Source organism: Streptomyces sp. NPDC053426 (assembly GCF_055585405.1).
In genome coordinates, this window is the sequence record NZ_JBVJKE010000018.1 from 56,527 (window position 1) to 164,468 (window position 107,942).

General features: G+C 72.1%; 99 protein-coding genes and 2 riboswitches (1 of these 101 running past the window's edge). Of the genes, 37 read left to right on the forward strand and 62 right to left on the reverse strand.

Features of this window, described 5'->3' with window-relative positions:
• Positions 1 to 1,020, reverse strand: the 5' end (the start) of a protein-coding gene (gene dnaE, locus ACZ62B_RS30865; RefSeq protein ID WP_344555917.1) for a DNA polymerase III subunit alpha. It extends 2,520 nt beyond the left edge of the window; the window shows 1,020 of its 3,540 coding nt (coding positions 1-1,020); it begins with the start codon at positions 1,018 to 1,020; its stop codon lies beyond the left edge, outside the window.
• A gap of 205 nt (positions 1,021 to 1,225) precedes the next feature.
• Here dnaE and ACZ62B_RS30870 point away from each other — a divergent pair, with 205 nt between their 5' ends.
• From ACZ62B_RS30870 to ACZ62B_RS30890, 5 genes are all read left to right on the forward strand, one after another.
• Entirely contained in the window at positions 1,226 to 2,551 is a 1,326-nt protein-coding gene (locus tag ACZ62B_RS30870) for a DUF2252 domain-containing protein (protein WP_344555919.1), read from the forward strand.
• A 68-nt stretch (positions 2,552 to 2,619) separates the two neighbouring features.
• The gene (locus tag ACZ62B_RS30875) at positions 2,620 to 3,321 is read left to right on the forward strand and encodes a hypothetical protein (protein ID WP_344555921.1); all 702 of its coding nucleotides are present in this window, start codon (positions 2,620 to 2,622) and stop codon (positions 3,319 to 3,321) included.
• 97 nt (positions 3,322 to 3,418) lie between these two features.
• Positions 3,419 to 4,231, forward strand: a complete 813-nt coding sequence (locus ACZ62B_RS30880; protein ID WP_468885027.1) for a DsbA family protein — start codon at positions 3,419 to 3,421, stop codon at positions 4,229 to 4,231.
• Positions 4,232 to 4,321: 90 nt separating this feature from the next.
• Positions 4,322 to 6,007, forward strand: coding sequence for an alkaline phosphatase D family protein (locus ACZ62B_RS30885; RefSeq protein WP_469692907.1), 1,686 nt, complete (start codon positions 4,322 to 4,324; stop codon positions 6,005 to 6,007).
• A 325-nt stretch (positions 6,008 to 6,332) separates the two neighbouring features.
• Positions 6,333 to 7,313, forward strand: a complete 981-nt coding sequence (locus ACZ62B_RS30890) for a zinc metalloprotease (protein ID WP_469692909.1) — start codon at positions 6,333 to 6,335, stop codon at positions 7,311 to 7,313.
• Here ACZ62B_RS30890 and ACZ62B_RS30895 read toward each other — a convergent pair.
• Positions 7,298 to 7,888: a dienelactone hydrolase family protein gene (locus tag ACZ62B_RS30895; RefSeq protein ID WP_344555927.1), complete on the reverse strand. Its 591-nt coding sequence runs from the start codon at positions 7,886 to 7,888 to the stop codon at positions 7,298 to 7,300. The two genes, ACZ62B_RS30890 and ACZ62B_RS30895, sit on opposite strands and share 16 nt — an antisense overlap.
• 107 nt (positions 7,889 to 7,995) lie before the next feature.
• Here ACZ62B_RS30895 and ACZ62B_RS30900 point away from each other — a divergent pair, with 107 nt between their 5' ends.
• Entirely contained in the window at positions 7,996 to 9,111 is a 1,116-nt protein-coding gene (locus ACZ62B_RS30900) for a mechanosensitive ion channel family protein (protein ID WP_344555929.1), read from the forward strand.
• A gap of 7 nt (positions 9,112 to 9,118) precedes the next feature.
• On the opposite strand, the gene ACZ62B_RS30905 is transcribed toward ACZ62B_RS30900, so the two are convergent.
• From ACZ62B_RS30905 to ACZ62B_RS30930, 6 genes are all read right to left on the reverse strand, one after another.
• Positions 9,119 to 9,859 (reverse strand): SDR family NAD(P)-dependent oxidoreductase, encoded by a 741-nt coding sequence (locus tag ACZ62B_RS30905; protein ID WP_344555931.1) that lies wholly within the window; start codon positions 9,857 to 9,859, stop codon positions 9,119 to 9,121.
• Between the two features lie 107 nt (positions 9,860 to 9,966).
• Positions 9,967 to 11,553, reverse strand: a complete 1,587-nt coding sequence (locus ACZ62B_RS30910) for a Na+/H+ antiporter (RefSeq protein ID WP_344555933.1) — start codon at positions 11,551 to 11,553, stop codon at positions 9,967 to 9,969.
• 63 nt (positions 11,554 to 11,616) lie between these two features.
• On the reverse strand, positions 11,617 to 12,108 hold the full coding sequence (locus tag ACZ62B_RS30915; RefSeq protein WP_344555935.1) for a GNAT family N-acetyltransferase: 492 nt from the start codon (positions 12,106 to 12,108) through the stop codon (positions 11,617 to 11,619).
• On the reverse strand, positions 12,105 to 13,049 hold the full coding sequence (locus ACZ62B_RS30920) for an RluA family pseudouridine synthase (RefSeq protein WP_383343671.1): 945 nt from the start codon (positions 13,047 to 13,049) through the stop codon (positions 12,105 to 12,107). Before ACZ62B_RS30920 ends, ACZ62B_RS30915 begins: the two co-directional genes overlap by 4 nt.
• Before the next feature lie 43 nt (positions 13,050 to 13,092).
• Complete coding sequence (lspA, locus tag ACZ62B_RS30925; RefSeq protein ID WP_344555939.1) at positions 13,093 to 13,689, reverse strand: signal peptidase II; 597 nt, start codon at positions 13,687 to 13,689, stop codon at positions 13,093 to 13,095.
• A gap of 66 nt (positions 13,690 to 13,755) precedes the next feature.
• A complete protein-coding gene (locus ACZ62B_RS30930; protein ID WP_469692912.1) occupies positions 13,756 to 14,232 on the reverse strand; it encodes a TraR/DksA family transcriptional regulator in 477 nt (158 codons plus the stop codon).
• Positions 14,233 to 15,483: 1,251 nt separating this feature from the next.
• Between ACZ62B_RS30930 and ileS the strand changes: the two genes are divergently transcribed.
• On the forward strand, positions 15,484 to 18,627 hold the full coding sequence (gene ileS, locus ACZ62B_RS30935) for an isoleucine--tRNA ligase (protein WP_469692913.1): 3,144 nt from the start codon (positions 15,484 to 15,486) through the stop codon (positions 18,625 to 18,627).
• Between the two features lie 318 nt (positions 18,628 to 18,945).
• Here the strand turns inward: ileS and ACZ62B_RS30940 are convergent, their stop codons facing one another.
• From ACZ62B_RS30940 to rsmH, 16 genes are all read right to left on the reverse strand, one after another.
• Positions 18,946 to 20,172 (reverse strand): DivIVA domain-containing protein, encoded by a 1,227-nt coding sequence (locus ACZ62B_RS30940; protein WP_344555945.1) that lies wholly within the window; start codon positions 20,170 to 20,172, stop codon positions 18,946 to 18,948.
• A gap of 52 nt (positions 20,173 to 20,224) precedes the next feature.
• Positions 20,225 to 20,515 carry a YggT family protein gene (locus ACZ62B_RS30945; RefSeq protein WP_004932337.1) on the reverse strand — a complete coding sequence of 97 codons (291 nt, stop codon included), beginning with the start codon at positions 20,513 to 20,515 and terminating at the stop codon, positions 20,225 to 20,227.
• A gap of 49 nt (positions 20,516 to 20,564) precedes the next feature.
• Complete coding sequence (locus ACZ62B_RS30950) at positions 20,565 to 21,206, reverse strand: cell division protein SepF (RefSeq protein ID WP_073936563.1); 642 nt, start codon at positions 21,204 to 21,206, stop codon at positions 20,565 to 20,567.
• Between the two features lie 129 nt (positions 21,207 to 21,335).
• Positions 21,336 to 22,055, reverse strand: coding sequence for a YggS family pyridoxal phosphate-dependent enzyme (locus ACZ62B_RS30955; protein WP_468722942.1), 720 nt, complete (start codon positions 22,053 to 22,055; stop codon positions 21,336 to 21,338).
• Positions 22,056 to 22,061: 6 nt separating this feature from the next.
• Complete coding sequence (gene pgeF, locus ACZ62B_RS30960; protein ID WP_468722940.1) at positions 22,062 to 22,790, reverse strand: peptidoglycan editing factor PgeF; 729 nt, start codon at positions 22,788 to 22,790, stop codon at positions 22,062 to 22,064.
• The gene (gene ftsZ, locus ACZ62B_RS30965) at positions 22,787 to 23,980 is read right to left on the reverse strand and encodes a cell division protein FtsZ (RefSeq protein WP_030858954.1); all 1,194 of its coding nucleotides are present in this window, start codon (positions 23,978 to 23,980) and stop codon (positions 22,787 to 22,789) included. The genes pgeF and ftsZ overlap by 4 nt, the downstream gene beginning before the upstream one ends.
• Before the next feature lie 288 nt (positions 23,981 to 24,268).
• Positions 24,269 to 25,066: a cell division protein FtsQ/DivIB gene (locus ACZ62B_RS30970; RefSeq protein ID WP_344555954.1), complete on the reverse strand. Its 798-nt coding sequence runs from the start codon at positions 25,064 to 25,066 to the stop codon at positions 24,269 to 24,271.
• Positions 25,067 to 25,092: 26 nt separating this feature from the next.
• Entirely contained in the window at positions 25,093 to 26,187 is a 1,095-nt protein-coding gene (gene murG, locus ACZ62B_RS30975) for an undecaprenyldiphospho-muramoylpentapeptide beta-N-acetylglucosaminyltransferase (protein WP_344555956.1), read from the reverse strand.
• 6 nt (positions 26,188 to 26,193) lie between these two features.
• Positions 26,194 to 27,546 carry a putative lipid II flippase FtsW gene (gene ftsW / locus ACZ62B_RS30980; protein ID WP_344555958.1) on the reverse strand — a complete coding sequence of 451 codons (1,353 nt, stop codon included), beginning with the start codon at positions 27,544 to 27,546 and terminating at the stop codon, positions 26,194 to 26,196.
• A gap of 73 nt (positions 27,547 to 27,619) precedes the next feature.
• Positions 27,620 to 29,038: a UDP-N-acetylmuramoyl-L-alanine--D-glutamate ligase gene (gene murD / locus ACZ62B_RS30985; protein WP_468722935.1), complete on the reverse strand. Its 1,419-nt coding sequence runs from the start codon at positions 29,036 to 29,038 to the stop codon at positions 27,620 to 27,622.
• Positions 29,020 to 30,093: a phospho-N-acetylmuramoyl-pentapeptide-transferase gene (mraY, locus tag ACZ62B_RS30990; RefSeq protein ID WP_030820598.1), complete on the reverse strand. Its 1,074-nt coding sequence runs from the start codon at positions 30,091 to 30,093 to the stop codon at positions 29,020 to 29,022. The genes murD and mraY overlap by 19 nt, the downstream gene beginning before the upstream one ends.
• Positions 30,090 to 31,505, reverse strand: a complete 1,416-nt coding sequence (locus ACZ62B_RS30995) for a UDP-N-acetylmuramoyl-tripeptide--D-alanyl-D-alanine ligase (RefSeq protein ID WP_344555963.1) — start codon at positions 31,503 to 31,505, stop codon at positions 30,090 to 30,092. The genes mraY and ACZ62B_RS30995 overlap by 4 nt, the downstream gene beginning before the upstream one ends.
• A 4-nt stretch (positions 31,506 to 31,509) precedes the next feature.
• Positions 31,510 to 33,030 (reverse strand): UDP-N-acetylmuramoyl-L-alanyl-D-glutamate--2,6-diaminopimelate ligase, encoded by a 1,521-nt coding sequence (locus tag ACZ62B_RS31000; protein WP_344555965.1) that lies wholly within the window; start codon positions 33,028 to 33,030, stop codon positions 31,510 to 31,512.
• Positions 33,031 to 33,200: 170 nt separating this feature from the next.
• Positions 33,201 to 35,159 carry a penicillin-binding protein 2 gene (locus ACZ62B_RS31005; protein WP_344555967.1) on the reverse strand — a complete coding sequence of 653 codons (1,959 nt, stop codon included), beginning with the start codon at positions 35,157 to 35,159 and terminating at the stop codon, positions 33,201 to 33,203.
• Positions 35,160 to 35,164: 5 nt separating this feature from the next.
• Positions 35,165 to 35,650 carry a cell division protein FtsL gene (gene ftsL, locus ACZ62B_RS31010; RefSeq protein ID WP_344555969.1) on the reverse strand — a complete coding sequence of 162 codons (486 nt, stop codon included), beginning with the start codon at positions 35,648 to 35,650 and terminating at the stop codon, positions 35,165 to 35,167.
• Positions 35,651 to 35,725: 75 nt separating this feature from the next.
• A complete protein-coding gene (gene rsmH / locus ACZ62B_RS31015) occupies positions 35,726 to 36,697 on the reverse strand; it encodes a 16S rRNA (cytosine(1402)-N(4))-methyltransferase RsmH (RefSeq protein WP_344555971.1) in 972 nt (323 codons plus the stop codon).
• A 418-nt stretch (positions 36,698 to 37,115) separates the two neighbouring features.
• Here rsmH and ACZ62B_RS31020 point away from each other — a divergent pair, with 418 nt between their 5' ends.
• From ACZ62B_RS31020 to ACZ62B_RS31035, 4 genes are all read left to right on the forward strand, one after another.
• Positions 37,116 to 37,664, forward strand: a complete 549-nt coding sequence (locus tag ACZ62B_RS31020) for a beta-class carbonic anhydrase (RefSeq protein WP_344555973.1) — start codon at positions 37,116 to 37,118, stop codon at positions 37,662 to 37,664.
• A 261-nt stretch (positions 37,665 to 37,925) separates the two neighbouring features.
• Positions 37,926 to 38,978 carry an AAA family ATPase gene (locus ACZ62B_RS31025; RefSeq protein WP_073936576.1) on the forward strand — a complete coding sequence of 351 codons (1,053 nt, stop codon included), beginning with the start codon at positions 37,926 to 37,928 and terminating at the stop codon, positions 38,976 to 38,978.
• Positions 38,978 to 40,351, forward strand: a complete 1,374-nt coding sequence (locus ACZ62B_RS31030) for a DUF58 domain-containing protein (protein WP_344555975.1) — start codon at positions 38,978 to 38,980, stop codon at positions 40,349 to 40,351. The genes ACZ62B_RS31025 and ACZ62B_RS31030 overlap by 1 nt, the downstream gene beginning before the upstream one ends.
• A 47-nt stretch (positions 40,352 to 40,398) precedes the next feature.
• Positions 40,399 to 42,738, forward strand: a complete 2,340-nt coding sequence (locus ACZ62B_RS31035; RefSeq protein ID WP_469692955.1) for a transglutaminase TgpA family protein — start codon at positions 40,399 to 40,401, stop codon at positions 42,736 to 42,738.
• Positions 42,739 to 43,128: 390 nt separating this feature from the next.
• Here ACZ62B_RS31035 and ACZ62B_RS31040 read toward each other — a convergent pair whose 3' ends face one another.
• The 3 genes from ACZ62B_RS31040 to ACZ62B_RS31050 form a co-directional block, all read right to left on the reverse strand.
• Positions 43,129 to 43,530, reverse strand: a complete 402-nt coding sequence (locus ACZ62B_RS31040) for a DUF3040 domain-containing protein (protein WP_344555977.1) — start codon at positions 43,528 to 43,530, stop codon at positions 43,129 to 43,131.
• A gap of 288 nt (positions 43,531 to 43,818) precedes the next feature.
• Entirely contained in the window at positions 43,819 to 44,589 is a 771-nt protein-coding gene (locus ACZ62B_RS31045; protein WP_167748607.1) for a methyltransferase, read from the reverse strand.
• Between the two features lie 87 nt (positions 44,590 to 44,676).
• Positions 44,677 to 45,276 carry an SAV_6107 family HEPN domain-containing protein gene (locus tag ACZ62B_RS31050; RefSeq protein WP_344555980.1) on the reverse strand — a complete coding sequence of 200 codons (600 nt, stop codon included), beginning with the start codon at positions 45,274 to 45,276 and terminating at the stop codon, positions 44,677 to 44,679.
• A 166-nt stretch (positions 45,277 to 45,442) separates the two neighbouring features.
• On the opposite strand from ACZ62B_RS31050, the gene ACZ62B_RS31055 reads away from it, so the two are divergent.
• The 4 genes from ACZ62B_RS31055 to ACZ62B_RS31070 all read left to right on the forward strand — a co-directional run bounded on the left by ACZ62B_RS31055 (position 45,443) and on the right by ACZ62B_RS31070 (position 50,801).
• Positions 45,443 to 46,168 carry an ATP-binding cassette domain-containing protein gene (locus ACZ62B_RS31055; RefSeq protein ID WP_469692919.1) on the forward strand — a complete coding sequence of 242 codons (726 nt, stop codon included), beginning with the start codon at positions 45,443 to 45,445 and terminating at the stop codon, positions 46,166 to 46,168.
• Entirely contained in the window at positions 46,140 to 48,224 is a 2,085-nt protein-coding gene (locus ACZ62B_RS31060; protein ID WP_469692921.1) for a YhgE/Pip family protein, read from the forward strand. The genes ACZ62B_RS31055 and ACZ62B_RS31060 overlap by 29 nt, the downstream gene beginning before the upstream one ends.
• A gap of 35 nt (positions 48,225 to 48,259) precedes the next feature.
• Positions 48,260 to 48,889: a TetR/AcrR family transcriptional regulator gene (locus ACZ62B_RS31065; protein WP_344555986.1), complete on the forward strand. Its 630-nt coding sequence runs from the start codon at positions 48,260 to 48,262 to the stop codon at positions 48,887 to 48,889.
• Between the two features lie 415 nt (positions 48,890 to 49,304).
• A complete protein-coding gene (locus tag ACZ62B_RS31070; protein WP_469692922.1) occupies positions 49,305 to 50,801 on the forward strand; it encodes a phytoene desaturase family protein in 1,497 nt (498 codons plus the stop codon).
• A gap of 6 nt (positions 50,802 to 50,807) precedes the next feature.
• Here ACZ62B_RS31070 and ACZ62B_RS31075 read toward each other — a convergent pair whose 3' ends face one another.
• The 6 genes from ACZ62B_RS31075 to ACZ62B_RS31100 form a co-directional block, all read right to left on the reverse strand.
• Complete coding sequence (locus ACZ62B_RS31075) at positions 50,808 to 51,758, reverse strand: SCO2102 family sporulation regulator (RefSeq protein ID WP_469692924.1); 951 nt, start codon at positions 51,756 to 51,758, stop codon at positions 50,808 to 50,810.
• Positions 51,759 to 51,814: 56 nt separating this feature from the next.
• Positions 51,815 to 52,738 (reverse strand): methylenetetrahydrofolate reductase [NAD(P)H], encoded by a 924-nt coding sequence (gene metF / locus ACZ62B_RS31080; RefSeq protein WP_344555992.1) that lies wholly within the window; start codon positions 52,736 to 52,738, stop codon positions 51,815 to 51,817.
• 107 nt (positions 52,739 to 52,845) lie between these two features.
• Positions 52,846 to 53,511 carry a thiamine phosphate synthase gene (gene thiE, locus ACZ62B_RS31085; RefSeq protein WP_469692926.1) on the reverse strand — a complete coding sequence of 222 codons (666 nt, stop codon included), beginning with the start codon at positions 53,509 to 53,511 and terminating at the stop codon, positions 52,846 to 52,848.
• A gap of 421 nt (positions 53,512 to 53,932) precedes the next feature.
• Entirely contained in the window at positions 53,933 to 54,298 is a 366-nt protein-coding gene (locus ACZ62B_RS31090; protein ID WP_132854322.1) for an Rv2175c family DNA-binding protein, read from the reverse strand.
• A gap of 76 nt (positions 54,299 to 54,374) precedes the next feature.
• Positions 54,375 to 55,616 (reverse strand): NAD(P)/FAD-dependent oxidoreductase, encoded by a 1,242-nt coding sequence (locus ACZ62B_RS31095; protein ID WP_344555997.1) that lies wholly within the window; start codon positions 55,614 to 55,616, stop codon positions 54,375 to 54,377.
• Positions 55,613 to 55,987 (reverse strand): avidin-fold protein, encoded by a 375-nt coding sequence (locus ACZ62B_RS31100; RefSeq protein WP_344555999.1) that lies wholly within the window; start codon positions 55,985 to 55,987, stop codon positions 55,613 to 55,615. The genes ACZ62B_RS31095 and ACZ62B_RS31100 overlap by 4 nt, the downstream gene beginning before the upstream one ends.
• Before the next feature lie 51 nt (positions 55,988 to 56,038).
• Positions 56,039 to 56,150: riboswitch (TPP riboswitch) on the forward strand.
• Between ACZ62B_RS31100 and thiO the strand changes: the two genes are divergently transcribed.
• From thiO to ACZ62B_RS31125, 5 genes are all read left to right on the forward strand, one after another.
• The gene (gene thiO, locus ACZ62B_RS31105) at positions 56,148 to 57,314 is read left to right on the forward strand and encodes a glycine oxidase ThiO (protein WP_469692927.1); all 1,167 of its coding nucleotides are present in this window, start codon (positions 56,148 to 56,150) and stop codon (positions 57,312 to 57,314) included. Its footprint overlaps the riboswitch before it by 3 nt.
• The gene (gene thiS / locus ACZ62B_RS31110) at positions 57,311 to 57,511 is read left to right on the forward strand and encodes a sulfur carrier protein ThiS (protein ID WP_073936590.1); all 201 of its coding nucleotides are present in this window, start codon (positions 57,311 to 57,313) and stop codon (positions 57,509 to 57,511) included. The genes thiO and thiS overlap by 4 nt, the downstream gene beginning before the upstream one ends.
• Before the next feature lie 2 nt (positions 57,512 to 57,513).
• The gene (locus ACZ62B_RS31115) at positions 57,514 to 58,311 is read left to right on the forward strand and encodes a thiazole synthase (RefSeq protein ID WP_344556003.1); all 798 of its coding nucleotides are present in this window, start codon (positions 57,514 to 57,516) and stop codon (positions 58,309 to 58,311) included.
• 275 nt (positions 58,312 to 58,586) lie between these two features.
• Positions 58,587 to 60,515 carry a Stk1 family PASTA domain-containing Ser/Thr kinase gene (gene pknB / locus ACZ62B_RS31120; protein ID WP_468722918.1) on the forward strand — a complete coding sequence of 643 codons (1,929 nt, stop codon included), beginning with the start codon at positions 58,587 to 58,589 and terminating at the stop codon, positions 60,513 to 60,515.
• 34 nt (positions 60,516 to 60,549) lie between these two features.
• On the forward strand, positions 60,550 to 61,428 hold the full coding sequence (locus ACZ62B_RS31125) for a deoxyribonuclease IV (RefSeq protein WP_468722916.1): 879 nt from the start codon (positions 60,550 to 60,552) through the stop codon (positions 61,426 to 61,428).
• Between the two features lie 15 nt (positions 61,429 to 61,443).
• Here ACZ62B_RS31125 and ACZ62B_RS31130 read toward each other — a convergent pair whose 3' ends face one another.
• Positions 61,444 to 62,091 (reverse strand): sulfite oxidase-like oxidoreductase, encoded by a 648-nt coding sequence (locus ACZ62B_RS31130; protein WP_468722913.1) that lies wholly within the window; start codon positions 62,089 to 62,091, stop codon positions 61,444 to 61,446.
• A gap of 184 nt (positions 62,092 to 62,275) precedes the next feature.
• Here ACZ62B_RS31130 and bfr point away from each other — a divergent pair, with 184 nt between their 5' ends.
• Positions 62,276 to 62,794, forward strand: coding sequence for a bacterioferritin (gene bfr, locus ACZ62B_RS31135; protein WP_085572868.1), 519 nt, complete (start codon positions 62,276 to 62,278; stop codon positions 62,792 to 62,794).
• Positions 62,795 to 62,814: 20 nt separating this feature from the next.
• On the opposite strand, the gene ACZ62B_RS31140 is transcribed toward bfr, so the two are convergent.
• Together ACZ62B_RS31140 and ACZ62B_RS31145 are read right to left on the reverse strand one after the other, a co-directional pair.
• Positions 62,815 to 63,051, reverse strand: a complete 237-nt coding sequence (locus tag ACZ62B_RS31140) for a (2Fe-2S)-binding protein (RefSeq protein WP_344556010.1) — start codon at positions 63,049 to 63,051, stop codon at positions 62,815 to 62,817.
• A 153-nt stretch (positions 63,052 to 63,204) separates the two neighbouring features.
• Positions 63,205 to 64,557 (reverse strand): class II 3-deoxy-7-phosphoheptulonate synthase, encoded by a 1,353-nt coding sequence (locus ACZ62B_RS31145; protein ID WP_073936596.1) that lies wholly within the window; start codon positions 64,555 to 64,557, stop codon positions 63,205 to 63,207.
• A gap of 96 nt (positions 64,558 to 64,653) precedes the next feature.
• Here ACZ62B_RS31145 and ACZ62B_RS31150 point away from each other — a divergent pair, with 96 nt between their 5' ends.
• Positions 64,654 to 64,710: a trp operon leader peptide gene (locus tag ACZ62B_RS31150; protein ID WP_107062014.1), complete on the forward strand. Its 57-nt coding sequence runs from the start codon at positions 64,654 to 64,656 to the stop codon at positions 64,708 to 64,710.
• 107 nt (positions 64,711 to 64,817) lie between these two features.
• Positions 64,818 to 66,725, forward strand: a complete 1,908-nt coding sequence (locus ACZ62B_RS31155; RefSeq protein ID WP_344556012.1) for an anthranilate synthase family protein — start codon at positions 64,818 to 64,820, stop codon at positions 66,723 to 66,725.
• On the opposite strand, the gene ACZ62B_RS31160 is transcribed toward ACZ62B_RS31155, so the two are convergent.
• From ACZ62B_RS31160 to ACZ62B_RS31175, 4 genes are all read right to left on the reverse strand, one after another.
• Entirely contained in the window at positions 66,677 to 67,672 is a 996-nt protein-coding gene (locus ACZ62B_RS31160; RefSeq protein WP_469692932.1) for a 2-hydroxyacid dehydrogenase, read from the reverse strand. The two genes, ACZ62B_RS31155 and ACZ62B_RS31160, sit on opposite strands and share 49 nt — an antisense overlap.
• Positions 67,673 to 67,802: 130 nt before the next feature.
• Complete coding sequence (locus ACZ62B_RS31165) at positions 67,803 to 68,522, reverse strand: response regulator transcription factor (RefSeq protein WP_344556016.1); 720 nt, start codon at positions 68,520 to 68,522, stop codon at positions 67,803 to 67,805.
• Entirely contained in the window at positions 68,519 to 69,757 is a 1,239-nt protein-coding gene (gene macS / locus ACZ62B_RS31170) for a MacS family sensor histidine kinase (RefSeq protein ID WP_344556018.1), read from the reverse strand. The genes ACZ62B_RS31165 and macS overlap by 4 nt, the downstream gene beginning before the upstream one ends.
• A 51-nt stretch (positions 69,758 to 69,808) precedes the next feature.
• Positions 69,809 to 70,591 carry a lysophospholipid acyltransferase family protein gene (locus ACZ62B_RS31175; protein WP_344556102.1) on the reverse strand — a complete coding sequence of 261 codons (783 nt, stop codon included), beginning with the start codon at positions 70,589 to 70,591 and terminating at the stop codon, positions 69,809 to 69,811.
• Positions 70,592 to 70,771: 180 nt separating this feature from the next.
• On the opposite strand from ACZ62B_RS31175, the gene ACZ62B_RS31180 reads away from it, so the two are divergent.
• Entirely contained in the window at positions 70,772 to 71,569 is a 798-nt protein-coding gene (locus tag ACZ62B_RS31180; RefSeq protein WP_073936601.1) for an alpha/beta hydrolase, read from the forward strand.
• Positions 71,562 to 72,158, forward strand: coding sequence for a hypothetical protein (locus ACZ62B_RS31185; protein WP_469692935.1), 597 nt, complete (start codon positions 71,562 to 71,564; stop codon positions 72,156 to 72,158). The genes ACZ62B_RS31180 and ACZ62B_RS31185 overlap by 8 nt, the downstream gene beginning before the upstream one ends.
• A 40-nt stretch (positions 72,159 to 72,198) precedes the next feature.
• Here the strand turns inward: ACZ62B_RS31185 and ACZ62B_RS31190 are convergent, their stop codons facing one another.
• A complete protein-coding gene (locus ACZ62B_RS31190) occupies positions 72,199 to 72,954 on the reverse strand; it encodes an endonuclease/exonuclease/phosphatase family protein (RefSeq protein WP_344556023.1) in 756 nt (251 codons plus the stop codon).
• A gap of 200 nt (positions 72,955 to 73,154) precedes the next feature.
• On the opposite strand from ACZ62B_RS31190, the gene ACZ62B_RS31195 reads away from it, so the two are divergent.
• Positions 73,155 to 73,922, forward strand: coding sequence for an SDR family oxidoreductase (locus tag ACZ62B_RS31195; protein ID WP_469692937.1), 768 nt, complete (start codon positions 73,155 to 73,157; stop codon positions 73,920 to 73,922).
• Between the two features lie 53 nt (positions 73,923 to 73,975).
• On the forward strand, positions 73,976 to 74,719 hold the full coding sequence (locus ACZ62B_RS31200; RefSeq protein ID WP_344556036.1) for an SDR family oxidoreductase: 744 nt from the start codon (positions 73,976 to 73,978) through the stop codon (positions 74,717 to 74,719).
• Between the two features lie 35 nt (positions 74,720 to 74,754).
• Here the strand turns inward: ACZ62B_RS31200 and ACZ62B_RS31205 are convergent, their stop codons facing one another.
• The 6 genes from ACZ62B_RS31205 to ACZ62B_RS31230 form a co-directional block, all read right to left on the reverse strand.
• Entirely contained in the window at positions 74,755 to 75,705 is a 951-nt protein-coding gene (locus ACZ62B_RS31205; protein WP_469692939.1) for a LysR family transcriptional regulator, read from the reverse strand.
• Positions 75,706 to 75,864: 159 nt separating this feature from the next.
• On the reverse strand, positions 75,865 to 76,818 hold the full coding sequence (locus ACZ62B_RS31210; RefSeq protein WP_073936609.1) for an ROK family glucokinase: 954 nt from the start codon (positions 76,816 to 76,818) through the stop codon (positions 75,865 to 75,867).
• Positions 76,819 to 76,954: 136 nt separating this feature from the next.
• Positions 76,955 to 77,485: a DUF5304 domain-containing protein gene (locus ACZ62B_RS31215; protein WP_344556039.1), complete on the reverse strand. Its 531-nt coding sequence runs from the start codon at positions 77,483 to 77,485 to the stop codon at positions 76,955 to 76,957.
• Positions 77,486 to 77,542: 57 nt separating this feature from the next.
• Positions 77,543 to 78,727: an ArsA family ATPase gene (locus ACZ62B_RS31220; RefSeq protein ID WP_469692940.1), complete on the reverse strand. Its 1,185-nt coding sequence runs from the start codon at positions 78,725 to 78,727 to the stop codon at positions 77,543 to 77,545.
• Positions 78,728 to 78,922: 195 nt separating this feature from the next.
• Positions 78,923 to 79,366, reverse strand: a complete 444-nt coding sequence (locus tag ACZ62B_RS31225; RefSeq protein WP_344556043.1) for an SRPBCC family protein — start codon at positions 79,364 to 79,366, stop codon at positions 78,923 to 78,925.
• Between the two features lie 126 nt (positions 79,367 to 79,492).
• A complete protein-coding gene (locus tag ACZ62B_RS31230) occupies positions 79,493 to 80,290 on the reverse strand; it encodes a metallophosphoesterase family protein (protein WP_344556045.1) in 798 nt (265 codons plus the stop codon).
• 296 nt (positions 80,291 to 80,586) lie between these two features.
• Between ACZ62B_RS31230 and ACZ62B_RS31235 the strand changes: the two genes are divergently transcribed.
• Positions 80,587 to 82,383 (forward strand): AMP-dependent synthetase/ligase, encoded by a 1,797-nt coding sequence (locus ACZ62B_RS31235; RefSeq protein ID WP_469692942.1) that lies wholly within the window; start codon positions 80,587 to 80,589, stop codon positions 82,381 to 82,383.
• A gap of 144 nt (positions 82,384 to 82,527) precedes the next feature.
• On the opposite strand, the gene ACZ62B_RS31240 is transcribed toward ACZ62B_RS31235, so the two are convergent.
• Complete coding sequence (locus tag ACZ62B_RS31240) at positions 82,528 to 83,670, reverse strand: glycosyltransferase family 4 protein (RefSeq protein ID WP_468722891.1); 1,143 nt, start codon at positions 83,668 to 83,670, stop codon at positions 82,528 to 82,530.
• A 126-nt stretch (positions 83,671 to 83,796) separates the two neighbouring features.
• On the opposite strand from ACZ62B_RS31240, the gene ACZ62B_RS31245 reads away from it, so the two are divergent.
• Entirely contained in the window at positions 83,797 to 85,032 is a 1,236-nt protein-coding gene (locus ACZ62B_RS31245; RefSeq protein WP_469692944.1) for a glycosyltransferase 87 family protein, read from the forward strand.
• 343 nt (positions 85,033 to 85,375) lie between these two features.
• Here ACZ62B_RS31245 and ACZ62B_RS31250 read toward each other — a convergent pair whose 3' ends face one another.
• From ACZ62B_RS31250 to ACZ62B_RS31270, 5 genes are all read right to left on the reverse strand, one after another.
• Positions 85,376 to 86,566: a hypothetical protein gene (locus tag ACZ62B_RS31250; protein WP_469692946.1), complete on the reverse strand. Its 1,191-nt coding sequence runs from the start codon at positions 86,564 to 86,566 to the stop codon at positions 85,376 to 85,378.
• A gap of 33 nt (positions 86,567 to 86,599) precedes the next feature.
• The gene (locus ACZ62B_RS31255) at positions 86,600 to 87,613 is read right to left on the reverse strand and encodes a C40 family peptidase (protein ID WP_344556055.1); all 1,014 of its coding nucleotides are present in this window, start codon (positions 87,611 to 87,613) and stop codon (positions 86,600 to 86,602) included.
• Positions 87,614 to 87,789: 176 nt separating this feature from the next.
• Positions 87,790 to 88,830: a C40 family peptidase gene (locus ACZ62B_RS31260; protein WP_344556057.1), complete on the reverse strand. Its 1,041-nt coding sequence runs from the start codon at positions 88,828 to 88,830 to the stop codon at positions 87,790 to 87,792.
• 231 nt (positions 88,831 to 89,061) lie between these two features.
• The gene (locus ACZ62B_RS31265; protein WP_468722883.1) at positions 89,062 to 90,405 is read right to left on the reverse strand and encodes an NYN domain-containing protein; all 1,344 of its coding nucleotides are present in this window, start codon (positions 90,403 to 90,405) and stop codon (positions 89,062 to 89,064) included.
• Between the two features lie 64 nt (positions 90,406 to 90,469).
• Positions 90,470 to 90,709: a hypothetical protein gene (locus tag ACZ62B_RS31270; RefSeq protein WP_073936621.1), complete on the reverse strand. Its 240-nt coding sequence runs from the start codon at positions 90,707 to 90,709 to the stop codon at positions 90,470 to 90,472.
• Between the two features lie 156 nt (positions 90,710 to 90,865).
• On the opposite strand from ACZ62B_RS31270, the gene ACZ62B_RS31275 reads away from it, so the two are divergent.
• The 7 genes from ACZ62B_RS31275 (at position 90,866) to ACZ62B_RS31305 (ending at position 97,179) form a co-directional block, all read left to right on the forward strand.
• Entirely contained in the window at positions 90,866 to 91,600 is a 735-nt protein-coding gene (locus ACZ62B_RS31275; RefSeq protein WP_468889734.1) for a rhomboid family intramembrane serine protease, read from the forward strand.
• Complete coding sequence (locus ACZ62B_RS31280; protein ID WP_006136621.1) at positions 91,597 to 91,878, forward strand: Lrp/AsnC family transcriptional regulator; 282 nt, start codon at positions 91,597 to 91,599, stop codon at positions 91,876 to 91,878. Before ACZ62B_RS31275 ends, ACZ62B_RS31280 begins: the two co-directional genes overlap by 4 nt.
• A gap of 226 nt (positions 91,879 to 92,104) precedes the next feature.
• The gene (locus tag ACZ62B_RS31285; RefSeq protein WP_344556064.1) at positions 92,105 to 92,419 is read left to right on the forward strand and encodes a small secreted hydrophilic protein; all 315 of its coding nucleotides are present in this window, start codon (positions 92,105 to 92,107) and stop codon (positions 92,417 to 92,419) included.
• Complete coding sequence (locus ACZ62B_RS31290) at positions 92,346 to 93,845, forward strand: sensor histidine kinase (protein WP_468722879.1); 1,500 nt, start codon at positions 92,346 to 92,348, stop codon at positions 93,843 to 93,845. Before ACZ62B_RS31285 ends, ACZ62B_RS31290 begins: the two co-directional genes overlap by 74 nt.
• Entirely contained in the window at positions 93,842 to 94,504 is a 663-nt protein-coding gene (locus ACZ62B_RS31295; protein ID WP_344556068.1) for a response regulator transcription factor, read from the forward strand. The genes ACZ62B_RS31290 and ACZ62B_RS31295 overlap by 4 nt, the downstream gene beginning before the upstream one ends.
• An 89-nt stretch (positions 94,505 to 94,593) precedes the next feature.
• Entirely contained in the window at positions 94,594 to 96,009 is a 1,416-nt protein-coding gene (locus tag ACZ62B_RS31300; RefSeq protein WP_344556070.1) for an SLC13 family permease, read from the forward strand.
• Between the two features lie 12 nt (positions 96,010 to 96,021).
• Positions 96,022 to 97,179, forward strand: coding sequence for a glycerate kinase (locus ACZ62B_RS31305; RefSeq protein ID WP_344556072.1), 1,158 nt, complete (start codon positions 96,022 to 96,024; stop codon positions 97,177 to 97,179).
• 169 nt (positions 97,180 to 97,348) lie between these two features.
• On the opposite strand, the gene ACZ62B_RS31310 is transcribed toward ACZ62B_RS31305, so the two are convergent.
• The 6 genes from ACZ62B_RS31310 to ctaE all read right to left on the reverse strand — a co-directional run bounded on the left by ACZ62B_RS31310 (position 97,349) and on the right by ctaE (position 104,702).
• Positions 97,349 to 98,722 carry an aminotransferase class V-fold PLP-dependent enzyme gene (locus ACZ62B_RS31310; protein ID WP_469692951.1) on the reverse strand — a complete coding sequence of 458 codons (1,374 nt, stop codon included), beginning with the start codon at positions 98,720 to 98,722 and terminating at the stop codon, positions 97,349 to 97,351.
• 162 nt (positions 98,723 to 98,884) lie between these two features.
• A riboswitch (SAM riboswitch) is annotated at positions 98,885 to 99,001 on the reverse strand.
• A gap of 282 nt (positions 99,002 to 99,283) precedes the next feature.
• Positions 99,284 to 100,348 carry an anthranilate phosphoribosyltransferase gene (gene trpD / locus ACZ62B_RS31315; RefSeq protein ID WP_344556075.1) on the reverse strand — a complete coding sequence of 355 codons (1,065 nt, stop codon included), beginning with the start codon at positions 100,346 to 100,348 and terminating at the stop codon, positions 99,284 to 99,286.
• Positions 100,349 to 100,505: 157 nt separating this feature from the next.
• Positions 100,506 to 102,143, reverse strand: a complete 1,638-nt coding sequence (gene qcrB / locus ACZ62B_RS31320) for a cytochrome bc1 complex cytochrome b subunit (RefSeq protein ID WP_344556077.1) — start codon at positions 102,141 to 102,143, stop codon at positions 100,506 to 100,508.
• Positions 102,140 to 103,198 (reverse strand): cytochrome bc1 complex Rieske iron-sulfur subunit, encoded by a 1,059-nt coding sequence (qcrA, locus tag ACZ62B_RS31325; RefSeq protein ID WP_073936631.1) that lies wholly within the window; start codon positions 103,196 to 103,198, stop codon positions 102,140 to 102,142. The genes qcrB and qcrA overlap by 4 nt, the downstream gene beginning before the upstream one ends.
• The gene (qcrC, locus tag ACZ62B_RS31330; protein WP_344556080.1) at positions 103,195 to 104,007 is read right to left on the reverse strand and encodes a cytochrome bc1 complex diheme cytochrome c subunit; all 813 of its coding nucleotides are present in this window, start codon (positions 104,005 to 104,007) and stop codon (positions 103,195 to 103,197) included. The genes qcrA and qcrC overlap by 4 nt, the downstream gene beginning before the upstream one ends.
• Before the next feature lie 83 nt (positions 104,008 to 104,090).
• Entirely contained in the window at positions 104,091 to 104,702 is a 612-nt protein-coding gene (gene ctaE / locus ACZ62B_RS31335) for an aa3-type cytochrome oxidase subunit III (RefSeq protein WP_344556082.1), read from the reverse strand.
• Positions 104,703 to 104,940: 238 nt separating this feature from the next.
• Between ctaE and ACZ62B_RS31340 the strand changes: the two genes are divergently transcribed.
• Complete coding sequence (locus tag ACZ62B_RS31340) at positions 104,941 to 105,342, forward strand: response regulator (RefSeq protein WP_344556084.1); 402 nt, start codon at positions 104,941 to 104,943, stop codon at positions 105,340 to 105,342.
• A gap of 106 nt (positions 105,343 to 105,448) precedes the next feature.
• On the opposite strand, the gene ACZ62B_RS31345 is transcribed toward ACZ62B_RS31340, so the two are convergent.
• From ACZ62B_RS31345 to ACZ62B_RS31355, 3 genes are all read right to left on the reverse strand, one after another.
• Positions 105,449 to 106,726: a L,D-transpeptidase gene (locus tag ACZ62B_RS31345; RefSeq protein WP_469692953.1), complete on the reverse strand. Its 1,278-nt coding sequence runs from the start codon at positions 106,724 to 106,726 to the stop codon at positions 105,449 to 105,451.
• Between the two features lie 116 nt (positions 106,727 to 106,842).
• Positions 106,843 to 107,241 carry a cytochrome c oxidase subunit 4 gene (locus ACZ62B_RS31350; protein ID WP_217136690.1) on the reverse strand — a complete coding sequence of 133 codons (399 nt, stop codon included), beginning with the start codon at positions 107,239 to 107,241 and terminating at the stop codon, positions 106,843 to 106,845.
• Positions 107,238 to 107,942: cytochrome c oxidase subunit I (locus ACZ62B_RS31355; protein ID WP_468884944.1), on the reverse strand; the 705-nt coding region annotated here is incomplete at its 5' end. The genes ACZ62B_RS31355 and ACZ62B_RS31350, both read right to left, overlap by 4 nt.

The following is a 107,942-nucleotide window of genomic DNA, read 5'->3' on the forward strand; positions in this document are numbered from 1 at the left end:
CTGCTTCTGGCGGTCCTCGGGGACACCGCCGGGGAAGCGGCGCTCCATGCCGCGGCGGACCTCCTCCTTGAACCAGCTGACCTCGGTGTACCCGTCCGGGATGTCGAACTTGGGCATCAGGTCGCGCTTCTCGAACATGCCCGTGGTGTCGACCATCTCGGCGATCAGCCTGGTGTTGGCGCAGCCCTGCTGCCAGGCGTCCGAGGAGTCGATGGCGTACATCTCGTCGGTGGACTTGAGGTAGTAGCCGGTGCCGTCGAACTTGAAGCGGTCGGGGTCGGAGAGGTTCTTGCCGGTCTGGATGCACAGCAGCGCGTCGTGGGCGGTCGCCTCGTGCGCGTACGTGTAGTGCGAGTCGTTGGTGACCAGGGGCGGGATGCCGAGCTTCTTGCCGATCTCCAGGAGGCCGTCGCGGACCCGGTGCTCGATCTCGATGCCGTGGTCCATCAGCTCCAGGAAGTAGCGGTCCTTGCCGAAGATGTCCTGGTAGTCGGCGGCGGCCTTGAGGGCCTCGTCGAAGTGGCCGAGGCGCAGCCGGGTCTGCACCTCGCCGGAGGGGCAGCCGGTGGAGGCCACGATCCCCTCGGACCACTGGCTGATGGTCTCCTTGTCCATCCGGGGCCACTTCTGCAGCCAGCCCTCGGCGTAGGCGTCGGAGGAGAGCCGGAAGAGGTTGTGCAGGCCGGTGCTGTTCACGGCCCACATCGTCTTGTGGGTGTAACCACCGGAACCGGAGACGTCGTCCCGCTTCTGGTGCGGCTGGCCCCACTGGATCTTGCGCTTGTTGCGCCGGGACTCGGGCGCGACATACGCCTCGATCCCGATGATCGGGGTGACTCCGGCCTTCTGCGCGGAGTGGAAGAAGTCGTACGCCCCGTGCAGGTTGCCGTGGTCGGACATGGCGATGTGCGACATGCCCATTTCATTGCAGGCGTTGAACATGTCCTTCAGCCGCGCGGCACCGTCCAGCAGCGAGTACTGGGTGTGGACGTGCAGGTGCGTGAACGGCGGCTTTGACACGGTGCGGCCTCCAAGGAAAACAGCCTGTGACGGGCAGGCGGACGGTCTGGGGGACAGCGTCGAAGTCTATGCCCCGACGCTGACACGCGGAGGCCGCCACGGCGTACCTTCGAGCGGGGGCGCGGGCACTCCCGCGCCCCGTCGCACGTTGGACAGGGGACGGACCAGCCGTCCCGGAACATCCCGCACCTGGAGGCACAAAGCGATGTCGGTACCGCAGCTCAACGACGAGCACCGCGGTGAGGAGATCCTCGCCGTCCTCGACACCGCCTTCGGCGAGCTCCTGGCCGCCGACCCGGCCGCGTTCCGGGTGAAGTTCCGGAAGATGGCGGCCTCCGCGTTCGCCTTCTACCGCGGGACGGCGTGCCTCTTCTACCACGATCTGGCCGCCGAGAAGCGCGGCGGGCCGTACCTGGACGACCGCACCTCGCGCGTGTGGATCCACGGCGATCTCCACGCGGAGAACTTCGGCACGTACATGGACTCCAACGGCCGCCTGGTCTTCAACGTCAACGACTTCGACGAGGCCTACGTCGGCCCCTTCACCTGGGACCTCAAGCGCTTCGCGGCCTCCGTGGCGCTGATCGGCTACGCGAAGGCGCTCAGCGACGAGCAGATCACCGAGCTGGTCACGATCTACACGGCCGCCTACCGGGAGCGGATCCACGCGCTGGCCACCGGCGCGAAGAGCGACGAGGTGCCGCCGTTCACCCTGGACACCGCCCAGGGCCCGCTGCTGGACGCGCTGCGCGACGCCCGCTCGCTGACCCGGTTCGGGCTGCTGGACTCGATGACCGAGATCCGCGACTTCGAGCGCCGCTTCGCCTCCGGCGGCGGCGCGGTCGAGCTGGACGCCGCCACCCGCTACAAGGTGCTCGCCGCCTTCGACGGCTATCTGGAGACGCTGCCGGACGCCTCGCTGGCCCGCCCGGACTCCTACCGCGTGAAGGACGTCGTGGGCCGCCGCGGCATCGGCATCGGCTCGGCCGGGCTGCCGTCGTACAACATCCTCCTGGAGGGTCACAGCGACGCCCTGGAGAACGACGTGGTGATCTACATCAAGCAGGCCCAGACCCCAGCCGTCTCCCGGCACATCACCGACCAGGCGATCCGGGAGTACTTCCAGCACGAGGGGCACCGCACGGTGATCTCCCAGCGCGCCCTCCAGGCGCACGCCGACCCGTGGCTGGGCTGGACCGAGCTGGACGGCGCGGGCCAGCTCGTCGCCGAGGTCTCGCCGTACGCCGTGGACCTGGACTGGGGCGACATCGACGACCCGGAGGAGATCGCCCTGGTCGTCGCCGACCTCGGCCGGGCCACGGCGACGATGCACGCGGCGGCGGACGACACCTCCGGCGAGTCCCTGGTGCCGTTCTCCACCGAGCGCGCCATCGACGCGGCGATCGCCGCCGACGAGGACTCCCTGATCCCCCTCCTGGTCGAGTTCGCGCACGACTACGGCGCCCGCGCGCGCGGCGACCACCAGATCTTCCTGGACCTGTTCCGCAACGGCCGGATTCCGGGCCTGTAACCATCCGCACATCCACAGGAACCCTTTAGGGATCCCTTACCGGAGCACGTGACACACTCGTTCCCGCCATGGACATATCCGGAACCCAGCTCAGAGCCGTACGCGCGGCGCTGTTCACGGCAGTCGTCGTGACGCTCAGCGCCGCGTCGCACGTGCTGCTGTCCGGGGTCCCGCTGCCGCTGAACACGGTGGCCGCGATCGCCGCCGCCGTGTTCCTCCTGGCGTACGCCCTGGCGGGGCGGGAGCGTTCCTTCGGGCGGATCGCCGCCCTGCTGATCCCGCTGGAGCTGGCCGCCGACACCGTCTTCACCACCGGCCAGCACGTCTGCTACGGCCGGATGGGCGGACCCGTCGCGGGCCCGCTGCGCTCCGTCGGCTTCGACGTGCTGTGCGGCGACGGCACCAGCGTGGGCGCACCGCTCGCCCGGGCCACCGGGCACGCCGCCGAGGGCGGCGACCGGCTGGCGGCCCTGCTCGCCCAGGCCGATCCGGCGACCGCCTGGGCGCTGCTCGGCGCGCACATCGGGGTCGGTCTGTGCGCCGCCGCCTGGCTGCGTCGCGGCGAGCGGGCACTGGCCCAGCTGCTGGGCGCGGTGGCGGCCACGACCTTCCGGCCGCTGCTGCTCGCGGTCGCCGCGGTGACCGTGCGCCGGGTCCCGGAGATCCGCCGTCCGGCCCGCCCGGTCCGCCGTACCGCCGCGGCCCGCACCCTGCTCCTCGCGCACTCCCTGGGACGGCGCGGACCGCCGTGCTCCGTCACCTTCGCCTGAGGGCGGCCCCGCCCCCGGCGAATCCTCCGAGCACCAGCACCCCCATACGTATCCCGCACACGGCACGACCGTGTGCGTCCCCCGTGGAGACATCACCATGAGCAAGCGGAACAGCCAGGCGGCGAAGTCGGCGGCCCGAGAGCGGCTGCGCGTGGAGCGCGAGCGCCAGGCGAAGAAGGCGAAGGCCAAGCGGCAGATCGTCGTCGCCCTGTCGGTCGTCGGCGTGCTGGCCGCGGCCGGCGGCATCGGCTACGCGGTCGTCCAGGCCAACCAGCCCAGCGCCTGGGACGCCGCGAAGGACGCCAAGCTCGTCAAGCCGGCCAACACCAGCGGCAAGAACGGCACGACCGTCGTCATCGGCGAGTCCGACGCGAAGAAGACCCTGGAGCTGTACGAGGACCCGCGCTGCCCGGTCTGCGCCTCCTTCGAGCAGACGGTCGGCAAGACCATCGAGAAGGACGTCGAGGACGGCAAGTACAAGATCCGCTTCATAGGCGCCTCGTTCCTCGACCGCAACCTGACCGGCGAGGGCTCCAAGAACGCCCTGAGCGCCCTGGGCGCCGCGCTGAACGTCGGCCCCGACGCGTTCCTCGCCTACAAGAGCGCGCTCTACTCGGCCGAGTACCACCCCGAGGAGTCGGACGACAAGTTCGCGGACGACGCGTACCTGATCAAGATCGCCAACTCGGTCGACGCCCTGAAGGACAACAAGGAGTTCCAGGCGGACGTGAAGGACGGCACCTACGACAAGTGGGCGCTGGAGATGTCCGACGTGTTCGACGACAGCGAGGCCCAGGGCACGCCGACGCTGATGATGGACGGCAAGAAGCTCACCGGCTCCGACGGGCAGAACGCGCCCATGACGGTGGACGAGTTCAACACGGCGGTCGACGCGGCCCTCAAGGCCTGACCCCCGGCCGGCCGACGGCACGCTGAAGAGCGGGCGAACTTTCGCGAGTTCGCCCGCTCTTGCGTGTACCTGTCAGTAACCTGATCGGCTGTGACCAGTCGACACAGATCATCCGGGAGCGCCGTCCCCGCCACCGCGGACCCCGCCTTCCCGTCCCCGCGCCGCCGTACGGTCGTCAGGGCTGCCGCCGCCACCGCGGTGCTGGCCGGACCGCTCACCGCCGCCCTCCCCGCACGCGCCGCGACCGCGCAGGCGCCCGCCTTCCTGCACGGCGTCGCCTCCGGCGACCCGCTGCCGGACGGCGTCCTGCTGTGGACCCGCGTGACGCCGGTGCCGGAGGCGATACCCGGCTCCGGGCTCGGCCCGGACACCGAGGTGAGCTGGACCGTGGCCCGGGACAGGGCGTTCACCGACGTCGTCGCGAAGGGTTCGACCCTCGCCACCGCCGCCTCCGACCACACCGTCAAGGCGGACATCCGCGGCCTGCGTCCGGCCACCGACTACTGGTTCCGCTTCTCCGCCGGCACCACCGACTCGCCCGTCGCCCGCACCCGCACCGCCCCGGCCGCCGACGCCGCCGTGTCCGGCCTGCGCTTCGGCGTGGTCTCCTGCGCCAACTGGGAGGCCGGCCACTTCGCCGCGTACCGCCACCTCGCGGCCCGCGGCGACCTGGACGCCTGGCTGCACCTGGGCGACTACATCTACGAGTACGGCACCGGCGAGTACAGCGCCCGCGGCGAGGTCGTACGGCCGCACGCCCCCGTCCACGAGATCGTCACCCTCGCCGACTACCGGCTCCGGCACGCCACGTACAAGACCGACCCCGACCTCCAGGCCCTGCACGCCGAGGCGCCGGTCGTCGCGATCTGGGACGACCACGAGTTCGCCAACGACACCTGGTCGGGCGGTGCCGAGAACCACACCGAGGGCGCGGAGGGCGCCTGGGCGGCCCGCCAGGCCGCCGCCAAGCAGGCCTACTTCGAGTGGATGCCGGTACGGCCCGCGCTCGCCGGCACCACCTACCGCCGGCTCCGCTTCGGCAAGCTCGCCGATCTGTCCCTGCTCGACCTGCGGTCGTTCCGTTCCCAGCAGGTCTCCCTGGGCGACGGCGAGGTCGACGACCCGGACCGCACGCTCACCGGGCGCGCCCAACTGGACTGGCTGAAGGCCGGTCTGACGGCGTCCGACACCACCTGGCGGCTGGTCGGCACCTCGGTGATGATCTCGCCGTTCTCCCTCGGCTCCCTTCCCGCGAGCCTCCTCAAGCCGCTCGCGAAGCTGCTGGGCCTGCCGCAGGAGGGGCTCGCCCTCAACACCGACCAGTGGGACGGCTACACCGACGACCGCCGCGAACTCCTCGCCCATCTGCGGGCGAACGCCGTCCGCAACACGGTCTTCCTCACCGGCGACATCCACATGGCGTGGGCCAACGACGTGCCGGTGAACGCCGGTACCTATCCGCTGTCGGCGTCGGCCGCCACGGAGTTCGTGGTCACCTCGGTCACCTCCGACAACCTCGACGACATCGTGAAGGTCCCCGAGGGCACCGTCTCCGCGCTCGCCGCACCGCTGATCCGGGCGGCCAACCGGCACGTCCACTGGGTCGACACCGACCGGCACGGCTACGGCGTACTGGACATCACCGCGGAGCGGGCGCAGATGGACTACTACGTGCTGTCCGACCGTACGGCGGCGGACGCCACGTCCGAGTGGGCCCGCTCCTACCGCACCCGCAGCGGCACACAGAAGGTCGAGCGCGTCCACGATCCGGTGTGACCCCGCCCCCCAGGGGCGATTTTCGGCCACTTCCGACCGCGTGACGCGTCAGTGAGGGCCGATCGGACCGCTACGGCGGGTGGTGCGAACGGGGAACCGAATCCGGACACACCACCCGCCCGGTGACCGGATCGATGACGTCGCGTCTTCAAACATCGGGCGCCGTAACGTTTCCGCACTCATCGCGCTCCCCGTTGCCCCTGTTTGACGGGTGACCGATTGGGCTTGATCACTCCTCTTGGTGACTAGTCATGTCCACGTAATCTCCCGGCGGCGGCCAGGAAGATCCCTGGCCCGGTCCCCACCGCATCCGCCAGGAGCTCCCATGCGCACGTTCGCCCGGATATCGTCCCTGTCGCACAGACGCCTGCTCGGTACGGCCGTCGTGGCCGGAACCCTGATGCTCACCCCCCTGTCCGCGCCCACGACGGTGGCCGCGGCCGGAACCCAGGCCGCCGAGTGCGCCGACGACACCTCCGCCACCGCACGCAAGGCCCACCCCGGTCACGACGGGCACGCCGCCGAGCCGAACGAGATCAGCCAGGCCCGCGCCCAGGCCATGGACGCCGACCTGCGCGCCAAGCTGGACAAGCTGCGCACGGCCGGCCCGAGCAGCACGACCGCCGCCTCGGCGACCATTCCGGTCTACTTCCACGTCATCCACGACGGTGAGACCGGCAAGCTCGGCTCCGCCGACATCACCGCCCAGATGAACGTCCTGAACGCGGCCTACGCCGGCCAGGGCACCGGCAACACCGACTCGGGCTTCCAGTTCACGCTGGCCGGCACCGACTACACCGACAACGCCGCCTGGTACACCGTCGGCTACGGCTCGCCGGAGGAGAAGGCGATGAAGTCCGCCCTGCACCAGGGCGGCGCGAACGCGCTCAACTTCTACACCGCCAACATCGGCGACGGACTCCTCGGCTGGGCCACCTTCCCCAGCTCGTACCGGTCCAGCCCGGAGATGGACGGCGTCGTCGTCCTGAACTCCTCGCTGCCGGGCGGCTCGGCCACGAACTACGACGAGGGCGACACCGCCACCCACGAGGTCGGCCACTGGATGGGCCTCTACCACACCTTCCAGGGCGGCTGTAACGGCAACGGCGACTACGTCGACGACACCGCGGCCGAGAAGAGCCCCGCCTACGAGTGCCCCGAGGGCCGCGACACCTGCACCCGCAAGACGGGCGCCGACCCGATCCACAACTTCATGGACTACACGTACGACGCCTGCATGTACCAGTTCACCGCGGGTCAGGTGACGCGGATGCAGGAGAACTGGACCGCCTACCGCGCCGGCTGATCCGGTTCGAGCGAGTCGAGGAAGCCGAGCGCCACCCGCCAGGTGGCCTCGGCGGCCTCCTCGTCGTAGTCGGGGAGGTCGGGGTCGGTGTAGAGGTGACCCGCCCCCGCGTACCTGTACACCTCGACGTCGGCGCCGGCCCGGCCCATCCGCAGGTACCAGGCGGTGAGCCAGTCGTCCGTCTCGAACGGGTCCGGCTCGGCGACGTGCAACTGCACCGGCAGTTCGTCCACCGAGGCGTTCTCCGCGATGTCCGACGTGCCGTGCAGGAGCAGCAGTCCGCGCGCCTTGTCGTCGCCGAGGGCCAGCGTCTGGGCGACGGAGGCGCCGAAGGAGAACCCCGCGTACACCAGCCCCCGCTCGGAGTAGGGCGCGGCGGCCAGCACGGCCCGCTTCAGCAACTCGTCCTTGCCGGTCCCCTCCTTGTACGCCATGCCGTCCTCGACCGTGTCGAACGTGCTGCCCTCGAAGAGGTCGGGCGTCCACACCTCGTGTCCGGCCGCGCGCAGCCGGTCCGCGGCCCGGCGCACCGCGGGCCGCAGGCCGTAGGTCGAGTGAAAGAGCATGATGTTCATGCGGTCCATGGTGCCAGCCCGGTGTGACGACGCCGGATCACGGCCCTACCCGCGATCGCGTGGAAGTCACATGTTCATGCCCGCCCGGGCCGGTTAGGTTCGGGAGCATGGATGACGTGCTCCGCCCATTGATCGTGGTCGGCGGCTCGGTCGTGCTCACACTGCTGCTCGGCTGGGCCACCGACCTGCTGCTGCGCAAGGCCGACGAACGCCACCCCGAGACCCCGCTGTGGGGACTGCTGCGCCGCGGCCGGATCCCCTACCAGCTCGTGCTGTTCGCGGCCCTGCTGAGAGGGTCGTACGACGAGGCGGGGCTGCTGCCGGACCACGAGACCGCCGTCGGCCGGACCCTGACCCTGGTGCTGATCGGGTCGGCCGCCTGGCTGGCGATCCGGATCGCGGCCGCGGTCGTCGAGACCACGTACACGCGGTACGCCAGCAGCCACCGCGAGCGCGACCCCGCGCGGGTCCGCCGGGTGCGCACCCAGGTGACGCTGATCCGGCGGGTGGTCTCGGCGATCGTCGGTGTGGTGGCGGTGGCCGCGATGCTGCTGACCTTCCCCGCGATGCGGGCGGCCGGTGCGTCGCTGCTGGCCTCGGCCGGAATCCTCGGCATCGTCGCCGGTGTGGCCGCCCAGTCCACGCTCGGCAACATGTTCGCCGGGCTGCAGATCGCCTTCGGCGACATGGTGCGCATCGGCGACACGGTGGTCGTGGACGGCGAGTGGGGCACGGTCGAGGAGATCACGCTGACCTTCCTGACCGTGCACACCTGGGACGAGCGCCGGATCACCATGCCGGTGTCGTACTTCACGTCCCAGCCGTTCGAGAACTGGTCGCGCGGGACGCCGCAGATGACGGGCACCGTCTTCTGGCACCTCGACCACTCGGCCCCGCTGGACGCGATGCGCGACAGGCTCCGCGACATCCTCCGGGAGTGCCCGGCCTGGGACGGCCGCGCCTTCAACCTGACCGTGACCGACAGCACACCCAGCACCATGGAGGTGCGCGCCCTGGTGACGGCCAAGGACGCGGACGACATCTGGACGGTGCGGGTCGAGGTCCGCGAGGGGATGCTCCGCTGGCTGGGCGAGGAACACCCCTACGCCCTGCCCCGGGTCAACACGGCCGACGCGGTACTGCCGCCCGGCCGGCGCGATCACCGCTCCGCCGACGGCGTACCGGCGGCCCGCCGCGTGCACACCCATCCGAGGGAGCGCTGACCGGGCCTCAGTGGCCGCGTTCGGCGCCGCCGTTGACCTGGATGATCTGCGAGGTGACGTGTGCGGCGCCCGGGGAGGCGAGCCAGTGCAGGGTCGCGGCGACGTCCCCCGGCGTTCCGGCGCGCCCGTCCAGGGTCTCCTCGACCAGCCGGGCGCGCAGTTCCTCGTCGATGCCCTCGCCGAAGAAGGCGGTGTCCTCGATGTAGCCGGGGGCGACCACGTTCACGGTGATGCCGTGCGGGCCCAGTCTCCGGGCGAGGTCATGGGCGTACGGGTGCAGGCCGGCCTTGGCCGCCCCGTACGCCACCTGTCCATGGCCCCGGTAGGCGGCGATGGAACCGATGAACAGCACGCGACCGCCGGGTTCGGCGAGCCGGTCGCGCAGGGCCTCGGTCAGCAGTGCGGCGGTCAGCAGGTTGAGCCGGAAGTTGACCGTCCAGGAGCGGGCGACGGCGTCGAGCGGGTCGTCGCCGTCGGCCGGCGGTTCGAGGAGCCCGTTGCCTCCGGCGCTGTGGACCAGCACGTCCACGGCCCCGAACTCCCGCCCCACGAAGCCGGCGACACCGCGCACGGCCTCGGGGTCGGCGAGATCGGCGGCGTACGTCAGCGCGCCCGGCACCCCGGCCCGCTCCAGCACGTCCCCCCGCCGCCCGAGCAGCAGCACCCGGTCCCCGTCGGCGGCGAACACCCGCGCGGCGGCGAGCCCGATCCCGGTACCGCCCCCGCTGATCACAACATTCCGAGTCATATGAGGACTCTACGAACGAAAAGCCGCCAACGGCGCCAATCCCCCACGGGAAACGCCCGCTTCTCAACGAACCGAGACGGGCGGTGCGCGGATGGGAGAACAAAAGATCAGCGCAAGCTGCGCACATCCAGATGCCGCAGCACCCGGTCCACGACCTCCGGATCCGCCCCCGCCTCACTCCGCGCCGCGAGCACCTCGTGCCGAGCCGCGCTCAGCATCTCCCGCTGGATCCCCCGCACCCGCTTCAGCCGCCGCGCCCGCTGCCGGTGCGCCTCCCGCCGCTCGTCGTCCGCGAGGTCGGGGCTGATCCGCACCCCGATGTCGAAGGCGCTGCGCAGCATCTGCTCGGACAGCTCCTCCGGCAGGTCCTCGGCCTCCTCGATCTCGCGCAGCCTGCGCTTCGCCGCCTTCGCCGCCCGGACCGCCAGGTCGTGCTCGAGCCGCTTCTCCCGCCCGGTGTCGGCCCGCACCCCCAGCCGCCCCACCAGCCACGGCAGGCTCAGCCCCTGCACCAGCAGGGTCGCCATGATCACGCCGAACGCGATGAAGACGATCTCGCTCCGGCCGGGGAAGTCGTCCCCGGCGTCGGTCTCCAGCGGAATCGCCAGCGCCAGCGCGACGGAGGCCACCCCGCGCATCCCGGACCACCACATCACCACGGTCTCGCGCCAGCTCACCGGGATCTCCTCGGCGGTGTCCCGCGCGGCGTGCAGCCGTTTCGTCAGCCAGGTCGCCGGCAGCAGCCACAGCAGCCGGACCAGGACGACCACGCCCACGACCACCGCCGCCCAGCCGAGCAGTTCGCTCCAGTGGCCGGACGCGGTCCGCACCGCGTTGTGCAGTTCGAGCCCGACCAGCCCGAACGCGACCCCGGTGACCAGGGTGTCGACGATGTCCCAGAAGGTGTGCCCGGCCAGCCGGGTCATGACGTCGTCGGCGTCGGTGGCGTACTCGACGAGGAACAGCGCGGTGGTGAGCACGGCGAGCACGCCCGAACCGTGCAGCTCCTCGGCCGCGACGTAGGAGGCGTACGGCACGAGCAGGCTCAGCCCGATCTGCAGGGTCGCGTCCCCGAGGAGACCCATCAGCTTGTTGGCGCCCCAGCCCAGGGCGAGCCCGACCGCCACCGCCACCACGGCCGACAGCACCAGGTCGAGCCCTGCCTCCCAGACGGAGAAGCCGCCGCTGACGACGGCCGCGATCGCCACGTTGTAGAGGACGATCGCCGTGACGTCGTTGAAGAGCCCCTCGCCCTCCAGGATCGACACCAGCCGGCGCGGCAGCCCCAGCTTCCCGGCGACGGCGGTCGCCGCGACCGGGTCGGGCGGCGCGACCAGAGCGCCGAGGGCGAAGGCGGCGGCCAGCGGCAGCCCCGGCACGACCGCGTGGGCGACGGTGGCCACGCACAGCATGGTGACGAGGACCAGCGCCACCGCGAGCAGCAGGATCGGTCTGACGTTCGCCGCGAACTGCCGCCAGGAGGTCCGTCGTACGGCGGCGTAGAGCAGGGGCGGCAGCAGCAGCGGGAGGATCAGGTCGGGCGGGATGTCGACGTTCGGCACGAACTCCAGCAGGGCCAGTACCGCCCCGAGGACCGTCATCAGCACCGGCGCCGGCAGCCCCAGCCGCTCCCCGACCGGGACACTCACCACGGCCCCGAGCAGCAGGGCGAACAGCAGGGTCAACTGATCCACGGTCGCGGCTCCGGGCGGATCGACGATCGGCGGGCGGATCTCCACCCTGCCACGCCGACGCCCTCACCCGGCCGTTCGCGGCCTCCGCTGCAGAACGCGCCGCATGGCCCGGTGCGGCATCCCCGCGTCCGGGAACTCGGGCCCGTACGCCTCGTAGCCCAGCCGCTCGTAGAAACCGAGGGCGTGCGTCTGCGCGTGCAGGTCGACGGCGGTGAGGCCCCGGTCGCGGGCCGCCTCCTCGATGGCCCGCACCAGCGCCGCGCCGACGCCGAGGCCCCGCGCCCGGCGCGTCACCGCGAGCCGGCCGAGCGAGCCGACCGCCGGGTCGCCGCCGTTCTTCGCCGCGGCGGCCTCGCCGTGCAGCAGCCGTCCGGTGCCGAGGGGGGTGCCGTCCGCCGCGACCGCCAGCACGTGGACGGCGCCGGCGTCGTAGGCGTCGTACTCGATGTCCTCGGGGACGCCCTGCTCGGCGACGAAGACCTCCTTGCGGACCGCGAAGCACGCCTCGCGGTCGGCGGACTCCTCCGCCACGCGGACCACGTACGGTCCGCTCATGCGTAGGTCTCCTCGCGGACCTGGTCCAGCGCCTGCTGAAGGTCGTCGGGGTAGTCGCAGGAGAACTCCGCCCACTGCCCGTCGCCGGGGTGCTCGAAGCCCAGGCGCACGGCGTGCAGCCACTGGCGGGTCAGGCGGAGCCGCTTGGCGAGCGTGGGGTCGGCGCCGTAGGTGAGGTCGCCGACGCAGGGGTGCCGGTGGGCGGCCATGTGGACGCGGATCTGGTGGGTGCGGCCGGTCTCCAGCTTGACGTCGAGCAGGGAGGCGGCGCGGAAGGCCTCGATGAGGTCGTAGTGCGTGACGGACGGCTTGCCCTCGGCGGTGACCGCCCACTTGTAGTCGTGCTGCGGGTGACGGCCGATGGGGGCGTCGATGGTGCCGCTGGTCGGGTCGGGGTGGCCCTGGACGAGCGTGTGGTAGCGCTTGTCGACCGTGCGCTCCTTGAACTGGCGCTTCAGTGACGTGTACGCGTACTCGGACTTGGCGACGACCATCAGGCCGGAGGTGCCCACGTCGAGGCGGTGCACGATGCCCTGGCGCTCGGCGGCGCCGGAGGTCGAGATGCGGTACCCGGCGGCGGCGAGGCCGCCGATCACCGTCGGACCGGTCCAGCCCGGCGAGGGGTGGGCGGCGACACCGACGGGCTTGACGATCACGACCACGTCGTCGTCGTCGTGCACGATCTCCATGCCCTCGACCGGCTCGGCGACCACCTGCACCGGCGCGGGCGCCTGCGGCATCTCCACCTCGAGCCAGGCGCCGCCGCTGACCCGCTCGGACTTGCCGACCACCGACCCGTCGACCGTGACCTTCCCCGCGGCGGCGAGCTCGGCCGCCTTGGTGCGGGAGAAGCCGAACATGCGGGAGATGGCGGCGTCGACGCGCTCGCCCTCCAGGCCGTCCGGCACGGGCAGGGTACGGATCTCGGGAATCGTGCTCACCCGTCGAGTATGCCGGACGGGGCCGACAGCCCCGTACGCGCGTTCAGTCCTTGTGGACGGTGCCGTCCGGGTCGAGGCCCCGGAACGACAGCAGCACGATCAGGATGCCGCCGCACACGATCGCCGAGTCCGCCAGGTTGAACACGGCGAAGTGCTTGGGCGCGATGAAGTCGACCACCGCGCCCTCGAAGACGCCCGGCGAGCGGAAGATCCGGTCGGTGAGGTTGCCGAGGGCGCCGCCGAGCAGCAGGCCCAGCGCGATCGCCCAGGGCAGGCTGTAGAGCTTGCGGGCGAGGCGGATGATCACCACGATCACGGCCGCGGCGATCACCGTGAAGATCACGGTGAAGGCCTCGCCGAAGCCGAAGGCCGCGCCCGCGTTGCGGATCGCCTCGAAGCGCAGCCAGTCCCCGATGATCTCGATGGGCTCGTGGTGCTCCAGCTTGGCGACCACGATCATCTTGCTGATCAGATCGAGGGCGTACGCGAACACGGCGACGGCGAACAGCACGGCGATCCGCCGCTTGCCGCGGGGCCGCTCGGTCTCCGCCGCCGTCGCCCCGGTGCCGGCCCGCTCCTGCTCCTCCCGGTCCGCGTCCGGGGTGTCCGGCGTACCGATGATGCGCTCCGCCTCTGCCACGTGAGTCCCTCAACCTAGGTACCTGACTGAAGGACGAGGGTACGGCACGCCCCGCGCGCCCGCCGATCAGTACCGTCGTTCCTGCTTCTGCTTGCATTCCACGCACAGGGTGGCCCGGGGAAAGGCCTGCATGCGGGCCTTTCCGATGGGATTGCCGCAGTTCTCGCAGAGGCCGTAGGTACCGGCGTCGAGGCGCTGGAGGGCGCGCTCGAACTGGGTGAGCATCTCGCGCGCGTTCGCGGCGAGCGCGAGTTCGTGCTCGCGCGTGATGTTCTTGGTGCCGGTGTCGGCGTCGTCGTCGCCCGCGCCGTCGCCGGAGTCCCGCATCAGGCCGGCCAGCGACTGCTCGGAGGAGGTGATCTCCTCGCGCAGCCGCAGCACCTCGGACGTCAGCTCGGCCCGCGCCTCCTCGACCTCTTCCGGAGTCCATGGCTCCTCCCCCGGACGCACCGCGAGGTCGCCCGGCTCCGCCGCGCCGATCCGGGCCTTGGGTACGGGGCTCTTCGCCGCCGTGGCCGTGCCAGGAGTCTTCTTCGCACCCACCGTCGTCACTCCCGTCTGCGCCGCGGCATCCACCGCGCCCGCGTCATCGGCCGTGCTGCGCCCGGCCACATCCTGTACGGGCCCACCGGCCCCGCTCCCCGAGGGCCCGGCCTCCCGGGAGCCCGCGGAAGCCGCCTCCCGGGGGCCCGTGGAGGCCGCCCTCCGGACGGCGCCCTTCCCCGACCCCTTCTTCCCCACCGCGCCCCCACCAGGCACCACCGCATCGGCGGCCACCTTTTTGGCGGCCTGCTTCTTCGCCCCGGCCTTCCCGGCGGACGCCCCTTCGACAGGCGACTTCCGCGCGGTGGCCTTTCCCGCGGACACCCCCTCGACAGACGGCCCCTTCGCCCCGGCCTTCCCGGCGGACGTCCCCTCGACGGGCGGCTTCCGCGCGGTGGTCTTTTTCGCGGGTGCCTTCCTGGCCGCGATCTTCCTCGTGGGTGTTCCGGCGGAGGGCTTCGATGCCACCGGTTCACCGTCGTGTGCTGTCCGCGCCGCCGTCTTCCCCGCCGCCTTCCCGGCGGGCGCCCCCGGCTTCGTTCCCGTCGCCTTCTTCGCCGCCGCCGTCGCGGCTCCGGCCGTCCCACCCGTCCTCTCGGCCCCTCCGCCGGCAGCGGCCCCGGACCTGCCGGACGGTGCCGGCTGCTGTACGGCGGTCTTCTTCGCCACCATGGCCGCGGCCCCTTCACATATTGTGATCTTGCGCGCGAATCGTGCTGGGACGATAAATCGACTCGAGTCCCGCGGCAACGGGGCGCACCGCCCGATTCCCTCGCCCCGCGGACGCCGCGCGGCGAACCTGCATGCGTTGTGCCCAGCTCCCCGCCGGGTATGCCGCCGACATGGACGTCCCGGGATCCGGACGGGCGCACTTCGCCATTCGAGGTACGCCGGGTCGTACGGCGAGCGGAAATCCGGTCGGCCGCCGTCCCCGCCGCGCCGTACACTGGGCGGAGCGAAAAGCGTGGATGGGGACGAGTAGCGGCGTACGCAGCCCAGAGCGACCCGGGGACGGTGTGAGCCCGGGGGCGAGCGCGACGTGAAGATCACCCCGGAGCCGCCGGAAGAAACCCCTGTACGGGGCGGTAGAACCGGCATCGCGACCCCAATGAGGGGGCTCACCGGAGCACACGACGCACCGGAGGGCCAAGGAGGGTGGTACCGCGGGAGCGCGCCGACGGCGGCGCAGGATCGACACAGCTCTCGTCCCTCCGGACGGAAGGCAGCAAGTCCGCCGGAGGAAGCCCGCTGATGACAACGCCGACGTACCGCCAGGTACCCGCCCAGGTCGACCTGCCCGCCCTCGAGCACGCGGTGCTCGAGTTCTGGCGGGAGCAGAAGATCTTCGCCAAGAGCCTGGAGCAGTCCGAGGGCCGCCCCGAATGGGTGTTCTACGAGGGCCCGCCCACCGCCAACGGCATGCCCGGCGCCCACCACATCGAGGCCCGCGTCTTCAAGGACGTCTTCCCCCGCTTCCGCACCATGCGCGGCTACCACGTGGCCCGCAAGGCCGGCTGGGACTGCCACGGCCTCCCGGTGGAGCTGGCCGTCGAGAAGGAGCTCGGCTTCTCCGGCAAGCAGGACATCGAGGCGTACGGCATCGCCGAGTTCAACGCCAGGTGCCGCGAGTCGGTGACCCGGCACACCGACGCCTTCACCGAGCTGACGACCCGCATGGGCTACTGGGTCGACCTCGACGACGCCTACCGCACCATGGACCCGGAGTACGTCGAGTCCGTCTGGTGGTCGCTGAAGGAGATCTTCAACAAGGGCCTGCTGGTCCAGGACCACCGCGTCGCCCCCTGGTGCCCCCGCTGCGGCACCGGCCTGTCCGACCACGAGCTGGCGCAGGGCTACGAGACGGTCGTCGACCCGTCCGTCTACGTCCGCTTCCCGCTCACCTCGGGACCGCTGGCCGGCGAGGCCGCGCTGGTCGTCTGGACGACGACCCCGTGGACCCTGGTCTCCAACACGGCCGTCGCCGCGCACCCCGAGGTCACCTACGTCGTCGCCACGAACGGCGAGGAGAAGCTGGTCGTCGCCGAGCCGCTGGTCGCCAAGGCCCTCGGTGAGGGCTGGGAGACCACCGGCCAGTCCTTCACCGGCGCCGAGATGGAGCGCTGGACGTACCGGCGCCCCTTCGAGCTCGTGGACTTCCCCGAGCCCGCCCACTACGTGGTGAACGCCGACTACGTCACCACCGAGGACGGCACCGGCCTCGTCCACCAGTCCCCCGCCTTCGGTGAGGACGACCTCAAGGTCTGCCGCTCCTACGGCCTGCCCGTGGTCAACCCGGTCCGCCCCGACGGCACCTTCGAGGAGGACGTCCCGCTGGTCGGCGGCGTCTTCTTCAAGAAGGCCGACGAGAAGCTCACCGCCGACCTCGACGAGCGCGGCCTGCTCTTCAGGCACATCCCGTACGAGCACAGCTACCCGCACTGCTGGCGCTGCCACACCGCGCTGCTCTACTACGCGCAGCCGTCCTGGTACATCCGCACCACGGCGATCAAGGACCGTCTCCTCCAGGAGAACGAGAACACCAACTGGTTCCCGGACACGGTCAAGAACGGCCGCTACGGCGACTGGCTGAACAACAACATCGACTGGGCGCTCTCCCGCAACCGCTACTGGGGCACCCCGCTGCCGATCTGGCGCTGCGAGGACGACCACCTCACGGTCGTCGGCTCCCGCGCGGAGCTCACCGAGCTGACCGGCACCGACCAGTCGGGCCTCGACCCGCACCGCCCGTACATCGACGAGGTCACCTTCGCGTGCGCGCAGGGCGGCTGCGGCAAGACGGCCACGCGCGTGCCGGAGGTCATCGACGCCTGGTACGACTCGGGCTCGATGCCGTTCGCGCAGTGGGGCTACCCGTACAAGAACAAGGAGCTGTTCGAGGCCCGCTACCCGGCGCAGTTCATCAGCGAGGCCATCGACCAGACCCGCGGCTGGTTCTACACGCTGATGGCGATCGGCACCCTGGTCTTCGACAAGTCGTCGTACGAGAACGTCGTCTGCCTCGGTCACATCCTCGCCGAGGACGGCCGCAAGATGTCCAAGCACCTGGGCAACATCCTGCAGCCGATCCCGCTGATGGACCAGCACGGTGCCGACGCGGTCCGCTGGTTCATGGCGGCCGGCGGCTCCCCGTGGGCGGCCCGCCGGGTGGGCCACGGCACCATCCAGGAGGTCGTCCGCAAGACGCTGCTGACGTACTGGAACACGGTCGCCTTCCAGGCCCTGTACGCCCGTACGTCGAACTGGGCGCCGAGCGAGGCCGACCCGGCCCCCGCCGACCGTCCCGTGCTCGACCGCTGGCTGCTCTCCGAGCTGCACGCGCTCACCGACCAGGTGACCCAGGCGCTGGAGGGGTACGACACCCAGCGCGCCGGCAAGCTGCTCTCCGCGTTCGTCGACGACCTGTCCAACTGGTACGTCCGCCGCTCCCGGCGCCGCTTCTGGCAGGGCGACAAGGCCGCGCTGCGCACGCTGCACGAGGTCGTGGAGACGGTCACCAAGCTGATGGCCCCGCTGACCCCGTTCATCACCGAGCGGGTCTGGCAGGACCTGATCGCCCCGGTCACCCCGGGCGCCCCGGAGTCGGTGCACCTGTCCGCGTGGCCTCAGGCCGACCTGTCCGCCATCGACCCCGAGCTGTCGAAGCAGATGGTGCTGGTGCGCCGGCTCGTGGAACTGGGCCGGGCCACCCGCGCGGAGTCGGGCGTGAAGACCCGCCAGCCGCTGAAGCGCGCGCTGATCGCGGCGGGCGGTTTCAGCGCCCTCGACCCCGAGCTGCACACGCAGATCACGGAGGAGCTGAACGTCGAGTCGCTGGCGTCGCTGTCCGAGGTGGGCGGCTCGCTGGTGGACACCACGGCGAAGGCCAACTTCCGTGCGCTGGGCAAGCGGTTCGGCAAGCGGGTCCAGGACGTGGCCAAGGCGGTCGCGAACGCGGACGCCGCCGCGCTCTCCCTGGCGCTGCGCGAGGGCACGGCCTCGGTGGAGGTCGACGGTGAGACGATCACCCTGGCCCCGGACGAGGTGATCATCACGGAGACCCCGCGCGAGGGCTGGTCGGTGGCGTCCGACGCCGGTGCCACGGTCGCCCTCGACCTGGAGATCACCGAGGAGCTGCGCCGCGCGGGGCTCGCGCGGGACGCGATCCGGCTGATCCAGGAGGCCCGCAAGAACAGCGGCCTCGACGTGGCCGACCGGATCGCCCTGCGCTGGACTGCGACGGAGCCGGCGACGATCGCCGCGCTGGCGGAGCACGCGGGACTGATCGCGGAGGAGGTCCTCGCGACGGACTTCACGCAGGGTGAGGCAGACGACACGTACGGTGTCCCGTTCGTCGACGAGGGGTTGTCGCTGACGTTCCGCCTGCGGAAGGCGTAGGACGTCGCTGGGGGCGCTGCGTCTGCCACGCGAGGTGTCTCCTGCGGCTGCGGGTGGTCCTTGGCCGGTCGCGCAGTTCCCCGCGCCCCTTGAGGGGCGCGGGTCCTCTCCCCCACACGCAAGGCCCGGGTCCGCCAAGAAAAATCTTGGCGGACCCGGGCCTTCGGCATTGCGTGCGTCGGACGCTCCGACCAATCCCGAACAAACACCGCAGCCCCCGTGCGCACGCACAGCGAAAGGGCGGGGCCCGGGTTCGTGAACCCGGGCCCCGCCCTGAACGCTGCCGACCGCTACGCCGTACTCATGGCCACAGGGCCGTCAGTTGTCGTCCTCGTCGATCAGGAAGCCGCGCATCGGCGAGGGAGCCTGACCCATCGGCGACGGGCCCTGCGGACGCACCGGCGCCATCGGCTGGGTCATCGCCGGCTGCATCTGCTGCTGACCGCCACCGTAGGAGGGGCCGCCCTGACCGCCGGGAGCGCCACCCATCGTCTGGTTGCCGCCGTAGGACGGCGCACCGGCACCGGCGGGAGCCATCGAGGGCGCCGGGGACGGCGGCAGCGACGGCGCGGAGCTGGCGGGCTGGCGCGGCGGGGCGAGCGAGTCGTCCGCCTGGGTCTCCAGCTGGCGCAGCTGCGACTCCAGGTAGGACTTCAGCCGCGTGCGGTACTCGCGCTCGAAGCCGCGCAGGTCCTCGACCTTGCGCTCCAGCGTGGCGCGGGCGGACTCCAGGGAGCCCATCGCGACGCGGTGCTTCTCCTGCGCGTCCCGCTCCAGGGCGTCCGCCTTGGCGCGGGCGTCCCGCTCGAGACCCTCGGCACGCGAACGCGCCTCGCCCACGATCTTGTTGGCCTCGGAACGGGCCTCCGCGATCGCCTGGTCCGCGGTCTGCTGGGCCAGCGACAGGACGCGCGCGGCGCTGTCGCCACCGGGACCGCCCTGACCGGGCATGCCCGGGCCGCCCTGACCGGGCATACCGGGGCCGCCCATGGGACCGCCCATCGGGCCACCGGGACCCATCTGCCCCTGCATCGGACCGCCCTGACCCATCGGGCCCGGGCCCTGGCCCATCGGCCCGTGACCCTGGCCCATGGGGCCGGGACCCTGCGGGCCGCCCTGTCCGCCGGGGCCGGCGGGCAGCTGAGGAGCACCGCTCGGCAGCTGGGGCGGACCACCCATGGGGCCACCCATCTGCTGCTGCGGCGGGCCCGATATGCCGGCGGGCACCGGAGCGCCGGGACCTCGCATGCCCTGCTGGGGCATGCCCTGAGGCGGCCCCTGCTGGGGCATGCCCTGGGGCGGCCCCTGCTGTTGCTGCTGCTGGTCCTGCGGCTCAGGGGGCTTGCGCATGTTCTGCTGGTTCTGGGCGGCGGCGCGCGTGGCCGCGGCCAGCTTGGCGCGCAGGTCCTCGTTCTCGCGGAGCAGGCGCGTCAGTTCGGCTTCGACCTCGTCGAGGAAGGCATCGACCTCGTCCTCGTCATAGCCTTCTCGGAGGCGGACGGTCGTGAACTGCTTGTTCCGCACGTCCTCGGGGGTCAACGGCATCTCTTCACCTCAACGTAGTCATCGGCAGTCGGCAAGACCGTATCGTCCACAGTCACCTCGCGAGATTGCCCACGATTGAGATCAGGATGTAGACGATGATCATCAGTACGAAGAAGGACAGGTCTAGCGCCACGCCCCCGAGACGCAGCGGCGGGATGAACCGCCGCAGAAGCTTCAGCGGTGGATCGGTGACAGTGTAAGTGGCCTCCAGGACGACCACCATCGCCTTGCCGGGTTGCCATGAGCGGGCGAACTGGAACACATAATCCATGACCAAACGGAAGATCAGCACGATGAGGAACACCATCAGCGCGATGTAGATCACCTGCGCGAACACGCTCATGGCCTGTTTTTCCCTCTCCCCTGTACCGCTCTTGGTCCGGTCCTGCGTCTCAGCTCTGGTTGAAGAACCCGCCCTCTGCGATGCGGGCCTTGTCCTCCGCCGTGACATCGACGTTAGCAGGCGACAACAAGAACACCTTCTGCGTCACCCGCTCGATGCTGCCGTGAAGACCAAACACCAAACCGGCCGCAAAGTCGACAAGTCGCTTCGCGTCCGTGTCGTCCATCTCGGTCAAGTTCATGATCACCGGCGTGCCCTCACGGAAGTGTTCCCCGATGGTACGGGCCTCGTTGTAGGTCCGGGGGTGAAGCGTGGTGATCCGGTAAGGCTCTCGTTCCGACACGACCTTGGGCATGATCACCGGTGCGTTCTTCTCCAGGCTCGCGCGTTCTTGTGTGATGGATGCCACGGGCGCGATCCGCGCCGGGCGTGGCGATTCCGCGGGGAGCGAAGCGGATCGGGCGATCGGTTCGCGCGGCGCGGGAGGATGGACGACTCGTACCTCTTCGTCCCTTTGGGGCTGATGTGAGACGTGGGGCTGGTGCGACGGCTCGTGCCGCCGGTGGTCCCGCTCGGGCTCCGGGTCGAGTTCGGGCTCGAAGTCGTCGTCTGGGTCGAATCCGCGGCCGTCGTACCCATCGTCCTCCACGAGGCCGAGGTAGACCGCCATCTTGCGCATCGCGCCGGCCATGCTCCTAGTCCTCCGCTCTGTGGTGGATCCGCTGACGACCGCCAAGTGCCCGCGATCCACTGGGTCTTTACGTCCGCTGTTCGGCGGAACTGACCATATTTTCTGCTGTGGTCCGACTTCTTGGCGACGTTACCCGAGCCCGGGGCGGACTCCGAGTACCGCACTGCCGACGCGCACATGTGTCGCTCCGGCGGCCACGGCCTGTTCGAGGTCCGCACTCATCCCTGCCGAGACCATGTTCGCAGCCGGATGGGTCCGGCGCAGGTCGGTCGACAAATCCATCAACCGCTCGAAGGCCGCCTGTTCGCGCCCCGCGTACTCCCCGGCGAGCGGGGCGACGGTCATCAGTCCGCCGAGCCGCAGCCCCTCGGACCGCGCGACCAGGTCGGCCAACTCCGCGACGCCGGCGGGCGCCACACCTCCGCGCTCACCCCGGCCGCTCGCGTCGGCGTCGAGCGCCACCTGGATCAGACAGCCGATCTCGCGCCCGGCCCGCACGGCCTCCCTGGAGAGGGCCGTCACCAACCGGGAACGGTCGACGGACTGCACGAAATCGGCGTAACCCACCACGGAACGCACCTTGTTGGTCTGAAGTTGACCGACGAAGTGCCAGGTAAGGGGCAGATCCGCGCATTCGGCCGCCTTGGGGGCGGCGTCCTGGTCCCGGTTCTCGGCCACATGACGCACCCCGAGTCCCGACAGGATCCGCACATCGTCCGCGGGATAGGTCTTGGTGACCACGATCAGGGTCACCTCGTCCCGCCCGCGTCCGGCGGCGGCGCACGCGGCGGCGATCCGCTCCTCCACTTTCGCCAGGTTCGCGGCGAGTTCGTCCTTACGGTCCGTCATGCCCCATCAGTCCAGCCACACATAGCCCGCGAGCCGCCCGGTGGCGCGGTCGCGGCGGTACGAGAAGTGATCAGCCGACTCCAGCGTGCACACCGGCGACTGCTCCCGGTCGCGCACCCCGAGCCGTTCGAGCTGCGCGTGCACGCCCGCGGCCACGTCGACCGCCGGTGTTCCCCAGCTCGTGGTGGCGTGCGCCGCCGGTTCGACGGCGGCCACCTCGTCGCGCATCGCCTCCGGCACCTCGTAGCACCGGCCGCAGACGGCGGGTCCGGTGCGGGCGACGATCCGCGCGGGGTCGGCGCCGAGTTCCGTCATGGCCCGTACGGCGGCGGGGACGACCCCGGCGGTCATGCCGGGCCGGCCCGCGTGGGCCGCGGCCACCACGCCGGCGACCGGGTCGGCGAGCAGCACCGGCACGCAGTCGGCGGTGAGCACCGCGAGGGCGAGTCCGCGCCGCGCGGTGACGATCGCGTCGACCTCGGGGACCGGACGGTCGCCCCAGGGTTCGTCGACCACGACCGCGTCGGCCCCGTGCACCTGGTTCATCCAGACCACCCGGGCCGGGTCCACGCCGAGCGACTTGGCGGCCAGTTCGCGGTTGACGCGTACGGCGCCGGGGTCGTCGCCGACCGCACCGCCGAGGTTGAGCTCCTCATACGGAGCGGCGCTCACCCCGCCCCACCGGTCGGTGAAGGCGAAGTGCGCGCCGCTCACGCTCTCGCGCCGTCCTATCACTTCAGGAAGTCCGGTACGTCCAGTTCCTCGACCGGGCTGTCGTAGGTCCGCGACGGCGGGACCGGCGGCTGGACGGCCGGGATGTCGCGCACCGGCTCCGGCGCCGGCGGCTCCGGGTCCTCCTTCGGCGTGACGCTGCCGAGCGAGCCGAAGGACGGGCGGCTCTCCGGCTGCCGCGCCGGGGCGGGCTCCTCGCGCTTGGCCGAGGACGAACCGAGGACGTTGTCCCGCTTGGCGGGCGGCTGGCCGCCGTCGAAGCCGGCCGCGATCACGGTGACCCGGACCTCGTCGCCGAGGGCGTCGTCGATCACCGCACCGAAGATGATGTTGGCCTCGGGGTGGGCGGCCTCGCTGACCAGCTGGGCGGCCTCGTTGATCTCGAACAGGCCGAGGTCGGAGCCGCCGGAGATGGAGAGCAGCACGCCGCGGGCGCCGTCGATGGAGGCTTCGAGGAGCGGCGAGGAGATGGCCATCTCGGCCGCGGCCACCGCGCGGTCGTCGCCGCGGGCCGAGCCGATGCCCATGAGGGCCGACCCGGCCTCGGACATGACCGACTTGACGTCGGCGAAGTCCAGGTTGATCAGGCCGGGCGTGGTGATGAGGTCGGTGATGCCCTGGACACCGGAGAGCAGCACCTGGTCCGCCGACTTGAAGGCGTCGAGAACCGACACCTGGCGGTCCGAGATGGACAGCAGCCGGTCGTTCGGGATCACGATGAGGGTGTCGACCTCTTCGCGGAGCTCGGCGATGCCGTCCTCGGCCTGGTTCGCGCGACGCCGCCCCTCGAAGGTGAAGGGGCGGGTGACCACGCCGATGGTGAGGGCACCGAGCGAGCGGGCGATGTTGGCCACGACGGGCGCGCCGCCGGTGCCGGTGCCGCCGCCCTCGCCGGCCGTCACGAAGACCATGTCGGCCCCCTTGAGGACCTCCTCGATCTCCTCGCGGTGGTCCTCCGCGGCCTTGCGGCCGACGGCCGGGTTGGCTCCGGCGCCGAGTCCGCGGGTGAGTTCACGGCCGACGTCGAGCTTGACGTCGGCGTCGCTCATCAACAGGGCTTGCGCGTCGGTGTTGATGGCGATGAACTCGACGCCCTTGAGACCGACCTCGATCATCCGGTTGATGGCATTGACACCACCGCCGCCGACACCGATGACTTTGATGACTGCGAGGTAGTTCTGCGGTGCTGCCACGTCGAAGGCCTCTCGCCTCGAGTTACGTGTCGCCCGACCGCTGAAGCACTGCTGCCCCCGCGACCCGACGACTGATGCCGATTGGGACGGTCCGTAGCGCCGACCCGAACCCTAACGTTGAAGTTTAGGGTTACCAGTGTGTCCGTTCCCTGGAGTCTTCTGAACAGGACACTAAGTCGACAAGCGGCGCCCGTTCAACGAACACGCCGAACCTCCCGTTTTTCTTTTCACCCTATGTGATCAGCCGTAGCGCTGCCCAACCAGGGTGCTGGCCTGCGCTGATGTGCGTCAACTCCCCGCTGACGCGGGAGCCGTGGGCACGCTGACGTCGAAGTGCCGCGCTCCGGGCTCCGCTTTCATCAGTGCGGTGAGAGTACGGCTCTTCTCGGCGCCCTTCTCACTGCTTCCCCAGTCGACCGTACGGCCGTCGGCCAGTTCCAGCGAGATGTCGTCGTAGGAACGGACCTTGACGCTGCGGGTGGCGTGCGCCACGGAGGCCGGGATCGCACCGGCCACCCGCACCGCCTCCCGGGTCAGCCGGTCCTCGCCGAAGCGGCGCAGGCTCGCCGCCGCGGAACCGCTCCTGGAAACGGTCATTTTCAGCGCCGGTACCCCTTCAGGGGCCTTGGAAACCGTGGCGAACCGGACACCTTCCCCGTCCACTTCGATGAACTTCCCGCCTTTGTGGACGAGGAGGACAGCGGTGCGTTCCGTCACTTTCAGCGTGATCCCGCTCGGCCAGGAACGGACCACGTCAACCGTGTCGATCCGGGGCAACGCCTCGGAAAGCCGCGCCTCGATCGCTTCGGTGTCGACGGAGACCAGCTGTTCCCCGAGGGGGACGTCGGCGGCCTCGCGCACCTCGGCGGGCGTCAGGACCCGGGTCCCCGACACCGATACGCGCTCCACGCGCACCAGGTCCGACCCGTACAGCAGCCAGAACGTCCCGCTGCCGAGGAACATCAGGACGACGGCCAGGACGATGATCCGACGAACCTGTCGTCGTCCGAACCGCCGGACGGGCGGCGGCGGGCCGGACGACTCCCGCTTGCGTTCACCACGCTCGGCGGTGGTCGATCCGGCCATGGCTGCCTGCCTTCCGTCAAACGCGTCTAACGGTGCGCACGGGCGGCGATCGCCTCGTACACCATGCCGACGAGCAGGTCGTCGGCGTCCCGGCGGCCGAACTCGGCGGCGGCGCGGGACATCTCGTACAGCCGGTGCGGGTCGGCGAGCACGGGCATCACGTTCTGCTGGACCCAGTCGGGCGTCAGCTCCGCGTCGTCGACCAGCAGTCCGCCGCCGGCCTTGACCACCGGCTGGGCGTTGAGCCGCTGTTCGCCGTTGCCGATGGGCAGCGGGACGTAGGCGGCCGGGAGCCCGACGGCGGAGAGTTCGGCGACGGTCATCGCGCCCGCGCGGCAGAGCATCATGTCGGCCGCGGCGTACGCGAGGTCCATCCGGTCCAGGTAACTTACCGGGATGTAGGGGGGCATGCCCGGCATCTGGTGCACCTGCGGCAGTTCGTTCTTCGGGCCGACCGCGTGCAGGATCTGGATCCCGGCCTGCTGGAGCCACGGGGCGACCTGCTGGACCACCTCGTTGAGCCGGCGGGCGCCCTGCGAGCCGCCGGAGACCAGCAGCGTGGGCAGATTGGGGTCGAGCCCGAACGCGGCGCGGGCCTCGGGGCGTACGGCGGCCCGGTCCAGGGTGGAGATGGAGCGGCGCAGCGGGATGCCGATGTAACGGGCGCCGCGCAGCTTGCTGTCGGGCGTGGAGACGGCGACCTGGGCGGCGTACCGGGAGCCGATCTTGTTGGCCAGTCCGGGCCGGGCGTTGGCCTCGTGGATCACGATCGGCACGCCGAGCCGCTTGGCCGCGAGGTAGCCGGGCAGGGCGACGTAGCCTCCGAATCCGACCACGGCGTCCGCCTTGGTGCGTTCCAGGATCTGCTCGGCCGCCTTGATGGTGCCGCGCAGCCGGCCCGGAACGGTGATCAGCTCGGGGGTGGGCTTGCGCGGCAGCGGTACGGCGGGGATCAGCGCCAGTTCGTACCCGCGCTCGGGTACGAGACGGGTCTCCAGGCCGCGCTCCGTGCCCAGGGCCGTGATGCCCACGGTCGGATCCTGCCTGCGCAGGGCGTCCGCGAGGGCGAGCGCGGGCTCGATGTGGCCCGCGGTTCCTCCGCCGGCGAGTACGACATGCACCGAAATTCACCGCTCTCCGGACGAACGCGCCACCGGGGCGCGCCGTCGCATCGTGTTCCATCTGCGGGGCCGCTGTGAACCCCCGCTCCGCTTTCTACCAAAGCGGGGTTGCCGCATGGCAAGCGCCATCCGTGCAGCGGGGTCCTCACGCGCGAAGGCGATCAGCAGCCCGATGGCGAACATGGTCGGCAGCAGGGCGGATCCCCCGTAGGAGAACAGCGGGAGCGGGACTCCGGCGATCGGCAGCAGACCGAGCACCGCACCGATGTTGATCACGGCCTGGGCCGTGATCCAGGTGGTCACGCCTCCCGCGGCATACCTGACGAAGGGGTCCTCCGTGCGTCCGGCCACGCGGATACCCGCATAGCCTAGAGCCGCGAACAGTGCGAGCACCGACAGTGTCCCCGCCAGACCCAGTTCCTCACCGGTGATGGCGAAGATGAAGTCCGTGTGCGCTTCGGGCAGTTGGCCCCATTTCTCCACGCTCGCACCGAGTCCGGAACCGAAAATTCCGCCGGAGGCGAGGGCGTAGATCCCGTGCACCGCCTGCCAGCAGTCGACCGGTCCCGACTGGGGTTCGGTCTCGCCGAGGCAGGTGAGCCGGGCCATGCGGTTGGGGCTGGTGCGGATGAGGATCGCGCCGAGCAGCGCGGCGATCGACAGCACGCCGACGAACAGCCGGGTCGGCGCCCCCGCCAGCCACAACAGGCCGAAAAGGATCGCCGTCAGGATGATCGCCGTGCCCATGTCGCCGCCGAGCATGATCAGCCCGAGCAGCATGAAGGCGGCCGGGACGAGCGGCACCAGCATGTGCTTCCACTGGGACAGCAGCCGCTTGTCCTGCTTGCGGGCGAGCAGATCGGCGCCCCACAGCACCAGCGCGAGCTTGCCGAACTCGCTGGGCTGGAGCTGGAAGGAGCCGCCGAGGGCGATCCAGTTCTGGTTGCCGTTGACCGCGACCCCTATCCCCGGCACCTGCACCAGGGCCATCAGGACGACGGCGCCCGCGAGGATCGGGTAGGCCAGGGCGCGGTGCAGCTTCACCGGCATCCTGGAGGCCGCCAGCAGCAGCACGCAGCCGATCCCGGCGGCCAGCAGCTGCTTGCGGAAGAAGTAGGAGCCCGGCAGCGACATCTGCAGCGCCGTGATCTGGGAGGCCGAGTAGACCATCACCAGGCCCAGCACGGTGATCAGCGCGCTGCCGCCGAGGATCAGGTAGTACGCGGTCAGCGGCCGGTCCCAGGCCCTGCGCGCCCGGGTGACCAGGGTGCGCAGGGGGTTCTCGCGCGGGGGCCCGGGTACGGCGGGTCCGCGTACGGCCCGCCGCACGGGCGGGCGGCCGGTACGGCTACCGGTCATCCGGGCCTCCGCTGTACGCCGTCGACGGTCCCACGCGTCCCTCCCAAGGTCGCCCGGCGCCAGGCGGGCCGGGTCAGGCGCCGAGCTCGCGCACCGCCTGTGCGAACGCGTCACCGCGCTTGTTGTAGTTGGCGAACATGTCCATCGAGGCGCAGGCCGGGGCCAGCAGCACCGTGTCGCCGGGCCGGGCGAGCCGCCGCGCCTCCTGGACCGCCCGGAGCATCGCCCCAGTGTCGGTCCGGTCGAGGTCGACGACGGGTACTTCCGGGGCGTGTCGCGCGAGGGCTTCGCGGATCAGGGCGCGGTCCCGGCCGATCAGCACGGCACCGCGCAGCCGCTTCGCCGAGCCGGCGACCAGTTCGTCGAAGGTGGCGCCCTTGGCGAGCCCGCCGGCGATCCACACGATCGACTCGTAGGCCGCCAACGAGGCTTCGGCGGCATGCGTGTTGGTGGCCTTGGAGTCGTCGATGTACGCGACCCCGTCCACGTCGGCGACGTGCGCGATGCGGTGGGCGTCCGGGGTGAAGGCCCGCAGGCCGTCCCGTACGGCGCTCGCGGGCACCCCGTAGGCCCGCGCGAGGGCCGCGGCGGCAAGGGCGTTGGCGATGTTGTGCGGGGCGGGCGGGGTGACGTCGGAGACCTCGGCGAGCTCCTGGGCGTTCTTCTGCCGGTTCTCCACGAAGGCGCGGTCGACCAGGATGCCCTCCACGACGCCGAGTTGGGAGGGACCGGGGGTGCCCAGGGTGAAGCCGACGGCGCGGCAGCCCTCCTCGACGTCGGCCTCGCGGACCAGGTCCTCGGTGGCCTTGTCAGCCACGTTGTAGACGCAGGCGACGCGGTTGCCCTCGTAGATACGGCCCTTGTCCCTGGCGTACGCCTCCATGGAGCCGTGCCAGTCGAGGTGGTCGGGGGCGAGGTTGAGCACGGCCGCCGAGTGGGCGCGCAGGGAGGGCGCCCAGTGGAGCTGGTAGCTGGACAGCTCCACGGCGAGCACGTCGTACTCCTCCTCGCCGAGCACGGCGTCCAGGAGGGAGACGCCGATGTTGCCGACGGCGGCGGTGCGCAGGCCCGCCGCCTTCAGGATGGAGGCGAGCATCTGGACGGTCGTGGTCTTGCCGTTGGTGCCGGTGACCGCGAGCCAGGGGGCCGCGCCGGGCCTCCTGAGCCGCCAGGCGAGTTCGACGTCGCCCCACACCGGCACCCCGGCCGCGTCCGCCGCCGCGAACAGCGGCTTGTCCGGCTTCCAGCCGGGGGCCGTGACGATCAGCTCGGTGCCCTCCGGCAGGGTCGCCCCGTCGCCGAGGCGCACGGTGACGCCGAGCGCCTCCAGTTCGGCGGCCTGCTCACGGGCGCGCGGGTCGTCCCCGTCGTTGACGACGGTGACCTTCGCGCCGAGCCCGTGCAGCACCTTGGCCGCCGGGACGCCGGAGACGCCGAGTCCGGCGACGGTGACGTGCTTGCCCTGCCAGTCGGTCACTTGTCCGCTGCCCATCCCGCGTAGAAGAGGCCCAGTCCGACGATCACACAGATGCCCTGGATGATCCAGAAACGGACCACCACGAGGACTTCGGACCAGCCCTTGAGTTCGAAGTGATGCTGGAGTGGCGCCATCCGGAAGACCCGCTTCCCGGTGAGCTTGAACGAGCCGACCTGGATGACCACCGACATGGTGATGAGGACGAACAGACCGCCCAGGATGGCCAGCAGCAGCTCGGTGCGGGAGCAGATCGCGAGACCCGCGAGCACACCGCCGAGCGCCAGCGAACCGGTGTCGCCCATGAAGATCTTGGCCGGGGAGGTGTTCCACCACAGGAAGCCCAGGCAGGAACCCATCAGCGCGGAGGCGACGACCGCGAGGTCCAGCGGGTCGCGCACCTCGTAACAGGCGCCCGGGTTGGTCAGCGTCTCGCCGTTGGCGCAGGACTCCTGGAACTGCCAGACGCCGATGAAGGTGTAGGCGCCGAAGACGAGCACGGAGGCACCGGTGGCGAGACCGTCCAGACCGTCGGTCAGGTTCACGCCGTTCGACATCGCCAGGATCATGAACAGCGCCCAGACGACGAACAGCACCGGGCCGATGGTCCAGCCGAAGTCCGTGATGAACGACAGCTTCGTGGAGGCCGGGGTCTGCCCGCGGGAGTCCGCGAACTGCAGCGAGAGCACCGCGAAGGCGATACCGACGATGAGCTGGCCGGCCATCTTCGCCTTGGCCCGCAGACCCAGCGAACGCCGCTTGACGATCTTGATGTAGTCGTCCAGGAAGCCGACCAGACCCATGCCGACCATCAGGCCCAGCACCAGCACGCCCGAGTACCTCGGCGGCTCACCGCTGATCACCTTGCTGAGGAAGTACGCGGCGACCGTCGCCAGGATGAAGGCGATACCGCCCATGGTCGGCGTACCGCGCTTGCTGGCGTGCTCGCGCGGGCCGTCGTCACGGATGTACTGCCCGTACCCCTTGCGCGCGAGCAGCTTGATCAGCAGCGGGGTGCCGATCAGCGTCAGGAAGAGGCCAATGACTCCTGCGAACAGGATCTGATTCATCATCGGGCGGAGACCTCACCCTCGGCACCGGTCTCGAGCAGCGCCTGCGCCACGCTCTCGAGCCCGACCGAACGGGACGCCTTCACGAGTACGACATCCCCCGGGCGCAATTCGCTGCGCAACAGGTCGACCGCCGCCTGTGCGTCGGACACGTGCACCGACTCCTCACCCCACGAACCCTCGTTATATGCGCCCAGTTGCAGCCAGGCGGCTTCCCTGCCCCCGACCGCGACGAGCTTGCTGACGTTGAGCCGGACGGCGAGCCGTCCGACCGCGTCGTGCTCGGCGAGCGCCTCGTCCCCGAGCTCGGCCATCTTGCCGAGCACCGCCCACGTACGGCGTCCCTTGCCCATGGCCGCCAGCGCGCGCAGTGCTGCCTTCATGGACTCGGGGTTCGCGTTGTAGGCGTCGTTGACGACCGTCACGCCGTCCGGGCGCTCGGTGACCTCCATCCGCCAGCGGGAGAGGGAGCCCGCCTCGGAGAGCGCGGTGGCGATCTCGTCTGCGGACATGCCCAACTCGTGGGCGACGGCGGCCGCGGCGAGCGCGTTCGACACGTGATGCTCACCGTACAGGCGCATGGTCACATCGGATGCACCGGAGGGTGTGTGAAGCCTGAAGGAAGGCTGTCCGCTGTCCGTGAGTCGCACGTTCTCGGCCCGAACGTCCGCTTCGTCGGACTCTCCGAAAAGGATCACCTTCGCCTTCGTACGGGACGCCATGGCCCGTACGAGGGGGTCGTCCGCGTTGAGGACCGCGGCGCCGCCCTCCTCGGCCGGGGGCAGGGCCTCCACCAACTCGCCCTTGGCCTGGGCGATCTGCTCCCGGCCGCCGAACTCGCCGATGTGGGCGGAGCCGACGTTCAGGACCAGTCCGACCTTCGGGGGCGTCAGACCGGTGAGGTACCGGATGTGGCCGATTCCGCGCGCTCCCATCTCCAGCACGAGGAACTTCGTCTCCTCGGTGGCGGTGAGCGCGGTGAGCGGCAGGCCGATCTCGTTGTTGAGCGAGCCGGGGGTGAAGACGGTCGGTGCCTCGCGCCGCAGGACCTGGGCGATGAGGTCCTTGGTGCTGGTCTTGCCGGCCGAACCGGTGAGCGCGACGAGGGTGGTGCCGAGCCGGCCGACGACGTGCCGGGCGAGGGCGCCGAGGGCCGCCTGGACGTCCGCCACGACGATCGCGGGGACCCCGACGGGCCGGGAGGCGAGCACGGCGACCGCGCCCGCCTCGACGACCCGCTCCGCGAAGTCGTGGCCGTCCACGCGCTCGCCGGCGAAGGCGACGAACAGGCTGCCCGGAACCGCCTCCCGCGAGTCCCGGACGACCGGCCCGGTGACCCGGACGGACGGGTCCGGTATGTCGTGCGTCTGCCCGCCGACGACTTCTGCGATCTCGGCGAGGGAGAGGGCGATCACAAGTTCATCCCTGGGTTTTCTTGATGGCTTCCCGAAGCACCTGGCGGTCGTCGAAGGGACGCACCACCCCGGCGATGTCCTGCCCCTGCTCATGGCCCTTGCCGGCGACCAGCACCGTGTCGCCGGGCCGCGCCCGTGCGACGGCGGCGGCGATCGCGGCGGCCCGGTCCTCGAAGACCTGCACCTCGCCGCGCTCGTGGGCGGGCACGGAGGCGGCACCGTGGAGCATGGTGGCGAGGATCGCGAGGGGGTCCTCGGAGCGGGGGTTGTCGGAGGTCAGTACGGCGGTGTCGGCGAGCCGCGCGGCGGCGGCGCCCATGGGCATCCGCTTGGTCACGTCGCGGTCGCCGCCGCACCCCAGCACGACGTGCACCCGGCCCTCGGTGACCTTGCGCAGGGCGCGCAGCACCGATTCCACGGCGTCGGTCTTGTGGGCGTAGTCCACCACCGCGAGGTACGGCTGTCCGGCGTCCACGCGCTCCAGCCGGCCCGGCACGCCCGGTACGGCGGCGACGCCGTCGGCGGCGGCCTGCGGGTCGAGGCCGGCGGCGGCGAGGGCGACGATCGCGGCGAGGGTGTTGGCCACGTTGAAGGGCCCCGGCAGCGGCGACCTGGCGCCGATCCGCTCGCCCTCGGGGCCGATCACGGTGAACGTCGAGTCCATCGGGCCGACCTCGACGTCCTCGGCGCGCCAGTCGGCGTCGGGGTGGCCCTCGGCGGAGTAGGTGACGACCGGGACGCCGGCCTCCTTGGCGAGCCGGCGGCCGTACTCGTCGTCCACGTTGACCACGCCGAGCCGGCTGCGCTCCGGCGTGAAGAGCTGCGCCTTGGCCCGGAAGTAGTCCTCCATGTCGGAGTGGAACTCCATGTGTTCCGGGCTGAGGTTGGTGAAGACGGCGATGTCGAAGACGCAGCCGTCGACCCGGCCGAGGACCAGGGCGTGGCTGGAGACCTCCATGGCGACCGCGTCGGTGCCGCGCTCGCGCATGACCGCGAACAGGGCCTGGAGGTCGGTGGCCTCCGGCGTGGTGCGCTCGGACTTGATGCGCTCGTCGCCGATGCGCATCTCGACGGTGCCGATCAGTCCCGTGCTGTGCACGGTCCTCAGACCGCCCTCGACGAGGTAGGCCGTGGTGGTCTTGCCGGAGGTGCCGGTGATGCCGAGCTGGAGCAGGTCGCGGCCCGGCCGGCCGTAGATGGTGGCCGCCAGTTCGCCCATCCTCGCGCGCGGGTCGTCGACCACCAGCGCCGGCAGTCCGGCCGCGGCGACGCGCTCGGCGCCGGACGGGTCGGTCAGCACGGCGACCGCGCCGAGGCCGGCGGCCTGGGTGACGAAGTCGGCGCCGTGGACGCGGGCGCCCGGGAGGGCGGCGTACAGGTCGCCGGGGCGGACGGCGCGCGAGTCATGGGTGATGCCCGTGACGTCGGCGGCCCGTTCCGGCGTGGGGGCACCCAGCTGACCGGCGAGTTCCGCGAGGGGTGTGGCGGAGACCTGAACCGGACGGGGCGGTCCCGGATATGTCACGGGGTGGCCCTTCTGGGTGGTTTGGGACTGATCAGCGTGTGGCACGGCGGTGAGCGTACCGGGCGTACCGGTTGGGGGGCCAAGTGAGGGGCGGGAGGTGTTCTGGTTCCCGGGGTCGGGGGTGATCGTCGTCACGGGGTGGTTCCTGGTGGCTCGGTGCTCGGTACGGGTCAGGGCTTGAAGGTGACCGGGAGGTCGGCGGGATCGGCGCCGGTCGGCGGCACCTGGAGGGTCTTGAGGGCGAACTCCATGACCTGCTTGTACACGGGTCCGCAGATCTGGCCGCCGAAGTAGCTGCCCTCGGTGGCGTTCTGGATGACGCAGTAGACGGTGATCCTGGGCTTGTCGGCGGGGGCGAAGCCGGCGAAGGACGAGGTGTAGCCGTGGTATCTGCCGGTGGCCGGATCCACGCGGTTCGCCGTACCCGTCTTCCCCGCGACCCGGTAGCCCGGGATGCGTGCCTTGGTGCCGGTGCCCTCCTCGTCGTCGACGACCGACTCCAGCATCCGGGCGAGCGTCTTCGCCGTCTTCTCGCTGACGACCCTGGTCCTCTCCGGCTCCGGGGCGGGGGTGAAGCGTCCATCGGGGCCCGTGGAGCCGCGTACGAGGGTGGGTTCGACGCGGACGCCGCCGTTGGCGATGGTCGAGTAGACGGAGGCGGCCTGCATGGCGTTCACGGAGACGCCCTGGCCGAAGGGGATCGTGTACTGCTGCGAGGTGGACCACTCCTCCGGCGGGGCGAGGATGCCCTTGGTCTCGCCGGGGAAGCCGAGCCCGGTGTGGCTGCCGAGGCCGAACTTGCGCAGGTACTTGTAGAGGACCTTGTTGGCCTGGGCCTGGGTCTTGCCGAGCTGGCCGGTGGCGAGGATGGTGCCGATGTTGCTGGACTTGGCGAGTACGCCGTTGAGCGTCAGGTACCAGGTCGGGTGGTCGATGTCGTCCTTGAAGAGCCGGTCGCCGCGGTGCAGCCGGTTGGGCACGACGACGTGGGTCCGCGGGGTGGCGGCGTTCTCCTCGAGGACGGCCGCCATCGACAGGACCTTGGCGGTGGAGCCGGGTTCGAAGGCGTCCCGGACGGCCGCGTTGCCGAGCGCGTCCGGGTCGGCCTCGGAGAGGTCGCCCGGGTCGAAGCCGGGCGCGTTGGCCATCGCGAGGACCTCGCCGGTGCGGGTGTCCTGGACGATGACGTAGCCGCGGTCGGCCGCGGACTCCTTCACCTGCTCGCTGATGGCGTGCTGCGCGGCCCACTGGATGTCGCGGTCGATGGTGAGCTCGACGTCGTCGCCGGGCACCGCCGGGGTCTCGGTGGAGCCCGCGGTCGGGACGAGACGGCCGCCGGACTGGGCGTAGCGGATCTTGCCGTCCTCGCCGGCCAGCCGCTCGTTCAGCTGGAGCTCGACGCCGCCGCCGCCCTTGCCTTCGGCGTTGACCCAGCCCAGTATCCCGGCGGCGAGTTCCCCGTTGGGGTACACCCGCTTGCTGGTGGGCACGGAGAAGACGCCGGCCAGGACGTTGGCGGTGGACTCGTCGGTCTCGGCCTTCTTGGCGAGCGCGGCCTTCAGGTCCTTGATCTGCTTCCAGGTCTGCGGGGTCTGGCGGCCGGCCAGTTTGACGTAGCGCAGGGCCTTGTTCTCCGGGCGCAGCTTCTCGACCAGGTCGTCCTGGTCCTGGCCGAGGATCGGGGCGAGGAGGGCGGCGGCCTGCTCGGGGCCGTCGGCGATCTCCAGCTCGTCCGGGGCGAACATCGTGGGGTCGGCGGTGATGTCGTAGGCGTCCTCGGTGGTCGCCAGGGGCACGCCGTGGCGGTCGGTGATCCCGCCGCGCTCGGCCTCCAGCACCTGGCCGACGTAGCGGTTGCGGTCGGCCTTGGCGGCGTAGGTGCTCGCGTCGACGGCCTGCACCTGGAACAGGCGCACGACGAAGGCGAGCAGGACCAGGGTCAGGGCGACGCCGATCAGGCGCAGCCGGGGGCGGGGGCTGCCCAGCCGGATGACCTTCGGGGGCGCGGGGCGGGGCCCCGAAGGCCTGCGGGCCGGGCGGGCGCCGGGGCCCGGTCGCTGTCCGGTGGCCGGGCGGGCGGGCCTGGCGGGGCCGGGCACCCGGCGGCGGGGCGGCTGCCTGTCGGACACTTCCGTCACCTGCCGGGGGTCGATGAGGAGGAGGGCGTGGAGGCGGTGGGCGGCGGGACCGTCGCGGTGGCCAGCGCCTCGGGCGCGAGGACCAGGGGCGCGCGGGCGGCGGAGGCGGCACCGGGCACGCCCTTGACCTTGCCGTCGGGGCCGAGGAAGGCGGGGTCGCCGCCGGGCACCATGCCGAGTTCGCGGGCGCGGCGCTGGAGGGCGTCGGGGGCGGAGTAGGCGTCGATGTCCCGCTGCAGGGCCTGTTCCTCGTCGGTGAGGTTCTTGGTCTCCCGCTGGAGGTCGTCGAGCTGGAACGCGCCCTCGCTGAGGGCGGAGTTCAGCACCAGGAGGCCGATCAGACCGCCGCCGAGGAGGGTGACGACGAGGACGACGAAGGGGGTGCGCGCCGCCTGGGCGCGCCCGGTGGGCAGGAGATGCGTGAGCCGGGCCGCCCGCCCCTTCAGCTCGGGCCGCCCCTTCAGTTCGGGTTTCCTACTCACTCACGCTCCCCTGAGTTCGCTTTTCCCACCCGTCCGCCCGGCCGCCCGTCACCCGCCTCGTGCGCCGTCCGTGCCTCACCCGTCCGTGCCTCGATCGACGTCCTCCCGGATCCGCTCGGCGCCGCGCAGCCGCGCGGGGGCCGCTCGCCGGTTCTCGGCGATCTCCTCCTCGGTGGGAAGTTCGGCACCGCGCGTGAGCAGCTTGAGCCGGGGCTGGTACCGCTCGGGGACGACCGGGAGCCCGGGCGGGGCGGTGGTGGCGGCACCGGCCGCGAACACCTGCTTGACGAGCCGGTCCTCCAGGGAGTGGTACGACAGCACGGCGATCCGTCCGCCGACGTCGAGGGCCTTCACGGCCGCCGGGATCGCCCGCTCCAGCACCGACAGCTCGCCGTTGACCTCGATCCGCAGGGCCTGGAAGGTGCGCTTGGCCGGGTTGCCGCCGGTGCGCTTGGCGGCCTGCGGCAGCGCGTCGCGGATCAGCTCGACCAGACGGGCGCTGTTGGTGAACGGCTCCTTCTCGCGTTCGCGCACGATCGCGGAGACGATGCGCTTGGCCTGCTTCTCCTCGCCGTAGGCACGCAGGATGCGGACGAGTTCGCCGGGCGGGTAGGTGTTGAGGACCTCGGCGGCGCTGACGCCGGTCGTCTGGTCCATGCGCATGTCGAGGGGGGCGTCCTGGGCGTAGGCGAAGCCGCGGTCGGCCTCGTCGAGCTGCATGGAGGACACCCCGAGGTCGAACAGGACACCCCGCACGCGCGGGAGCCCGAGCCGGTCGAGGACGTCGGGGAGCTCGTCGTAGACGGCGTGCACCAGGGTGGCCCGCTCGCCGTAGGGCGCGAGCCGCTCGCCGGACAGGCGCAGGGCCTCCTTGTCGCGGTCCAGGGCGACGAGCCGCGCCTCGGGGAACCGCTGGAGCAGGGCCTCGCTGTGGCCGCCGAGCCCGAGCGTGCAGTCGACCACCACCGCGCCGGGCCGCTCCAGGGCGGGCGCCAACAGGTCCAGGCACCGCTGGAGCATCACCGGGACGTGTCGACTCTGACTCAAGTGGCCCTCTCAGGTCCGGCACGGCGCTCACGCACCGCCGGGTTCCCGCCCTCCCCCGGTGAGGGGCGGCCGGCGCCGTCAGGCGCAGGCCGGGCGGCGGCGGGAGGAGGCCGAGCCGTACGTGCGCGCCGCGCACGCGGGGAGACCCCCCGGTCGTCGCCGGGGGATCCGGGGAAAATCAGTGCGGCGGGCGCTCTCGCCTCCCGCTTCGCGCCACTTTAGTCCACGGTCCCGCCCGGTCAATCAACCGGCCTGCGCGTCGCGGCCCGCGCGGCGGGTCAAGCGGCGGATCGGACACATCACCCGTAGGAGGGGGCTCACACCACTCCTGTGGATTACCTCACACCAAGACTCGCTGACGTTCTTTGTCACCTCTCACAACGGGCCCGATGCCCTGGTGACCAGTAACGTCATGGGTATGACGACTTCCGCATCGGTTCCCACCGGCCCCCAGAACGCCACCACCGGCCACGGCACGGTCACCGACCGTCTGGTCGACGCCAACCAGCAGTACGCGGCCGCCTTCACCGACCCCGGCATGGACGCCCGCCCGGTCCTGAACGTGGCCGTGGTGGCCTGCATGGACGCCCGCCTCGACCTGCACGCCGCGCTGGGCCTGTCGCTCGGTGACTGCCACACCATCCGCAACGCGGGCGGCGTCGTCACCGACGACGTGATCCGCTCGCTGACCATCAGCCAGCGCGCCCTGGGCACCCGCAGCGTGGTCCTCATCCACCACACCGGCTGCGGTCTGGAGTCCATCACCGAGGAGTTCCGGCACGACCTGGAGATGGAGGTGGGCCAGCGTCCCGGCTGGGCGGTGGAGGCCTTCCGGGACGTGGACCAGGACGTACGGCAGTCGATGCAGCGCGTGCGCACCTCGCCGTTCCTGCTGCACACCGACGACGTGCGCGGCTTCGTCTTCGACGTGAAGACGGGCCGGCTGCGCGAGATCGACCCCGCCTGACCTGGCCGCCCGCCCCGGAGGGAACCCGGACTCCGGACCCGGCCCGACGTCGTAAGACCTGACATATCGCTGTCAGTTGTCCACAGGCGAGTGACACGAATCGGTAACGGCGGCAACAATGCGGAAGTGGTGCCACGCGGAACTTTTCCCGCGTGGTGTCCGTGATTCGGGGTGGGCCGGTCCGCACAGCAAGGCGTCGGCCCGGGACATTTGGGGTCCCCCGCTCCTTGGGGAGCGCGGGGAAGGGCCGAGGAGGGCCGGGTGACGACCTATGACGATCGAGCGAGCCTCACTGATCTGACCGCCGTGGTGGAGCGCGTGCGGAATTCGGTGGAAGGCGTGATCGAGGGAAAGCCCGAGGTCGTACGGCTCTCGCTGACCGTGCTGCTCGCCGAGGGACATCTGCTCATCGAGGATGTGCCGGGAGTCGGCAAGACGATGCTGGCCAAGGCGCTGGCCCGGTCCATCGACTGCTCGGTGCGGCGGATCCAGTTCACGCCGGACCTGCTGCCCTCGGACATCACCGGCGTGTCCATCTGGGACCAGCAGCGCCGCGACTTCGAGTTCAAGCCGGGCGCCATCTTCGCGCAGGTGGTGATCGGCGACGAGATCAACCGCGCGTCGCCGAAGACCCAGTCCGCGCTGCTGGAGTCGATGGAGGAGCGCCAGGTCACCATCGACGGCAAGACCTACGAACTGCCCAGCCCGTTCATGGTCGTGGCGACGCAGAACCCGGTCGAGATGGAGGGCACCTACCCGCTGCCGGAGGCCCAGCGCGACCGTTTCATGGCCCGCGTCTCGGTCGGCTACCCGAGCGCGGAGGCCGAGCTGCAGATGCTGGACGTGCACGGCGGCGTCTCCCCGCTGGAGGACCTCCAGCCGGTGGCGCACGCGCACGAGATCCTGAAGCTGATCGAGGCGGTGCGCGACGTGTACGTGGCCGAACCGATCCGCCGGTACGTGGTGGACCTGGTCGCCGCCACCCGCACGCACCCCGATCTCAGACTCGGCGCCTCACCGCGCGCGACCCTGCATCTGCTGCGCGCGGCGAAGGCGTCGGCGGCCCTCGGCGGCCGGGACTACGCGCTGCCGGACGACGTGCAGGCGCTCGCCGTGGCCGTCCTCGCCCACCGGCTGCTGCCCACCGCCCAGGCCCAGCTCAACCGCCGCACCTCCGAGCAGGTGGTGCAGGAGATCCTCCAGCGCACCCCGGTGCCCGCGGAGCGCACCCGGACGCCCGCGGACGCCCCGCAGCAGAGCGGCCTCGGCCGCGGCGGGCCGGGCTACGGCCAGCAGCCGCCCCGGAGGCTGTGATGACGACCGCGGGCCCCACCGCGGGCGCGGTCCACGCGGAGGGCGACCGGGGCGACCGGAGCGGCGTCAGGACGGCCCTGGCGGGGCTCACCACCCGCGGGCGCTCCTTCCTGGCCGCCGGCGTGGCCGCCGCGATCTGCGCGTACGTGCTCGGGCAGAGCGATCTGCTGCGGGTCGGGCTGCTGCTGGCGGTGCTGCCGCTGGTGTGCGCGGCCGTGCTCTACCGCACCCGCTACCGGGTCGCCGGCAGCCGCCGGCTCTCCCCCGGCCGGGTGCCCGCCGGCTCCGAGGCGCGGGTGCACCTGCGGATGGAGAACGTCTCGCGGCTGCCCACGGGCCTGCTGATGCTCCAGGACCGGGTGCCCTACGTGCTCGGCCCGCGTCCGCGGTTCGTCCTGGACCGGGTGGAGGCGGGCGGGCGCCGCGAGGTGTCCTACCGGGTGCGCTCCGATCTGCGCGGCCGCTATCCGCTGGGCCCGCTGCAGCTGCGGCTGTCCGACCCGTTCGGGATGTGCGAGCTGACCCGGTCCTTCTCCACGTACGACACGCTGACGGTGATCCCGCGCGTGGAGCCGCTGCCGCCGGTGCGGCTGAGCGGCGAGGCGAAGGGGCACGGCGACGGGCGGCAGCGCGCGCTGGCGCTGGCCGGCGAGGACGACGTGATCCCGCGCGGCTACCGCTACGGCGACGACCTGCGCCGGGTGCACTGGCGCTCCACCGCCCGCTACGGCGAGCTGATGGTGCGCCGCGAGGAACAGCCGCAGCGCGCCCGGTGCACGGTGCTGCTCGACACCCGGGCCGTCGCCTACGCGGGCGCCGGACCGGACTCGGCGTTCGAGTGGGCGGTGTCCGGCGCGGCCTCCGTGCTGGTGCACATGCTGGAGCGCGGCTTCTCGGTGCGGCTGCTGACCGACACCGGCACCTCGGTGCCCGGCGAGGGCTCCGACGGGTTCGCGGGGATGAGCCAGGAGTCGGCGGACGCGGCCGGGCTGATGATGGACACCCTCGCCGTGGTGGACCACTCCGACGAGGAGGGCCTGTCCCGCGCCTACGACGTGCTGCGCGGCGGGAACGAGGGGCTGCTGGTCGCCTTCCTCGGCGACCTGGACGAGGAGCAGGCCGCGGTGCTCGCCCGGATGCGGCAGCGCGGCGGGGGCGCACTCGCCTTCCTGCTGGACAGTGGGACCTGGCTGCGGGAACCGGCCGATGTGCCCGGCGCGTCGGACCGGCGCGGGGAGCGGCTGCGGATGCTGCGCGAGGCGGGCTGGACGGCGCTGGGCGTGCCGCCGGGCGCCTCGCTGGACGAACTGTGGCGGCAGGCGGACCGGGAGCGCTCGGGCCTGGCCGCGGCGAGCGGTGGGGAGGGACCGTGATCAGCGGACGGGCGAGGCTGACGCTGTGCGCGTGGGCGGCCACACTGATGGCGGCGTGCGCCCTGCTGCCGCTGGTCGACCCGGCGACCTGGATCCTCCAGGCGGCGTTCCTGCTGGCGGTGCAGTCGGGCGTGGGCGCGGCGGCCCGGCGGGTGCCGCTGGCGCGTCCGCTGACGGTGGCGGCGCAGTTCCTGGTGACGCTGGTGCTGCTGACCCTGATGTTCGCGCGTGAGCACGCCTTCGCCGGGCTGATACCCGGCCCCGACGCCGTCCGCTTCTTCGCCGAGCTGCTGGACCAGGGCGGCGAGGACGTCAGCCGGTACGCGATCCCGGCGCCGCTGTCCGACGGCATCCGGCTGATGCTGGTCGGCGGCGTGCTGGTGATCGGGCTGCTGGTGGACACCCTCGCGGTGACCTTCCGCGCCGCGGCCCCGGCCGGGCTGCCGCTGCTCGCCCTGTACTCGGTGGCCGCGGGGCTGGCCGACAACGGCATCGACTGGCTGTGGTTCCTGCTGGCGGCGGCCGGCTATCTGATGCTGCTGCTCGCCGAGGGCCGGGACCGGCTCTCCCAGTGGGGGCGCGTGTTCGGCGGTGCGCCCGGTCCGGGCGGGGACTCGCCCGGCGCCGTCGCACCGGTGCGCACCGGGCGGCGGATCGGCGCGGTCGCGCTGGGCATCGCCCTGGTGGTGCCGCTCGCCCTGCCCGCGATGAACGGCGGTCTGCTGGGCCCCTCCGGCACGGGGGTCGGCTCGGGCTCCGGCGGGGGCGGCACCATCTCCGCGGTGAACCCGCTGGTGTCGCTGCGCGACTCGCTGAACCAGGACGAGGACCGCCAGGTCATGTCGGTGCGCTCCGAGATGACGGACGTGTCGGACCTGTATCTGCGGATCGTGTCCCTGGACGACTTCGACGGCACCACGTGGAAGCCGTCGAAGCGGTCCATCACCACCGTCCCCGACGGCACGTTCCCGACCCCGCCGGGCCTCGGCCCCGAGGTCGCGCGCACGGAGATCGGCACGACGATCTCGACCGCCGACTTCTACGGCCAGGACTGGCTGCCGATGCCGTACCCGCCGAGCGGGGTGAGCATCCGGGGCAACTGGCGCTACGAACCCGTCGGCATGACACTGGTCGGCGACCACGGGCAGAACACGCGCGGTCTGACGTACGAGGTGCGCAGCCTCCACGTGCGGCCCACGGCGGAGCAGCTGGCCGGCGCGCCGCAGCCGTCGCCCGCGCTGAAGCGCGAGTACACCGAGCTGCCGGACTCGCTGCCGGCCGTGGTGTCCCGCACCGCCCGCGAGGTCACCGAGGGCGCGGCCAACGCCTACGACCAGGCGGTCAAGCTCCAGGAGTACTTCACGCTGTACGGCGGCTTCGAGTACGACACCGAGGTCGACGTCGGCAGCGGCTCGCAGGCGATCGCCCGCTTCCTGCGGGACAAGCAGGGCTTCTGTGTGCACTTCTCCTTCGCGATGGCGTCGATGGCCCGTTCGCTGGGCATACCGGCGCGGGTCGCGGTGGGCTTCGCGCCCGGCACCCGGCAGCCGGACGACACGATCGCGGTCACGCTGCGGGACGCGCACGCCTGGCCGGAGCTGTACTTCGAGGGTGTGGGCTGGACCCGGTTCGAGCCGACCCCGACCCGTGGTTCGACGCCGTCGTACACCGTGCAGGACACCGCGGAGAACCCGGTGCCCGATCCCGCCCGGCCCGCACAGACCGCGTCCGCGGAGCCGTCGGCGGAGCCTTCGGAGAGCGAGAGCTGCACGGCGGAGCGGAGGAGGCTGGGGGCGTGCGAGAGCGAGTCGCCGCAGGCGGCCCTGCCTTCGGGCGGTGACGGGCCGAAGTGGTACGCGCTGCTGGGGTGGGCGCTGGCCGGTCTCGCGGTGCTGGTGCTGCCGCTGTCGCCGATGCTGTGGCGGGTGAGGACCCGGGCGGTGCGGCTGGGCGGGCACGGCCGGTCGGAGGCGGAGGCGGTGCCGTACGTCCTGGCCGTCTGGGACGAGCTGACCGACACGGCGTGGGACTACGGCATCGCGCCGGACGAGTCGCTGACGCCGCGCGGGGCGGCGGACCGGATCGTGCGGCTGGGCCGGCTCGGGCCGGGCGCGGCGGCGTCGGTGCACCGGGTGGCCGACGCGGTGGAGCAGGTCCTGTACGCGCCTCGGCCGCGGCCGGTGGTGGGGCTGGCGGAGGAGGTGCGGGGGGTTGCCGCGGGGCTGCGGGCCTCGGCCGGTGGTCGGCGAGTGCGGATGCGGGCGGTGTTCGCTCCGCGGTCGAGTGTGCGGGTGGTGTGGGCGGTGTCGGGGTGGTGGGCCGGGGTGCGTGCGCGTCTGCTGGCGCTGCGGCCGACCTGGCGCCGGCCGTCACGGCAGCGGGGCTGAGCCCCATCGCCCCCGCGGGGTGAGGTCGACCCCGCGGGGGTGTGCGGTACCCGGCGTGGGGTTGTGCGGTACCGGGCGTGGGGGCTGGGCGGGGGTCGGTCGCGCTGCCCGGCGCTTACGGGGTGCCGTCCGCGCCCACCCGTGCCGCCCCAGCGGCACGACTGCCCGCGGGTCGCGGGGAGCGGGCGCGGTTGCCCGCGGGTCGCGGGGAACGGGCGCGGTTACCTACGGGTCGCGGGGAGCGGGCGCGGTTGCCCGCGGATCGCGGGTCGCGGGGAGCGGGTGTCGTTGCCCGCGGGGCGCCGGGGGGACGGGTGTCGTTGTTCGTGGGAACGGTGAAGGGGGCGGCCGCCTTGTGGTGGTCGCCCCCTTCGGGGAGTCTTCAGTTGGTCAGTGGCCGCCCTGTTCGTCGCGGCGGCGTTGCCAGCGTTCCTCGATGCGGTCCATCATCGAGCGGCGTTGTCTGGCCTGGCGGCCCGCCTGTGGCGTGCCGGTCGCGCCGGCGGCCTGCTCTCCCGGCTTGGGTGCCTTGCGCCAGCCGGTCACCGCGAGAACCGCGCAGCCCAGCATCACGAGGAACCCCACCACACTGAGCCAGACCTGCTGGGCGACCATACCGGCCATGAGGAGCGCAATACCCACGAGGAAGCCCGCGACCGCCTGGTAGACCCGTCGCCGGGTGTACGTACGCAGCCCGCTTCCCTCGAGCGCCGTCGCGAACTTGGGATCTTCGGCGTACAGCGCTCGCTCCATTTGCTCGAGCATGCGCTGCTCGTGCTCCGAGAGCGGCACGGAGTCCTCCTCATCGTGCAGTCGCCGGGGCGACCCGGGGGGTCCCTTCAGGATAGGCAGGGAATCGCCCCCGTGAAACCCGCCCCTCTGCGCCAATTGGCCAACCGGTACCAGCCATCACGTCCCGGCCCGCTGAGGCTTCTCATTCCCCGGCGGCCGACCCGTCATGCCCGGCGGTCTCCCTCGATCATACGGCGCCAAGCCGCCATTCGGGGGGCCTGTGGCGCACTCCATGCGCGGCGGGGCCACCGGACGCGTCGCTGATCAGCGACGCGTCCCGGCAGGCGCTCAGGCCTCCGGGGTCCCCCGCGTCTCACCGAGCACATGAAGTTGTGTGGCCACGGAGTGGAAGGCGGCGAGCTCGGCCGCCGCGGCCTCCAGCTTCAGCAGCGCGTCCAGGGCTCCGGGCTCGGTGTCGACGAGCACGCCGGGGACGAGGTCGGCGAAGACCCGCACGCCGTGCACGGCGCCGACCGTCAGGCCCGCGCCCTCCACGAGCGCGGTGAGCCGGTCGGCGGTGAAGCGGCGCGGCACGGGGTCGCCGGTGCCCCATCGGCCGTTCGGGTCGTCGAGCGCCTGCTTGGCCTCCGTGAAGTGACCCGCGAGGGCGCGGGCGAGCACGGCGCCGCCGAGGCCCGCGGCGAGCAGGCTGAGGACGCCGTCGGGGCGCAGGGCCGCCACCGCGTTGCGGACGCCTTCGGCGGGGTCGTCGACGTACTCCAGGACGCCGTGGCACAGCACGACGTCGTAGCCGCCGCGCTCGGCCACGTCGAAGAGGCCCCGGGCGTCGCCCTGGACGCCCCGCACCCGGTCGGCGACGCCGGCCTCGGCGGCGCGGCGCTCCAGGGCGAACAGCGCGTTGGGGCTGGGGTCGACGACGGTCACCTGGTGGCCGAGGCGGGCGAGGGGCACCGCGAAGTTGCCGCTGCCGCCGCCGGTGTCGAGGACGTCCAGCGCCTGCCGTCCGGTCGCCTTGACCCGGCGTTCCAGGGCGTCCTGGAGGACCTCCCAGACCACGGCGGTACGGAGGGCGGCGCGGGGCCGCATCGGGTCCGACACGGTAGTTGACTCCTCGGCGGGACGATCGGGTTCAGGCGGTGTCCACCCTATGGCCTGCGCCGTGGTTTCCGGCCACCTGGCTGGGGGCTAGGGGGCCGCGCGCGGTGTTTCGCCCCCTCCGCCCCTTCCCGTCCCGTCCCCGGGGGCTTCGCCCCCGGACCCCCTTCGCGCGGTTCCCCGCGCCCCCGGGAGGGGCAGGACCGGTTGGAGGACCAGCATCTGTTCGACCAGGCGGAGGAACATCGCGACGTCGCGTATCAGGTCGTCGGCGTCGCGGACGGTGGCCGCGCCCTGGATGCCGGCCTCGGCGCGGGCGCGGCGCCGGGCTCCGGAGGCGAACAGCGCGCTCCACTCGGTGAGCTCGGGCGCGATCTCGGGGAGCACTTCCCAGGCGCTCCGTATCCGGGCCCGGGCCCGGGGCGAGGTCTCGGGCCGGCCGCGGGCGGCGAGCACGGCGGCGGCGGTGCGCAGGGCGGCGAGGTGGGCCGTCGCGTAGCGCTCGTTGGGGGTTTCGAGGACGGCGGCCTCGTCGAGTCCGGCACGGGCCTGGGCGAGCAGGTCGAGGGCGGCGGGCGGGGCCGTGGCGCGGCGCAGCACGGGGTGGATGTCGCTCGCCGGGCCGTTCAGTGAGGGGGCAGGGCCGGTTGCGCGGCGCCGACGGGCGGCGGCTGCGGACGAGTGGGCCATGACGAACCTCCTGTCGTCTTTGTGACGGCTCCCCTACTAAGAGGTGCCGTATGTACACATCGTGAGGTATGCCACTGACAATCCGTTCCGACCTGGGCTTTTGCTTCGATCGACTGTTCGCGTTAGTTTTTGCACTGACCAGTCAGTTCAAAAACAGGGGGATGCGGTGGACGGTCCGTCCGGACTCGCCGTCACGGCCCGCGGCTTCGGCCTGAAGGGGCCCCGGGGATGGGTGTTCCGCGGGGTCTCGGCCGACGCGGAGCCCGGCTCGCTGATCGCGGTGGAGGGGCCGTCCGGCTCGGGCCGCACCTGTCTGCTGCTCGCCCTCACCGGCCGGATGCGGCCCACGGAGGGCCTGGCCTCCGTGGGCGGGCTGGAACTGCCCAGGCGCATGTCCGCCGTACGGCGCCGCAGCGCGCTCGCGCACGTCGCCGGGGTCACCGATCTCGACCCGGCCCTCACCGTCGGCGAGCACCTGCGGGAACAGGTCCTGCTGCAGCGCCGCTTCGGCGGCCCGCGCCCGCGCCCGCACGTCGACGACGCGCTGACCACCGCCGGCCTGGACCTCACCTCCCTCCCCAAGGCCGCGCGGACCGCCGTACGGGATCTGGAGCGGGTGGAGGCGCTGCGGCTGTCGCTGGCCCTGGCGCTGCTGGGGCGCCCCCGGCTGCTCGGTGTGGACGACACCGACCTGAAGCTCTCGTCCGCCGAGCGGGCCGAGGTGTGGGCCCTGCTGCGGTCCGTCGCCGGCGCCGGCACCACCGTGCTGGCCGTGTGCGGCGAGGCACCGCCCGGCGCGACGCCCGTCCGCACGGGAACCGGCCGGCACGACGACGAGCACGACGACGGGAAGGAGGCCGCCGATGCGATCGCCTCGACTGGCCGCTCTTGAGCTGCGCCGCTTCGGCCGGGGCAAGCTGCCGCGCGCGGCCCTGGTCGCCCTGCTGGTGCTGCCGCTGCTGTACGGCGCCCTGTACCTGTGGTCGTTCTGGGACCCCTACGGCCGTCTGGACCGGATCCCGGTGGCACTGGTGAACGACGACGAGGGGGCCGGTGCCGACGGGAAGCGGATCACCGCGGGCGACGACATCGCCGAGGGGCTGCGCGACAGCGGCACCTTCGACTGGCGGGAGGTGAGCGCGGACGAGGCCCGGCGGGGCGTCGAGGACGGCACGTACTACCTGTCGCTGACCATGCCCGCCGACTTCAGCCGCCGTATCGCCTCCAGCTCGGGAGACTCCCCCGAGACGAGCGCCCTCCAGGTGCGGACGAACGACGCCAACAACTACATCGTCGGGCAGATCTCCCGGACGGTCTTCGGCGAGGTGCGCCGAGCCGCGTCCACGAAGACCTCGCGCTCCTTCCTGGACCGGATCTTCGTCTCGTTCTCGGACATCCACGGCGAGACCGTGAAGGCGGCCGAGGGGGCCGACAAGCTGAGCGGCGGCATCGGGAAGGCGGAGAAGGGCTCCAAGGACCTCGCCGACGGCCTGGCGGACGCCCGCAAGGGCAGCGGGAAGCTCTCCAAGGGGCTGAAGGACCTCCACGAGGGCGCCGGCGACCTGGAGGACGGTTCGAGGAAGGTCGCGGACGGCACGCGGAGGCTCGCCGACGAGGTGAACGCGGTCGACGCCGAGGTGGGCCCGTTCCTCGAGAAGAACGAGAAGGCCATCGGCGACACCGCGCGGTTCGTCGCCGACTCGGCCGGAAGGCTCCGCGCGGACCTCGACTCCCTGCAGGAGGAGGCGCCGGCCGCCGTGCAGGACGCCCGCGCGGCGTCCGACACCGTGGACGGCATCCACAAGGCGCGCTGCGAGGACCCCGGCCTGCCCGACCCCGCCTGCCCGGACCTGAAGAAGGCCAAGGACGCGGCGGCCACGGCGGCGGACGTCGCCGGCGACGTCGGTTCCCTGGTCACCGGCCACCGCGACGACCTGAGGAAGCTCGACACCCACCTCGCCACCCTGGAGAAGCAGGCCCGGACGCTCGCCGACCGCGCCCCGCACCTCTCCGAGGACCTCGACGACGCCGTCACCAGGATCAACAAGCTCGACGCCGGGGCCGGCAAGGTCGCCGCCGGCGCGAAGAAGCTGAACAAGGGACTCGGCACCGCCGAGACCGGCGCCGCCGACCTGGACAAGGGCGTCGGCGAGCTGAAGACCGGCGCGGACGACCTGAACGGCGGCCTCTACAAGCTCGTCGACGGCTCCGGCGAACTCGCCGGCGGTCTGCACGACGGGGCCGGGAAGATCCCCGACTACGACGAGCGGGACCGCGACCGGCGCACCGAGGTGATGGCCGACCCGGTCCGGCTCGTCTCCCACGACCTGCACAAGGCGCCCGACTACGGCACCGGCTTCGCCCCGTACTTCATCCCGCTGTCGCTGTGGGTGGGCGCGATGGTGGCGTACATGCTGATCGCGCCGATGAACCGGCGTGCGCTCGCGGCGGGCGCCTCCGCCTGGCGGATCGCGCTGGCGGGCTGGCTGCCGGTGGTGGCGATCGGGGTGCTGCAGACGCTGGCGCTGATGGCGGTGCTGCACTGGGCGCTCGGGCTGCAGATGGCGCGGGCGGCCGGCACGGTGGGCTTCCTGTGCCTGGTGACGGCGTGCTTCGCGGCGATCGTGCAGTGGCTGAACGCGCGCTTCGGCGCGGCCGGCCGGATCCTCGTCCTCGCGCTGCTGATGCTCCAGCTGACCTCGGCGGGCGGCACGTACCCCGTGCAGACCAGCCCCGGCTTCTTCAACGCGCTGCACCCGTTCCTGCCGATGAGCCATGTCGTCGGGGCGCTGCGGCGGCTCATCACGGGCGGCGGCCTCGGACCGGTGTGGCAGGCGTGCGCCGTGCTCGCGGCCTTCACCGCGGGCGCCCTCGCGCTCACCGCCCTGTCGGCCCGCCGCCGCCAGGTGTGGACGATGGACCGGCTGCACCCGGAGCTGACCTTGTGAACGGACGGATCGGCGTTCCTGTGACAATCAGGGCCATGGAACGCAGCAGCACCACGCCGGGCGGCAGTGCCCGCCGCGAGGCCACCCGGCAGAAGCTCTACGAGGCGGCCGTCACCCTCATCGCCGAACAAGGTTTCTCCGCCACCACCGTGGACGAGATCGCCGAGCGGGCGGGGGTCGCGAAGGGCACGGTCTACTACAACTTCGCGAGCAAGTCGGTCCTCTTCGAGGAGCTGCTGCGGCACGGGGTCGGCCTGCTGACCGCCTCTCTGCGGGAGGCGGCCGAGCGGACGGCCGCGGAGGGCGGCGGCGGGGTCGACGCCCTGGACGCGATGATCCGCGCGGGACTGGTCTTCATCGACCGCTACCCGGCCTTCACCCAGCTGTACGTGGCCGAGCTGTGGCGCACCAACCGGGCCTGGCAGTCCACGCTGATGGTGGTGCGGCAGCAGGCCGTGGCGGTGGTCGAGGGCGTGCTGCGCGAGGGGGTGGCGAGCGGCGAGTTCAGCGAGGAGATCGACGTCCCGCTGACGGCGGCGGCGCTGGTCGGCATGGTGCTGGTGGCCGCGCTGGACTGGAAGTCCTTCCAGCCGGAGCGCTCCCTGGACGACGTGCACTCCGCCCTGTCCCGGCTGCTGCAGGGGCGGGTCAGCGGCCGCCGCTGACCCCCGGACGGACGAAAGCGCCGGTCCGGCGGTGGCCGCGTCCCCCGCGCCACCGCCGGACCGGCGTCTTCCTCACTCCCCCGTGCGTTCCCCCGGAACCCCGTTGCGGTCGTCCCCCGGGCTCCCCCGTGCCTCGCTCCCGCCGACGGTGCCGGCGGAAGGAGCGGATCGTGGGCCCGTACCGTTCCGGCGCCCCGTGCCGCCGGTTCCGGGGCCGGGCCCCTCTCCGTGGTCTCCACTCTTCCGTTCCCGGGGGCCGGCCCCCATCCGCGTGCGTACTCAACTCGGCGGCTAGGTACGGGTACTCAGGGCTGCGCACGCGCGCCCACGGCCCGGTGCCGCCGTTCCGGGGGCCGGAACGGGGGCGCGGGTACTCGGGGACGGGCTGCCGGCGGTGGCGGATAAAGTCCCTGGCATGGCACGGATTGCGGTGATCGGCGCCGGGATGGGCGCGATGGCGGCCGCCGCCCGGCTGGCCGTCGCGGGCCACCGGGTGGCGGTGTACGAACGGACGGAGACGTACGGCGGCGCGCTGCGCCGTCTGGAGCGGGACGGGTTCGCCTTCGACACCGGGCCCGGCCTGCTCCCGCTGCCGGCGGTCTACCGGGATCTGTTCGTGAAGACCGGCAAGGAGCCGCTGGAGGCGTGCGTCGAGCTGGTCCAGGTCGATCCGTCGTCGCACCACGTGTTCGCGGACGGTACGCGCGTGTCGCTGCCGAACGCCTCCCGCGCGGGCGTCGTCTCCGCGCTGGAAGAGGGCCTCGGGGCGGACGCGGCCCGGCGCTGGGGGGACTTCCTGGTGCGGGCCCGGGAGGCCTGGGACCGGTCGCGCAGGCCGCTGCTGGAGGAGCCGCTGTGGCCCAACTGGCAGGTGCTGGCCGAGCGCGAGCCGTATCCGGCGGTCCCGCACAGGAAGTTCCTGCGCACGCGCACGGCGGGCACGCTCGCCGAGGTCGGCGCGTGGGAGCTGCGCGATCCCCGGCTGACCGCGCTGCTGGAGAGCCACGCCCTGGCGTACGGCCTCGATCCCCGCGCCACCCCGGCGAGCGCGGCGGTGCTGCCGTACATGGAGCACGCCTTCGGCATGTGGTACGTGCGCGGCGGCATGCGGGAGCTGGCGCGGGCGGTGTACGAGCGATGTCTGGCCCGCCGGGTGGAGTTCCGCTTCGGCGCGGAGGTCACCGGGGTGACGGAGAAGGACGGCCGGGCGGCGGGGCTGGAGCTCGCCGACGGCACCGTCGCGGAGGCGGACCTCGTGGTCGCCGGGGTGGCTCCCGGGGTGCTGGAGCGGCTGGGCCGGGGGACGCGGGTGCGCGGTGCCGGCGAGGTCCCGGCCCGGCCCGGGACGGCGAGCCGGGTGACGGTGGCGCTGGCGCTGCGGGGCGGGCGCCCAAAGGGGACCCCGCACCGTACGGTCGTGCACGCGGAGGACCGGGAGGCCGAACTGGAGTCGCTGTCCGGTGCGCCCGGGGGCCTGCCCCCGCGGCCCACGGTCACGGTGCTGCGGCCGGACGACCCGGCACTGGTCCCCGACGCCGGCCACGAGGCGGTCACGGTGACGTCGGTGGTGCCCGCCGGGGCCGAGGAGTCCTGGGACGCGTACGCCGAGCGTCTGACCGCCGTCGCCGAACGCGCGGTACCCGGGCTGCGCGACCGGCTGCTGTGGCACGAGGTGCGCACCCCGGCCGACATCGCCGGGGAGACCGGCGCGGAGGGCGGCGCGGTGCCGGTACCGGCGCTGGCCGCGGCAGGCGGGCGGCTGCTCCACCCGGCCAACAGCACCGGGCTGGCAGGGCTGTTCACGGCCGGCGGCTGGTCCCATCCCGGCGGCGGGCTCCCGCACGCCGGGATGTCGGGGGCGCTGGTCGCCGGGCTGATCGTGGAGGGGCCGGAGTTCCGCGGGTCGCAGTGAGCGCGCTCAGTAGCGGTACTGCTCGTCGTACCCGCTGCCGTTGCCGTGCGTCTGCCCGTCGCCCTGGTACGGGTACTGCTGCTGCTCGGGCGGGAGTTCACCGCCGTACGGGTCGTCGGCGCTGCGCTGCTGCGGGACCCACAGGCCGCCGGCCGGGGTCTCGCCGCCGTAGCCCTGCTGGGCGTACGGGTCCTGCCCGTAGCCCTGCTGGGAGTACTGCTGCGGGTCGGCGTAGCCGGTGTCGTACGAGGTGTCCCCGTAGGCCGAGTTGCCGATGTACGGGTCGGAGTAGGCCGCGTACTGCTGCTGGCCCGTGGTGTCGTAGCCCTGCTGCTGTCCGTAACCGGAGTAGTCGTAGGTGTAGTTGGGGTCGGCGCCCTGGGCGGCCGCCGCGTACTGGTCCTGGGCCGGGGCCGCGTACCCGGTGTCGCCGCCGTAGACGCCGTAGGAGCCGGTGTCGTCGGGCATGGGCTGCGGCTCGTAGACGGCGGTGGTCTCGGCGGCCGCCGGCTGGTCGGGGCGGGCGGCGGGGGTGAACACGTCGTCGCGGTCGTAGTCGTCGTCCGCCTGGCGGCCGGCCCGGTCGCGGGGGGCGTCGTCCTCGTCGCCGTAACCGGCGGCGGACTCCTCCAGGCCGGAGACCTCCAGGGTCGGCTCCTGGTGCCCGCGGTCGCCGCGGCGGCCCTTGGCGGCGGCCAGTATCGGCGCGTTGACCGCCCAGCCGGCCGCGAAGCCGCGGCGGAACGACAGCGTCACATAGGTCTGGCCGACCGCGAAGGCCGCGGCGCCCAGACCGATGACGACCACGGACGGGATCAGCACGCCGAGCACGACACCGAGGAAGCCGGCGAAGGCGAGCAGCCGCCAGCGCAGGCGCGCCTTGTACTGCAGCAGCACCTCACCGAGCAACCACAGCGCGACAATGCCGAACGCGATGTAGAGGACCGCCCAGCCCATGTACGCCCCTCTCCCAGTGGTCGCTACTCAGTGTGTCGTATATGAGTGCGACCGGTCTAGGCCCGCGGTGGGTGGTGCAGGCCCAGGTTCTCGTAGATTTCCAGGGTCGCCGTGGAGTTGTTGAGCGTGATGAAGTGCAGTCCGGGCACTCCCTCGGCCAGCAGCCGGGCGCAGAACTCCGTGGCGAACTCGATACCGATCGAGCGTACCGCCGCCGGATCGTCCTTCGCTGCGAGGATCCGCTCTTTGAGGGCCTCCGGGAACACGGCGTTACTGAGCTTTGGCAACCTCTCCAGCATCTTCACGCTGGTCACCGGCATGACCTCGGGAATCACCGGGGTCTCGCAGCCCGCCGCGTGGACTCGGTCACGCAGCCGCAGATAGGACTCGGGCTGGAAGAACATCTGGGTGATCGCGTAGTCGGCGCCGGCCCGGCACTTGTCGACGAAGCGGGCGACGTCGGTGTCCCAGTCGGCTGAGCGCGGGTGCATCTCCGGGAAGGCGGCGACGCCGACGCAGAAGTCGCCCGACTCCTTGATGAGCCGGACGAGTTCGGCGGCGTAGGTCAGTCCCTGCGGGTGCGGCACCCAGTCGCCCATCGGGTCGCCGGGCGGGTCTCCGCGCACGGCGAGCATGTTGCGGATCCCGGCGTCGGCGTACTGGCCGATGATGTTGCGCAGTTCGGCGATGGAGTGGTCGACCGCGGTGAGGTGGGCGACCGGGGTGAGGGTGGTGTCGGCGACGATCTGCTGGGTCTCCTTGACCGTGCCGGCGCGCGTGGAGCCGCCCGCGCCGTAGGTCACGGAGACGAAGTCCGGCGCGACCGCCTCGACCCTGCGCAGCGCGCTCCACAGGTTCCGCTCGCCCTTGGGGGTCTTCGGCGCCGAGAACTCGAACGAATACGTCGTCTCGCCGGCGGCGAGCATGTCGCGCACGGTGCGTGCGCGATCAGTCCTGGTGGATGCGGTTCCGAGGGCCATACCGGCAGGTTAGCCAGGGGGCGGCGGTCCCCCAACCGGATGCGGGATATTTGTCTGAAATGCCGACTTGTTGTCCACCCCTTGGACAGACCCGAGACGCACGGGGGTCATCCGGCGTCCGAGGGCGCCGCCCGCCGCAGCCGCTTCGCGAACTCGGCCGCCGCCGCGCCCGGGTCGTCCGCCTCGGTGACGGCCCGTACGACGACGACCCGGCGGGCACCGGCGTCCAGCACCTCGTCGAGGTTGCCGAGGTCGATGCCGCCGATGGCGAACCAGGGGCGCTCGGTGCCCAGGGCGGCGGTGTACCGGACGAGGTCCAGGCCGGGGGCGTGGCGGCCGGGCTTGGTGGGGGTGGGCCAGCAGGGGCCGGTGCAGAAGTAGTCCACGCCGGGCTGGACGGCCGCCGCGGCGGCCTCGGACTCGGCGTGGGTGGAGCGGCCGATCAGGACGTCGTCGCCGAGGATCGCGCGGGCGGCGGGGACGGGCAGGTCGCCCTGGCCGAGGTGGAGTACGTCGGCTCCGGCGGCGTGGGCGACGTCCGCGCGGTCGTTGACCGCGAGCAGCTTGCCGTGCCGGGCGCAGGCGTCGGCGAGGACCGCGAGGTGCTCGAGCTCCTCGTCGGCCTCCATGCCCTTGTCCCGCAGCTGCACGATGTCGACCCCGCCGGACAGGACCGCGTCCAGGAACTCCGGGAGATCGCCCTGCCGCCTGCGGGCGTCGGTGCACAGGTAGAGCCGGGCGTCGGCGAGCCGGGCGCGAGCGGTGGCGGTCATACGTGGGTCCCCCCGGGGTGTCGGCGGCGTACGGACCCGGTGGGCCCGGTGTGTCGGCGGCGGGCGCTCGCGACGGTCACGGACCGGGGCGGCGCACACCGCAACGGACCCTATGCCGCCGCGCCGGCGACCGCGAGACGCCCCCTCACGGATGCCCGCGCGCCGTCCGCGCACCGCGGGACGCCCTCACCCGGTGCGCGAAGCCCGATACCCGGAGTCCGGTACCTGTCGCACGGAGCCGCCCCGCCCCGGAAGCACGTCTGCCGCGGACCCCGCGCCCGGCGGCCCCTCCGTCCGGACGCCTTCGAGGACCCGGGCGGCTCCCGGACCGGGCGCCGCCGGAGGCCCGTCCCCCCGCGTCACGCGGCCGGGGCCGACGCCCCGGCCGCCGCCGTTCGCATGTCCTGTCGGTCGGGTGCGGTCAGACCGCGAGCGCCTGGGCGCGGCGCTTCACCTCCGTGCCGCGGTTCTCACTGAGTGCCTGGGCCGGGGTGCCCGGCAGGGAGGGGTCGGGGGTGAAGAGCCACTCCAGCATCTCTTCGTCCGTGAAGCCGTCGTCCCGCAGGAGCGTCAGGGTCCCGCTCAGACCCTTGACGACCTTGTCCCCGTCGATGAAGGCGGCGGGCACGTGCAGCGCGCGGTTCTCACCTCGGCGTACGGCGATGAGCTGGCCCTCCTTGACCAGCTGCCGGACGCGCGTCACCTCGACACCGAGCATCTCGGCGATGTCGGGCAGGGTGAGCCAGGCGGGGACGAGAGCATCGGTCTTTGCGTCAATCTCGGTCACGGGACAAGCCTGCCATCTGCCACTGACAGTCGGAAGCCAGCCCCGCCCGCCCGGGCGGACGCGCCGGGCCGGGGTGTCACGCCGTCGCCGACTTCAGGGGCCGCGCCGGGTCCGCCAGCAGCTCCGCGTCCATCGCCGTGCCCGCCTCGATCAGCCTGCGCCCCTGCGCCAGGTCCCGGGGCCGTCCCACCGCGAGCAGCGCGACCAGGCGGGACCCCCGCAGCCAGCAGACGCTCCACGCCGCCTCGGCGGGGTCCCCGCGCCACACCGTCCGGTCGGCGTCCGCGTGGTGTCCCGCGTACTGCACGAAGCGCCCGAACTGCTCGGACCAGAAGTACGGCACCGGGTCGTAGACCACCGGCTCCCGGCCGGTGGCCGCGCCGAGGATGTTCACGGCGACCGTGCGCGGCCCCTGGAGGGCGTTGTCCCAGTGGTGGACCAGCAGACGCTCGCCGTAGCGCCCGGACGGGAAGGACGCGCAGTCGCCGACCGCGTACACGTCCGGCAGGGAGGTCGTCAGATGGCGGTCGGCGACGACCTCGCCGTGCGTCCCGAGCTCGATCCCGGAGCCCGCCAGCCAGGCGGTGGCGGGCCGGGCCCCGATGCCGACGACCACGGCGCCCGCGGGCAGCCGCGTGCCGTCGTCCAGGACCGCGGCGCCGGGTTCGACGCGCTCCACGCGCGCGTGCGTGCGCAGCGTGACGCCCGCCTCGGCGTACCAGGCGGCCATCGGGGCGGTCACCTCGGCGGGCAGCGCCTCGACGAGCGGCCGCTCCCCCGCCTCCACGACGGTGACCGCGCAGCCCGCCTCGCGGGCCGCCGTGGCGAACTCCGCGCCGATCCAGCCGGCGCCGACCACCACGATGTCGTGCTGCCGCGCGAGCACGGGACGCAGCCGCGCGACGTCGTCCAGGGTGCGCAGCAGGTGCACGCCGGGCACGCCCTCCGCGCCCGGCAGCCGGACCGGTTCCGCACCGGTGGCGACCACCAGGACGTCGTACGGGACGGGCCCGTTCTCCGTGTCCAGTTCGTGGTCGGCGGGGCGCAGGCCGAGCACCTCGCAGCCGAGCCGCAGTTCGATGCCGGCGTCCTCGAAGTCGACGTCGAAGGCGGAGTCCTCGGCCTTGCCGAGCAGCACCGCCTTGGACAACGGCGGCCTGTCGTACGGCTGGTGGGGTTCCGCGCCGATCAGGGTCACGGTGCCGGTGAAACCCTGTTCCCGCAGGGCGAGGGCGGTCTGCACGCCGGCCATGCCCGCGCCCGCCACCACCACCCGCCCCGGCTCGGACCGTTCCGGTCCCTGCGTCTGCTCGCTCACCCGCTCACCTTAGACACCTGACGCGGCGCCGGTCGGCCGAGCTGTTCCACCACGCTCGTCCCGCTGCCCGGCTGCGACTCCCACTCCCAGCTCTCCTCCAGCCGTACGCGTCCGTCGGGCAGTTCCACGACCGTCGACACGCAGTGCCCCGAGGAGGTCGTGCCGTCCCGTTTGAGCTGCACGTACCGGAAGTCCAGCCGGTCCCCCGCGCGGGTGCCCACCAGGTGTCCGCGCACGACGTCGCCGCCCGCGTACTCGGCCCAGATCTCGCCGTCCCGCTCGTGGTAGACGAACCGGGTGCGGGTGCCGACCTGGCCGGGGGCCTGGTCGGCCACGGGGGCGAGGACGAGTCCGTCGAGCGATGGTGCCACGCGGAGGCTCCCTTACAAGCGCGGTGCCCTGAGGGCTAGGGTGGCCAACGTACAAGCACTCGCGGGAGCCCGGACGCACCGGGCTGAGAGGGAGGCTGGCGGCCTCCGACCGTACGAACCTGATCCGGGTCATGCCGGCGAAGGGAGGGGCTGGACGCCCATGTCGCCCACGCGTACCTCAGACGTCCTCGTCGTCGGGGGCGGAATCATCGGTCTGGTCACGGCCTGGCGGGCCGCGCAGCGCGGTCTCGCCACGGCCGTGGTGGACCCCGAGCCGGGCGGCGGCGCCGCCCGGGTGGCCGCCGGGATGCTGGCCGCCGTCACGGAACTGCACTACGGCGAGGAGACCCTGCTCGGTCTGAACCTCGCCTCCGCGCGGCGCTATCCCGGCTTCGCCGCCGAACTGACCGAGCTGACCGGCCACGACCTCGGCTACCGCGCGTGCGGCACGCTCGCCGTGGCACTGGACGCCGACGACCGCGCCCACCTGCGGGAACTGCACGCCCTGCAGCAGCGCTCCGGGCTGGACTCGCAGTGGCTGTCCGGGCGGGACTGCCGACGCCTGGAGCCGATGCTCGCACCGGGGGTGCGCGGCGGCCTGCGGGTGGACGGCGACCACCAGATCGACCCCCGGCGGCTGGCGGCCGCGCTGGTCACCGCCTGTGAGCGCGCGGGCGTGGGAGTCCACCGCGCGCGGGCCGAGCGGCTCGTCGTCGCGGGAGACCGCGCGACGGGCGTGGTCACGGCCGACGGCACCGAGCTGGGCGCCGGGCAGGTGGTGCTCGCCGCGGGCAGCCTCAGCGGGCGGCTGGCGGGCGTTCCGGCGGACGTACTGCCTCCCGTGCGCCCCGTGAAGGGGCAGGTGGTGCGGCTGACGATGCCCGCGCGGCACGGCCCCTTCCTGAACCGGACCGTGCGGGCCGTGGTGCGCGGCAGCCATGTCTACCTGGTGCCGCGCGAGAACGGCGAGCTGGTGATCGGGGCGACCAGCGAGGAGATGGGCTGGGACACCACCGTGACCGCGGGCGGCGTGTACGAGCTGCTGCGCGACGCCCACGAGCTGGTCCCCGGCATCACCGAGCTGCCGCTGACCGAGACCCTGGCCGGGCTGCGCCCCGCCTCCCCCGACAACGCGCCGCTGCTCGGCCCGACGGAGCTCGAGGGGCTGCTGCTCGCCACCGGCCACCACCGCAACGGCGTCCTGCTGACACCGGTCACCGGCGACGCCATGGCGGAGGCACTGACCACCGGCGTCCTGCCGGAGGTGGCCCGTCCGTTCACCCCCCGGCGCTTCGGCGCCGCCGTCCGCGCGGAGCAGCCCGTATGAACATCTCGGTCAACGGGGAGCGCCGGGAGTTCGCGCCCGGCACGGCTCTCGACCTCGTCGTGAAGTCGCTCACCGCGGCTCCCTCCGGGGTGGCCGCCGCCCTCAACGAAACCGTCGTCCCGCGCGCGCAGTGGCCCGCCACGCCCCTCTGCGAGGGTGACCGCGTGGAAGTCCTGACCGCCGTCCAAGGAGGTTGACCATGGCCGACGATCCGTTCCTCCTCGGTGGTACGTCCTTCACGTCCCGCCTGATCATGGGCACCGGCGGGGCACCGAGCCTCGACGTGCTGGAGCGGGCGCTGGTGGCGTCCGGGACGGAGCTGACGACCGTCGCGATGCGGCGGGTGGACCCGTCGGTGCACGGGTCCGTGCTGTCGGTGCTGGAGAAGCTGGGCATCCGGGTGCTGCCGAACACGGCGGGGTGCTTCACCGCCGGGGAGGCCGTGCTCACCGCGCGCCTCGCGCGGGAGGCGCTCGGCACGGACCTGGTCAAGCTGGAGGTCATCGCCGACGAGCGGACGCTGCTGCCGGACCCGATCGAGCTGCTGGACGCGGCGGAGACGCTGGTCGACGACGGGTTCACGGTGCTGCCGTACACCAACGACGATCCGGTGCTGGCGCGGAAGCTGGAGGATGCGGGGTGTGCGGCGATCATGCCGCTGGGGTCGCCGATCGGGTCGGGGCTGGGGATCCGGAATCCGCACAACTTCGAGTTGATCGTGGAGCGGGCGGGGGTGCCGGTGATCCTCGACGCGGGGGCCGGGACCGCGTCCGATGTGGCGCTGGCGATGGAGCTGGGGTGTGCGGGGGTGATGCTGGCGTCGGCGGTCACCCGGGCGCAGGAGCCGGTGGTGATGGCTTCCGCCATGCGGTCCGCGGTGGAGGCGGGGCGGCTCGCTCGGTTGGCGGGGCGGATTCCTCGGCGGTGGTTCGCCGCCGAGGCGTCGTCTCCTGCGGAGGGGCTTGCCGTGCTGGATCCTGAGCGGCCTGCTTTCTAGGCGCTGCTTGCTGGGGCCGGGCGGGGGTGGGTTTCGCTTACCGGCGCTTGCCGGGTGCCTCCCCCACTCTCGGCTTCGCTCGAGCGGGAGGTACCCCCACCGCCCACCCGTGCCGCCCTGGGGGCACCTCCCAGGCCCTTGAGGCACTGGGGGAGGCACGATTGCCCGCAGTTACACGGCGGGGGTGCCCGCAGTCATGCGGTGCACGTCACAGGTCCGCTTCAACGGAGGGCGAAGCGGCTGGGGGTGTCGGTGGGGGCTCGTAGACTCGGGGCGTGGATACGACCCTTCAGGACCCCCTGGTCGGGCAGGTGCTCGACGGCCGGTATCGCGTCGAGGCGCGGATCGCGGTCGGCGGGATGGCCACGGTCTACCGGGCCGTGGACACCCGTCTGGACCGCATCCTCGCGCTCAAGGTGATGCACCCCTCCCTCGCGGCCGACGGCTCGTTCGTCGAGCGGTTCATCCGTGAGGCGAAGTCGGTCGCCCGGCTGGCCCACCCGAACGTGGTGCAGGTCTTCGACCAGGGCACCGACGGGGCGTACGTCTACCTGGCGATGGAGTACATCGCCGGCTGCACCCTGCGCGACGTGCTGCGCGAGCGCGGCGCGCTCCAGCCGCGCGCCGCGCTGGACATCCTGGAGCCGGTGCTGGCCGCGCTCGGCGCCGCGCACCGGGCCGGGTTCGTGCACCGCGACATGAAGCCCGAGAACGTGTTGATAGGGGACGACGGCCGGGTCAAGGTCGCCGACTTCGGGCTGGTCCGCGCCGTGGACTCGGTGACGAACACCACGGGCACCGTGCTGGGCACGGTCTCGTACCTGGCCCCCGAGCAGATCGAGAACGGCGTCGCCGACCCCCGTGTGGACGTCTACGCCTGCGGCATCCTGCTCTACGAGATGCTGACCGGCGAGAAGCCGCACGACGGCGACTCCCCCGCGATCGTGCTCTACAAGCACCTGCACGACGACGTGCCGGCCCCGTCGGCCGCCGTGCCCGGCATGGCGTACGAGCTGGACGAGCTGGTCGCGTCGGCGACCGCCCGCAACCCCGAGATCCGCCCGCACGACGCGGTGGCGCTGCTCGCGCGGGTCCGCGCGGGGCGCGGCCTGCTCACCGCCGAGCAGCTCGACGCGGTCCCGCCGCAGGCGCTGACCTCGGAGCACGACAACGCGGAGGACCGTACGAGCGTCATCCCGCGCTCGCTCGGTGTCCCCCGCCCGCTGCCCGTCAACGAGGACGACGAGGCCGCGGGCCCCCCGCACCACACCAGCAGGTTCCAGTCCCCGCCGCCGCTGCCGCCCCGGCGCCGGACCGCGCTGCGGCGCGGACCGATGGCGATCGTCGTGGCCGTGCTCCTGGTCCTCGGGGTCGGCACGGGCATCTGGTACATCAACTCCGGCCAGTTCACCAAGGTCCCGCCGCTGCTGGGGAAGACCGAGCAGGAGGCCAGGGACCGGCTGGCGGACGCCGGGCTGGAGGCCGGCCGGGTGAAGGAGGCGTACAGCGACACCGTGGAGCGGGGCACGGTGATCAGCACCGACCCGAAGGCGGGCGCCCGCGTCCGCGGCAGCGACTCGGTGTCGCTGACCCTCTCCAAGGGTCCGCAGACCGTGCGGGTGCCCGACCTCGACGGCTACCCCCTGGACAAGGCGCGGGAGCTGCTGAAGGACGAGGGCCTGGAGCCGGGCATGGTCACCCGTGAGTTCAGCGGCTCCGTGACCAAGGGCTCGGTGATCTCCACCGAGCCGGGCAAGGGCACCAAGGTTCGCGCGGACTCCGCCGTGGCGCTGACCGTGAGCAAGGGCAGCCCGGTGGACGTGCCGGACGTCACCGGCGACGACGCGGAGGACGCCCGCGCGGAGCTGGAGGAGGCCGGCCTCGAGGTGAGGATCGCCGCCGAGCGGGTCAACTCCGAGCACGACGCCGGCCGGGTGGCCCGGCAGACCCCGGGCGCGGGGCGGCAGGCCGCCGAGGGCGACACCGTGACGCTGACGCTGTCCAAGGGCCCCGAGATGATCGAGGTGCCGGACGTGATCGGCGACAGCGTGGACGAGGCCAAGCGGAAGCTGGAGGACGCCGGGTTCGACGTGGACGAGGACCGCGGACTGCTCGGGCTCTTCGGCGACACCGTCAAGGGCCAGTCCGTGGACGGCGGGGACACCGCGCCCAAGGGCTCGACGATAACCATCGAGATCCGCTGACGGACGAAACCGGCGCACATGACACCCTTGACGGGTGAAGAGTCACCTGTCCGGTCCCGCCCGCAACCCGGTCGGCGGCCATGTCCCGGTGGCCGGCGGTCTGCACTCCGTCGGCCTGTCCTACGCCCGTGAGCTGAACGCCGAGACGGTGCAGGTCTTCGTCGCCAACCCGCGCGGCTGGGCCACCCCGGCCGGCAACCCCCGGCAGGACGAGGCGTTCCGCGCGGCCTGCGCGGCCGGTTCGATCCCGGCGTACGTGCACGCCCCGTACCTGATCAACTTCGGGTCCCACACCGAGGCGACCGTCGAGCGGTCCGTGGAGTCGCTGCGGCACTCGCTGCGGCGCGGCCGGGAGATCGGCGCGCTGGGCGTGGTGGTGCACACGGGCAGCGCGACCGGCGGGCGGGAGCGGGCGGTGGCGCTGCGGCAGGTACGGGAGCACATGCTGCCGCTGCTCGACGAGCTCACCCATGACGACGACCCGTTCCTGCTGCTGGAGTCCACGGCGGGACAGGGCTCCTCGCTGTGCTCGCGGACCTGGGACTTCGGGCCGTACTTCGAGGCGCTGGACGCCCATCCGAAGCTGGGCGTCTGTCTGGACACCTGCCACATCTTCGCGGCCGGCCACGACCTGACCGGGCCGGACGGGATGCGTCAGACGCTGGACCTGCTGGTGGACACCGTCGGCGAGGGCCGGCTGAAGCTGATCCACGCCAATGACTCCAAGGACGTGGTCGGCGCGCACAAGGACCGGCACGCGAACATCGGCGCCGGACACATCGGCGAGGACCCGTTCCGGGCGCTGATGACGCACCCGGCGACCGAGGGCGTACCGCTGGTCATCGAGACGCCCGGCGGCAAGGAGGGACACGCCGCGGACGTGGAGCGGCTGAAGAAGCTCCGGGACTCCTGACGGGCTCTCCCGGCTCTACAGCTCGGGACCGTCCCCGGGCTCCTCCTGGTAGGAGTAGCGCTGCTCCGTCCAGGGGTCGCCGACGTTGTGGTAGCCGCGCTCCTCCCAGAAGCCCCGGCGGTCGGCGGTCATGTACTCCACGCCGCGCACCCATTTGGGGCCCTTCCAGGCGTACAGATGGGGGACGATCAGCCGCAGCGGGAAGCCGTGCTCGGCGGTGAGCAGCTCGCCGTCCTTGTGGGTGGCGAAGAGGGCGCGCTCGGAGGTGAAGTCGGCCAGCCGGAGGTTGGAGCTGAATCCGTACTCCGCCCAGACCATCACATGGGTGACGTCCGGCGCGGGCGGGGCGATGTCCACGATGGTGCGCGCCGGGATCCCGCCCCACTCGGCGCCGACCATGCTGAACTTGGTGACGCAGTGCAGGTCGGCCTCGACGGTGGTGTACGGCAGGGCCGTGAACTCCTCGTGGTTCCAGCAGTGTTTGGCGCCGTCGGCGGTGGCGCCGAAGACCCGGAACTCCCAGCGTTCGGGCCGGAACTTGGGGACCGGCCCGTAGTGCGTGACCGGCCAGCCCTTCTGCAGCCGCTGACCCGGCGGGAGCTCGAACCGCGCCGCTCCTTGTGGTGTGCGCTCCCCCGATTCGCGTTCCGCCGGCTGACCCATGCCTCCATCCTGACAGACCGGTGGCGATGCCCCTGAACCGGGCCCCGCAGATTCGGTCAAACAGGTACAGAAACGACTAAGCACGTACTTACTTACTAAGTCAAGACTTACTGGACGATCTTCTCCGCCGGTGCAATCATGCGGCCCAACCTGCCAGTTCCCCCGCGCGGAAGGAGCCCATGCGATGCAGGGCGACCCCGAGGTCATCGAATTCCTGAACGAGCAGCTGACCGCCGAGCTCACGGCGATCAACCAGTACTTCCTGCACTCGAAGCTGCAGGACCACAAGGGCTGGACGAAACTCGCCGAGTACACGCGCGCCGAGTCCTTCGACGAGATGCGCCACGCCGAGGTGCTCACCGACCGCATCCTGCTGCTCGACGGCCTGCCGAACTACCAGCGGCTGTTCCACGTCCGGGTCGGACAGACCGTGACCGAGATGTTCCAGGCCGACCGGGAGATCGAGCTGGAGGCGATCGACCGGCTGCGCCGCGGGGTGGAGGTCATGCGCAACAAGGGCGACATCACGTCGGCCAACGTCTTCGAGGCGATCCTGGCCGACGAGGAGCACCACATCGACTACCTGGACACCCAGCTCGACCTGATCGAGAAACTGGGCGAGTCGCTGTACCTGTCGACGGTCATCGAGCAGTCCCAGCCCGACTCGTCGGGTCCGGGGACGAGCGGCTTCTCGACCCACTAGGGCGGGCCCGCCCGCCGGGACTAGGCGGCTTCCGGGACCTTCGCCGTGAGCGGCGGCTCGCCCTGGTCGACGAGCTGCCGGCGCGGGCAGGAGCCGCGGCCGAGCAGCGCCTGGATGCGCCGTACGCAGCCGCCGCAGTCGGTGCCGGCCTTGCAGGCGGAGGCGATCTGCCGGGGCGTGCACGCTCCGGCGTCCGCGTGACTCTTCACCTGTTCCTCGGTCACACCGAAGCAACTGCAGACGAACACGCGGTTCACCTCCCGGAAGGGGACTGGGTCGAGCCGTTCCGACCCCTGGTCGGTGAGGCTAACCTAACCTTACCTGCCGCCCGAAGGGCACAAAAGTGGGGTGGGGCGCGATCCCGTGTGATACACGCCCCACCCCTCAGCCGGTGTCACCGGCCGCAACGGTCACTGGTCGCGGTACATCTCCGCGACGAGGAACGCCAGGTCCAGCGACTGGCTGCGGTTGAGCCGCGGGTCGCAGGCCGTCTCGTAGCGCTGGTGCAGATCGTCGACGAAGATCTCGTCGCCGCCGCCCACGCACTCGGTGACGTCGTCGCCGGTGAGCTCCACGTGGATGCCGCCCGGGTGGGTGCCGAGCCCCTTGTGGACCTCGAAGAAGCCCTTCACCTCGTCGAGCACGTCGTCGAAGCGGCGGGTCTTGTGGCCGGAGGCCGCCTCGAAGGTGTTGCCGTGCATCGGGTCGGTCACCCAGGCCACGGTGGCGCCGGACGCGGTGACCTTCTCGACCAGCTCGGGGAGCTTGTCGCGGATCTTGTCCGCGCCCATCCGGACGATGAAGGTCAGCCGGCCGGGCTCCCGCTCGGGGTCGAGGCGCTCGATGTACTGCAGCGCCTCCTCGGCCGTGGTGCTCGGACCGAGCTTGATGCCGATCGGGTTGCGGATCCGCGAGGCGAACTCGATGTGCGCGTGGTCCAGCTGCCGGGTGCGCTCACCGATCCACACCATGTGCCCGGAGACGTCGTAGAGCTGCCCGGTGCGCGAGTCGACGCGGGTGAGGGCGGACTCGTAGTCGAGCAGCAGCGCCTCGTGCGAGGAGAAGAACTCGACGGTCTTGAACTCCTCCGGGTCGGTGCCGCAGGCCCGCATGAAGTTCAGCGCGTTGTCGATCTCCCGGGCGAGCTGCTCGTAGCGCTGGCCGGACGGGGACGACTTCACGAAGTCCTGGTTCCAGGCGTGCACCTGGCGCAGGTCGGCGTAGCCGCCGGTGGTGAAGGCGCGCACCAGGTTCAGCGTGGACGCCGACGCGTGGTACATGCGCTTCAGCCGCTCGGGGTCCGGGATCCGGGCCTCTTCGGTGAAGTCGAAGCCGTTGACGGAGTCGCCCCGGTAGGTCGGCAGCGTCACGCCGTCGCGGGTCTCGGTCGGCTTGGAGCGCGGCTTGGAGTACTGGCCGGCGATCCGTCCGACCTTCACGACCGGCACGGACGCGGCGTACGTGAGGACGGCGCCCATCTGGAGCAGCGTCTTCAGCTTGTTGCGGATGTGGTCGGCGGACACGGCGTCGAAGGCCTCGGCGCAGTCGCCGCCCTGGAGCAGGAACGCCTCTCCCTTGGCGACGGACGCCATCCGGGCGCGCAGCTGGTCGCACTCGCCCGCGAAGACGAGCGGCGGATACGACTCGAGGTCCGCGATCACTGCGCGCAGAGCCTCGGTGTCGGGGTACTCGGGCTGCTGCGCCGCGGGCAGGTCTCGCCAGGTGTTGCCAGCGCTCGGGCTGGTCTTAGCGTTCACGGTCACGCCCTCAACACTACGGGGTGCTTTCGCCGCCTCCGGGCCATGCCCAGAAAGTGAGACAGGCGATACGTTCCGTGGACATGGGGTAGGGTGCGTCACATGTTCGCGCACTCGACCCAGAACTGGTGGTGGCCCGCTTCTCCGGCGGCCCACTGACTGCGCGTACGCACAGACTTCGCGAAGGCCGCCCGAGGGGCGGCCTTCGGTGTTTCCCGGGGCCGTTCCTCACGCTCATGACAGCGACGAAACGAGGAAGGCCCATCATGGACCTGGCACAGCTCCCGCACGACGACCGTCCCTTCGCCCTGCTGCGCCGCCGCACGCCGGGCCACGACCACGACGTGGTCGAGCTGCTGATCGGCCCGGTCGGCACCCGTGACCTCCTGGCCGACCTGCCCGACGAGTGCCTGGCGGTCGTCCCCTTCCGGCAGATCCGCGAGCGCGGCTTCGACGTCCGTGACGACGGCGCCCCGCTGCTGGTGCTGACGCCCGAGGAGCGGTACGAGTTCCCGCTCGCCGAGGCCCTCGACCGGCTCCCCGCGCACGACGTCCGGGTGGAGGGCGGCGGCTTCGACGTCGGCGACGAGGAGTACGCGCGGATCGTCGGGCGCGTCCTGGACGAGGAGATCGGGCGGGGCGAGGGCGCCAACTTCGTGATCCGGCGGACGTACGAGGGTGAGATCCCCGGGTTCGGACGGGCCGACGCGCTCGCGCTGTTCCGGCGCCTCCTGGAGGGCGAGCGGGGCGCGTACTGGACGTTCGTCGTGCACACCGGGGACAGGACCCTGGTCGGGGCCAGCCCCGAGGTGCACGTGCGGGCGTCGGGCGGGACGGTCGTGATGAACCCGATCAGCGGCACCTACCGCTATCCCGCCGAGGGTCCGACCCCCGAGCACCTGCTGGAGTTCCTCGCCGACGGCAAGGAGATCGAGGAGCTGTCGATGGTCGTCGACGAGGAGCTCAAGATGATGTGCACCGTCGGCGACATGGGCGGGGTCGTGGTCGGGCCCCGGCTGAAGGAGATGGCGCACCTCGCGCACACCGAGTACGAGCTGCGAGGCCGGTCCTCGCTGGATGTGCGCGAGGTGCTGAAGGAGACCATGTTCGCGGCGACCGTCACCGGGTCACCGGTGCAGAACGCCTGCCGGGTGATCGAACGGCACGAGGTGGGCGGGCGCGGCTACTACGCGGGCGCCCTGGCCCTCATCGGCCGCGGCGAGGGCGGCGCCCAGACGCTGGACTCCCCCATTCTGATCCGTACCGCCTACATCGACCCGGCCGGCGGGCTGCGGGTGCCGGTCGGGGCCACGCTGGTGCGCGGCTCGAACCCGGCGGGCGAGGTCGCGGAGACCCACGCCAAGGCGGCCGGCGTACTGGCCGCGCTGGGCGTGCGTCCGGGACGGCCGCGCGAGGAGTCCGTACGGCCGAAGCTGGCCGACGACCCCCGGGTGCGGGCGGCGCTGGACGGGCGGCGGGCCTCACTGGCGCCGTTCTGGCTGCGGATGCAGGAGCGGTCGGACGAGCTGACCGGGCACGCCCTGGTCGTCGACGGGGAGGACACCTTCACCGCGATGCTCGCCCACGTGCTGCGCGCCGCCGGGCTGGACGTGACCGTCCGCCGGTACGACGAGCCGGGACTGCGGGAGGCGGTGCTCGGGCACGAGGGGCCGCTGGTGCTGGGCCCCGGACCGGGCGACCCGTCCGACACGGCGGACCCGAAGATGCGGTTCCTGCGCGCGCTGACCTCCGAGGTGCTCCGGGAGGGCCGGCACGGCGTCCTCGGGGTCTGCCTCGGCCATGAGCTGATCGCGGCCGAGCTGGGCCTGGAGATCGTGCGCAAGGATGTGCCGTACCAGGGGGCGCAGACGGAGATCGACCTGTTCGGGCGGCCGGAGACGGTCGGCTTCTACAACAGCTTCGTGGCGCGCTGCGACGAGGACACCGCGCGGGAGCTGGCCGCGCACGGCGTCGAGGTGAGCCGCGCCGCCAACGGCGAGGTGCACGCGCTGCGGGGGCCGGGTCGTGCCGGAGGCGCGCCCGGGAACGCGGTCGCCGGGCTGCAGTTCCACCCCGAGTCGGTGCTGACCCTGAACGGCACGGCGATCGTCCGGGAGCTGATGGGTCAGCTCCGGGGCACCAGCACGTTCTCGGAGCGGCGGCCGGCGGTGTAGTCGAGGACGTTGTTCACCGTGGTCCCGACGATCTGCCCGACGGCGTCCACGGTGTAGTACGCCTGGTGTGAGGTGACCAGCACGTTCGGGAACGTGACGAGGCGGGCCAGGGTGTCGTCGTCGACGGCCTCCAGGGACTTGTCGAGGAAGAACAGTCCCGCCTCCGCCTCGTACACGTCCAGGCCGACGCCCGTGAAGCGGCCCTCGCGCAGCTCGGCGACGAGGGCCGCGGTGTCGATGAGGCCGCCCCGGCTGGAGTTCACCAGGATCGCGTCGTCCCGCATGGCCTTCAGGGCGTCGGCGTCGATGAGGTGCTGGGTGGCGGGGAGCAGCGGGACGTGCAGGCTGATCAGGTCGGACTCGGCGAGGAGCTGCTCCTTGGGGACGTAGGTCATGCCGAGGTCCAGGCAGGCGGGGTTCTCGGTGACGTCCCAGCCGAGCAGCCGCATGCCGAAGCCGTGGGCGATCCTGGCGAACGCCTCACCGATCTTCCCGGTGCCGAGGACGCCCGCGGTGCGGCCGTGCAGGTCGCGGCCCATCAGCCCGTCGAGCCGGAAGTCGAAGTCGCGGGTGCGGATGGAGGCGCGGACGACCCGGCGGTTGACGGCCATGGCGAGCGTCCAGGCGAACTCGGCGACCGAGTACGGCGAGTAGTACGACACCCGGGCGACCGTCAGGCCGAGCCGTTCGGCGACCTCCAGGTCGATGTTGTTGAAGCCGGTGGAGCGCTGGGCGACCATCCGGGTGCCGCCGGCCGCGAGGTCGGAGAGCACCTCGGCGCCGAGGTCGCAGTTGACGCTGGTGGAGACGATCTCGTGGCCGGCGGCGATGGGGGCGGTGTCCGCGTTGAGGAAGACGTCGAGGCCGCGCACCTCGTGGTGCCCGGCGAAGGCCCGCTCGATCAGGGGCTTCTCGTCGGCCTGCACTCCGAACGCCAGGATCTCCACGGTTCCCTCCGGGGTCGTGCCGGGTGGTGTACTGCCGTACTGGCGAATATACGGGCGCCCCGGAGGGTGCGCCTGGGCCGTACGGGCACACCTGAAGGGCCGTCTGTCCGTGCCGCTCGTCCTGCTCGTGCTACTCGTCGTCGAGGCCGCGCTCTATGGCGTAGCGGACGAGCTCGACGCGGTTGTGCAGTTGGAGCTTGCCGAGGGTGTTCTGCACGTGGTTCTGCACGGTGCGGTGGGAGATGACGAGCCGTTCGGCGATCTGCTTGTAGCTGAGGCCCTTGGCGACCAGGCGCAGCACCTCGGTCTCGCGGTCGGTCAGCCGGGGCGCGCCCGGTTCGCCGCCGGCGGGGGCGGGTCCGGCCGGTTCGGAGGCGAGGCGGCGGTACTCGCCGAGGACCAGTCCGGCCAGGCCCGGGGTGAACACCGGGTCGCCGGCCGCCGTACGGCGCACCGCGTCCCGCAGCTCCTCGGTGGAGGCGGACTTCAGCAGGTAGCCGGTGGCGCCGGACTTGACGGCCTCCAGGACGTCGGCGTGCTCGCCGCTCGCCGAGAGCACCAGCACCCGGACGGCGGGGTTCGCGGCGACGACCTCCTTGCAGACCTGGACGCCGGGCTTGCCGGGCAGGTTCAGGTCGAGGACGAGGACGCCGGGCGCGGCGGCCTTGGCGCGGCGCACCGCCTGGTCGCCGTCGCCGGCGGTGGCGACGACCTCGAAGCCGGACTCGGACAGGTCGCGGGCGACGGCGTCGCGCCACATGGGGTGGTCGTCGACCACCATGACCCTGATCGGGGCCCCGTGGTCTCCATGACCCCCGTGGTCCTTGTGCTCCCCGGTGCTGTCCGTCATCGCTGTTCCGCCTTCCCCCGCGGGTCGTCCGCTTCCCGCTCGTCCTTGGGCACCTTCAGTTCGACCTCCGTGCCCTGCCCCGGCACCGAGATCAGGTCCGCGCTGCCGCCGAGGTCGCGCAGCCGGCCCCGGATGGACAGGGCCACGCCGAGCCGGCCCTCGCCCTCGGCCTGGGCGAGCCGGCCCTCGGGGATGCCGGGTCCGTCGTCGCGGACGGTGACGATCACCTCGTCCGGTTCGTCCTCGACCAGGATCCAGGCGCGCGCCCGCTCCCCGGCGTGCTTGCGGACGTTGTCCAGGGCGGCCCCGACGGCGGCGGCGACCTCCCGCGCGGCGGCCGGTGCGAGCCGGACCGGCGCTCCGGGCTCGGCGAGGCTGACCAGGGAGCCGGCGTAGGGGGCGAGCAGGGTGCGCAGGTCGACCGGCCCGTCGTCCCCGGTGTCGTCCTCGTCCACGGCCCGTACGACGGCGCCCTCGGCGGTGTCCTCCGAGGCCCGGGAGACGGGGACGAGCCCGCCGGAGACCAGGGTGCGCAGGGCGATCTCCTGCTCGCCCGCCAGCCGGCCCAGTTCTGCGGCCTCGCCGCCGATGACCGCGCCCCGGCGCTGCACCATGGCCAGCACCTGGAGCACGCTGTCGTGGATGTCCCGCGCGAGGCGCTCCCGCTCCCTGGTCGCGGCCTCGATCTCCAGGGCGCGGGCGAGGGTGCGCTCGGAGGCGCGGGCGACCTCGACGACGTACCCGATGGCGATGGAGGCGACCCAGACGAGCATCACGTTGTGCACGGTGTCGCGGGCGGGGTTGCCGCGCTCGATCAGGTTGGCGACGGCGACGAGGGTGGAGGCGAGGGCCGCCCAGCGCCAGCCGCCCTTGACGGCGAAGGCGAGCACCGAGCCGGCGGTCCAGATCGACGGCAGGGTCGGGCCGCCCGCCTCGACGCGTGCGGGCGCGTCGGCGACGGGCGTGAGCAGGATGCCGACGAGCGCGATGGTCAGGTCGGCGGTGAGGAAGCGCTTGGTGCAGGCGGCGGCACTCGCGGTCCTGGGCAGGGTGGCCAGGGTCCACACCGCGAGGACGGCGAAGTAGCCGACGGCCAGCCAGGGGCGGGGGAACTCCTCGTGGGCGGTGGCGAACAGGCCGATCGCGTACACGAGGGTGAGGACCCGGTAGCCGGTGAGGGCACGCCACAGCGGCTGCTCGACCGACATGCGCATGACTCGCTCGCGCCTGGCCATGTCCCCCACTCCCCCTCCGCGCCCCGTCCGGGGGCCGGGCCGTCGCCCGTTCTACCGCTCCCGGCCGTCCTGCTCCATCGTGGCCCTCAGCTTCTCGGCCTGTTCCTTCTCCGCGCGGGCGAGCGCGGCCTTCGCCGCCCGCTCCGCTTCCTTCTCGGCCTTGGCCGCCTCCGAGAGCTGCCGTTTCATGGCGGTGGCGTACATGTCGACGTACTCCTGGCCGGACAGCTTCATGATTTCGTACATGACCTCGTCGGTCACCGCGCGGAGCACGAAGCGGTCGTGCTCCATGCCCTGGTAGCGGCTGAAGTCCAGCGGCCTGCCGATCCGGATGCCGGGCCGCATCAGCTTCGGCATGACCTGTCCGGGCGGCTGGATCTTCTCCGTGTCGATCATGGCGACCGGGATCACGGGCGCCCCGGTGGCCAGCGCCACGCGTGCGAGGCCGCCCGGCTTGCCGCGGTAGAGGCGGCCGTCGGGCGAGCGGGTGCCCTCCGGGTAGATGCCGAACAGCTCGCCGCGCTCGATGACCTCGATGCCGCTCTTGATCGCCGCCTCGCCCGCGCCGCGCGCGCCGGAGCGGTCCACCGGGAGCTGGCCCACGCCCTTGAAGAAGGCGGCCGTCAGCCGGCCCTTCACGCCCGGCGTGGTGAAGTACTCGGCCTTGGCGATGAAGGTGACCTTGCGGTCCAGTACGGACGGCAGGAAGAAGGAGTCGGAGAACGACAGGTGGTTGCTGGCCAGGATGGCCGGGCCCTCGGCGGGGATGTTCTCCCGGCCCTCCACCCAGGGCCTGAAGGCGAGCTTCAGCGGCCCTCCGATGGCGACCTTCATCGTGCCGTACAACAACCGAGTGCCTCCTGTGCGTGTTCGTCAGACCATATCCCGGAGCGCGGCCAAAGGCCCCGACGGCCCTGGTCGGTGTCAGTGCGGTCGCGTACGGTGAAGGTCCTGCAACCCGTGTGCGGCGCCTGCCGCGATCATCGTGACCTTCCTACGAACAGGAGGCCGAAGGTGCCGCTCCTGACCGGAGCCGAGCCGTTCCGCCACGAGGGCGGGGAGACCGCCGTCCTCCTCTGCCACGGCTTCACCGGTTCACCGCAGTCGCTGCGCCCCTGGGCGAAGCACCTCGCCGCCCGCGGCCTGACCGTCTCGCTGCCGCTGCTGCCCGGGCACGGCACCCGCTGGCAGGACCTCGGGGTCACCGGCTGGCAGGACTGGTACGCGGAGGTGGACCGCGAGCTGCGGCTGCTGCGGGACCGCCACGAGCGGGTGTTCGTCGCCGGTCTGTCGATGGGCGGCGCGCTGGCGCTGCGACTGGCCGCGCGGCACGGGGACACCGTGAGCGGGGTCGTGGTCGTCAACCCCGCGAACAAGGTGCACGGGGTGGCCGCGCACGCCCTTCCGGTGCTGCGCCATCTCGTCCCCGCGACGAAGGGCATCGCGAGCGACATCGCGAAGCCGCTGAACAGGGAGCTCGGCTACGACCGGGTGCCGCTGCACGCGGCGCACTCCCTGCGGAACTTCTTCCGGCTCGTCGACGGCGAGCTGCCCCGGGTCACCCAGCCGTTGCTCCTGCTGCGCAGCCCCCAGGACCATGTGGTGCCGCCCGCGGACTCGGCGCGGATCCTCGGCCGGGTGTCGTCGACGGACGTCACGGAGATCCTGCTGGAACAGAGCTACCACGTGGCGACGTTGGACTACGACGCGGAGCGGATCTTCCAGGAGAGCACCGCGTTCATCGGCCGGCTCGCACCCGGCGCCGTCAAGGAGCCCGGTCTCGGCAAGGAAGGGACGACCGCAGGTGGCTGAGCACGACTCGGACCGCGAGGACCGCGAGGGCCGTGAAGGCCGCGAGCCGGAGGAGAAGGGCGTTCCCTTCGACGAGGCCGCCGCGTGGGAGGCGATCGTCGCCGGGTACGGCGAGGAGCCGCCGGACCCGCCGGGCGCCAAGCCGTTCAAGTCCGTCGAGGACCTGGCGCTGCTGGAGCCCGAGACGAACGACGACGAGGCGAAGGCCGAGTCCCCCGTCAAGGCCGAGGACAAGCCGGCCAAGCCGCTGGGCGGCTCCGTCTCCTTCGCCCCCGGCGTCGGCGGCCCGCGCGACTACAGCGTGGCCGAGCCCTCGGACGACGACCTCGACGAGACCGACGAGGGCCACTTCGTCCCGCCGGAACCGCCCCCGCTGCCGGACTCCGACGTCACGTCGAAGTTCGCCTGGCTGGGAGTGCTCGGCGGCCCGGTCCTGCTCCTGCTGGCGATCCTGCTCGGCTGGGAGATGACCTGGTGGCTGACCACCGTGTGCATCGGCGGCTTCCTGGGCGGCTTCGCCACACTGGTGATGCGCATGCGCACGGACGACGAGGACGACGACGATCCGGGGCGGGGCGCGGTGGTCTGACCGCTTCCACGCGGCTGTTCCACGCGGCGGGGATCCTGTTCTACACGGCGGGGATCCGGAGGGCGGCCAGGACCGGAAGGTGGTCCGTGGCCGCCCTCAGGTCCGCCGCGCTCACCCCGGGCTGCCCGAGCGGAACCCCGCAGCCCAGCACCTCGACGCCCTTGGTGACGAAGAGCGCGTCGATCCGCCGCTGCGGTTCGTCACGGACCCAGGTGTGCTCACCGCCCCAGGGAGCGGCGGCCCGGCAGTCGGTGAGGGATTCGGCCAGTCGCCGGAAGGTCCGCCCGCCCGGCCGCTCGTTCACGTCCCCGCCCGCGACCGCGTGCTCGACGCCCATCCTGGCGAGCCGGTCCAGGAGCATGCCGCCCTGCTCGTACCGCTCGTTCCGCTCCAGGGAGAGATGACAGCTCAGCACGCCGATCCGGGCACCCCCGAACCGTACGACGGCGGTGGCGAACCCGCGCCGGTGCTGCCCGGGGGTGAGCGGCAGCAGCACGTCCTCGGTGCGCTCGACGGTCGCCCGCAGTGAGCACAGCAGCGCGGGCCCGGCGGCGGTGGCACCCCCGGAGAGGATGACGAGGCCCGTCTCCGAGGCGAGCCGGGCGAGCTTCTTGCGCCAGCGGAAGAACCGCGGCGCCTCCTGGAGCAGGACCAGATCGGGAGCGCAGGCGGTGATCACCCGGGCGAGGGCGCCGGTGTCGTCGCGCATCGAACGGATGTTGTAGCTCAGCACCCGGATGACGGCCGAACCGTCGGACTCGGTACGGGAGTCGGGCAGCAGCGGAGTCGTCGCCATGCGGATCAAGATACGCCGACCGGCATGCGGTGAAGCAGGTCGGCACTCCACTCGTACGAGGAAGTCGCGTCGGCAGCGGAAGGGCTGTAGGTGGTGCCATAGGCATCCCCTATACCCCCTGCTCATATTTCGTCTTTGCCTCTCGCTCTTTTCCAGGCCTACCGTGAATCATCAATTACGCGATCGAGAGGTCCGGTGGAATGAGCACAATCGAGAACGGATCGGGAATTCGGGAACTCTCGGGAAAGCGGGCCCTGGTGACGGGTGGCTCTCGCGGAATCGGAGCCGCCGTCGTGCGCCGGCTCCTGGACGCGGGGGCCGAGGTGCTCACGACCGCCCGGTCGGCGGCGAGCACCGTACCCGAGGGCGCCCACTTCGTGGCGGCCGACGTACAGACCCGGGCGGGGATCGAAACGCTCGCCACGACCGCGCAGGAGGTCCTGGGCGGGGTCGACATCCTGGTCGACAACACGGGCGGGGCCCGAGCGTACGAGGGCGCCACGGCCATCCCCGACGAGGAGTGGCAGAACGCGCTCGACCTGAACCTCCTGGCGGCGGTGCGGCTGGACGCGCTGCTGATACCGGGGATGCGCGAACGCCGCTCGGGAGTGATCGTGCACATCTCCTCGGCCGCGGTGTACAGCCCGGGCCCCCTGTTCCTGCACTACACGGCGGCCAAGGCGGCGCTGGAGAACTACAGCCGGGGACTGGCCACCGAGCTGGCCCCCTCCGGGGTCCGGGTCAACACCGTGACTCCCGGCAGGACCGCCACCCCCGGCGGCGAGGCGACGCGGGAGCAGTGGGCGCGCCTGAACGGGGACGCCGACGCCACCGGCACCACGCCGCTGGGACGCGACGGCCGGCCCGACGACATCGCCCACGCGGTGCTGTTCCTCGTGTCCGACCGGGCGGGCTGGCTGACCGGAAGCAATATCGTCGTGGACGGCGGCGAATTCCCCAGGGGATGACGCCGGCGAAATTCCGGAAACAATTCCCAATGAACAGAACGAAGGATTCCGGCATGGGTAAATACAGCGGCAAGAACGCGGTGGTCACGGGCGGCGGCAGCGGGATCGGGTTCGCCACGGCGAGACTGCTGGTGGACGGCGGAGCGCGTGTGGCGATCACCGGTCGTTCCCGGGCCACGCTCGACACCGCGCGGGAGCGGCTCGGCGAGAACGCGGTGGCCGTCCGGGGCGATGTGGCCTCGCTGTCCGACCTGGACGCTCTGGCCGACCGCGTGAAGGACGAACTCGGCACGGTCGACGCCCTGTTCATCAACGCCGGCGTCACGCTCCCGACGCCCTTCGAGTCGACGACCGAGGAGGACTACGACCAGCTGTTCGCGATCAACGTCAAGGGTGCCTTCTTCACCGTGCAGAAACTCGCCCCGCTGCTGAGCACGGGCGCCGGCGTCGTCCTCACCACCTCGGCCGCGAACGTCATGGGCCTGCCGGAGACCAGCGTCTACGCGGCCGGCAAGGCGGCCCTGCGCTCGATGGCCCGCACCCTCTCCCGCGACCTGCTGTCACGCGGGATCCGTGTCAACGCGGTCAGCCCCGGTCCCGTGGACACGGGGATCCTGGAGCGGACGATGACGGCGGAGGCGGCTGAAGAGTTCAAGGCGGAGCGGGTCGCGGACAATCCGATGCGGCGTTTCGGCACGCCCGAGGAGATCGCCGGGGCGGCCGCCTTCCTCGCCTTCGACGCCACGTACACCGCCGGCACCGAGCTCGCCGTGGACGGGGGCTACACCCAGCTCTGAGCCGGCCGCGCCCCGCCACGGGCCGGCACCGGCCGTCAGGACACGGAGGAGGAGGAAGCGAATTCGAACTCGGGCATGGGTTCGGACACGGACTCGGGCTCGGGCTCGGTTCCGGGCTCGGACCAGGTCTCCCGACGCAGGAGTTCGAGCAGGGCCGTCTCCGCCGGGCCCGCGTCCTGCCGGACCACGGCGATGACGGGCTGGGACAAGACCGGGGACACCGGGCGCACGAGGTGCCCGTACCCCTGCGGCACCACCGAGGCCGGGACGAGGGTCACCCCCAGCCCGTGGGCGGCCCAGCGCACGGCCGTCGCCGCCTGGGACACGCGGGCGGCCGTGGCCGGGGCCAGACCGTTGTCCCGCAGCACCTTCAGCAGTACGCCGTCGAGCGTGCTGTCGCGGTCGAACCGCACCCAGGGCTCCCCGCCCAGTTCACACAGCTCGACCCGGTCCTCGGCCAGCTGCCGGTGCCCGTCGCCCAGCACCACGACGAGCTCCTCGTCGCCGAGGTGATGGGCGTCGGCGGGGCTCCGCTCGCACGCCGCCATCAGGGCGAAGTCCAGCGTGCCCCGGCGGCACAGCCGGTCCAGCTCGGCGGCGCTCGGCTCCTCGAAGACGCTGACCTCCAGCTGTGGGAAACGGCGACGCAGCTCACCCAGCGCGCGCGGCAACTGCCGTGTGCCGAAGCCCATCTGCACTGCGACCACCAGCTCGCCCACCAGCTCGTCGGCGCCGGCCCGCGCCGTGGCCCGCGCCCGCCGCGACGCACTGACCGCGACCTGTGCCTCCCGCAGGAACGCACGGCCGACCATGGTGGGCACCAGCCCGGTCGGTGTGCGGGCGAACAGCTTCACGCCGAGTTCCCGCTCCAGGCCGCGGATCTGCTGGGACACCGACGGCTGGGCGACGTGCAGCCGCTCCGCCGCCGCCGTCACCGAACCCTCCTCGGCTATGGCCAGGGCGTACTCGTACTGACGAAGACTCATCGGTTCCCGTCCCCTCCCCGCGGCGGACCGCCGTCCGTCGCGTCGTCACAGTGAGCAACCTGGTCCCGCCGCCGGGGATTCCCTCGGTGGCGGTCACGGCAGCGCCCGCCGTCCCGGAGGGGATCAGGCGGGCGCTGCCGTGCGTGTGGGGGAAGGTGGTCACATGACCGGGTCGGGCTCCCGGGCCAGGTCCGCCGCGCCCACCAGGCCCGCCTTGTTGCCGAGCTGGGCGCCGAGGACCTCGGCGACCGGGCGCCAGTTGCCGCCGACCAGCCAGCGCTTGTAGGACTTGCGGATCGGGCCGAGGACCAGCTCGCCCTCGTCGGAGAGGCCACCGCCGACGATGAACGCGGAGGGGTCGAAGAGGGAGGCCAGGTCGGCGAGGCCGGCGCCGACCCAGCGGGCCAGCTCGCGGTAGGAGTCGACGGCCACCCGGTCGCCCTGGCGGGCGGCCATGGAGACGTGCTTGCCCTCGATGCCCTCGGGCGTGCCGTTGCCGAGGGAGAGCAGGGTCTCGGCGTTCTCGGGGGTGGCGTTGGCGCGCTGCTTGGCGTAGCGGACGAGGGCGCGGCCGGAGGCGTACTGCTCCCAGCAGCCCTGCGAGCCGCAGCCGCACAGCAGGCCGTCCGGCACCATGCGGATGTGGCCGAACTCGGCGGCCACGCCGAAGTGGCCGCGGCGCAGCTTGTTGCCGATGATCACACCGCCGCCGAGGCCGGTGCCGAGCGTGATGCAGATGACGTTGCGGTGGCCCTTGCCCGCGCCGAACTTGTACTCGCCCCAGGCGGCGGCGTTGGCGTCGTTCTCCACGACGACCGGGAGACCCGTGCGGGCCTCGACCTTCTCCTTGAGCGGCTCGTTGCGCCAGTCGATGTTGGGCGCGAAGTACACCGTCGAACGCTGGCGGTTGACGTACCCGGCCGCACCGATGCCCACGCCGACGATCTCGTGCCCCGCGCGCGCTCCCTCCACCGCGGAGGCGATGGCGTCCACGATGCCCTCGGGCGTGCCCGGGGTCGGCACCTTGTGGGTCGAGAGGATGTTGCCTTCCTCGTCGACCACGCCGGCCGCGATCTTCGTGCCGCCGATGTCGACGCCGATGGTGAGTCCCATGAATCCCTCAGTTCCGGTCGAGCCCCGCTACCGCCAACGGTACCCGAGGCGCTGCCGTCGGGGGTCCGGCGTCCGCACGGTGAACGGTCCGGCGGGGATCATGGGTGCCCCCGCCCAAGGCCCTCGAAGGACCGTGTCAGTCCAGGTCGATGCGTTCGCCGGGGCCGGTGCCGGGGTCGTCGCCCCGGTCCCGGCGCTCGTCGAGGTCGCGGGGGTCGGACTCGCCGGCGGTCCAGCGGCGCTCCTGGTCCTGTACGGCGGAGCGGTAGGCGGCGAGGAGTTCGTTGCCGGCGGCGGCGAGGTGGTCGAAGACGTCGGGGTTGCGTTCGATGACGGGTTCGACGGCGGCCTTGGCCTGCTGGACGACCTGCCGCACCACCTGCTGCGCGGCGGGCCCGGCGACCGCGCCGAACAGCGGGGACCGCAGACCGGAGAGTTTGTCGGCGACCGCGTCGACGAGCTTCTTCAGCTCCTCGGCGGCGGAGCCGGGGGGCGGTCCGTACTGGGCGCGGCGGCGGGCCTTCTCCGCCTCGAGGTCCTCGGCCGCGGCGGTCGCCCAGGCGTCGGCGTGGGTCTCGGCGTGGGTCTCGGCCGCCCGTGCGTCGTCCACCGGCTTGTCGACGATCTCGTCCCCTGCGTCGTCGGACGGGGGGAGCTGTTCGCTCATGACGGACTCCTGACTACGGATGGCACCTTCGACGGTACCCGAACGGTCGCCGTCGCTTCAGTGGGTGCGCGGCCACAGTGCCGGATCCGGCCGGAAGCGGATGCGCAGCTCGTCCTCGCGCAGGGCGGCGCCGGCGACGGTGCAGCGGCGCAGCGCGGAGGGCAGCGGGACGATGCGGCGGAACGGTCCCGCGGTGACGACGATCTCGTCGCCGCGCCGGACCAGGTCGAGTTCGTCGCGGCGGGCGCCGGGGAGGGGGATGTGCCAGACGAGGACGCCGTCGTCGGCCGTGGGGGTCCCCCCGCTCGAGCGGAGCCGAGAGTGGGGGAGGTCGGTGACCGGCCAGTCGACGGTGGCGGGGCGCGTCGTGACGCCCGGTACGGCGAGTGCGGCGAGGTCGTCGGTGCCGCGCGGGTCGCGGCCCAGGTGGGCGACGGGGTGGACGTCGTACGACTCGCGCCACTCGTCCAGGGTCTTGCGCTGCTGGGCCACGGGGCCGGCGAGCCAGCCGGCCGCCTCGCTCTCCGGCAGGACGCGGGTCGCGATCAGCGCGTCGGTGCGCAGGCCGCGCAGGGCGAGTCCGAGGGTGGCGGTGCGTACGGCGTCGGCGCCGGCGGGGCCCGGTTCGGCGACCAGCCGTACGACGGTGTCGCGGTCGGCGAGCACGGCCTCGACGGCGGCGAGCCGGCGGTCCAGGCGGGCCGCCGTGCCGTACAGCCACTCGGCCGGCATGGGGACGCCGGCGAGGCGGCCGAGGACGGGGCGCAGGGCGCGGGCGGCCTGCCGTTCGGGCGGGAGGAGGCGGCGCAGGTAGCGGCGGAGTTCCTCGGGGAGGGCGAGGAGGGAGAGGGCTCGGGGGGTGGGTGGGAGGTCGACGACGAGGAGGTCGTACGACTCCGGGGGCGCGGCGTCGCGCAGGGCGCGCAGGATGGCGAGTTCCTCGGCGCCGGGGAGGGGGGTGGTCTCCTCGGGTTCCAGGCGGGAGGCGCCGAGGAGGTCCAGGGCGGAGGCCGCCCGGTCCTGGAGGGCGGCGAGGTCGGTGCGGAAGTCCGCGTCGGGGTCGACGCGCTTCACCGTGAGGCGGGGGGTGGCCTCGGTGCCCAGTACGGGGCTCAGGGTGTCCGTGCGGTCGGTGCCGAGGAGCAGGGTGCGGGCACCCTCGCGGGCCGCGGTGAGCGCGGTGGCGGCGGCGGTCGTGGTGCGGCCGCTGCCGCCGGGGCCCGTGATCAGGAGGGTGCGCATGGGGGTGAACGGTAACCGACGCTGGGCGGGGGTGGGTTTGCTTGCCCACGCTCGCGGGGTGCCGCTGCGCCCACCCGTGCCGCCCTGGGGGTACCTCCCAGGCCTTTAAGGCACTGGGGGAGGCACGACTGCCCGCAGCTACGGCGGCGTGGCTGCCCGCAGTTGCGGGGGCGTGGCTGTCCGCGGTTGCGGGGGCTACTTCGGGGCCGACTCCACTCGCTTCTTCAGGCCTGCCAGGGCCCGGTCGATGATGACCTTCTCCGCCTTGCGCTTGATCATGCCGAGCATGGGGATCTTGACGTCGACCGTCAGACGGTAGGTGACCTCCGTCGTGCCCGGGGCGGCCGGGGTGAGGATGTAGGAGCCGTCCAGGGAGCGGAGCATCTGGGACTTCACCAGGGTCCAGGAGACCTCGTGCTGCCCGGTCCAGGTGTACGCCAGGGTCTGGTCGTCCTTGATCGCGCCGGCGTCCATGACGAGACGCACCTGCTCGGCGCGGCCCTCGGCGTCGGTCGCGAGGACCTCGGCCTCCTTCACCTCACCGGTCCAGTCCGGGTAGCGGGCGAAGTCGGCGATCACTCCCATGACGTCGGCCGCCGCCGCCTCGATCGTGATGCTCGAGCTGGTGTGTTCCGCCATCGCCGTGGCTCCTCCAGATGCGGGCCGGTAGTCGTCGTCGCCGTGCGCCGGGCACACAGCGCACGCGCGTGCAGCGGAAGGCTACCGCGCGCCCGGCCGGCGCAACTCATCCGACCTGGGACATCGTCACCATTCCAGCCGCCAGGGCCGCCCGCTGCTCGCGAAGTGCCCCACGTTCACGCACTCGGTGGCGCCGATCCGCATCCGCCGCACCAGCGGCTGGTGGACGTGTCCGAACAGGGAGTAGCGGGGCCGGGTGCGGCGGATGGCGTCCAGCAGGGCACGGCTGCCGCGTTCGAAGCGGCGCGCGACGGTGTCGTAGACCAGCTCCGGCACCTCCGGCGGGATGTGCGTGCACAGCACGTCGACCTCGCCCACGGCCTCGATCTTCGCCGCGTACTCCTCGTCGTCGATCTCGTACGGCGTGCGCATCGGCGTGCGCAGGCCGCCGCCGACGAAGCCGAAGGTCCGGCCGCCGATCTCCACCCGCTGCCCGTCCAGCACGGTCAGGCCGGGACCCGCGTACTCCTGCCACAGGGGCGGCACGTCGACGTTGCCGTACGTCGCGTACGTCGGGGTGGGGAACGCGGCGAACAGCTCGGCGTACTGCCTGCGCACCGCCTTCTCGATCGCGGCGGCCTTGTCCATGCCGATGTCCGCCCACAGCCGGCGCTGGAACTCGCGCGCCTCCTCGAAGCGGCGGGCGGTGCGCAGCTCCACGATGAGGTCGGCGTTCTCGGTGCCGAACAGGTCGGGGAAGATGCCGCGCGAGTGGTCGGCGTAGTCCAGGAAGAGCACCAGGTCGCCCAGGCAGATCAGGGCGTCGGCGCCCTCCCCCGCGCGGGCCAGGTCACGGACGTTGCCGTGCACGTCACTGACCACGTGGACGCGTGTGCGCCGGTTTCCGCCTGGTGTGGATGCCATGGCGATCAAGGGTAAGCGTGTGCGGCCCGCGTGAACAATGGCGGGCCTGCCTGCGGTTACTGGCTCGTCGGTGAAGGGGTGGACTACTGTGCGCAATGAAACACCAACCTGTGTGACGCAGCGAACATCTCGCCGGGACCCCCTGTCGTAGACGCCATACCGGCGGGTAACGTCCGGGCAGTCCAGTCGTGCTCGGGATTTCAACATGTGAATTCGCGAGCACCCGCCCGAGCCTTGGACCGCACCGTCGCATCGCACAACGTCGTGGCGCCGGCGCCCTAAGAGGAGCAGCAGTCTTGCGCGAGTTCAGCCTTCCGGCTTTGTACGAGGTCCCCGCGGACGGAAACCTGACCGACATCGTCCGCAGAAACGCCGCGCAGCACCCCGACGTCGCCGTCATCGCCCGCAAGGTGGGTGGGGCCTGGCAGGACGTGACGGCGACCGCCTTCCTGGCGGAGGTGCGGACGGCCGCCAAGGGCATGATCGCCGCCGGTGTGCGGCCGGGCGACCGGGTCGGCCTGATGTCCCGCACCCGCTACGAGTGGACGCTGCTGGACTTCGCGATCTGGAGCGCCGGCGCGGTCACCGTGCCGGTGTACGAGACCAGCTCGCCGGAGCAGGTGGCGTGGATCCTCGGCGACTCCGGCGCCACCGCCTGCTTCGTGGAGCTCGACGCCCACGCGGCGACGGTGGAGTCCGTGCGCGACCGGCTGCCCGCGCTGAAGAACCTGTGGCAGATCGAGGCCGGCGGGATCAAGGAGCTGGGCCGGCTCGGACAGGACGTCGACGACGCGACGGTCGAGGAGCGCAGCTCGTTCGCGAAGGCGGACGACCCGGCGACCATCGTCTACACCTCCGGTACGACCGGACGGCCCAAGGGCTGTGTGCTCACCCACCGCAGCTTCTTCGCCGAGTGCGGCAACATCGTGGAGCGGCTGCGTCCGCTGTTCCGCACCGGCGAGTGCTCGGTGCTGCTGTTCCTGCCGCTCGCGCACGTCTTCGGGCGGCTGGTGCAGATCGCGCCCATGATGGCGCCGATCAGGCTGGGCTGCGTGCCCGACATCAAGAACCTCACCGACGAGCTGGCCGCGTTCCGCCCGACGCTGATCCTGGGCGTGCCGCGGGTCTTCGAGAAGGTCTACAACTCGGCGCGGGCCAAGGCGCAGGCCGACGGCAAGGGCAAGATCTTCGACAAGGCGGCGGACACGGCGATCGCCTACAGCCGGGCGCTGGACACGCCGTCCGGGCCGTCGCTCGGCCTGAGGATCAAGCACAAGGTGTTCGACAAGCTGGTCTACGGCAAGCTGCGCGCGGTGCTGGGCGGGCGCGGCGAGTACGCCATCTCCGGTGGCGCCCCGCTGGGTGAGCGCCTGGGACACTTCTTCCGCGGTATCGGCTTCAGCGTGCTGGAGGGGTACGGGCTGACCGAGTCCTGCGCGGCCACCGCGTTCAACCCGTGGGACCGGCAGAAGATCGGCACGGTCGGCCAGCCGCTGCCCGGCTCGGTCATCCGGATAGCGGACGACGGCGAGGTGCTGCTGCACGGCGAGCACCTGTTCAAGGAGTACTGGAACAACCCGGGCGCGACCGCCGAGGCGCTCGCCGACGGGTGGTTCCACACCGGGGACATCGGCACCCTGGACGAGGACGGCTATCTGCGGATCACCGGCCGCAAGAAGGAGATACTGGTGACGGCGGGCGGCAAGAACGTCGCCCCCGCGGTGATCGAGGACCGGATCCGGGCGCACGCGCTGGTCGCGGAGTGCATGGTCGTGGGGGACGGGCGGCCGTTCGTGGGGGCGCTGGTCACCATCGACGAGGAGTTCCTGGGCCGGTGGTGCGCGGAGCACGGGAAGCCGGCGGGGTCGACGGCGGGGTCGCTGAGCGAGGACCCCGATCTGCTCGCGGCGATTCAGACCGCCGTCGACGACGGCAACTCGGCGGTCTCCAAGGCGGAGTCGGTACGGAAGTTCCGGGTTCTGCCGGCGCAGTTCACCGAGGAGTCGGGGCACTTGACGCCTTCGCTGAAGCTGAAGCGGAATGTCGTCGCCAAGGACTACGCCCACGAGATCGAGGCGATCTACGCCAAGTAGGGTCTGCTCGGGCGCGGTTCGGGGCGCCCCTTGAGCGCCGTGGGCGGGTGCGGGTTGATTGTGGCTTGTCGCGCAGTTCCCCGCGCCCCTGGGGGTGCTGCCCCCGAGGGCGTTCTCAGGGGCAGCGTTTTCGGAGCAGCCTCTTCAGAGCAGCTTCTTCAGGTGCTCGGCCAACAGGTCCCAGCGCCACTTCTGTTCGACCCATTCCCTGCCCCGCTCGCCCATCCTCCGGCGGAGTTCCTCGTCGGCGAGGAGGGTGGTGATGCGGTCGGCCGTCTGGTCGGCCGAATCTCCCGGCACGACCCAGCCGGTTTCGCCTTCGAGGACCGCGTCGGGGGCGCCGCCGGAGTCGCCGGCGACGACCGGGAGGCCGGTCGCGGAGGCCTCCAGGTAGACGATGCCGAGGCCTTCCACGTCCAGGCCCCCGCGCCGGGTGCGGCACGGCATCGCGAAGACGTCGCCAGCGCCGTAGTGGGCGGGCAGCTCGGACCAGGGGACGGAGCCGGTGAAGCGGACGGAGGCGGCGACGCCCGTGTCGTGCGCGAGGCGGCGCAGGTCCTTCTCGTAGGGGCCGCCGCCGACGATCAGCAGGACGGTGTCCGGTTCGGCGGCCAGGATCGCCGGCATCGCCCGGATCAGCGTGTCCTGGCCCTTGCGCGGCACCAGCCGGGAGACGCACACGACCACCGGCCGGTCGGTCAGCCCGAGCCGGGCCCGTACCTCGTCGCCGCCCGAGCCGGGGTGGAAGGTCTTCTCGTCGACGCCGGGCGGCAGTTGCACCATCCGGGAGGCCGCCTCGGGGGTCAGCGCGCCGGCGATGCGGGAGCGCGTGTACTCGCCGAGGTAGGTGATCGTGTCCGTGGAGTCCCCGATACGGCGCAGGAGTTGCCGCGCGGCGGGCAGCTGGGCCCAGCCGGCCTCGTGGCCGTGGGTGGTGGCCACGATCCGCTCGGCGCCCGCCCGGCGCAGCGCCGGTGCCATCAGCCCGAGCGGTGCCGCCGCCCCGAACCACACCGAGGTGCACCCGTGCTCGCGCAGCAGCCCGACGGCCCGCCGGGTGGCGGCCGGGGTCGGCAGCAGCATCGTCGTACGGTCGCGTACGACGGTGAAGGGCTGCTCGGCGTCGAAGGCGGCGGTGGCCTCGACGCCCTCCCGGGAGCGCTTCCAGGTGGAGGCGTAGACGACGAGCCGCTCCGGGTCGAGCCGCAGCGCCATGTTGTGCAGGAACGCCTGGATGCCGCCGGGGCGGGGCGGGAAGTCGTTGGTCACGATCAGGGTCTTGTGCATCGCCGCCGACCCTACCGAACGGGGGGAGCGCCGTTCGCCGCGGCGGCGCTCTGTGGCACGTACACGGGTGTCCGGGACATCATGGCCCCTCACGACCGCGCACCGGACGGGCAGGGAGCACAGCACATGAGGACGACGGCCGTACGGGGCTCCCTCGCCCCGCTGCTGCTTCTGTGGGGGCTGACACGGGCCGCCCTGCTGCTGTGCGTGCTGAAGGTGATCGTCTTCCCCGGGCCGGACGTCACCAGCGACGTGTCGGTCATCTACCGGGGCTGGTACGACGTCCTGCGCACCGGGACGTTCCCGCTGGACGACGTGACCTGGCAGTACCCGCCCGCCGCGGCCCTGGCGATCCTCTCCCCCGGCCTGCTGCCGTTCCTGGAGTACGCCACCGCCTTCTTCGTCCTGGCCTGTCTCGCCGACCTGGTCACCCTGTGTCTGCTGCTGTACGCCGGCCGTCGTCCCGGACGGTCGCCGCGCGGTGCCTGGGTGTGGGTGGTGGGCGTGCCGCTGCTCGGGCCGACGGTGTACGCGCGCTACGACGTGATGGTGACCGCGGTCGCCGTGGCCGCGCTGCTGGCGGCCGCCCGGTACCCCCGGCTGGCGGGGGCGCTCGCCGGTTTCGGGGCGCTGGTGAAGGTGTGGCCGGCGCTGCTGCTGCTCGCGGTGCGGCGGCGTGGTGCGTGGGTGTCGGCGGCGGTGACCGGTGCCGGTGTGGCCGGCCTGTTCGCCGTACTGATGCCGGGGGCGTTCGCGTTCCTGGCCTTTCAGCGGGACCGGGGGACGGAGGTGGAGTCGCTGGGGGCGCTCGTCTTCCACGTGGCGCGGCATCACGGCTGGGAGGGTGAGGTGCTGCTCAACTACGGCTCGGTGGAGTTCCTCGGGCCGTATGTGGGCTGGGTGAGCACGGGGGCGCTGCTGCTGAGCGGGGCCGCGCTGGGGTGGCTGGTGCTGTGGCGGGTGAGGGCCGTCCGGTTCTCGGCGCACGGTGTCGCCGACGCGGCGTTCGTGGCGGTGCTTCTGTTCACGACGACGAGCCGGGTGATCAGTCCGCAGTACATGGTGTGGCTGGTGGGGCTCGGGGCGGTGTGCCTGTGTTTCCGTGAGAGTCGGATGGGGGTGGCGGTGGGGCTGGTGCTGGGGGCTTCGTTGGTGACGGTGCTGGAGTTTCCCGTGTGGTTCGCCCATGTGGTCGCCAGCGACTCGCTCGGGATCGCCCTGCTGGTTGTGCGCAACGGGCTGCTGGTGGGGGCGACGGTCGTGGCGGCGCGGGTGCTGTGGTGTGCGACGGTTTCCCGTCGGCGAGCTGTTCCTGCGGTGCCTGGGCCGACCCGCGCCTCCGAGACGCCGGTCTCGTCCTGATCTCTGGTGGTGCGCGGCCGTGTGTCGTGGGCCGGGGTGTCTGCGGGGCCCGGCGCGCTTTGCGGGGTGCCCCGTGGCGGTGTGGGCCGGGGGATGTTCGCGCGGCCCGGCGCTTGCGGGGTGCCGTCCGCGCCCACCCGTGCCGCCCCAGCGGCACGACTGCCCGCGGAGGGCGGGGATGCGCAGCGCGGCTGCCCGCGGAGGGCGGGGATGCGCGGCACGACTGCCCGCGGAGGGCGGGGATGCGCGGCACGACTGCCCGCGGAGGGCGGGGATGCGCGGCACGACTGCCCGCGGAGGGCGGGGATGCGGCGCGGCTGCCCGCGGCTAGCGGCAGGCTCGCTCAGCTCAGGGCGTTTCTCACGTACTCCTGCCACTGGGCCGTGAACTCCTCGCGGGTCGTGTCGAGGACTTGGTGCATCGCGGCCTCCACCGCGCCCTCGCGGTGTTCGTGGGTGCCCACCGCGCGGTAGAACTCGTCGAGGCGGTCCTCGCCCCAGTGGTCGGCGATGAGGCGGCAGGCCAGCCAGCCGCTCTCGTAGGCGCGGGCGAGGTGGTCCGCGTCGCCGGAGAAGCCGAAGTCCTCGTCGTCCGGCAGTCCGGCGGGCACCTCGCCCCGGCCCACCGCGTAGGCGAGCTCCGGCGCGACCTCCGCGGGGGCGCGGTCGCCGTCGCGGTAGCCGACCCAGTCGGCGAACCCCTCGGACAGCCACAGCGGGGTCGCGGCGGAGGTGTGGGCGCGGGTGGCGACGTGGGTGGTCTCGTGGGTGAGGACGACCTGCCGGCCCGAGTCGCCGAGCATTCCGAAGGCGTCCGGGTTGACGATGATCCGGTCCGCCGGGGCCCGCCCGTCCGCGCCGGTGGCGCCGGTGGTGACCGCCGCGATCCCCCGGTAGGAGGAGGCGGGCGAGCCCAGCAGGCCCGCCATGCCCTCCAGGTCCTCCGGGACGAGGACGACCACGCGCCGGGCCCAGCGCGGGCCCCACGCGTCGGACACCGCGGGCACCGCGCGGTCGGCCAGTTCGGCGTAGTCCCGCAGTTTCTCGTCGGGCTGTCCGACGCCGAGGACGAGGCTCCGCTCGCCCCGCACTGCGCGGGCCGTGCCCTGGTCCCACAGTTGCTGGCCGGACTTCTTCGCGGGCCGGTCGGAGTCGACGGACCAGCGGCCGTCGCGGTCCCGGCTCAGGCTCAGGGAGCGGGCGGTGATGACCGGGGACCGGTCGTGGCCCTCGACGCGGTAGCTCAGGTCGGCGGAGGCGGTGGCGGTGTCACCGGTGCGGTCGAGGGCGGTGAGGCGGTAGGACCAGTCCGCGAGCGGCACCGCGCGCAGGTCGGCGAACCCGGCCCGGGTGCCGGTACGGGCGTACGCGGCGGCGTCACGGTCGAGGACGGCCTCCGCGCGGCGGTCGAGGAGGGACTGCACCTGCGCGCGTACGGCGTCGACGGCCGACCCCCCGCCGCACCCCACCAGGGAGACGAGCAGCAGACACAGCGCCATCACCGACGCACCCGGCACCCGCCTTCGACCAGCCACCTTCCCGAGGGTACGGGGGCCGGGCCGGTGCGGTCAGACCCTGGTGACCGACGAGACGGGCATCATGCCGACCGGGTCGTAGCGCACCGGGGCGCCGGGATGGGGCGCGTGGATCACCTGGCCGTTGCCCATGTACATCCCGACGTGGGAGGCGTCGGAGCGGTAGACGACCAGGTCACCGGGGCGTGCCTCGGACAGGGGGACCCGCCGGCCGGCGTACCGCTGGGCCTGCGAGGTGCGCGGCAGCGCGACCCCGGCCTGGGCGTACGACCACTGGGTCAGTCCGGAGCAGTCGAAGGCGGACGGGCCCTCGGCGCCCCAGACGTAGGGCCTGCCGAGGGCGGAGCGGGCGGCGGCGACGGCGGCCGCCGCGCGGGGCGAGGCGGGCGTGCCGGACGGGCCGAGCAGGTCCGCGCGTGCGGAGCGGGTGGCGCGGTCCCAGGCGGCGCGTTCGCCGGCCGGGAGGGAGTCGAGCAGCCGGCGGGCCTCGGTGAGCTTGCGCTCGACGGTCCGCTTGTGCGCGGCGACGGCCTTGCGGCTCCTCTCCAGCGCGCCGAGCTTTCCGGCCGCCTCCGCCCGGTCCTGGGCGAGGGAGCGCAGGGCGCTCCTCAGTCTCCTCAGTTCGGCGGCCTGGTGGACGGTGATCCGGTCCAGTACGGAGGCCTTCTCGAGGTAGTCCTCCGGGTCGTCGGAGAGCAGCAGGGCGAGGGCGGGGTCGAGGCCGCCGGAGCGGTACTGGGCGCCGGCGAGCGAACCCAGCGACTCCCGCATGGTGTTGACGCGTGCCTGCTGCCGGGCGATGCCGTCCTGTGCGGTGGCGATCTGCCGGCGCAGTCCGTCGGCGCGCTCGTCGGCCTCGTTGTACGCCTCGGTCGCCTTCTCGGCCTCCCGGTAGAGGCGGTCCACCTCGGCCCGGGTGACGTCGTACGGCGTGGCCGCGGCCGGTACGGCGGCGAGGGCGGTGGCCGCCGCGGACAGCAGACCGAGGGCGACGGTGGCGCTCCGGTCGGTTCCGGACGACGGTGCGGTACGGCGATGGGACCCCACGGGAAGCCGCGCTCCTTCCGCTGGCGGACAGGGAAACGCGGCAGACAGTAGCCCCACGGCGCCGGGCGAACCCTTGGCCGAGACGACCGCACACAGTGACGCCCCGCCTGTGACCTGCGTCAGAGGCGGGGCGCGGGGAAGATCGGCGCGGCGGGGAATCCCCCGAACGGCGGCAGCTAGACGCGGACGCCGAACATGAACGGGCCGCCGATGGTGTTCATCGACTCGTAGCGCACGACGGTGCCGGTGCGCGGGGCGTGGATGATCTGGCCGTTGCCCGCGTAGAGGCCCACGTGGTGCAGGTCGTTGAAGAAGAAGACGAGGTCGCCGACCTTGAGCTGGCTCACCGAGTAGATCCTGGTGCCGTCGTTGGTCTGGGCCTCGGAGGTGCGCGAGATGCCGACGCCGGCCTGCGCGTAGGCCCAGGAGGTCAGGCCGGAGCAGTCGAAGGAGGAGGGGCCGGTGGCGCCGTAGACGTAGGGGGTGCCGAGCTTGCTCTGGGCGGCGGCGAAGGCGGCGGCGGCGCGGCCGGAACCGGGCGGGACGTTGACGTTGAGCGCCTCACGCTCGCTGGCGCGGGTGGCGCGGCTCTCCTCCTGGGCGAGCTGCTGCTTCTCCTCGGCGGTGAGGGTGTTGAGCAGCTTCTGCGCGGAGGAGAGCTTGCTCTGGACTTCCTTCTTCTTCTTGCCCAGTTCGGTGCGGGTGGCGGAGAGGTCCTTGAGCTTCTCGGACGCCTCGGAGCGCTGCTGGGCGAGCTCGCGCTGCTTCTCCTGGATCTCCTTGAGCGCGTCGACCTGCTGGGTGCTCAACTGGTCGAGCGTGGACGCCTTGTCGAGGTAGTCGTCCGGGTCGGCGGAGAGGAAGAGCTGGACGGAGGGGTCGATGCCGCCGCTGCGGTACTGGGCGCTGGCCATCGAACCGAGGCCGTCGCGCAGCTCGTTGAGCTCCTGCTGGCCCTTGGCGACGTTGTCCTGGATCGTGGAGATCTCCTTCTGGAGCTTCTCCTGCTTCTCCTTGGCGCCGTTGTACTTCTCGGTGGCCTGCTCGGCCTGCTCGTAGAGCTTGTCGACCTTGGCCTTGACCTCGTCCTTGCTCGGCTTCTCGCTCGGCGCGGCGTTGGCGGCCTGCGAGCTCATGACGACAGCGGCTGCGGCAGCGGTGGTGAGCACGGTGACGCGTGCGCGGCTCGGCTGCTTGGGACGACGGTGGGACGCCACGGAGACGAGCTCCTTCTCGAGAGTGATCGCGCGAGCGAGGGTTCGAAGGGAGACCCTAGTGATTCTCTTGTGATCAGTTCAAATCCCCGGACACAAAATCTCCGTTACAGCGCGTTTATTTGGCCCGAACTCACCTGCGGTGACGTCCCTTTGACGCTACGTTGCGTGACGGTTCCGTCAATTCGGGCAAAGATCCTGTACGTTGCACGAGGTACGGATGGGGATCAGATATCAGGAAAGCCTCTTGAGCAGCATCGCCGACGCGACGGGGCGTGCGCCCGCGCGGGCCACTCCGTCGGCGACCTCGCGGTCGGTGGAGGCGACGATGACGGGCCGCCCCGGCGGCTCGGCGCGCACCAGCTGGCGGATCAGCTCGTCGGCGGTGACGCCCGGCTTGGAGAACAGCACCCGCACCCCGCGCGGCGGCGCGAGCAGCACCGGCGCGACCAGTTCGGCGCCGTCGAAGACGCAGGTCACCTCGGCGCCGGTCTGGGCGGCGAGCTGGGCGAGCTGGCCCAGGAGCCTGAGCCGCTGCTTCTCCAGGGGCATCTGGGGGTAGCCGGTCTTGGTGACGTTGTAGCCGTCGACGACCAGATGGGCCTGCGGCAGCGCCAGCAGCTGGTCGAGGACGGCCGGGTCGTGCTCGGACAGCGCGCGGTTGGCGATGTCCTTCGGGGTCATGCGGCCGGGCTCGACGGCGTCCACGGTCTCGGCGGGCCGGACGGACACGGGGGGCAGCGCCAGCTCCCGGCGGAGCCCCTGGGCCGCGTCGAGGACGGTGTCGAGGAGCAGCCGGACCCGCATGTCCTCCACGCTGCGGCCCTCCCGGGCGGCCCGGCGGGCGGCCTCCAGCGCGGCCTCGGTCTCCCCCAGCCGGGCCTTGAGGCGCCGGCTCTCGCTCTCGGCGGCCGACACCTGGGCGTGCCCCTCGGCGCGCACGGCCTCCATCTCGCCCCGCAGCTTGCGCACGGCGGCCTCGCCGCGCTTGACGTCGCTGAGGGCGGAGCGCAGCTTGCGGTGGAGCGACTCGGCTTCCTTCTTCGCCGACTCCAGTTCGGTGCGCAGCCGCTCGGTCTCGGACTTGGTGTGCTCACGGGCCCGGCCGAGTTCGGCGCGCAGCCGCTCCAGCTCGGCCCTGGTCTCCTCGTCGGCGCGCTCGGCGTCGGCGCGCTGGGCCTCCTCGCCGGCGGCGGTCACCAGTTTGACCCAGCCGGCCGGGCGGAGCACATAGGCCGCGGCCGCCACGTCGAGCGGGTCCGCGGCCGGGGGCGGGGAGCCTGAGTCGAGGGCGCCGGTCAGTTCCGACTGGGCCTCTCTGAGCTTCTCCCCGATGCGCTGCCGGAAGACCGGATCGGTCTCCAGCGCCGCGGCCATGGCGTTGCCGGCGAACTTGGCGCGGCGGTTCGGGGCGAAGCGCGCGTACTGCCGGAGCTGGGCCGGCAGCTCGGCGACCGTGAGGCCGCCGAAGCCGTCGGCGACGATCTGGACGACCCGGCGGCGCACTCCGTCGGGCAGCGGACGGTCGAGCACCTCGGCGGCGCCGTCCTGCGGCCCCCCGCCCGTGGTCTCCACCATCCGTCACACCCCAATGTCTGTGTGCGACCCCGTGCGGGGTCGCCGTCAGCGGGTCCGCTCCCGCTCAGGAGCCGGCGCCCGGCCTGTCCACGAGTTCCACCTGATCCACGGCGTTGCACCAGCGGCACCGCACCGACTCGATGGTCTCATCGAGCACCTCGCGCTCCTCGACCTTGGGCTCTCCGGCCAGATCGAGGTGGACGTACTCGACGACCTTCGACGAGCGGGTCACGTCGAAGCGGGTGAGGTTGCCGCAGAGGGTGCAGCGCCACCGCGTCGAGGCGGTCGGCAGAGGAACCGTCATCGTGGTTGTTCGCCTTCCTTCCAGTGTCCGTGACACACCGGATCCCCGGTGCGTATGGCTCGTAACCCTACGGCCTGGCGGGTCCCCGCCGCCCGCCCGTCCACGGCGGCGAGGCGGTCTGTGCGGTTGCGTCCGGTTACGTCATGCTCTGTGTTCATGATCCGCAACTGGAGCGCGTCGGCCGCCGGGGCGATCCGGGGCACCTCCGCGCCGGTGACCCACACCCTCGTCGTGCTGTGCTGCCTGGTCTTCCTGATCGGGCCGGCCTCGGGCCTGCGTCCGGCCCACGGCACCGGGGAGGAGCTGCTGGAGGCGCAGAGGGCCTATTTCCGGCACTGGGGCGTCATTCCCGCAGACCTGTTCGAAGGGTCCCCCGGGGCCGTCCTCACCCCCGCCACGGCGCTGTTCGTGCACGGCGGCTGGGTGCATCTGCTCGGCAACATGCTGTTCCTCCACGTCTTCGGAGCGATGACCGAGGCACGGATGGGCCGGGTGCGGTTCACCCTGTGCTACGCCGGGTGCGGCTACCTCGCGCTGCTGGGGTACGCCGCCGCCAACGCGGACTCCGAGCGGTCCCTGGTCGGTGCCTCCGGGGCGATCTCGGCGGTGCTCGGCGCGTTCCTCTTCCTGTTCCCCCGGGCCCGGGTGACCAGCCTCCTGCCGTTCCTGTTCTTCCTGCCGGTACGACTGCCTGCGTGGGTGGTGCTGCCGTTCTGGGCGGCGCTGCAGTGGGCGGCGGCGGGGCGGGCGGGCGAGGGGCCGGGGGTGGCGTACCTGGCGCACCTGATCGGGTTCGGGCTGGGCTTCGGCTACGCGTGGGTGTGCTTCGGCGGGGCGACTACAGTGAAGGCCACCCCTGCTCCGGCCCCCGAGGGAGAGAACCAGCCGTGATCACCGCGATCGTCCTCATCAAGACCAGCGTGGACCGGATCCCCGAGATCGCGGAACAGATCGCCGCGCTGGACAGTGTCAGCGAGGTGTTCTCCGTGACCGGTACGTACGACCTGATCGCCATGGTGCGGGTGCGTGAGCACGAGGATCTGGCGGAGGTCATTCCCGGCCGGATCAGCAAGATCCCGGGGGTGGAGGGGACCGACACGCATGTGGCGTTCCGTACGTACTCGCAGCACGACCTGGAGGCGGCGTTCGCCATCGGGCTGGACAGCTAGCGGGTCCGCCGGGGGCGGGGGCCCGGTCTTCGGTCGGTGGCGGTCCGGGGTGCCTGAGCCAGTTCTCCGCCCCCGCCGCCCCTTCCCGTCCCCGGGGGCGCTGCCCCCGGACCCCCGCTCCTCAAACGCCGGAGGGGCTGGATTCGGAGGGGCTGGATTCAGTGGATGAAGAGTTCTTCATCCGGCGCTCATCCGAGGGCTCCGGTGCGGTGCGCAGGATCGGGGCATGGTCTTCACTCGCCGGATGGCGGCGCTCGCCGCCGTCGTGCTGATTCCGCTGGGCGTCGCCGCGACCAGCTTCGCGCTCGCCGACAGTCCCGAACCGCCCAAGGTGCCGCCCCAGGTCGAACTGGACAGCGGTTCACCCACTCCGACGTCCACGGCCCCGTCCGCGCGGCCCGAGCCGACGCCGAGCGACGAGGTCGTCTCCCGGCCTCCGGTGACCGACAGTCCAGCGGGTGATGACGATGACGACGACCGAGACCAGGACTCCCCGGGCGACGGCCCCGGCGGGGACGACGGACCCGGCGACGACGGCTGACGCCCCTCTCCGGCGGATCTCCGCCCGGGTCCGCATCCTGCTGTGGCTGCTGTTCGTCATGGCGGTCGCGCTCGGCTCGGTCGCCATGACCACCCGCTCCTTCCTGCTGCGGGACGTCGACCACCGGATCAACGGGCTGCTCGCCCAGGAGGCCGGCGAGTTCGCCAACTTCGAGGAGCGCGGCTTCGATCCGGAGACGGGCCGGTCCTTCACCGACCCGGACCGGCTGCTGCGGGTCTTCCTGGAACGGCAGTACGCCGACCCGGACGAGGAACTGATCGGCCTGGTGGCCCGGAAGAGCGGCGACCCGGCGAAACTCACCCAGCCGCGCGACCTGCCCGTCGCCCTGCCCCTGCACCGGGACGGCGACGCCCGGCGCCGCATCTTCGACTCGCCCGACGCCTCCGGCGTGCTGCACCGGCCCGAGGGCGAGATCCGCTGGGCCAAGGTGTCCGTGGCCCGGCACGGCGGCGGCGCGCCCGAGGCGGCGTTCGTCGTCGCCTTCCACCCCGAACGCGAAGTGGCGCGGGTGGACGAGGTGTTCCGGGTGCTGCTCGCCATCTCCGGGGTCGCCCTGCTGCTGACCACCGGCATCGGCTGGGCGGTCGCCGGGCGGATCCTGCAGCCCGTACGGCTGGTGCGCACCGCCGCCGCGCAGCTCACCGAGCAGGACCTCACCCGCCGCATCCCGGTGCGCGGCCACGACGACATCGCGGCCCTCGCCGAGACGTTCAACGCGATGCTCGACCGGCTGGAGCGGGCCTTCGCCGTCCAGCGCCAGTTCGTCGACGACGCCGGCCACGAACTGCGCACCCCGATCACCATCGTGCGCGGCCACCTGGAGCTGATGGGCGACGATCCGGCCGAGCGCGAGGAGACCGTCCGGCTCGTCACCGACGAACTCGACCGGATGAGCCGCATCGTGGAGGACCTGCTGCTGCTCGCCAAGGCCGAACGCCCCGACTTCGTCACCCCGGAGCCGGTCCAGCTCGCCGAACTCACCGCCGACGTCTACGTCAAGGCCCGCGCCCTGGGCGAACGCGACTGGCAGCTCACGGACATAGCCGACCGGGAGGCGGAGCTGGATCCCCAGCGGATCACCCAGGCGATGGTGCAGCTCGCGCAGAACGCGGTGCAGCACACCACCACCGGCCAGACCATCCGCATCGGCTCCCGCGCGCGGGGTTCCCGGATCGAGCTGTACGTCGCCGACTCCGGCCCCGGTGTCCGGCCGCAGGACCGGGAGCTGATCTTCGAACGCTTCCGGCGCGGCACCTCCCGGCGCGGGGCGCGCGGTTCGGGCGCCGGGCTCGGCCTGTCGATCGTCAAGGCGATCGCCGAGGGCCACGGCGGCCGGGTCCGCCTGCACGACACCGAGGGCGGCGGCGCCACCTTCGTACTCACCCTGGGAGACACACGGACGTGAACCGCATTCTGATCGTCGAGGACGAGGACCGCATCGCCTCCTTCGTGGAGAAGGGCCTGCGCGCCAACGGCTTCACCACCACCGTCGTCCCCGACGGCGAGGCCGGCTACGAGTACGCCCTGACCGGCGGTTTCGACCTGGTCGTCCTGGACATCGGGCTGCCCGGCCGGGACGGCTTCACCGTGCTGCGCGAGCTGCGCGAGTCCCGGGTGACGACCCCGGTGATCGTGCTGACCGCGCGGGACTCGGTGCGGGACACGGTGGCCGGTCTGGAGGGTGGCGCCGACGACTGGATGACCAAGCCGTTCCGTTTCGAGGAACTGCTCGCCCGGGTACGGCTGCGGCTGCGTACGGCGGCCCGCGCGCCGGAGGTGACGGTGCTCAGGTCCGGTTCGCTCAGCCTCGATCTGCGCACCCGCCGCGCCCGCGCCGGGGAACGCACCGTCGATCTGACGGCGCGTGAGTTCGTCCTGCTGGAACTGTTCCTGCGCCACCCCGGGCAGGTACTCTCCCGCGAGCAGATCCTCTCCCACGTGTGGGGCTACGACTTCGACCCGGGCTCCAACATCGTGGACGTCTACGTGCGGGCGCTGCGCAAGAAGCTCGGCGCGGAGAAGGTGGAGACGGTCCGCGGGATGGGCTACCGCCTCCCCGCGTGACGGCCCCGCGGCGGGGCGGGCCCGCCGGGTGAAGTTCCTTTCATCTCCGGCTCATCGGCGGCTCACCGCCCGGGTGAATCGTCGATGACGTGACACTGAATCCCCGCTTGACCGCGGCCCTGTGCGTGGCGCTGTCGCTGTGCGCGCTGCTCGCGGTCCCCGGCAACTTCCCCGGTCTCGGCGGGGACGCGCGCCTCACCCTCGCCGTGTTCGCGCTGGCGACCTGCGCGTGGGTCGGTACGCCGATCGACGACACGTACATCGCGCTGGGCGCCGGACTCGCGCTGACGGTGACCGGGGTGATCAGCAGCGACACCCTGTTCGGCACCCTGGGCGACTCGACGGTGTGGCTGCTGATCTGCGCGTTCGTGCTGGCCGCCGCGGTGAGCCGGACCGGGCTCGCGGGACGGGCGGCGGCCTTCCTGGTCGGCGGGGCCCGTACGGTACGGCAGTTGACGCATCTGACGACGGCCGCGCTGGTCGTCACGGCGTTCGCGGTGCCCGCCACCTCCGGCCGGGCGGCGCTCGCCCTGCCGGTCTTCCTCGCCCTCGCCAAGGCGCTCGCCGACCGGAAACGACTGGTCGTGATGCTGGCGCTGCTGTTCCCGACCGTCATCCTCCTGTCGGCGGTGGCGACCCTGATCGGTGCGGGCGCGCATCTGATCACCGTGTCGGTGCTGTGGGAGGCCGCCGGGGAACGGGTCGGCTTCACCGAGTGGCTGCTGCTGGGGCTGCCGCTGGCCGTGGCCTCCTCCCATCTCGCCGCCGAGGCCGTCCTGTTGACCACCACCCGGCGCGCGGACCGCGAGGGCGGCGTGCACATCACCGCCGAGGAGATCCAGCGGCACAGCGACCGCCCGGTCACCGGCCCCTGGACCCAGGCCGAGAAGCGCTGCGCCCTGCTGCTGGCCACGGTCGTCGCCCTGTGGTGCAGCGAGCCGCTGCACCGGGTGTCGCCGGCCATGGTCGCGCTGATCGGCGCGGTCGTCGCCGCCTCGCCGGCGCTCGGCACCGTACGGCTGAAGGACGCGCTGAAGACGGTGCCCTGGTCGCTGCTGCTGTTCATGGCGGCGACGATGGCGATGGGCGTGGCGCTCGCCGAGTCGGGCGCGGCGAAGTGGCTGGTCGGCGGCTTGCCGGCGGGGATCACGCCGGTGATGTTCCTGGCGGTCGTCATCGCGGTCAGCACGGCCGCCCACCTGATACTCCAGTCCCGCTCCGCCCGCTCCTCCGTGCTGGTCCCGCTGGTGGTCGCGGCGGCCGTGGGCGCCGGGGTGAACCCGGTCGCCGCGGCGCTCGCCTCCACCGCCGCCGCCGGCTTCTGCCACACGCTCCCGGCCTCCGCGAAACCGGTCACGCTCTTCGCGGACATCCCCGGCACCCCCACCTACACCCCGCGCGACCTGCTGCGGCTGTCCGCCGTGCTGGCCCCGCTCACCGCCGCCCTGGTCCTGCTGTTCGCCGTCGCGGTGTGGCCGCTGCTCGGCGTCCCCGTGACCCGCTAAGGAGTTCCCCTCATGCTGAACCGTGTCGTCGTAGCCCCCAGCGGCTTCAAGGAGTCGCTGTCCGCCCAGGCAGCCGCCGACGCCATCGCGGCGGGTGTCCGCCGGGTGCTGCCGGACGCCGAGATCGACCGGATCCCGCTGGTGGACGGCGGTGAGGGAACGGCCTCGGCGCTGGCCTCGGCGACCGGCGGCCGGCTGGTCGCGCTGGCCGCCACCGGCCCGGTGGGCGAACCGGTCGGCACCCACTTCGCGCTGCTCGGCTCCGGGGACACGGCGGTGGTGGAGATGGCGGCGGTCGCCGGCCTCTCCCTGGTCCCCCGCACCCGGCGCGACCCGGGCGCCACCACCACGTACGGCGTCGGGGAACTGATCCGCGCCGCCCTCGACCAGGGCGTACGGCGCATCCTGGTGGGCTGCGGCGACTCGGGCACCTCCGACGGCGGCGCGGGCGCGCTCCAGGCGCTCGGCGCGCGACTGCTGGACGCGGACGGGTGCGAACTGGCGGCCGGCGGCCGTGAGCTGACGCGCCTGGCCCGTATCGACCCGACCGGGCTCGATCCCCGCCTCGCCGGTGTGGAACTCCTCGTCGCCTGCAACCCCTTCAACGTGCTGTGCGGGGAGCGGGGTGTGGCCCGGGTGTTCGGTCCGCAGAAGGGGGCGACTCCGGAGCAGGTGGAGGAGTTGTCGGCGGCGCTGGAGAACTGGGCACGGGTGCTGACCCGCGATCTCGCCGTCACCGGCACCGATCTGCGCCTCGGGCGCGGTACGGGCGCCTCCGGCGGGCTCGGCGCCGGGCTCGCCGCCCTGGGCGGGGCCCTCCTGCCGCGCTTCCACGTCCTGCTGGACCACCTCGACCTGGACGCCCGGCTGGCCCGCGCCGATCTGGTCGTCACCGCGGAGGGGGCGCTGGACCACCAGACGCCGCGCGGGAAGGTGCCGGCGGAGGTGGCACGGCGCGCCAAGCTGTCGGGGCGGCCGGTGCTGGCGCTGGCGGGGACGCTCGGGGAGGGGGCGGGGGAGGTGCCGGGGGTGGATGCCTGTCATGGCATCCTGCCCGCGCCGATGGCTCTGGCGGAGGCGCTGGTGCGCGGCGCGGAGCTCCTCACCGACGCCACGGAGCGCGCCCTGCGCATGATCGTGCTGGGCGCCCGGTTGCCGGCGACCACCTAGTTTTTCCGCCCCCGCCGCCCTTACCCGTCCCATCCCGGGGGCGCTGCCCCCGGACCCCTGCTCCTCAAACGCCGGAGGGGCTGACATTTAGCCCCTCCGGCGTTTGAGGAGCGGGGTCTGGGGCGGAGCCCCAGGTCGGGACGGGAAGGGGCGGCGGGGGCGAAAGAAATCACTCCCGGCCGGAGGTGTCCGGTACGCAGCGGCCGTCCACCGTCCGGTAGTTCCAGCGAGCCCCGTCCCGCACGAGCTCCCGCACCGCCCGCACGAACCGCTCCACGTGCTCATCGGGCGTCCCCGCCCCGAAGCTGACCCGAATCGCGTTGAGCGACTTCTCACCGGGCCCCGCCTCAGGCGCCCCGCACTCCCCCTGCGCCCGCGCATCACCACCGAGCAGCGTACGCACCAGCGGATGCGCGCAGAACAACCCGTCCCGCACACCGATGCCGTACTCCGCGGACAGCGCCGCGGCGAAGTGGGAGCTGTTCCAGCCCTCCACGACGAAGGAGAGCACACCGACGCGCGGGGCGTCGTCCCCGAACAGGGACAGGAACCGCACCTCGGGCACGTCCGCGAGTCCTTCGCGCACCTCCCGGACCAGCCGCTCCTCACGCGCGGCCAGCGCCTCGAACCCGGCCTCGGTGAGCGCCTTGCAGGCGGACGCGACGGCGTAGGCGCCGATGACGTTGGGCGAGCCGGCCTCGTGGCGGGCGGCGCCCTCGTGCCACTCCACGTCCACTCCCCCGTCCCCGCGCCGGGTGACCTTGCGGCTGGCGCCGCCGCCCGCGAGGTAGGGCTCGGCCTCCCGGAGCCAGTCGACGCGGCCGGCCAGCACACCGGAGCCGAAGGGGGCGTACAGCTTGTGCCCGGAGAAGGCGACCCAGTCGACGTCCAGGTCGGTCACCGAGACGGCGTGGTGCGGGGCGAGCTGGGCGGCGTCCAGCACGATCCGCGCGCCGTGCGCGTGCGCGGCGGCGGCCAGTTCCCGTACGGGCCACAGCTCGCCGGTGACGTTGGAGGCGCCGGTGACACAGACCAGGGCGGGGCCGTAAGGGTCGCGGTCGGCGAGGGCGCGCTCCAGGTTCTCCACCGCCTGGCGGGGGCTGCGCGGGGCGTCCAGGTAGGTGACGCGCGCGTCGCGCCAGGGCAGCAGGGAGGCGTGGTGCTCGGTCTCGAAGACGAAGACCTCGCAGCCGTCGGGGAGCGCGGCGGCGAGCAGGTTGAGGGAGTCGGTGGTGGACCGGGTGAACACCACCTGGTCCCCGGTACGGCAGTCGAGGAACTCGGCGACGGTCCGGCGGGCGTTCTCGAACAGGTCGGTGGAGAGCTGGGAGAGGTATCCGGCGCCCCGGTGGACGCTGCCGTAGTACGGCGCGTAGGCGGCCACGTCGTCCCAGACCCGCTGGAGGGCGGGGGCGCTGGCGGCGTAGTCGAGGGCGGCGTAGGTGACCTCGCCCCCGGTGACGAGGGGAACGGTGACGTCCCGGCCGAGGACGGGCAGCGGGGCGCGGACGGACCGGTCGGCGGCGACGGTGGGGACGGACATGACACAACTCCCGGTGAGGCAGGCGGAATCCCCGCGCGAGCGCACATCGCTCAAGCGCGGAAGGAAGGGAAAAGGGGTGCGCGGAGGCGGGGCTCGGCGGCCCTAGCGCATTCGCTTGCTCACGGAAGACTCCTCGACGACCAGGACCCCTGGTGTGCGAGGGGTCCGCGCTTGCCGTGAGCCTTGCTGCTCACGGCCTGGTCTTCACCCGGGGCACCCCGCCACGGACGGAGGGTTGCCGGACAGCCGGCCGGGGCCTGATGGCTGTCACTCATGACCTGAACGGAAAAGTACGCGAAATGATCGACGCCCCGCAACCCATGTCCGGATCGCGGGACATCCCACCGCCGGGCGGCGGGGCCCGCCCGGCGGACCGGGCTGGAGGAAACCGACGGTGCCTCGCGGCCCCGGTGAGCGGGGGTGACGGGGGTTCCCCGTGCAGGGGAACCCCCACTCGAACGAAGCCGGGGGGGAAGCCGAGTGTGAGGGAGTCCGCAGCCGCGAGGCGGTGCGGACGCGCGCACCGGCCCCCGCCTCTCCGGCACCCCCGCCGGGCAGGCCTTACGCGTTGCTGACGGTCACCCAGCGTTCCAGGACCCGCTTGGCGGCTCCCGAGTCGATCGCCTCGGCCGCCTTCGCCATTCCGGCGCGGAGCTGTTCCGTCAGGGTGCCGCCGCCCGGCTCCAGGGCCACCAGTGCCGCCGCCGAGTTCAGCAGCACCGCGTCCCGTACGGGGCCCGGTTCGCCGTCGAGGAGCCGGCGGGCGACCTCGGCGTTGTAGGAGGCGTCGGCACCGCGCAGCGCCTCCACGGGCACCAGCTCGATGCCGACGTCACGCGGGTCGAAGGCCTCCTCGGTGACCTTGCCGTCGCGCACCACCCACACCCGGGAGGTGGCGGTGGTCGTCAGCTCGTCGAGTCCGTCGTCGCCGCGGAACACCAGCGAGGAGTGGCCGCGCTCGGCGAACACCCCGGCCATGATGGGCGCCATCCGCGGGTCGGCGACCCCGACGGCCTGTGCCTTGACCCGTGCCGGGTTGGCCAGCGGGCCGAGGAAGTTGAACACCGTGCGGACGCCGAGCTGGCCCCGCGCGGCGGCCACGTGGCGCAGCGCCGGGTGGAACTTCACCGCGAAGCAGAAGGTGATCCCGGCCTCCTCGGCGACCTCGGCCACCCGCTTCGGCGTCAGCTCCAGATTGACGCCGAGCTTCTCCAGGACGTCGGAGGCGCCGGACGCGGAGGACGCGGCCCGGTTGCCGTGCTTGACGACCTTCGCGCCGGTGCCGGCCACCACGATCGAGGACATCGTGGAGATGTTCACCGTCTTGGCGCCGTCGCCGCCGGTGCCGACGATGTCGACCGTCTCGCCCGGCACCTCGATCACATGGGCGTGGTCGTACAGCGCCCGTACGCAGCCGGTGATCTCCTCGACGGTCTCGCCCTTGGCCCGCAGGGACACCGCGAACCCGGCGATCTGCACGTCGGTCGCCTCGCCGCGCATGATCAGGTCCATCGCCCAGGCGGTGTCCTCGGCGGTCAGGTCCCGGCCGTCCAGCAGTCCGTTCAGCAGGGCGGGCCAGGAACGGCCCGCCGCGGTGTCGCCTCCAGCGGGGGTCACAGCGCTCATGGCCGCTCCTGATGGTCGTAGAAGAGTCCGAGGACCGGGCAGGGTCCCGGTGGTGTCCACCCTATCCAGGTCCGGGGACGGCGAAGGGCCCCCGTCCGCAGAACGGACGGGGGCCCTTCGCCGTCGTGTGGCGACTGGGGTGAGGCGCTGAAGGTGATCAGTGGTGGCCGTGGCCGCTCGTGATCTCCTTGTACTCCTCGACGGTCGGCTTCGGGATCTGGGCGTCCTCGCCGTAGTAGCCCTTGCTCAGCTTGGCGCGCAGCTTCTCGGTCGCCTTCACCTTGCGCCGGACGCCGTTCTCGTCGACCTCCGGGCCGATCTCGGCCGGCTTGTACTGCTCGTGCGCGGTGAGGGTGTACATCTGCTCCTGGCTGAGCGGCTCGTGCACCTCGATGAACTCACCGTGCGGCAGGCGCTTGATGATGCCCGACTCGCGGCCGTGCAGCACCTTGTCCTTGTCCCGGCGCTGCAGGCCGAGGCAGATCCGCTTGGTGACGACGAACGCGACGACCGGTCCCGCGAAGAAGCCGATGCGGACGAACCAGGTGACCGCGTTGATCGAGAGGTTGAAGTGCGTGGCGAAGATGTCGTTGCCACCACCGATCAACATGATCATGTACGCCGTGACCCAGGCGACGCCGAAGGCCGTACGGGTCGGGGCGTTGCGCGGCCGGTCCAGGATGTGGTGCTCGCGCTTGTCCCCGGTGATCCAGGACTCGATGAACGGGTAGAGCGCGATGACCGCCAGGAAGATACCGAAGATCACCAGCGGGACGAAGACGCCCAGGACCAGGGTGTGGCCCCAGAGGTTGATCTCCCAGCCGGGCATGGCGCGGACCAGGCCCTCGGCGAAGCCCATGTACCAGTCGGGCTGGGCGCCCGTGGAGACCATGTCCGGACGGTACGGGCCCAGGGCCCAGATCGGGTTGATGGACGCGATGCCGGCGATCAGGGCGGTGAAGCCGAAGACCAGGAAGAAGAAGCCTCCCGCCTTGGCCATGTAGACCGGCAGCAGCGGCATGCCCACGACGTTCTTGTTGGTCCGTCCGGCACCCGCGAACTGCGTGTGCTTGTGGTAGAAGACCAGGATCAGGTGGGCGACCACCAGGCCGAGCATGATGCCCGGCAGCAGCAGGATGTGGATCGAGTAGAACCGCGCGACGAAGTCGGTGCCGGGGAACTCCCCGCCGAACAGGAACATCGAGATGTACGTGCCGACGATCGGCACGGACAGGATCGCGCCCTGGGTGAAGCGGACACCGGTTCCGGAGAGCAGGTCGTCCGGCAGCGAGTAACCGGTGAAACCGGTGAACATGCCGAGGACGAACAGCAGGAAGCCGAACAGCCAGTTGATCTCACGCGGCTTGCGGAACGCGCCGGTGAAGAAGACGCGCATCATGTGCACGAACATGCCGGCCAGGAAGATGACCGCGGCCCAGTGGTGGATCTGCCGGATCAGCAGACCGCCACGGACGTCGAAGCTGATGTCCAGCGTCGACTTGTAGGCCTCACTCATCAGCTGTCCCTGCAGCGGGACGTAACTGCCGTGGTACTCCACCTCGTTCATCGACGGGTGGAAGAACAGCGTCAGGTACACACCCGTGAGGATGATGATGAGGAAGCTGTAGAGGCAGATCTCGCCCAGCATGAAGGACCAGTGGTCCGGGAAGATCTTGCGCATGTTGGCCTTGGCCAGGGAGTAGATCCCCAGCCGGCCGTCGGCCCAGTCGGCGACGCGCTCGCCGGCCGGTGCCTTCCCGCGCGAGCGGGACTCGGGGGTCGTCGTAGTACTCATCCGCGCTCCCAGAAGGCAGGACCGACGGGCTCTGCGAAGTCGCCGAGCGCTTCGAGGTAGCCCTCGTCGTTCACGCCGATGCGCAGCTGCGGCAGCGGGTGACCGGCGGGGCCGAAGATGACCTTGGCACCGTCGGAAAGGTCGAAGGTGGACTGGTGGCAGGGGCACAGCGCGTGGTGCGTCTGCTGCTCGTACAGGGAGATCGGGCAACCGACGTGGGTGCAGATCTTCGAGTACGCGAGGATGCCCTCGTGCGACCACTCGAGCGACTGCTTGTCCTTGATGTCGTCCGGCTGGATGCGGACCAGCATCAGGGCAGCCTTGGCGATCTCGTTCTGGAAGCCGTGGTCGTGCTCCTCCAGGCCCTCGGGCTTGGCGAAGGTCAGCGAGCCCACGATGAGGTCGGACGGCCGCAGCGGCTCGTTGGTGTTCATGTTGACGAGCAGCTTGCCCTTGCCCCACAGGGTGTGGCGCAGCTTGGTCTCGGGCAGCGGCCCGAGCTCGCGCAGCAGCACGACGCCGGAGAGCGGGAACAGGGCGAGGGCGCCGAACATCGTGTTGCGGATCAGCTTGCGCCGGCCGAGCGCCGACTCCTTGGCACCCTGGCGGAAGTCGTCCATGACCTTCGCCTTGACCTCGGGCGAGGCCTCGATCGGGTGCCGCTCGTCGGCCAGCTCCTCGTCGGACATCAGGGTGCGGGCCCAGTGGACCGCGCCCGCGCCGATGGCGAACAGGGCGATGCCGAGCGTCACGCCGAGCGCGAAGTTCAGGGCACTGATGTGTCCCAGCGGGAAGATGTAGACGATCTTCTCGACCGGGATCGCCACGAACGAGGCGATGAAGCCGATGGTGGCCAGCATCGACAGCGTGAACATCAGGGCGACCGCGCGCTCGGACCGCTTGGCGGCCCGCTCGTCGATGTCCTGGATCCGGTGCTCGTGGGGCGGCAGGCCCGGGTCGGCGAACGGGTTCTTCTCGTCCGCGACCTTCACCGCGCCGTGGGTGGTGTCCTGCGCTGCGGGCAGGTTCTCTTCGGGGATGTCTTGGCTACTCATGACTTCTTGGCCTTTGCGGTCCGAGCGGCGACCCACACGGCGACGGCGATCAGTCCGCCGAGACCGAAGATCCAGCCGAACAGGCCCTCACTGACCGGGCCCAGCCCGCCCAGCGACATGCCGCCCGGGCTCTCGGACTCGTCGGTGTTGACCTCGCCCAGGTACGCGATGATGTCCTTCTTGTTCTGCTCCGACAGCGTGCTGTCGGGGAAGGAGGGCATGTTCTGCGGGCCGGTGAGCATGGCCTCGTAGATGTGCTTGGGGTCGACGTCCTCAAGGCTCGGGGCGTACTTGCCGTGCGTGAGCGCACCGCCCTTGCCGGTGAAGTTGTGGCACTGCGCGCAGTTGTTGCGGAACAGTTCGCCGCCCTTGGCGATGTCGGCGCCCTCGGGGCCGTACTGCTCGGCGGTGGGGACGGCCGGGCCGGCGCCCAGGGAGGCGATGTACGCCGCCAGCTGGTCGATCTCGGCCTGCGTGTAGACGGCCGGCTTTTCCGGGGCCTGCGCCATCTGCGAGGTGGCGGCCGGCATGCGGCCGGTGCTCACCTGGAAGTCGACGGCGGCGGCGCCCACGCCCACCAGGCTCGGGCCGTCGGACGTGCCCTGACCGCCGGTGCCGTGGCAGCTGGCGCAGCCGACCGCGTAGAGCTTCTTGCCCTCCTCGATCGTGAGGGACTGGGCAGTTTCGTCGGCCTGCGCCTTGTCCGCGGGTGCGAACACGGCGTAGAGCCCCCCGGTGCATGCCAGCGCGAGGAGTAGGACGACGAGCGCCGCCAGCGGATGGCGTCGTCGTGCGGAGAGCTTTTTCACGGATTACCCCGGTGTCAGGATCTTCTGCGTCGATGCTTCTGGTTGGTGCGCCCGGAAAGGGGCGCGCGCGGATGTGGGCCCGGCTACTTGATCATGTAGATCGTGGCGAAGAGGCCGATCCAGACGACATCGACGAAGTGCCAGTAGTAGGACACGACGATGGCCGCGGTCGCCTGCTCGTGGGTGAACCTCTTGGCTGCGTAGGTCCGGCCCAGGACCAGCAGGAAGGCGATGAGACCGCCCGTCACGTGCAGGCCGTGGAAGCCGGTGGTCAGGTAGAACGCCGAGCCGTATGCGTCGGAGGAGAGGGACAGGCCCTCGTGCTTGACCAGCTCGGTGTACTCGAAGACCTGACCGCCGATGAAGATCGCGCCCATGATGAAGGTGACGATGAACCACATCCGGAGCTTCTTCACGTCACCGCGCTCGGCGGCGAACACGCCGAGCTGGCAGGTGAGGGAGGAGAGCACCAGGATCGTGGTGTTCGTCGCCGAGAACGGGAAGTTCAGGGTGTCGGCCTTCTCCGACCAGAACTCCGGACCGGTCACCGATCGCAGGGTGAAGTACATCGCGAAGAGGGCCGCGAAGAACATCAGCTCGGAACTCAGCCAGATGATGGTTCCGACGCTGGTGAGGTTCGGTCGGTTGACCGACGGGTGCGCGTGCCCGGTATCTACTGTCGTTGCTGTCGCCACGCCGACATTATGTCGGTCGCTTATCCCGCCCTCACTCCCGGGGGTGCCGTTCGGTGCGTTCGGCCCTCCTGGACTGCCCGGATGGCCCATCCGCGAGCCGTGTCGGGGCCGTGTCGGGGCCGCCTCGAAGGCGTGTCCGAACCAGTGTTGACAAGCGGTCGGAGGGGGTAGCATCCGCGCCATCGGTACCCGAAGTTCCCGACAGAGCCGTGCCCTCTCTCTTACGCGTGGAGGAACAATGCAGGCGACCGCCACGGTGCTGGTCTACAGCGACGACGCCAACACCCGGGAGCAGGTGCGGCTCGCCACCGGGCGGCGGCCGGCGCCGGACGTGCCCGTCGTGGAGTTCGTGGAGTGCGCGACCCCGGCGGCCGTGCTGGCCGAGCTGGACCGGGGCGGCATCGATGTGTGCGTGCTGGACGGTGAGGCCGTGCCGATGGGGGGCATGGGGATGTGCCGGCAGATCAAGGACGAGGTGTTCAACTGTCCGCCGGTGCTTCTGTTGATCGGGCGGCCGCAGGATGCGTGGCTGGCGACGTGGAGTCGCGCCGAGGCCGCGGTCACCTTGCCGGTGGAGCCGGTGGAGTTCGCCTCGGCGTTGGCGTCTCTGCTGCGGCAGAAGTCTCTGGCGGGCGCCTAGGAGCTCGGACCTGTCCGTTGTTCGGCGGCCGCGGGCCGGTGGGGGTTGTTCGCGCCCACGCGGCGGAGCCGCAGATCGGCCACGGCCCCGCGCCCCTTTCGGGGCGCTACACCGCCGTCGGCCTGAGACGTGCTGTCTCCCGGAGGTTCCGGGCCTTGTCGGTGGTCAGGGCGCTGCCCGCCTGCCAGGTGGGCCAGTCGAGGTTCCAGTCGCCGTAGCCGTTGCCGAAGGGTTCCATCGTGTCGCCGGCCGAGTTCTCGACCTTGACGATGTCGCCCTGGCGGACGGTGTCGAAGAACCACTCCGCGTTGCCGGTGCTCATGCCGACGCAGCCGTGGCTGACGTTGTCGTAGCCCTGGGAGCCGACGGACCAGGGGGCGGCGTGCACGTACTCGCCGCTCCAGGTCACCCGGGTGGCGAACTCGACGTCCAGGTCGTACGACTCCGCCGAGCCCTCGGCGATGCCGACGGTGGTGCTGCGCATACGTACGAAGCGTTCCTTGGCGAGTACGACCTTGACGCCGTTGCGGGTCTCGAAGCCGGGCTTGCCGGTGGTGACGGGGATCTGCTTGATCTCCTCGTTGTTCTTGTAGACCGTCAGCCGGTGCGCGGCGGCGTCGGTGACGGCTATCACCCGGTCGCCGGTGCGGATGGTCAGGGGATCCGACCTGCCGCCCCGCAGCCGGTCGTTGACCTTGACGCCCTCCAGGGCGCTGCGCACGCCGATGGTGGCGTGGGCGGGCCAGTAGTCCCGGGGGCGGTAGTGCAGCTTCTTGTCGTCCACCCAGTGCCAGGCGCCGGACACGGCGGGGGTGGACTCGACCTTCAGGGAGCGCTCCACGACGGCTCGCTGGGCCGGGTCCTTGACGGGTGCGCTCAGCTCGGCGGTGAGGGGCTGGCCGACGCCGTACGTGCCCGCCCCGGGGCCGAAGGCGACGGTCAGGCGCCGGGTGGTGGCGGGCTTGGCGGTGGTGAAGGTGAGGACCTTGCGGCCGGGCGCCCCGTCCTCGTCCTCGGTGCTCACCCGGACCGTGTACCGGGCGCCCGCGGTCAGCGGGGAGGTGCTGTGCCAGCGGCTGCCGTCGGCGGCCAGTTCGCCCGCCACGTGGCGTCCCGAGGCGTCCACGGCGGTGACGTCCGTGATGCGCCCGTCGGAGTCCTCGGCGACGACCTCCAGGGGCTTGTCGGGGTCGGCCTCCCCGCCCGCTTCGACGGATCCGCTGAAGGAGATCCGGTCCGCCGCGTCGTAGGGCTCGGCGGACAGCGGGTCGCCGTCGGAGGAACAGCCCGCGACGCCCGCGCCGAGGGCGATCACCAGCAGCGTGCAGCCGGCGACGCGGCTCCGCCCGGCGCCCGCGCCACGAGGGGACTTGGTGCGTCTCATGGCCTCACGCTAGGAACCCGCGCCGCCCTCGGCTCACTGGACGGCCCGAACGGGTGAGAGAACGGCGAGGGGCCCGGACCCTCCTGGTGGAGTGTCCGGGCCCCTCGCCGCCGTGGTCACTGGGTGCGGTTCTCACCGCGGTAGTACTCGAAGACCCAGCCCCAGATGCCGATCAGGAGCAGCGGCGCCGAGAAGTACATCAGCCACCAGCCGATCGCGACACCCATGAAGGCCAGGGCACCGCCCACGGCCAGGGAGAGCGGCTGCCAGCTGTGCGGGCTGAAGAACCCGACCTCGCCGGCGTCGTCGGCGACGTCCGCCTCCTTGTTGTCCTGCGCGCCCACGTCGACCCGCCGGGCCGTGAAGCCCAGGTAGAAGCCGATCATGATGGACAGGCCGAACGCCAGGAAGAGGGCGGTGGTGCCGACCGGCTCCTTCGACCACACGCCGTAGACCCCGGCCATGATGAGGAAGAAGACGCTCAGCCAGATGAACATCTTGCCCTGGATCTTCACTTGCCGGCCTCCTTGCTGCCGGAGAGGGCCTTCTCACCGTGACCGGCGTTCTCGAGTTCGTCGAGTGCGGCGATCTCGGGGTGGTGCAGGTCGAACGCCGGGGATTCACTGCGGATCTTCGGCAGGGTGAGGAAGTTGTGCCGCGGGGGCGGGCAGGAGGTCGCCCACTCCAGCGAGCGGCCGTAGCCCCAGGGGTCGTCGACGCCGACCGGCTTGCCGTACTTGGCCGTCTTCCAGATGTTGTAGAAGAACGGCAGCATCGACATGCCCAGCAGGAACGAGGCGATCGTCGAGACCGTGTTCAGGGCGGTGAAGCCGTCCGCGGCCAGGTAGTCGGCGTAGCGGCGCGGCATGCCCTCGACACCCAGCCAGTGCTGGACCAGGAAGGTGCCGTGGAAGCCGACGAACAGCGTCCAGAAGGTGATCTTTCCGAGGCGTTCGTCGAGCATCTTGCCGGTGAACTTCGGCCACCAGAAGTGGAAGCCGGCGAACATCGCGAACACCACGGTGCCGAAGACCACGTAGTGGAAGTGCGCCACCACGAAGTAGCTGTCCGAGACGTGGAAGTCCAGCGGCGGCGAGGCCAGGATGACACCGGTCAGACCACCGAAGGTGAAGGTGATCAAAAAGCCCAGCGTCCACAGCATCGGGGTCTCGAAACTGAGCGACCCCTTCCACATGGTGCCGATCCAGTTGAAGAA

Coding starts and splice junctions, on each gene's coding strand:
- ACZ62B_RS30870 (WP_344555919.1), top strand. CDS start 1,226: ATGTCGGTACCGCAGCTCAACGACGAGCACCGCGGTGAGGAGATCCTC.
- ACZ62B_RS30875 (WP_344555921.1), top strand. CDS start 2,620: ATGGACATATCCGGAACCCAGCTCAGAGCCGTACGCGCGGCGCTGTTC.
- ACZ62B_RS30880 (WP_468885027.1), top strand. CDS start 3,419: ATGAGCAAGCGGAACAGCCAGGCGGCGAAGTCGGCGGCCCGAGAGCGG.
- ACZ62B_RS30890 (WP_469692909.1), top strand. CDS start 6,333: ATGCGCACGTTCGCCCGGATATCGTCCCTGTCGCACAGACGCCTGCTC.
- ACZ62B_RS30895 (WP_344555927.1), bottom strand. CDS start 7,888: ATGAACATCATGCTCTTTCACTCGACCTACGGCCTGCGGCCCGCGGTG.
- ACZ62B_RS30900 (WP_344555929.1), top strand. CDS start 7,996: ATGGATGACGTGCTCCGCCCATTGATCGTGGTCGGCGGCTCGGTCGTG.
- ACZ62B_RS30905 (WP_344555931.1), bottom strand. CDS start 9,859: ATGACTCGGAATGTTGTGATCAGCGGGGGCGGTACCGGGATCGGGCTC.
- ACZ62B_RS30915 (WP_344555935.1), bottom strand. CDS start 12,108: ATGAGCGGACCGTACGTGGTCCGCGTGGCGGAGGAGTCCGCCGACCGC.
- ileS (WP_469692913.1), top strand. CDS start 15,484: ATGACAACGCCGACGTACCGCCAGGTACCCGCCCAGGTCGACCTGCCC.
- ACZ62B_RS30940 (WP_344555945.1), bottom strand. CDS start 20,172: ATGCCGTTGACCCCCGAGGACGTGCGGAACAAGCAGTTCACGACCGTC.
- ACZ62B_RS30945 (WP_004932337.1), bottom strand. CDS start 20,515: ATGAGCGTGTTCGCGCAGGTGATCTACATCGCGCTGATGGTGTTCCTC.
- ACZ62B_RS30950 (WP_073936563.1), bottom strand. CDS start 21,206: ATGGCCGGCGCGATGCGCAAGATGGCGGTCTACCTCGGCCTCGTGGAG.
- ACZ62B_RS30955 (WP_468722942.1), bottom strand. CDS start 22,055: ATGACGGACCGTAAGGACGAACTCGCCGCGAACCTGGCGAAAGTGGAG.
- ACZ62B_RS30970 (WP_344555954.1), bottom strand. CDS start 25,066: ATGGCCGGATCGACCACCGCCGAGCGTGGTGAACGCAAGCGGGAGTCG.
- ftsW (WP_344555958.1), bottom strand. CDS start 27,546: ATGACCGGTAGCCGTACCGGCCGCCCGCCCGTGCGGCGGGCCGTACGC.
- murD (WP_468722935.1), bottom strand. CDS start 29,038: ATGGGCAGCGGACAAGTGACCGACTGGCAGGGCAAGCACGTCACCGTC.
- mraY (WP_030820598.1), bottom strand. CDS start 30,093: ATGATGAATCAGATCCTGTTCGCAGGAGTCATTGGCCTCTTCCTGACG.
- ACZ62B_RS31020 (WP_344555973.1), top strand. CDS start 37,116: ATGACGACTTCCGCATCGGTTCCCACCGGCCCCCAGAACGCCACCACC.
- ACZ62B_RS31030 (WP_344555975.1), top strand. CDS start 38,978: ATGACGACCGCGGGCCCCACCGCGGGCGCGGTCCACGCGGAGGGCGAC.
- ACZ62B_RS31035 (WP_469692955.1), top strand. CDS start 40,399: ATGGCGGCGTGCGCCCTGCTGCCGCTGGTCGACCCGGCGACCTGGATC.
- ACZ62B_RS31050 (WP_344555980.1), bottom strand. CDS start 45,276: ATGGCCCACTCGTCCGCAGCCGCCGCCCGTCGGCGCCGCGCAACCGGC.
- ACZ62B_RS31060 (WP_469692921.1), top strand. CDS start 46,140: ATGCGATCGCCTCGACTGGCCGCTCTTGAGCTGCGCCGCTTCGGCCGG.
- ACZ62B_RS31065 (WP_344555986.1), top strand. CDS start 48,260: ATGGAACGCAGCAGCACCACGCCGGGCGGCAGTGCCCGCCGCGAGGCC.
- ACZ62B_RS31070 (WP_469692922.1), top strand. CDS start 49,305: ATGGCACGGATTGCGGTGATCGGCGCCGGGATGGGCGCGATGGCGGCC.
- ACZ62B_RS31075 (WP_469692924.1), bottom strand. CDS start 51,758: ATGGGCTGGGCGGTCCTCTACATCGCGTTCGGCATTGTCGCGCTGTGG.
- metF (WP_344555992.1), bottom strand. CDS start 52,738: ATGGCCCTCGGAACCGCATCCACCAGGACTGATCGCGCACGCACCGTG.
- thiE (WP_469692926.1), bottom strand. CDS start 53,511: ATGACCGCCACCGCTCGCGCCCGGCTCGCCGACGCCCGGCTCTACCTG.
- thiO (WP_469692927.1), top strand. CDS start 56,148: ATGTCGCCCACGCGTACCTCAGACGTCCTCGTCGTCGGGGGCGGAATC.
- thiS (WP_073936590.1), top strand. CDS start 57,311: ATGAACATCTCGGTCAACGGGGAGCGCCGGGAGTTCGCGCCCGGCACG.
- ACZ62B_RS31115 (WP_344556003.1), top strand. CDS start 57,514: ATGGCCGACGATCCGTTCCTCCTCGGTGGTACGTCCTTCACGTCCCGC.
- ACZ62B_RS31130 (WP_468722913.1), bottom strand. CDS start 62,091: ATGGGTCAGCCGGCGGAACGCGAATCGGGGGAGCGCACACCACAAGGA.
- bfr (WP_085572868.1), top strand. CDS start 62,276: ATGCAGGGCGACCCCGAGGTCATCGAATTCCTGAACGAGCAGCTGACC.
- ACZ62B_RS31155 (WP_344556012.1), top strand. CDS start 64,818: ATGGACCTGGCACAGCTCCCGCACGACGACCGTCCCTTCGCCCTGCTG.
- ACZ62B_RS31165 (WP_344556016.1), bottom strand. CDS start 68,522: ATGACGGACAGCACCGGGGAGCACAAGGACCACGGGGGTCATGGAGAC.
- macS (WP_344556018.1), bottom strand. CDS start 69,757: ATGGCCAGGCGCGAGCGAGTCATGCGCATGTCGGTCGAGCAGCCGCTG.
- ACZ62B_RS31175 (WP_344556102.1), bottom strand. CDS start 70,591: ATGAAGGTCGCCATCGGAGGGCCGCTGAAGCTCGCCTTCAGGCCCTGG.
- ACZ62B_RS31190 (WP_344556023.1), bottom strand. CDS start 72,954: ATGGCGACGACTCCGCTGCTGCCCGACTCCCGTACCGAGTCCGACGGT.
- ACZ62B_RS31195 (WP_469692937.1), top strand. CDS start 73,155: ATGAGCACAATCGAGAACGGATCGGGAATTCGGGAACTCTCGGGAAAG.
- ACZ62B_RS31200 (WP_344556036.1), top strand. CDS start 73,976: ATGGGTAAATACAGCGGCAAGAACGCGGTGGTCACGGGCGGCGGCAGC.
- ACZ62B_RS31205 (WP_469692939.1), bottom strand. CDS start 75,705: ATGAGTCTTCGTCAGTACGAGTACGCCCTGGCCATAGCCGAGGAGGGT.
- ACZ62B_RS31210 (WP_073936609.1), bottom strand. CDS start 76,818: ATGGGACTCACCATCGGCGTCGACATCGGCGGCACGAAGATCGCGGCC.
- ACZ62B_RS31215 (WP_344556039.1), bottom strand. CDS start 77,485: ATGAGCGAACAGCTCCCCCCGTCCGACGACGCAGGGGACGAGATCGTC.
- ACZ62B_RS31220 (WP_469692940.1), bottom strand. CDS start 78,727: ATGCGCACCCTCCTGATCACGGGCCCCGGCGGCAGCGGCCGCACCACG.
- ACZ62B_RS31225 (WP_344556043.1), bottom strand. CDS start 79,366: ATGGCGGAACACACCAGCTCGAGCATCACGATCGAGGCGGCGGCGGCC.
- ACZ62B_RS31230 (WP_344556045.1), bottom strand. CDS start 80,290: ATGGCATCCACACCAGGCGGAAACCGGCGCACACGCGTCCACGTGGTC.
- ACZ62B_RS31240 (WP_468722891.1), bottom strand. CDS start 83,670: ATGCACAAGACCCTGATCGTGACCAACGACTTCCCGCCCCGCCCCGGC.
- ACZ62B_RS31245 (WP_469692944.1), top strand. CDS start 83,797: ATGAGGACGACGGCCGTACGGGGCTCCCTCGCCCCGCTGCTGCTTCTG.
- ACZ62B_RS31265 (WP_468722883.1), bottom strand. CDS start 90,405: ATGGTGGAGACCACGGGCGGGGGGCCGCAGGACGGCGCCGCCGAGGTG.
- ACZ62B_RS31270 (WP_073936621.1), bottom strand. CDS start 90,709: ATGACGGTTCCTCTGCCGACCGCCTCGACGCGGTGGCGCTGCACCCTC.
- ACZ62B_RS31275 (WP_468889734.1), top strand. CDS start 90,866: ATGATCCGCAACTGGAGCGCGTCGGCCGCCGGGGCGATCCGGGGCACC.
- ACZ62B_RS31285 (WP_344556064.1), top strand. CDS start 92,105: ATGGTCTTCACTCGCCGGATGGCGGCGCTCGCCGCCGTCGTGCTGATT.
- ACZ62B_RS31290 (WP_468722879.1), top strand. CDS start 92,346: ATGACGACGACCGAGACCAGGACTCCCCGGGCGACGGCCCCGGCGGGG.
- ACZ62B_RS31305 (WP_344556072.1), top strand. CDS start 96,022: ATGCTGAACCGTGTCGTCGTAGCCCCCAGCGGCTTCAAGGAGTCGCTG.
- ACZ62B_RS31310 (WP_469692951.1), bottom strand. CDS start 98,722: ATGTCCGTCCCCACCGTCGCCGCCGACCGGTCCGTCCGCGCCCCGCTG.
- trpD (WP_344556075.1), bottom strand. CDS start 100,348: ATGAGCGCTGTGACCCCCGCTGGAGGCGACACCGCGGCGGGCCGTTCC.
- qcrB (WP_344556077.1), bottom strand. CDS start 102,143: ATGAGTACTACGACGACCCCCGAGTCCCGCTCGCGCGGGAAGGCACCG.
- qcrA (WP_073936631.1), bottom strand. CDS start 103,198: ATGAGTAGCCAAGACATCCCCGAAGAGAACCTGCCCGCAGCGCAGGAC.
- ACZ62B_RS31340 (WP_344556084.1), top strand. CDS start 104,941: ATGCAGGCGACCGCCACGGTGCTGGTCTACAGCGACGACGCCAACACC.
- ACZ62B_RS31345 (WP_469692953.1), bottom strand. CDS start 106,726: ATGAGACGCACCAAGTCCCCTCGTGGCGCGGGCGCCGGGCGGAGCCGC.